Source organism: Streptomyces sp. NBC_00209, assembly GCF_045206345.1.
Lineage (GTDB): Bacteria > Actinomycetota > Actinomycetes > Streptomycetales > Streptomycetaceae > Streptomyces.
Map to the genome: position 1 here is coordinate 3416229 of NZ_CP108121.1, position 115343 is coordinate 3531571.

101 protein-coding genes, 2 tRNA genes, 3 pseudogenes and 1 riboswitch (2 of these 107 cut by a window edge) are annotated in these 115343 nt (G+C 69.4%); of the genes and pseudogenes, 59 read left to right on the forward strand and 47 right to left on the reverse strand.

From position 1 onward, the window contains the following. The 5 genes from OG867_RS15390 to OG867_RS15410 all read right to left on the reverse strand — a co-directional run. On the reverse strand, positions 1-1492 hold the 5' portion of the coding sequence (locus tag OG867_RS15390) for a long-chain fatty acid--CoA ligase (protein ID WP_406285880.1). The gene continues 158 nt to the left of window position 1, outside the view; the window shows 1492 of its 1650 coding nt (coding positions 1-1492); it begins with the start codon at positions 1490-1492; its stop codon lies beyond the left edge, outside the window. A 167-nt stretch (positions 1493-1659) separates the two neighbouring features. Continuing rightward, positions 1660-2283, reverse strand: a complete 624-nt coding sequence (locus tag OG867_RS15395; RefSeq protein ID WP_328901234.1) for a SigE family RNA polymerase sigma factor — start codon at positions 2281-2283, stop codon at positions 1660-1662. A gap of 257 nt (positions 2284-2540) precedes the next feature. Beyond that, positions 2541-2852 (reverse strand): hypothetical protein, encoded by a 312-nt coding sequence (locus tag OG867_RS15400; protein WP_328901233.1) that lies wholly within the window; start codon positions 2850-2852, stop codon positions 2541-2543. A 389-nt stretch (positions 2853-3241) separates the two neighbouring features. Continuing rightward, positions 3242-3326, reverse strand: a tRNA-Ser gene (locus OG867_RS15405). 54 nt (positions 3327-3380) lie between these two features. Further along, the gene (locus tag OG867_RS15410) at positions 3381-4886 is read right to left on the reverse strand and encodes a trypsin-like peptidase domain-containing protein (protein ID WP_406285883.1); all 1506 of its coding nucleotides are present in this window, start codon (positions 4884-4886) and stop codon (positions 3381-3383) included. A 190-nt stretch (positions 4887-5076) separates the two neighbouring features. Between OG867_RS15410 and OG867_RS15415 the strand changes: the two genes are divergently transcribed. The 3 genes from OG867_RS15415 (at position 5077) to OG867_RS15425 (ending at position 7782) form a co-directional block, all read left to right on the forward strand. After that, positions 5077-5925 (forward strand): glycerophosphodiester phosphodiesterase, encoded by an 849-nt coding sequence (locus OG867_RS15415; protein ID WP_406285885.1) that lies wholly within the window; start codon positions 5077-5079, stop codon positions 5923-5925. A 308-nt stretch (positions 5926-6233) separates the two neighbouring features. Further along, a complete protein-coding gene (locus tag OG867_RS15420) occupies positions 6234-6698 on the forward strand; it encodes an ATP-binding protein (protein ID WP_406290972.1) in 465 nt (154 codons plus the stop codon). Positions 6699-6816: 118 nt separating this feature from the next. After that, positions 6817-7782, forward strand: coding sequence for a DUF5926 family protein (locus tag OG867_RS15425; protein ID WP_328901230.1), 966 nt, complete (start codon positions 6817-6819; stop codon positions 7780-7782). A 606-nt stretch (positions 7783-8388) separates the two neighbouring features. Here the strand turns inward: OG867_RS15425 and OG867_RS15430 are convergent. Further along, the gene (locus OG867_RS15430) at positions 8389-9087 is read right to left on the reverse strand and encodes a bifunctional DNA primase/polymerase (RefSeq protein WP_406285887.1); all 699 of its coding nucleotides are present in this window, start codon (positions 9085-9087) and stop codon (positions 8389-8391) included. Between the two features lie 478 nt (positions 9088-9565). Between OG867_RS15430 and OG867_RS15435 the strand changes: the two genes are divergently transcribed. Together OG867_RS15435 and OG867_RS15440 are read left to right on the forward strand one after the other, a co-directional pair. Next, positions 9566-11053 (forward strand): PP2C family protein-serine/threonine phosphatase, encoded by a 1488-nt coding sequence (locus tag OG867_RS15435; RefSeq protein ID WP_406285889.1) that lies wholly within the window; start codon positions 9566-9568, stop codon positions 11051-11053. 98 nt (positions 11054-11151) lie between these two features. Beyond that, positions 11152-12612, forward strand: coding sequence for an aminopeptidase P family protein (locus OG867_RS15440; protein ID WP_406285891.1), 1461 nt, complete (start codon positions 11152-11154; stop codon positions 12610-12612). Between the two features lie 36 nt (positions 12613-12648). Here OG867_RS15440 and OG867_RS15445 read toward each other — a convergent pair whose 3' ends face one another. Beyond that, positions 12649-13206: an ATP-binding protein gene (locus OG867_RS15445; protein WP_406285893.1), complete on the reverse strand. Its 558-nt coding sequence runs from the start codon at positions 13204-13206 to the stop codon at positions 12649-12651. Between the two features lie 269 nt (positions 13207-13475). On the opposite strand from OG867_RS15445, the gene OG867_RS15450 reads away from it, so the two are divergent. The 9 genes from OG867_RS15450 to OG867_RS15490 all read left to right on the forward strand — a co-directional run bounded on the left by OG867_RS15450 (position 13476) and on the right by OG867_RS15490 (position 23175). Further along, on the forward strand, positions 13476-14291 hold the full coding sequence (locus tag OG867_RS15450) for a hypothetical protein (protein ID WP_406285896.1): 816 nt from the start codon (positions 13476-13478) through the stop codon (positions 14289-14291). A 140-nt stretch (positions 14292-14431) separates the two neighbouring features. Further along, positions 14432-15160 (forward strand): YcnI family protein, encoded by a 729-nt coding sequence (locus OG867_RS15455; protein ID WP_406285898.1) that lies wholly within the window; start codon positions 14432-14434, stop codon positions 15158-15160. A gap of 69 nt (positions 15161-15229) precedes the next feature. Beyond that, positions 15230-15883: an SCO family protein gene (locus OG867_RS15460; RefSeq protein WP_406285900.1), complete on the forward strand. Its 654-nt coding sequence runs from the start codon at positions 15230-15232 to the stop codon at positions 15881-15883. Then, a complete protein-coding gene (locus OG867_RS15465; RefSeq protein WP_328901222.1) occupies positions 15880-16329 on the forward strand; it encodes a copper chaperone PCu(A)C in 450 nt (149 codons plus the stop codon). The genes OG867_RS15460 and OG867_RS15465 overlap by 4 nt, the downstream gene beginning before the upstream one ends. A gap of 14 nt (positions 16330-16343) precedes the next feature. Then, a complete protein-coding gene (locus OG867_RS15470) occupies positions 16344-18278 on the forward strand; it encodes a copper resistance protein CopC (RefSeq protein WP_406285902.1) in 1935 nt (644 codons plus the stop codon). A gap of 8 nt (positions 18279-18286) precedes the next feature. After that, positions 18287-19573 (forward strand): iron uptake transporter deferrochelatase/peroxidase subunit, encoded by a 1287-nt coding sequence (efeB, locus tag OG867_RS15475; RefSeq protein WP_406285904.1) that lies wholly within the window; start codon positions 18287-18289, stop codon positions 19571-19573. Positions 19574-19632: 59 nt separating this feature from the next. Then, a complete protein-coding gene (gene pheA, locus OG867_RS15480; protein WP_328901219.1) occupies positions 19633-20568 on the forward strand; it encodes a prephenate dehydratase in 936 nt (311 codons plus the stop codon). A 517-nt stretch (positions 20569-21085) separates the two neighbouring features. Continuing rightward, positions 21086-22375, forward strand: a complete 1290-nt coding sequence (serS, locus tag OG867_RS15485; protein ID WP_406285906.1) for a serine--tRNA ligase — start codon at positions 21086-21088, stop codon at positions 22373-22375. Beyond that, the gene (locus tag OG867_RS15490) at positions 22372-23175 is read left to right on the forward strand and encodes an HAD family hydrolase (protein ID WP_406285908.1); all 804 of its coding nucleotides are present in this window, start codon (positions 22372-22374) and stop codon (positions 23173-23175) included. The genes serS and OG867_RS15490 overlap by 4 nt, the downstream gene beginning before the upstream one ends. Positions 23176-23259: 84 nt before the next feature. Here the strand turns inward: OG867_RS15490 and OG867_RS15495 are convergent. The 5 genes and pseudogenes from OG867_RS15495 to OG867_RS15515 all read right to left on the reverse strand — a co-directional run bounded on the left by OG867_RS15495 (position 23260) and on the right by OG867_RS15515 (position 27760). Beyond that, a pseudogene (locus OG867_RS15495) lies at positions 23260-23951 on the reverse strand (hypothetical protein). A gap of 291 nt (positions 23952-24242) precedes the next feature. After that, positions 24243-24962, reverse strand: a complete 720-nt coding sequence (locus OG867_RS15500) for an ABC transporter permease (protein ID WP_406285911.1) — start codon at positions 24960-24962, stop codon at positions 24243-24245. 23 nt (positions 24963-24985) lie between these two features. Continuing rightward, a complete protein-coding gene (locus OG867_RS15505) occupies positions 24986-25897 on the reverse strand; it encodes an ABC transporter ATP-binding protein (RefSeq protein WP_403999221.1) in 912 nt (303 codons plus the stop codon). Next, on the reverse strand, positions 25894-26802 hold the full coding sequence (locus OG867_RS15510; RefSeq protein ID WP_406285914.1) for an ABC transporter permease: 909 nt from the start codon (positions 26800-26802) through the stop codon (positions 25894-25896). The genes OG867_RS15505 and OG867_RS15510 overlap by 4 nt, the downstream gene beginning before the upstream one ends. Beyond that, on the reverse strand, positions 26792-27760 hold the full coding sequence (locus OG867_RS15515; protein ID WP_406285916.1) for an ABC transporter ATP-binding protein: 969 nt from the start codon (positions 27758-27760) through the stop codon (positions 26792-26794). Before OG867_RS15515 ends, OG867_RS15510 begins: the two co-directional genes overlap by 11 nt. Positions 27761-28131: 371 nt before the next feature. Here OG867_RS15515 and OG867_RS15520 point away from each other — a divergent pair, with 371 nt between their 5' ends. The 3 genes from OG867_RS15520 (at position 28132) to OG867_RS15530 (ending at position 31586) form a co-directional block, all read left to right on the forward strand. Continuing rightward, positions 28132-29904 carry an SDR family oxidoreductase gene (locus tag OG867_RS15520; protein WP_406290974.1) on the forward strand — a complete coding sequence of 591 codons (1773 nt, stop codon included), beginning with the start codon at positions 28132-28134 and terminating at the stop codon, positions 29902-29904. Then, positions 29901-30875: a MerR family transcriptional regulator gene (locus tag OG867_RS15525; RefSeq protein WP_406285918.1), complete on the forward strand. Its 975-nt coding sequence runs from the start codon at positions 29901-29903 to the stop codon at positions 30873-30875. The genes OG867_RS15520 and OG867_RS15525 overlap by 4 nt, the downstream gene beginning before the upstream one ends. A gap of 168 nt (positions 30876-31043) precedes the next feature. Beyond that, positions 31044-31586 (forward strand): RNA 2'-phosphotransferase, encoded by a 543-nt coding sequence (locus tag OG867_RS15530; RefSeq protein WP_406285920.1) that lies wholly within the window; start codon positions 31044-31046, stop codon positions 31584-31586. Positions 31587-31635: 49 nt separating this feature from the next. Here OG867_RS15530 and OG867_RS15535 read toward each other — a convergent pair. Continuing rightward, positions 31636-31839: pseudogene (locus tag OG867_RS15535) on the reverse strand (LLM class flavin-dependent oxidoreductase); the annotation flags it as partial. Here OG867_RS15535 and OG867_RS15540 point away from each other — a divergent pair. Beyond that, complete coding sequence (locus OG867_RS15540; RefSeq protein WP_406285922.1) at positions 31771-32676, forward strand: hypothetical protein; 906 nt, start codon at positions 31771-31773, stop codon at positions 32674-32676. The pseudogene OG867_RS15535 and the gene OG867_RS15540 overlap by 69 nt on opposite strands. Here the strand turns inward: OG867_RS15540 and OG867_RS15545 are convergent. Continuing rightward, positions 32634-33134 carry an AAA family ATPase gene (locus OG867_RS15545; RefSeq protein ID WP_406285924.1) on the reverse strand — a complete coding sequence of 167 codons (501 nt, stop codon included), beginning with the start codon at positions 33132-33134 and terminating at the stop codon, positions 32634-32636. The genes OG867_RS15540 and OG867_RS15545 overlap by 43 nt on opposite strands. 101 nt (positions 33135-33235) lie before the next feature. Between OG867_RS15545 and OG867_RS15550 the strand changes: the two genes are divergently transcribed. The 3 genes from OG867_RS15550 (at position 33236) to OG867_RS15560 (ending at position 35737) form a co-directional block, all read left to right on the forward strand. Further along, the gene (locus OG867_RS15550) at positions 33236-34153 is read left to right on the forward strand and encodes an FkbM family methyltransferase (RefSeq protein WP_406285926.1); all 918 of its coding nucleotides are present in this window, start codon (positions 33236-33238) and stop codon (positions 34151-34153) included. 89 nt (positions 34154-34242) lie between these two features. Continuing rightward, entirely contained in the window at positions 34243-34722 is a 480-nt protein-coding gene (locus OG867_RS15555; protein ID WP_406285928.1) for an NUDIX domain-containing protein, read from the forward strand. Positions 34723-34834: 112 nt separating this feature from the next. Beyond that, positions 34835-35737 carry an LLM class flavin-dependent oxidoreductase gene (locus OG867_RS15560; RefSeq protein ID WP_406285930.1) on the forward strand — a complete coding sequence of 301 codons (903 nt, stop codon included), beginning with the start codon at positions 34835-34837 and terminating at the stop codon, positions 35735-35737. 402 nt (positions 35738-36139) lie between these two features. Here the strand turns inward: OG867_RS15560 and OG867_RS15565 are convergent, their stop codons facing one another. Next, entirely contained in the window at positions 36140-37063 is a 924-nt protein-coding gene (locus OG867_RS15565; RefSeq protein WP_406285932.1) for a hypothetical protein, read from the reverse strand. A gap of 454 nt (positions 37064-37517) precedes the next feature. Beyond that, positions 37518-37736: pseudogene (locus OG867_RS15570) on the reverse strand (LLM class flavin-dependent oxidoreductase); the annotation flags it as partial. 151 nt (positions 37737-37887) lie between these two features. On the opposite strand from OG867_RS15570, the gene OG867_RS15575 reads away from it, so the two are divergent. Next, positions 37888-38772 carry a Cof-type HAD-IIB family hydrolase gene (locus OG867_RS15575; protein ID WP_406285934.1) on the forward strand — a complete coding sequence of 295 codons (885 nt, stop codon included), beginning with the start codon at positions 37888-37890 and terminating at the stop codon, positions 38770-38772. 47 nt (positions 38773-38819) lie between these two features. Here OG867_RS15575 and OG867_RS15580 read toward each other — a convergent pair whose 3' ends face one another. From OG867_RS15580 to hisC, 5 genes are all read right to left on the reverse strand, one after another. Then, positions 38820-40496 carry a GAF domain-containing protein gene (locus OG867_RS15580; RefSeq protein WP_328901207.1) on the reverse strand — a complete coding sequence of 559 codons (1677 nt, stop codon included), beginning with the start codon at positions 40494-40496 and terminating at the stop codon, positions 38820-38822. A gap of 102 nt (positions 40497-40598) precedes the next feature. After that, positions 40599-44132 (reverse strand): thiol reductant ABC exporter subunit CydD, encoded by a 3534-nt coding sequence (gene cydD / locus OG867_RS15585; RefSeq protein WP_406285937.1) that lies wholly within the window; start codon positions 44130-44132, stop codon positions 40599-40601. 45 nt (positions 44133-44177) lie between these two features. Next, the gene (gene cydB, locus OG867_RS15590) at positions 44178-45179 is read right to left on the reverse strand and encodes a cytochrome d ubiquinol oxidase subunit II (protein ID WP_406285939.1); all 1002 of its coding nucleotides are present in this window, start codon (positions 45177-45179) and stop codon (positions 44178-44180) included. A gap of 16 nt (positions 45180-45195) precedes the next feature. Next, on the reverse strand, positions 45196-46704 hold the full coding sequence (locus tag OG867_RS15595) for a cytochrome ubiquinol oxidase subunit I (protein WP_406285941.1): 1509 nt from the start codon (positions 46702-46704) through the stop codon (positions 45196-45198). A gap of 237 nt (positions 46705-46941) precedes the next feature. Continuing rightward, the gene (hisC, locus tag OG867_RS15600; protein WP_406285943.1) at positions 46942-48021 is read right to left on the reverse strand and encodes a histidinol-phosphate transaminase; all 1080 of its coding nucleotides are present in this window, start codon (positions 48019-48021) and stop codon (positions 46942-46944) included. 371 nt (positions 48022-48392) lie between these two features. Here hisC and OG867_RS15605 point away from each other — a divergent pair, with 371 nt between their 5' ends. From OG867_RS15605 to OG867_RS15615, 3 genes are all read left to right on the forward strand, one after another. Then, on the forward strand, positions 48393-49505 hold the full coding sequence (locus tag OG867_RS15605; protein WP_026171354.1) for a LacI family DNA-binding transcriptional regulator: 1113 nt from the start codon (positions 48393-48395) through the stop codon (positions 49503-49505). 175 nt (positions 49506-49680) lie between these two features. Next, positions 49681-50739 carry a metallophosphoesterase gene (locus tag OG867_RS15610; protein ID WP_406285945.1) on the forward strand — a complete coding sequence of 353 codons (1059 nt, stop codon included), beginning with the start codon at positions 49681-49683 and terminating at the stop codon, positions 50737-50739. A 182-nt stretch (positions 50740-50921) separates the two neighbouring features. Then, on the forward strand, positions 50922-51731 hold the full coding sequence (locus tag OG867_RS15615; RefSeq protein WP_406285947.1) for a hypothetical protein: 810 nt from the start codon (positions 50922-50924) through the stop codon (positions 51729-51731). Between the two features lie 56 nt (positions 51732-51787). Here OG867_RS15615 and thiC read toward each other — a convergent pair whose 3' ends face one another. Next, positions 51788-53581, reverse strand: coding sequence for a phosphomethylpyrimidine synthase ThiC (thiC, locus tag OG867_RS15620; protein WP_406285949.1), 1794 nt, complete (start codon positions 53579-53581; stop codon positions 51788-51790). Then, positions 53574-53707, reverse strand: a riboswitch (TPP riboswitch). It overlaps the preceding gene by 8 nt. A gap of 70 nt (positions 53708-53777) precedes the next feature. Here thiC and OG867_RS15625 point away from each other — a divergent pair. Beyond that, entirely contained in the window at positions 53778-55106 is a 1329-nt protein-coding gene (locus OG867_RS15625; protein WP_406285951.1) for a YibE/F family protein, read from the forward strand. Positions 55107-55185: 79 nt separating this feature from the next. Here the strand turns inward: OG867_RS15625 and OG867_RS15630 are convergent, their stop codons facing one another. The 4 genes from OG867_RS15630 to OG867_RS15645 all read right to left on the reverse strand — a co-directional run bounded on the left by OG867_RS15630 (position 55186) and on the right by OG867_RS15645 (position 57397). Continuing rightward, positions 55186-55623: an SsgA family sporulation/cell division regulator gene (locus OG867_RS15630; protein WP_018101854.1), complete on the reverse strand. Its 438-nt coding sequence runs from the start codon at positions 55621-55623 to the stop codon at positions 55186-55188. 101 nt (positions 55624-55724) lie between these two features. Next, positions 55725-56495 (reverse strand): IclR family transcriptional regulator, encoded by a 771-nt coding sequence (locus OG867_RS15635; protein ID WP_406285953.1) that lies wholly within the window; start codon positions 56493-56495, stop codon positions 55725-55727. A 239-nt stretch (positions 56496-56734) separates the two neighbouring features. Continuing rightward, the gene (locus OG867_RS15640) at positions 56735-56950 is read right to left on the reverse strand and encodes a DUF5326 family protein (protein ID WP_161207624.1); all 216 of its coding nucleotides are present in this window, start codon (positions 56948-56950) and stop codon (positions 56735-56737) included. A 129-nt stretch (positions 56951-57079) separates the two neighbouring features. Beyond that, positions 57080-57397: a cupin domain-containing protein gene (locus OG867_RS15645; RefSeq protein ID WP_328901197.1), complete on the reverse strand. Its 318-nt coding sequence runs from the start codon at positions 57395-57397 to the stop codon at positions 57080-57082. A 68-nt stretch (positions 57398-57465) separates the two neighbouring features. Here OG867_RS15645 and OG867_RS15650 point away from each other — a divergent pair, with 68 nt between their 5' ends. From OG867_RS15650 to OG867_RS15675, 6 genes are all read left to right on the forward strand, one after another. Then, a complete protein-coding gene (locus OG867_RS15650; protein WP_328901196.1) occupies positions 57466-57843 on the forward strand; it encodes a phage holin family protein in 378 nt (125 codons plus the stop codon). Between the two features lie 86 nt (positions 57844-57929). Beyond that, entirely contained in the window at positions 57930-59060 is a 1131-nt protein-coding gene (locus OG867_RS15655; RefSeq protein ID WP_328901195.1) for a cystathionine gamma-lyase, read from the forward strand. Between the two features lie 208 nt (positions 59061-59268). Continuing rightward, positions 59269-59604 (forward strand): LysR family transcriptional regulator, encoded by a 336-nt coding sequence (locus tag OG867_RS15660; protein ID WP_406285956.1) that lies wholly within the window; start codon positions 59269-59271, stop codon positions 59602-59604. 92 nt (positions 59605-59696) lie between these two features. Continuing rightward, the gene (locus tag OG867_RS15665; RefSeq protein ID WP_406285958.1) at positions 59697-60008 is read left to right on the forward strand and encodes a hypothetical protein; all 312 of its coding nucleotides are present in this window, start codon (positions 59697-59699) and stop codon (positions 60006-60008) included. A 63-nt stretch (positions 60009-60071) separates the two neighbouring features. Next, positions 60072-60551 carry an NUDIX hydrolase gene (locus OG867_RS15670; RefSeq protein WP_328901193.1) on the forward strand — a complete coding sequence of 160 codons (480 nt, stop codon included), beginning with the start codon at positions 60072-60074 and terminating at the stop codon, positions 60549-60551. Between the two features lie 139 nt (positions 60552-60690). Further along, positions 60691-61575: a GNAT family N-acetyltransferase gene (locus tag OG867_RS15675; RefSeq protein ID WP_406285961.1), complete on the forward strand. Its 885-nt coding sequence runs from the start codon at positions 60691-60693 to the stop codon at positions 61573-61575. 10 nt (positions 61576-61585) lie between these two features. Here the strand turns inward: OG867_RS15675 and OG867_RS15680 are convergent, their stop codons facing one another. Then, entirely contained in the window at positions 61586-62797 is a 1212-nt protein-coding gene (locus OG867_RS15680) for an MFS transporter (RefSeq protein ID WP_406285963.1), read from the reverse strand. A 137-nt stretch (positions 62798-62934) separates the two neighbouring features. Between OG867_RS15680 and OG867_RS15685 the strand changes: the two genes are divergently transcribed. Genes OG867_RS15685 through OG867_RS15695 form a run of 3 tightly spaced genes read left to right on the forward strand, consistent with a single transcriptional unit; the run spans position 62935 to position 65070 of the window. Next, positions 62935-63396, forward strand: a complete 462-nt coding sequence (locus tag OG867_RS15685) for a MarR family winged helix-turn-helix transcriptional regulator (RefSeq protein WP_406285965.1) — start codon at positions 62935-62937, stop codon at positions 63394-63396. 28 nt (positions 63397-63424) lie between these two features. After that, positions 63425-63877: a GNAT family N-acetyltransferase gene (locus OG867_RS15690; RefSeq protein ID WP_161207619.1), complete on the forward strand. Its 453-nt coding sequence runs from the start codon at positions 63425-63427 to the stop codon at positions 63875-63877. Positions 63878-63906: 29 nt separating this feature from the next. Next, positions 63907-65070: a winged helix DNA-binding domain-containing protein gene (locus tag OG867_RS15695; protein ID WP_406285967.1), complete on the forward strand. Its 1164-nt coding sequence runs from the start codon at positions 63907-63909 to the stop codon at positions 65068-65070. Positions 65071-65133: 63 nt separating this feature from the next. On the opposite strand, the gene OG867_RS15700 is transcribed toward OG867_RS15695, so the two are convergent. Further along, positions 65134-66516, reverse strand: a complete 1383-nt coding sequence (locus tag OG867_RS15700; RefSeq protein WP_406285969.1) for a serine hydrolase domain-containing protein — start codon at positions 66514-66516, stop codon at positions 65134-65136. 59 nt (positions 66517-66575) lie between these two features. Then, positions 66576-68054 (reverse strand): replicative DNA helicase, encoded by a 1479-nt coding sequence (gene dnaB / locus OG867_RS15705; protein WP_018101868.1) that lies wholly within the window; start codon positions 68052-68054, stop codon positions 66576-66578. Between the two features lie 459 nt (positions 68055-68513). Between dnaB and OG867_RS15710 the strand changes: the two genes are divergently transcribed. Then, positions 68514-69851, forward strand: a complete 1338-nt coding sequence (locus OG867_RS15710; RefSeq protein ID WP_406285972.1) for an MATE family efflux transporter — start codon at positions 68514-68516, stop codon at positions 69849-69851. An 86-nt stretch (positions 69852-69937) separates the two neighbouring features. Here OG867_RS15710 and rplI read toward each other — a convergent pair whose 3' ends face one another. The 4 genes from rplI to rpsF form a co-directional block, all read right to left on the reverse strand. Continuing rightward, the gene (gene rplI / locus OG867_RS15715) at positions 69938-70384 is read right to left on the reverse strand and encodes a 50S ribosomal protein L9 (RefSeq protein WP_018101870.1); all 447 of its coding nucleotides are present in this window, start codon (positions 70382-70384) and stop codon (positions 69938-69940) included. Positions 70385-70402: 18 nt separating this feature from the next. Further along, on the reverse strand, positions 70403-70639 hold the full coding sequence (gene rpsR, locus OG867_RS15720; protein WP_003967857.1) for a 30S ribosomal protein S18: 237 nt from the start codon (positions 70637-70639) through the stop codon (positions 70403-70405). Positions 70640-70682: 43 nt separating this feature from the next. After that, positions 70683-71285, reverse strand: coding sequence for a single-stranded DNA-binding protein (locus OG867_RS15725; protein WP_161207614.1), 603 nt, complete (start codon positions 71283-71285; stop codon positions 70683-70685). Between the two features lie 74 nt (positions 71286-71359). Further along, positions 71360-71650, reverse strand: coding sequence for a 30S ribosomal protein S6 (gene rpsF, locus OG867_RS15730; protein WP_018101872.1), 291 nt, complete (start codon positions 71648-71650; stop codon positions 71360-71362). A 278-nt stretch (positions 71651-71928) separates the two neighbouring features. On the opposite strand from rpsF, the gene OG867_RS15735 reads away from it, so the two are divergent. The 3 genes from OG867_RS15735 (at position 71929) to OG867_RS15745 (ending at position 74662) form a co-directional block, all read left to right on the forward strand. Further along, positions 71929-72243: a hypothetical protein gene (locus OG867_RS15735; protein WP_328901185.1), complete on the forward strand. Its 315-nt coding sequence runs from the start codon at positions 71929-71931 to the stop codon at positions 72241-72243. A 162-nt stretch (positions 72244-72405) separates the two neighbouring features. Then, on the forward strand, positions 72406-73524 hold the full coding sequence (locus OG867_RS15740; RefSeq protein ID WP_328901184.1) for a peptidoglycan bridge formation glycyltransferase FemA/FemB family protein: 1119 nt from the start codon (positions 72406-72408) through the stop codon (positions 73522-73524). A gap of 106 nt (positions 73525-73630) precedes the next feature. Further along, on the forward strand, positions 73631-74662 hold the full coding sequence (locus OG867_RS15745) for an alanine racemase (RefSeq protein ID WP_018101875.1): 1032 nt from the start codon (positions 73631-73633) through the stop codon (positions 74660-74662). Positions 74663-74684: 22 nt separating this feature from the next. Here the strand turns inward: OG867_RS15745 and OG867_RS15750 are convergent, their stop codons facing one another. Both OG867_RS15750 and OG867_RS15755 read right to left on the reverse strand, forming a co-directional pair. Further along, on the reverse strand, positions 74685-76190 hold the full coding sequence (locus OG867_RS15750; RefSeq protein WP_328901182.1) for a glycosyltransferase 87 family protein: 1506 nt from the start codon (positions 76188-76190) through the stop codon (positions 74685-74687). Between the two features lie 88 nt (positions 76191-76278). Continuing rightward, entirely contained in the window at positions 76279-79038 is a 2760-nt protein-coding gene (locus OG867_RS15755; RefSeq protein ID WP_406285976.1) for a transglycosylase domain-containing protein, read from the reverse strand. Between the two features lie 387 nt (positions 79039-79425). Between OG867_RS15755 and OG867_RS15760 the strand changes: the two genes are divergently transcribed. The 4 genes from OG867_RS15760 (at position 79426) to OG867_RS15775 (ending at position 83218) form a co-directional block, all read left to right on the forward strand. Beyond that, positions 79426-80130, forward strand: coding sequence for a PadR family transcriptional regulator (locus OG867_RS15760; RefSeq protein WP_328901180.1), 705 nt, complete (start codon positions 79426-79428; stop codon positions 80128-80130). Between the two features lie 62 nt (positions 80131-80192). Beyond that, positions 80193-81275: an inositol-3-phosphate synthase gene (locus tag OG867_RS15765; RefSeq protein WP_328901179.1), complete on the forward strand. Its 1083-nt coding sequence runs from the start codon at positions 80193-80195 to the stop codon at positions 81273-81275. A 114-nt stretch (positions 81276-81389) separates the two neighbouring features. After that, a complete protein-coding gene (locus tag OG867_RS15770) occupies positions 81390-82655 on the forward strand; it encodes an MFS transporter (protein WP_406285978.1) in 1266 nt (421 codons plus the stop codon). A gap of 44 nt (positions 82656-82699) precedes the next feature. Further along, on the forward strand, positions 82700-83218 hold the full coding sequence (locus OG867_RS15775; RefSeq protein WP_406285980.1) for a hypothetical protein: 519 nt from the start codon (positions 82700-82702) through the stop codon (positions 83216-83218). Positions 83219-83346: 128 nt separating this feature from the next. Here OG867_RS15775 and OG867_RS15780 read toward each other — a convergent pair whose 3' ends face one another. Beyond that, positions 83347-84789, reverse strand: a complete 1443-nt coding sequence (locus OG867_RS15780; protein ID WP_328901176.1) for a CCA tRNA nucleotidyltransferase — start codon at positions 84787-84789, stop codon at positions 83347-83349. A 181-nt stretch (positions 84790-84970) separates the two neighbouring features. Here OG867_RS15780 and OG867_RS15785 point away from each other — a divergent pair, with 181 nt between their 5' ends. From OG867_RS15785 to OG867_RS15795, 3 genes are all read left to right on the forward strand, one after another. Continuing rightward, positions 84971-87268 carry a DUF6049 family protein gene (locus OG867_RS15785; RefSeq protein WP_406285983.1) on the forward strand — a complete coding sequence of 766 codons (2298 nt, stop codon included), beginning with the start codon at positions 84971-84973 and terminating at the stop codon, positions 87266-87268. A 49-nt stretch (positions 87269-87317) separates the two neighbouring features. Beyond that, positions 87318-89474, forward strand: a complete 2157-nt coding sequence (gene murJ / locus OG867_RS15790) for a murein biosynthesis integral membrane protein MurJ (protein ID WP_406285985.1) — start codon at positions 87318-87320, stop codon at positions 89472-89474. A gap of 133 nt (positions 89475-89607) precedes the next feature. After that, positions 89608-91308, forward strand: a complete 1701-nt coding sequence (locus tag OG867_RS15795) for a protein kinase family protein (RefSeq protein WP_406285987.1) — start codon at positions 89608-89610, stop codon at positions 91306-91308. Between the two features lie 155 nt (positions 91309-91463). On the opposite strand, the gene OG867_RS15800 is transcribed toward OG867_RS15795, so the two are convergent. Continuing rightward, positions 91464-91742 (reverse strand): DUF2690 domain-containing protein, encoded by a 279-nt coding sequence (locus OG867_RS15800; protein ID WP_406285989.1) that lies wholly within the window; start codon positions 91740-91742, stop codon positions 91464-91466. Between the two features lie 56 nt (positions 91743-91798). Here OG867_RS15800 and sigM point away from each other — a divergent pair, with 56 nt between their 5' ends. The 4 genes from sigM (at position 91799) to trxA (ending at position 95003) form a co-directional block, all read left to right on the forward strand. Continuing rightward, positions 91799-92536: an RNA polymerase sigma factor SigM gene (gene sigM, locus OG867_RS15805; RefSeq protein ID WP_328901172.1), complete on the forward strand. Its 738-nt coding sequence runs from the start codon at positions 91799-91801 to the stop codon at positions 92534-92536. Beyond that, entirely contained in the window at positions 92533-93516 is a 984-nt protein-coding gene (locus OG867_RS15810) for an anti-sigma factor family protein (protein WP_406285991.1), read from the forward strand. Before sigM ends, OG867_RS15810 begins: the two co-directional genes overlap by 4 nt. 132 nt (positions 93517-93648) lie before the next feature. Beyond that, on the forward strand, positions 93649-94614 hold the full coding sequence (trxB, locus tag OG867_RS15815; RefSeq protein WP_328901170.1) for a thioredoxin-disulfide reductase: 966 nt from the start codon (positions 93649-93651) through the stop codon (positions 94612-94614). Positions 94615-94664: 50 nt separating this feature from the next. Next, positions 94665-95003: a thioredoxin gene (gene trxA, locus OG867_RS15820; RefSeq protein ID WP_406285993.1), complete on the forward strand. Its 339-nt coding sequence runs from the start codon at positions 94665-94667 to the stop codon at positions 95001-95003. Between the two features lie 89 nt (positions 95004-95092). Here trxA and OG867_RS15825 read toward each other — a convergent pair whose 3' ends face one another. The 9 genes from OG867_RS15825 to rpmH form a co-directional block, all read right to left on the reverse strand. Next, positions 95093-95710 (reverse strand): GNAT family N-acetyltransferase, encoded by a 618-nt coding sequence (locus tag OG867_RS15825; RefSeq protein WP_328901168.1) that lies wholly within the window; start codon positions 95708-95710, stop codon positions 95093-95095. A gap of 161 nt (positions 95711-95871) precedes the next feature. Further along, positions 95872-96957, reverse strand: a complete 1086-nt coding sequence (locus OG867_RS15830) for a ParB/RepB/Spo0J family partition protein (RefSeq protein ID WP_328901167.1) — start codon at positions 96955-96957, stop codon at positions 95872-95874. Next, complete coding sequence (locus OG867_RS15835; RefSeq protein ID WP_328901166.1) at positions 96954-98030, reverse strand: ParA family protein; 1077 nt, start codon at positions 98028-98030, stop codon at positions 96954-96956. The genes OG867_RS15830 and OG867_RS15835 overlap by 4 nt, the downstream gene beginning before the upstream one ends. Positions 98031-98239: 209 nt before the next feature. Further along, complete coding sequence (rsmG, locus tag OG867_RS15840; protein ID WP_406285995.1) at positions 98240-98956, reverse strand: 16S rRNA (guanine(527)-N(7))-methyltransferase RsmG; 717 nt, start codon at positions 98954-98956, stop codon at positions 98240-98242. A gap of 108 nt (positions 98957-99064) precedes the next feature. Further along, on the reverse strand, positions 99065-99574 hold the full coding sequence (locus OG867_RS15845; protein WP_328901164.1) for a R3H domain-containing nucleic acid-binding protein: 510 nt from the start codon (positions 99572-99574) through the stop codon (positions 99065-99067). A gap of 14 nt (positions 99575-99588) precedes the next feature. Then, positions 99589-100851, reverse strand: coding sequence for a membrane protein insertase YidC (gene yidC / locus OG867_RS15850; protein WP_406285997.1), 1263 nt, complete (start codon positions 100849-100851; stop codon positions 99589-99591). A gap of 3 nt (positions 100852-100854) precedes the next feature. Continuing rightward, positions 100855-101214, reverse strand: a complete 360-nt coding sequence (gene yidD / locus OG867_RS15855) for a membrane protein insertion efficiency factor YidD (protein ID WP_073863860.1) — start codon at positions 101212-101214, stop codon at positions 100855-100857. Continuing rightward, positions 101211-101582, reverse strand: a complete 372-nt coding sequence (gene rnpA / locus OG867_RS15860; protein ID WP_328901162.1) for a ribonuclease P protein component — start codon at positions 101580-101582, stop codon at positions 101211-101213. Before rnpA ends, yidD begins: the two co-directional genes overlap by 4 nt. A gap of 21 nt (positions 101583-101603) precedes the next feature. Then, a complete protein-coding gene (gene rpmH / locus OG867_RS15865; RefSeq protein ID WP_010985740.1) occupies positions 101604-101741 on the reverse strand; it encodes a 50S ribosomal protein L34 in 138 nt (45 codons plus the stop codon). 382 nt (positions 101742-102123) lie between these two features. Between rpmH and dnaA the strand changes: the two genes are divergently transcribed. The 9 genes from dnaA to OG867_RS15910 all read left to right on the forward strand — a co-directional run bounded on the left by dnaA (position 102124) and on the right by OG867_RS15910 (position 114778). Further along, positions 102124-103923, forward strand: coding sequence for a chromosomal replication initiator protein DnaA (gene dnaA, locus OG867_RS15870; protein WP_406286000.1), 1800 nt, complete (start codon positions 102124-102126; stop codon positions 103921-103923). 952 nt (positions 103924-104875) lie between these two features. Further along, positions 104876-106006 (forward strand): DNA polymerase III subunit beta, encoded by a 1131-nt coding sequence (gene dnaN / locus OG867_RS15875; RefSeq protein ID WP_073966647.1) that lies wholly within the window; start codon positions 104876-104878, stop codon positions 106004-106006. A gap of 128 nt (positions 106007-106134) precedes the next feature. Further along, a complete protein-coding gene (gnd, locus tag OG867_RS15880) occupies positions 106135-107013 on the forward strand; it encodes a phosphogluconate dehydrogenase (NAD(+)-dependent, decarboxylating) (protein WP_406286003.1) in 879 nt (292 codons plus the stop codon). 84 nt (positions 107014-107097) lie between these two features. Beyond that, on the forward strand, positions 107098-108228 hold the full coding sequence (gene recF, locus OG867_RS15885) for a DNA replication/repair protein RecF (RefSeq protein ID WP_328901159.1): 1131 nt from the start codon (positions 107098-107100) through the stop codon (positions 108226-108228). Then, positions 108225-108788 (forward strand): DciA family protein, encoded by a 564-nt coding sequence (locus OG867_RS15890; protein ID WP_328901158.1) that lies wholly within the window; start codon positions 108225-108227, stop codon positions 108786-108788. Before recF ends, OG867_RS15890 begins: the two co-directional genes overlap by 4 nt. A 355-nt stretch (positions 108789-109143) precedes the next feature. Continuing rightward, positions 109144-111231 (forward strand): DNA topoisomerase (ATP-hydrolyzing) subunit B, encoded by a 2088-nt coding sequence (gyrB, locus tag OG867_RS15895; protein WP_406286007.1) that lies wholly within the window; start codon positions 109144-109146, stop codon positions 111229-111231. Between the two features lie 46 nt (positions 111232-111277). Beyond that, positions 111278-113932, forward strand: coding sequence for a DNA gyrase subunit A (gene gyrA, locus OG867_RS15900; protein WP_406286009.1), 2655 nt, complete (start codon positions 111278-111280; stop codon positions 113930-113932). Between the two features lie 93 nt (positions 113933-114025). Next, positions 114026-114625: a DUF3566 domain-containing protein gene (locus OG867_RS15905; protein ID WP_328901155.1), complete on the forward strand. Its 600-nt coding sequence runs from the start codon at positions 114026-114028 to the stop codon at positions 114623-114625. 76 nt (positions 114626-114701) lie between these two features. Further along, a tRNA-Ile gene (locus tag OG867_RS15910) sits at positions 114702-114778 on the forward strand. 300 nt (positions 114779-115078) lie between these two features. Here the strand turns inward: OG867_RS15910 and OG867_RS15915 are convergent. Then, a protein-coding gene (locus OG867_RS15915) for a DUF6344 domain-containing protein (RefSeq protein WP_406286012.1) crosses the window boundary here: on the reverse strand, positions 115079-115343 show its 3' portion. 119 nt of this gene lie beyond the right edge of the window; only the last 265 of its 384 coding nucleotides appear in the window; its start codon lies off the right edge, out of view — the gene reads right to left on this strand; its stop codon occupies positions 115079-115081.

Consider the following 115343-nt stretch of genomic DNA (forward strand, 5'->3'; position numbering starts at 1 on the left):
GCGACTCGTAGTCAGCGGTGGCGCCCTCCTTGAGGACGACCGTGGCGAGCGGACGCTCACCCCACTTCTCGTCCGGAACGGCCACGACGGCGGCCTCCGCGACGTCCGGGTGGCCCATCAGCGCGTTCTCCAGCTCCACGCTGGAGATCCACTCGCCACCGGACTTGATGACGTCCTTCGCCCGGTCGGTGAGCGTGAGGAAGCCGTCCTCGCTGATCACACCGACGTCACCGGTCTTCAGCCAGCCGTCCTCACTGAACTTGTCCTCGGGCCTCAGCGCCTCGCCGTCCGCGCCGCCGTAGTACGCACCGGCGATCCAGGCGCCGCGCACCTCCAGCTCACCGGCCGACTCGCCGTCCCACGGCAGGTGCTCGCCGGCCGGGCCGACCAGCCGCGCCTCGACGCCGGCCGGGAAGCGGCCCTGGGTGACGCGGTAGGGCCACTCCTCCTCCGGGGTCAGTCCGGCGGGCGGGTTGGCCATGGTGCCCAGCGGCGAGGTCTCCGTCATGCCCCAGGCGTGACAGAGGCGGACGCCCAGCTTGTCGTACGCCTCCATGAGGGAGGGCGGGCAGGCGGCACCGCCGATCGTGACGTTGGCCATGGACGTAAAATCGCGCGGATGGGCGGTGACCTCGGCGAGCAGGCCCTGCCAGATGGTGGGAACGGCCGCGGCGTGCGTCGGGCGTTCGCGCTCGATCATGTCGGCGAGCGGGGCGGGCTGGAGGAAACGGTCCGGCATCAGCATGTTGACGCCCGACATGAACGTCGCGTGCGGCAGGCCCCAGGCGTTGACGTGGAACTGCGGAACGACGACGAGGGTGGTGTCCTTGTCGGTCAGCCCCATCGACTCGGACATGTTGACCTGCATGGAGTGCAGGTAGATCGAGCGGTGGGAGTAGACGACGCCCTTCGGGTCCCCCGTCGTGCCGGAGGTGTAGCACATCGCGGCGGCCTGGCGCTCGTCCAGCTCCGGCCAGTCGAAGCTGGTGGGGCGGCCGGCGAGCAGCTCCTCGTAGTCGTGCACGCGCACCGCCGCGCCATCCAGGAGGGAACGGTCGCCCGGACCCGAGACGATCAGGTGTTCCACCGACGTCAGCTGGGAAAGCAGCGGCGCGATGAGCGGCAGCAGGGAGCCGTTGACGATGACGACCTTGTCGTCGGCGTGCTTGACGACCCAGACCAGCTGCTCGGCGGGCAGGCGGAGGTTCAGCGTGTGGAGAACGGCGCCCATGGACGGGATGGCGAGGTACGCCTCCACGTGCTCGGCGTTGTTCCACATGAGCGTCGCAACGCGCTGATCGGCGTCGATGCCGAGTTCGTCGCGCAGGGCGTTGGCGAGCCGGCCGGCGCGGCTGCCGATCTCCGCGAAACTGCGCCGGTGCGGCTCCGGCTCTCCGGTCCAGGTCGTGACCTGCGACTTCCCATGAATCGTCATCCCATGCGTCAGGATGCGGGTGACAGTCAGCGGTACGTCCTGCATGGTGCTGAGCACGGCGTCCTCCCGGTGGGCGCTACGCGGCAGTAGGGTTCCGCTGATTCTGCGCACATACCGCTTGGTATGTCACTACTTCCGGGGGTACGAATCGGTGTCGTCCCGCAATGTCACACCACCCGGGACCGGGTCGGATCACCCTGTTCCGCCTCTGCGGAGGCCACCGCTCAGCGGTCCGAGGCCAGCTCCGGGTCCTCGCGGAGCTTGCCGAGCGCCCGGGAGACCGCGCTCTTGACCGTGCCGACGGACACCCCGAGCACCTCGGCGGTCTGCGCCTCGCTCAGGTCCTCGTAATAGCGGAGGACGACCATCGCCCGCTGGCGGGCCGGCAGCTTCAGGACCGCGCGCCACATCGCGTCGTGCAGCGACTGCCGCTCCGCGGGGTCAGGACCGGGAACGGCCTCCGGCTCGGGCAGTTCGTCACAGGCGAACTCGTCCACCTTGCGCTTGCGCCACTGTGAGGTCCTGGTGTTCAGCAGGGCCCGGCGGACATAGCCGTCGAGGGCCCGGTGATCCTCGATCCGGTCCCAGGCGACGTACGTCTTGGTGAGCGCGGTCTGCAACAGGTCCTCGGCGTCGCTCGGGTTGGCGGTGAGCGAGCGCGCCGCCCGCAGCAGCACCGGACCGCGCGCCTGCACGAACGACGTGAACGAGGGGTAAGGGAGATGCGGCGCCGCCGAGGTGCGCGCCGTGTGCGCGGCGCGGCCGGAGGCGCCCGTCGTGCGCGCCGACGCGTAGGTGCGTACCGGTGCGGCTCCCCTGTGGGTGCCCGTGCGGACTGGCGTGGTCATGCCTCCACGCTAGGAGCGGGGCCCGCTGCCCAAATCGCCCCCAGGTCCCGAAACCGCGTCCGCCTCAGGGTGTAGGACCGGGCCCCCCTCCACCTCCTGTAGGTGGAGGGGGACATACCCGGGGCGTCGGGGTCGCCCCTGAGGCGGGGGCGCGAACGGCGGACGGCCCGCCCGCGCGCCGGAGTGGCGTACGGACGGGCCGTCGTGTGCGTCCGTCGCGGTCCGGCCCCCCGACCGGGCCGCGAACGGAGCGGCGGTCACCAGAGGTTCGTGAAGTTCACCGCCAGGTTGTGCGTGGACTGGTCGATATTGGTGAAGGCGGACCCGTTCACCTGCGCGGAGGTGCTCTGGTTCGACGCTCCGGACCCCGTCGCTTGCTGCTGCGAGGTCGAGGAGTTGCCCGCGTTGTCCCGGCCGACCCCGCTGCCACTGATCGTGGCCACGCCCGCGCTCGATCCGCTGCTCGCGAACGAGCCGTTGTCCGCCTGGGCCACTCCGCCGAGGAGAACGGCGGCCAGCGGCAGCGCGGCAACAACGGCGAGGACACGAGCGGTACGGATGCTTGCCATGTCTGTTCCTCCAGGAACCGGAAGTAGGGCTGAGGCTGAACCCGGGCCGGCGGCCGACCCACCCGGTGTGCTGATCACGACGTCGCGGACCAGAACTGCCCACCACCACCCCGGCGAACCACCCACAGCTTCCGGTTCCCCCGCAAGCGTGAGGAACCCGAACCAAACCCCCTACCTGGTGCGAACTATGCGCCCAGCGCCCGCATGAGCGACTTCCCGAGAGGGAAAGGCGGAGGCGGACCCGACCGGATTCGAACCGGCGTCCTCACGGTTTTGGAGACCGCGCGCGACGACCTCTGCGCTACGACCCCGCCCCCACCGGCCATCCTAGGAGCCCCGCACACACGAACGGCCCCCGACCGATTCGCCCGGTCAGGGGCCGTTCACCGCGGTGGGTGTGGGATTTGAACCCACGGTGACTCGCGCCACGACGGTTTTCAAGACCGTTCCCTTAGGCCGCTCGGGCAACCCACCCCGCGCCGGTGTGGTCGGTGAGGACCGGTCCGGCGCGGGGAACAGCCTAGCCGGTCAGCTGTCGCCCTTGCGCTCCCCCAGGGTGACTTCGGCCGTCGCCGTCTTGCCGTCGCGCTCGTAGGTCAGGGTGACCCGGTCGCCCGGCTTGTGGGTCCAGATCTCGCCGATCAGGGTGGGGCCGCTGTCGACGGGGGTGTCGTTGAACTTCGTGATGACGTCGCCCGCGCGCAGGCCCGCCTCGGCCGCCGGCCCGTCCTTCGTGACCGCCTCCGTGCCGCCCGTGCCCTTGTCCGCGATGACGGCGCCGTCGCCCTTCTCGTCCATCGTCACCGTGGCACCGATGACCGGGTAGACGGGCTGGCCGGTCTTGATCAGCTGCCGGGCGACGGTCGACGCCTGGTTGATCGGGATCGCGAAGCCGAGGCCGATGGAGCCCGCCTGGCTCTGGCCGGAGCTGCCGGTCGACTGGATCGCCGAGTTGATGCCGATGACCGCGCCGCCCGAGCTGAGCAGCGGGCCGCCGGAGTTGCCCGGGTTGATCGAGGCGTCGGTCTGCAGGGCGCTCATGTACGAGTTGCTGCCGCCGTTGCCGTCACCGGAGGCGACCGGGCGGTTCTTCGCGCTGATGATGCCCGTGGTGACCGTGTTGGACAGGCCGAACGGGGCGCCGATCGCGATCGTGGAGTCGCCGACCGCCACCTGGTCCGAGTTGCCCAGCGGCAGCGGGGTCAGGGACTGCGGCGGGTTCTTCAGCTTGATGACGGCCACGTCGTAGCCCTGGGCCCGGCCGACCACCTCGGCGTCGTACTTCTTGCCGTCGGAGAACGTCGCCGTGAGCTGACCGCTGTCCGCCGCGGAGGCCACCACGTGGTTGTTCGTGAGGATGTGGCCTTCCTTGTCGTACACGAAGCCGGTGCCCGTACCGCCCTCGCCGTCACCGCCCTGCGCCTCGATCGTCACGACGCTCGGCAGCGCCTTGGCGGCCACACCGGCCACCGTGCGCGAGTCGCGCTTGAGGTCCTGCGGGTTCGCCGAGGCGGAGACCGTGGTCGAGCCCGAGCCGTCGTTGCGGTCCGCGGCCCAGTAGCCGAGGGCCCCGCCGATGCCGCCCGCCACGAGCGCCGCCACCACCACGGCGGCCACCAGACCGCCCGCACCGCGCTTGCGCGGCGCCTCGGGCGTGTGCGTTCCGCCGGGCGGGCCCCAGACCGGGCCGCCGCCACCGCCGTGCGCCCCCTGGGCGTACGCCGGGACGGCGGGCGGCGGCGGGGGCCAGCCCGCGTCGGCCGCGGACTGCGGCGGGGGCGGGGGCGCGTACTGCGGGTCCGTCGGGAAAGCGGCCGTCTGCGCGGTCGCGGGATCCGGCGAGGAAGGGACGGGGGCGGGCTGCCGGTCCGGCGCCTGCGCGACCGGCTGCTGCCGTGTGGCCGCCTCGTCCGGGTGGGAGGCGGCGGGGGGCGCGTCCTCGGGGTGCGCCTGGGGAGCGTCGGCCGGCACGGGAGGTACGGACGGGGCGGCCTCGGCCGCGTTGCCCTCGTTGCCCTCGTTCTCGGTGCTCACAGCTCTTTACTCCTCGGTTCCACATCAGTCATTCGGCAAGAGATCCGCTGTGTACGTGTCCGCAGTCAGCTTTTCCCACGACACGTCAGGCCACTGTAAGCAGGAGCTGTGCATCTGCGCACGACCCTTACATCGGACAAAACGGCCCTGCGTCGCAAGGTGTGCACGGCCGTGTTCCCGCGGTGACACCATGGCCCGGGTGAACCGAGCACGGCAGCGGCACCCCATGCAGCATCCCATCCAGGTCATCGCCCACCGGGGCGCGTCCGACGACGCCCCCGAGCACACCCTCGCCGCGTACCGGAAGGCGATCGAGGACGGTGCCGATGCCCTGGAGTGCGACGTACGGCTCACCGCCGACGGCCATCTCGTCTGCGTACACGACCGCAGGGTGAACCGTACGTCCAATGGGCGCGGCGCGGTCTCCGCCCTGGAGCTGAACGCCCTCGCCACCCTCGACTTCGGCTCCTGGAAGGACCGCGACGACACGGAGTCGCCGGACTGGGACCCGGTGCCCGGCGAGCTCACCTCCGTACTCACCCTGGAACGGCTGCTCGAACTCCTCGTGGAGACGCGGGCGTCCGGGCGGCCGCTCCAGCTGGCGATCGAGACCAAGCACCCCACCCGCTGGGCGGGGCAGGTCGAGGAGCGCCTTCTGCATCTACTGAAACGCTTCGAGCTCGACGCGCCGCCGCCGGCCGGTACCCCTTCGCCGGTCCGCGTCATGAGCTTCTCGGCCCGCTCGCTGCACCGCGTCCGGGCGGCCGTGCCCCATCTGCCCACCGTGTACCTGATGCAGTTCGTGTCGCCCCGACTGCGCGACGGACGGCTGCCCGCCGGGGCGCGGGTCGCCGGGCCCAGCGTCCGGATCGTGCGCAGCCATCCCGGCTACATCGAACGGCTCCACCGGGCCGGACACCGGGCGCACGTCTGGACGGTCAACGAGCCGGAGGACGTCGAGCTCTGCGTACAGCTCGGAGTCGAGGCCATCATCACCAACCGCCCCAAGCAGGTCCTGTCCCAGCTCGGCCGGTCGTGACCGCGGCGCACCTTTGCGTATGAACGCATCAGCCCATCTGCTCATCAGGAGATCAACTACAGGGAGTACACCGGCGCACTCGGACTGTGCCTGTTTGTGACGAGTGCGTCACTGACAGCCCCTTGGCCGGTTTCCGGCACAGCTCGGGAGGGCATCCACTCCGTGGCGTGGGGGCAAAGGAGGTCTCGGGGGTGGCGTTGATGGTGGCACAGGAGGTGCCCACGTCGTCGAGCATGGCCGTTCCCCATGGTCCTGCGGGCGTGGGCCAGGCGCGGCACCGGATGCGCGAGCAGTTGCGCAGCCACGGGGTGTCGGATTCGGTCGTCGACGATGCGGTGCTGATTCTTTCCGAACTGCTCAGCAATGCCTGCCGGCACGGCAGGCCGCTGGGCTGGCAGACCGAGACGGGAGACGGCGACGTGCGCGCCGCCTGGCGTGTCGACAGGACGGGCGGACTGACCGTCGAGGTGACGGACGGGGGCGGCCCGACCCGGCCGATTCCGGCCACCCCCTCGGTGACCGCTCGCGGCGGCCGGGGGCTCAACATCATCAGCGCCCTGGCCCAGGAGTGGGGCGTACGGGACGACGCTCCGGGCGAGGTCACCGTCTGGGTGCTGGTCGACGGGGGCCGCGGCTCCCACGGCGCGCGGGGCAGCGGGCGGCCGGCCGGGATGACCGGACTGCCGGGCGCACCGAAGGCGACCATCGTGCCGGGGCTCGAAGGGCTGGATTTCAGCGGCGCGTTCGACGATGCGTTCGATGACGCGGGCTGAACACCCGGGCGGGGCATACGTGGACCGAGACGGCCGTACGCAGTGGTGCACCGGGGAGCGGCGGGGCGACTAGGCTCGCGGGCCAGACCGCACTGTCGCAATCGGGAGTAAGCCCACCATGGCGAAGAAGCGCCCTCAGACCAAGGCCGGGAAGCAGCAGCTCAAGGACGCCGAGATCCCGGTGGTCGGGGCTCGTGAGCCCTGCCCGTGCGGTTCGGGCCGCCGCTACAAGGCGTGTCACGGCCGCGCAGCGGCACAGGCGGTGACCGAGCTGGTCCAGCGTCCGTTCGAGGGCCTGGCCGGCGAGTGCGACTGGGTCGCGCTGCGCGAGCTGGTCCCGGCGGCCACGGCCGGGCTGACGCTCAAGGGCGGTCTGCCCGAGGGCGTGCCGTCGGTGACGCTCGCTACGGTCCTGCCGATGGCGTGGCCCGCGCTGCGCCGCGACGACGGCTCCGTCCTGCTCGCCCTGCAGAACGACACCTCCTCCGGCGACCTCAGCCGGGACCTCGCGGACACGCTGAGCCGCGCGCTGGAGGCGGAGCCCGGTTCGCCCGTGGCCGCCCGCCGCGTGCCGGCCGACGGGCCCCGGCTGCAGGACCTCCTGGACAACGAGGCGGCCTTCGAGCCGGTCGTCCACTCCGGCTTCGAGTTCTGGGTGCCGGACTCGGAGAACGCCACGGCCGAGGTGTCCGCCTCGCTCGAACGCGCGAACGAGGCGGCGATCCCGACCACCCTGCTGTCGGGCGTGGACGCCGCCTACTGGTGCGAGACGCCGGAGAAGAACCACCTGCGCTGGGTCATGCCGCACGTCGAGGAGCAGCTCCTCGACGCGCTCGCCCGGCTGCACGCCGCGGGCGAGTCCTCGCTCGGTGAGGACACCCGGCTGGTCGGCTCGTTCCGGGCGCACGGACTGATGGTCCCGGTCTGGGACCTGCCGAGCGCGATGGGCGCCGAGGACTGCGAGAAGCCCGCCGCCGCGTTCGCGGAGCGGCTCGCCACGGCGCTCGCGTCGGACGCGCCGCTCACCGCCGAGGAGCGGCGGGCGCGCGGCGGGCTCACCAACCGCCAGGTGACGCTCAGCTGACCGTGACCGCCGCTCGGCGCGGACGGTGACTCCCGTCACAACTCGCCGTACTGGCAGGTAAATCGCTGTCCGAATACGCGAGATCGAATTTGCGAACGGCAGATCTCTTGTTACGGTTCAAGAAGCCCGGTCGCTGGTGCATCCCCCGTCGCCAGCGACCGGGCATCCTCATTTCCGGGTACGGCGCGCTCCGCGCACCCGGGGGCGCGCAGGCCCGCGTACGGGCCCCTCCCGGTCCACCCGCCGCTCACCCGCCCCAGCTCCTCCGCGCGATGGCCCGGCGTCAGCCCCGCGGCCCAGGAAGCCGGTTGGACCTGCGCCAGGACGGGAAAAGCGCCCGAGATGCCATCAGAAAGCTGCGCCCCGCCGGGTTTTGCGACGCCCTGAATTCCGCGGCATCACCGACACCTCCGGACAAACGGCTGCGCCACAAGCCACCCTGCCGTTTACCCGGAAATCGTGAAGCAAGGCGGAAGGGAGTGGGGAGCGAGGAAGAACGGAAGGGATTCACCGGAGATCGGACAGAGAAGCGACAGAACTCCGTAATGAATGCCATCTGAAAGAACACGCGCGCATCAGAATCTGGCCAACCCTGCCCCCAACCGCTCAGTACTTCAGTCTGCTACCGCCGTCCGGGGCACTCGTGCTCGCCTCGACCAGGGCGTCCAGCACGGCCTCGACGTCCGGCAGCCAGGGCGCCACGGCCGGCGCGGCGCCCTTGGGGCGCGAACCCGGAGTGCGCTCCGGCGCGCGCTCCCAGCGAACCTGCCCGGTGCCGATCTCCGACGGCGGCAGGACGACGTAGCCGCCCTCCCCGTGGAACCGCAGCGAGCTGGGCACCCGGTCCTGCGCGTACAGCAGCTCGCCGAGCCGTTCCAGGGTGTACGGGGCGACCAGCAGCGCCCACCGGGTGGGCGACGCCACCACGGGGCCCAGGCGCAGGCCCGCCCGGTCGAGCGCGGTCAGGGCGCGGGCACCGGCCACCGCCGGCAGGCTCAGGGCGCACGGCGCACGCCCGCCCGTGGCGAGCAGCACCGGCGCCGTCGGCCGGTTCGTCCACCACCAGCGCACCATCCGGGCGTCGGTGGTCGCGGCGAGCAGTCCGGGGTCGAAGGGGTGCGCGCCGGGCACCGCGCACTCGGGATCGGGGCACGCGCAGCGACGGCCGCGGTCACCGTCCCCGCGCAGCCCCGCTCCGGGGAGCACGGGCCATTGCCACTCCGTGGCGCAGGTCAGAGCCGCGTCGAGCCGGGCGGAGCCGCCCCTGCGGCCGAGCCTGCGTCGCCTTCCGAGGATCTCGCGCATGAGCGCTCGTTCCTTTCCGTTGAACGCCGAGGGTCCGCCTCACATCGTGCGTGGTCACACCATGCCTGCGGATCTTCTGGGTGTACGTGCTCGTCGAGCCTGCGGTACGGGTCGTTCGTCGGTACCGAGCGTGAGCCGTGCTGAGCCGGATCGAGCTGCTTGCGGTCGGCATCGTGGCGAGGTGCGGGGCGCACGGCGCTTCTGCGGTCCGTGCGTGCGGCCTCGCCACTCGGGGGTGGGGCGCGGCCGTCACAAGAAAGGACGTCCGGGCCCGCTGCCAGGTTCCGGGGGCGGGCGGGGCCACCCCTGGCCATCCAAAGAATTACGTACCCAGCATGCCTGGAATGACGCGCCCCAGGGGCTTCACCCGGAGGTGCACCCCCGTCGGGCAGACCCAGTCGACCGCTAATGCACACGGCAAGGTGCGTTTTTTGGCCAAGTTGGTTAAGGCGTGGACACCGGGTTTCCCGGGGGGACAATGCTGGACATCGCCTCACTTGTGCGTGTACATGTGGATGCACTGGTAGCGGCGCAGAATGACATGGGGGTTTGCGATGCTATTCGACGGAACACACCGCTCGGAAAGCCGGCGACCATGAGCGCTCCGCACCTGCCAAAACTGGCCGGAATCGATCCCACAGTTCCGGTTTCGGATGAGACTGCCGGGCCGATCGAGGCGGTGCCCGCCGCGCCCGGCGCCTTCATCCAGGACCGGCTCGCCGGCTGGGTCTCCGACCTCACCACGCTCCACGAGCTCACCGAGCGCCTGGCCGGAACCAGCACCCTGGACGACGCACTGCACGAGTTCCTCGACGCCGGAGCCGCCCTGGTCGGCGCCCGCCGGGGCCTGGTCGCCTTCGAACCGTCCGACCGGCGCGGCCCCGTCAGCACCATCGGGCTCGGACTGGCCCACGCCGAACTGGGCCAGATCGAGACCGTGCCGCGCAGCGCCACCTCGTACGGACGCATCCTGGAGGGCCTGCCCCACCCGGACGGCCCGCTGACCACCCCCGACCTGCTCGGCGACACCGGCCTGGACCCGCGCAGGCGCGAGGTCGCCGCCCGCCTCGGCTACGCCGCCAGCTACGCACTGCCCCTCGCCACCGCGACGACCGGACGGCTCGGCGCCGCCGTCTGGCTCTACGACGAACCCGCGGAACCCCTGGAACGCCGGCGCCACCTCGTCGGCCTGTACGCGGGATACGCCTCCGAGCACCTGGCCCGCCTGCTGGAACTGGAGCGGGCCAGGGCCGACTTCGCCACCGTGGCCGAGGAACTGCTGCCCACCCGGCTGCCCCGGATCCCCGGCGTCCAGCTCGCCGTACGCCACGAGGTGGCCCCGCAGGGCGGCGGCGACTGGTACGACGCGCTGGCCCTGCCGGAGGGCGCCCTCGGTCTCGCCGTCGGCTCGGTGGGCGGCTCGGGCCCCAGCGCGCTCGCCGCCACGGGACGGCTGCGCGCCGGACTGCGCGCGTACGCGGTGATGGAGGGCGAGGACCCGGTCGCCGTGCTCTCCGACCTCGAACTGCTGCTCCGGCTGACCGAACCGGCCCGTTCGGCGACCGCACTCTTCGCGTACTGCGAACCGGCCCGCCGCAGGATCCTGCTCGCCGGCGCCGGCCACACGCCGCCCCTGATCATCGGCGAGCGCCGCACCTCGTACGTGGAGACCACGCTCTCCGCCCCGCTGGGCATGCTGTCCTGCTGGGAGGCGCCCAGCGTGGACATCACGCCCGCACCCGGCGAGACGGTTCTGCTGTACACCGACGGGCTGCTGCGCCGGGCCGGCGACTCGATGGACCGGGCGTACGCGCGCCTCCATTCGGCGGCGGCGAGCGTCCCGAGGGCGCTGCGCGGGGACGCCGCCTCGGTGGCCGACCACGTGGTGCGCACCGTGCTGCCGGACGGGGCCGGGCGGGCGGACTGCGCCGAGGACGTGGTCGTACTCGCGGCCCGGTTCGACTGAGCCGGGACCTTCGCGTGTAAGAGGTCTTCCGGCCCTGGGCCCCCTTCCGTACGCCCGTACGATGGGGGAGGTCCAGTGTCGTATCAAGGAGAACAGTCGTGTCTGAGGAGTTCCCGGAGACCCCGGAGACCGAAGAGACAGAGCCGGTCAAGCAGCGGAAGAACGGCCTGTACCCGGGCGTGTCCGACGAACTCGCCGCGAGCATGCAGTCCGGCTGGGCCGATACCGAGCTGAACGGTCTGGAGCCGATCGTCCAGGCCGGTCACACCGCCGACCGCCGTGCCGCGCTGTCCGCGCGCTTCCCCGGCGAGCGGCTGGTCATTCCCGCGGGCCGGCTGAAGACCCGTTCCAATGACACCGAGTACGCCTTCCGCGCCTCCACCGAGTACGCGTACCTCACCGGCGACCAGACGCAGGACGGCGTCCTCGTCCTGGAGCCGACGGACGACGGCCACGAGGCGACCGTCTACCTGCTGCCCCGCTCGAACCGGGAGAACGGCGAGTTCTGGCTCGACGGCCAGGGCGAGCTGTGGGTCGGCCGTCGCCACTCCCTCACCGAGGCCGAGCAGCTGCTGGGCATCCCTGCCAAGGACGTCCGCGAGCTGCCCGCCGCGCTGGCCGAGGCCACCGGCCCCGTCCGCAACGTCCGCGGCCACGACGCCGGCATCGAGGCCGCCCTGACCGACAAGATCACCGCCGAGCGCGACGAGGAGCTGCGGGTCTGCCTCTCCGAGGCGCGCCTGGTGAAGGACGCCTTCGAGATCGCCGAGCTGACGAAGGCGTGCGACATCACCGCGCGCGGCTTCGAGGACGTCGTGAAGGTCCTCGACAAGGCCGAGGCCACCAGCGAGCGCTACATCGAGGGAACGTTCTTCCTGCGCGCCCGCATCGAGGGCAACGACATCGGGTACGGCTCGATCTGCGCCGCGGGGCCGCACGCGACCACCCTGCACTGGGTGCGCAACGACGGCGCCGTCCGCTCGGGCGAGCTGCTGCTGCTGGACGCCGGGGTGGAGACCAACGACCTCTACACGGCCGACGTGACCCGCACCCTTCCCATCAGCGGCACGTTCACACCGCTCCAGCGCAAGATCTACGACGCGGTGTACGAGGCGCAGGAGGCGGGTATCGCCGCGGTCAAGCCCGGCGCCGACTTCCGCGACTTCCACGACGCCGCACAGCGGGTCCTCACCGAGAAGCTCGTCGAGTGGGGCCTGCTCGGCGACCTGTCGGTGGAGAAGGTCCTGGAGCTGGGCCTCCAGCGCCGCTGGACCTTGCACGGCACCGGCCACATGCTCGGCATGGACGTCCACGACTGCGCCGCCGCGCGCACCGAGGCGTACGTGAACGGCACCCTGGAGCCCGGCGTCTGCCTCACCGTCGAGCCCGGGCTCTACTTCCAGGCCGACGACCTCACCGTGCCCGAGGAGTACCGCGGCATCGGCGTCCGGATCGAGGACGACATCCTCGTCACCGAGGACGGCAACCGGAACCTGTCGGACAAGCTGCCCCGGCAGGCAGACGAGGTCGAGGCGTGGATGGCCCGGCTCAAGGGCTGATCCGCCGCCTGCGCCACGCAAGGAGGGGCGCCCCGCTCAGGACACCATGAGCAGGGCGTCCTTCCGCCATTTCAGGACCTTGTCGAAGCTCACGACCGCGCCGGCGCACCCCGGGCGGTTGCCGAAGTGGACGTGGTCGGCGAGCTGTTCGATCAGGCACAGGCCCCGTCCCTCCTCGGCGGTGACGGGCGGATACGACGCGTACTGCGGGTCCGGCAGTCCGCTCCCGGGCTGCCGCTCCGACGTGTAAGGCCCGCCCCGCGTGGGAAAACCGGGCCCCGAATCGGCGACTTCGATGCGGCACTTCTCGCCGTCCAGATACGCGGTGACCCGGTACTGGCCACTGGCCGTGGCCGACGGATCCTCCCAGGCGTCCCGGTCCTTCCCGGTGCCGTCGGAGGTGGAGCCGTACTCCCCGCCGTACTCCCCGCCGTGCTCGACCGCGTTCGCACAGGCTTCGCTGAGCGCGAGAGACAGGTCGAAGGAGATGTCCGGGTCCACGCCCGCGGATTCCATCGTGCCGAGCAGGAACCGGCGGGCGAGCGGGACGCTCGCAGCGTCGCGCCGCAAATGGAGTGACCACCAGATGCTCATGCTCCGGCCTCCCGGTTGCGGCTAGACATACCGCTACGTATTGCCGCACTCGGGCGGTCGTAAGCACGTGCATGCTCTGATGCCGCCCATTCGGCGGATAGCCGGATGCACCACACCGGTGTATTCCGGGTCCCACACGCCCGTTACGCCCGGCCCGGGAGCTGCCGGAATCAGCGCGAACGGCCCTGCTCACACCCAATCCGCCCGGAAGACGACCTTCCGGACCTGCCGTACGGAGGCGGGGGGCCGGGTGCGATGATGGGCCCGCCATGTCTGTGTCAGTGGGACGCGCCGGAGCCGGTCTACGGCTACTGAGGGCCGCGGTGTTCGCCGCGGTCTGCGTCGCGTTGTCCGCGGCCGGGCACGCGCTGGCCGCCTGCGCGACCGTCCCCTGGTGGACGCTGCTCGCCGGTTTCCTCGGCGTCCTCGCGGTGGCCGTCCCCCTCGCCGGACGCGAACGCTCACTGCCCTCCATCGCCGCGGCCCTGGCCGGCGGACAACTCGCCCTGCACACCCTGTTCGGGCTGGGCACGCACACCATGACCCCCGGGGCGACGGGCGGCGACGACGCGCTGATCCGGTTCGCGGCGAGCCTCGTCTGCGGCGCCGGACCCCAGCAGCTGAACGCCGCCGACGCGCGGCACATCGTCGGCACCGCGGGCATCGACCCGGCGGGGGTGACCGCTCAGGCGCACCAGCATCTGGCCGCCGTCCCTTCCGGCCCCGCATGGGCCACCCCGGCCGGCCTCCTCCACACGCTTCCCAGCCTGCCCATGCTCCTCGGGCACCTGCTGGCCGCCCTGGCCACCGGCTGGCTGCTGCGGCGGGGCGAGGTCGCCCTGTTCCGGCTCGCCCGGCTGTCGGCGCACGGCGCCCAGCAGGTCGCGGCCGGGGCCCGGCTCCGGGCGCTGCGGGACGCGTTCCTGCTCGTCGCCGCCCTGCGCACCGGCCTGGCCGGCGGGCCCGCGACCGGGCCGCGCACCCCTCGTACCGCCGTGGACGCACCGTGCCCGGCCACCGGGGATCCGTTGCAGCACCTGGTGATCAGGCGCGGACCGCCCTCCGTGCTCGCTCTCGCAGCCTGACGCGACGCCCTCCACGCGATGCGCCCCGGCCCCTTCTGGCCTGGGCGCGCATTTCACCGTACGGAAGTGGCGTCGCGATACCGGTGCGCACCCGTGCGCCGGAGCACCCTTCCTTCGTGCCCTGTGGAGTGATCCCTGTCATGAACGTTTCCCGCATCGCCCTCGCCGGCGGCGTCGCCGCGTCCACCGTGCTGCTGCTCGCCGGTACGGCCTCCGCCCACGTGAGCGTCCAGCCGCAGGGCGAGGCCGCCAAGGGCGGCTACGCCGTCATCAACTTCAAGGTCCCCAACGAGCGTGACAACGCCTCGACGACCAAGCTCGAAGTGAACTTCCCGACCGACCACCCGCTGGCGTCCGTCATGCCGCAGCCGGTGCCCGGCTGGGACATCAAGGTGACGACGAGCAAGCTGGCCAAGCCGCTGCAGATGCACGGCAAGACGATCAACGAGGCCGTCTCCAAGGTCACCTGGACCGGCGGCAAGATCGAGCCCGGCCGCTTCCAGCAGTTCCCGCTCTCCGTCGGCCAGCTTCCGGAGGACGCCGACCAGCTGGTGTTCAAGGCGATCCAGACGTACTCCAACAAGGAGGTCGTGCGCTGGATCGAGGAGCCCAAGGAAGGCGCCGACGAGCCCGAGTCCCCCGCGCCCGTCCTCAAGCTGACGGCTGCGGCCGACGACGCGCACGGGGCGGCCGGCGCGGACTCGAAGTCCTCGGACTCCGCTGAGAAGAGCGGCGAGACCACCACCGCCTCGGCCTCCTCCTCCGACTCCGAGGACAACACGGCCCGGGTGCTCGGCATCGTCGGCATCGTCATCGGCGTCGCCGGCGTGGCCTTCGGTGTCCTGGCCGGACGCCGGCGTACTACCTGACAGGCCCCACGGGGGCCAGGCTCTCCCTGGCCCCCACCCGCTCCACCGACTCCTCAGGAACAGCGCTCCATGGTTAAGAAGATCATTCCGGCCGCGGCGCTCGTCGTCGCGGCCGCGCTCGCCCTGTCCGCCTGCGGCGGCAGTGACAACGACAGCAAGAAGCCCGTGGCCGACGTGTCGATGCAGACGAAGACGCAGGCCGCGACGGTGCTCGACCAGCCGTTCACCAAGCCCGACCTCGTCCTGACCGACACGCACGGCAAGAAGTACGACCTGCGCAAGGAGACCGAGGGCAAGCCGACGCTCATCTACTTCGGCTACACCAACTGCCCCGATGTCTGCCCGCTCATCATGAGCAACATCGCCATCGCCAAGAAGGCCCTGCCCAAGGCCGACCAGGACAACCTCCGGGTCGTCTTCGTCACCACCGACCCGGAACGGGACACCCCGGCCTCCCTCGGCAGCTGGCTCAAGGCGCAGGACCCCTCCTTCATCGGTCTCACCGGCGACTTCCCCGCCATCCAGGCGGGCGCCCGGCAGATCGGCATCGGCATCTCCCCGCCGAAGAAGGAGAAGGACGGCACGGTCGTCTCGATGCACGGCTCGCAGGTCATCGCCTTCTCCCCGAAGACCGACAAGGGCTACGTGCTGTACAGCGAGGACACCACGCCCGACGACTACACCAAGGACCTCCCCAAGATCGTCAAGGGGGAGAACCCGTGAACCACCGCACCACCCTCGCCGCCGTCCTGGCCGTGACCGCGGGCCTGACGCTGGCGGGGTGCTCGACCTCCTCGGACAAGCCGCAGCTGAAGGTCGTCGGCGGATTCATGCCGCAGCCCGTCAACGACATGGCGGCCGGCTTCCTCGTCGTGCAGAACAACGGCACCGGCGACGACCGCCTCACCTCGGTCACCAGCCCGCTCTCGGACGACGTCACGATCCACGAGACGAAGGACCAGGTCATGCGGAAGGTGACGTCCTTCGACGTGCCCGCGGGCGGTGAGCTGGACCTCGAACGTGGTGGCAGCCACATCATGTTCATGAAGCTCAAGAAGCAGCCCAAGCAGGGCCAGAAGGTGTCCGTGGAACTGCACTTCGCGAAGGCCGGCGCGATCGAGGTCGACCTTCCCGTGAAGGAGACCACCCACAACCCGAAGAAGCAGTGAGGGACTGACACGCCATGACAGCCACCGCCCCGCCCTTCGGGCCGCCCCCGTCCGCCCTGCGCAGGCCGCTCGCCGCGGCCGGACTGCTCACCGCGCTACTCGGCGCGGTGCTCGGTCTGCTGCTGGCCGTCGCGGCCCCCGCGTCGGCCCATGCCGCGCTCACCGGGAGCGATCCGCAGGACGGGGCGGTGGTCGCCACGGCACCCACGCAGGTCACCCTCACCTTCTCCGAACAGGTCGCCCTCGGCGCGGACTCCATCCGCGTCCTGGACCCCTCGGGCAAGCGCGCCGACACCGAGGCCGCCCCCCGCGACCTGCACAGCGGGTCCACCGTGAAGTACGGCGTCGCCCTGCGCGGCGGCCTCGGCGACGGCACGTACACCGTGGCCTGGCAGGCGGTCTCCGCCGACAGCCACCCGGTCTCCGGCGCCTTCACCTTCTCCATCGGGGCACCCTCCGAGACCGCCGTCGCCCTCCCCGACAGCAAGGCCGGGGGCGGGCTCGTCGGCACGCTCTACGACATCGCGCGCTACGCCGCGTACGCCGGGTTCATCGTGCTCGCGGGCGGTTCCGCCTTCGTTCTGGCCTGCTGGCAGCGCGGGGCGGGTGCGCGTCCGCTGCAACGTCTGGTCGTACGCGGCTGGATGACGCTCACCGCGGCGACGATCGCGATGCTGCTCCTGCGCAGCTCGTACACCGGCTCCGGGAAGCTGGGGGACGTCCTCGACCTCGACGGCCTCAAGGCGGTCCTCGACACCAAGCCCGGTGCCGCCCTGGTCTCACGGCTCCTGCTGCTCGGCGCCAGCGCCCTGTTCGTCGCGGTGCTCTTCGGCACGTACGCCAAGCGCGAGGACCCGCGCGAGAAGAGGGACCTCACCTTCGGCCTCGCCATCGGCGGCGCGGTCATCGCCGCCGGTATCGCCGGCACCTGGGCGCTCGCCGAGCACGCGTCGACCGGCATCCAGCCCGGCATCGCGATGCCCGTGGACGTGCTCCACCTGCTGGCCGTCGCCGCCTGGCTGGGCGGGCTCGTGGCGCTGCTGACCGCGCTGTACCGCACGCCCGACCTGACCTCGGCGGCCGTACGCCGCTTCTCCACGATCGCCTTCGTCAGCGTGGTCGTCCTCGTCGCGACGGGGGTCTACCAGTCGTGGCGGCAGGTCGGCACGTGGTCGGCGCTGACCGGTACGGGTTACGGGCAGCTGCTGCTGGTCAAGGTGGGGCTCGTCGGTGTCCTGGTGGGGATCGCGTCGATGTCGCGCCGGTGGACGGGGAAGCTCGCGGAGGGCAGCGATGCCCCGGCCGCGGTGGCGCCCGAAGCCGACGAGGAGCCCGAGGCCGAAGCGGAAGCCGAACCGGATACCGCCGATGACCCCGCCCGGGCCGCTCAGCTCGCCCGGCAGCGGGCCGCCGTGGCCACCGCCGAGAAGAAGCGGATACGCGACGCCGACCCCGGCCGGTCGGGGCTGCGCCGCTCCGTACTGGCCGAGGTCGGCGTCGCCGTGGCCCTCCTTGCGGTGACCACCGTCCTTACGTCGACCGAGCCGGGCCGTACCCAGGAAGAGGCGGCCCGCTCCACGTCGGCGGCCGCCGGTCCTGTGGACAGCGGTCCCGTCAATCTCGCGCTGCCCTTCGACACCGGCGGTGCGAACGGCAAGGGCACGGTACGGATGGACATCGACCCGGGCCGCACCGGCGCCAACGTGATCCACCTGTGGATCGAGGACCCCGCCAAGAAGCCCATGGACGTCCCCGAGGTGAAGATCGCCTTCACCCTGGAGTCCAAGGACATCGGCCCCCTGCCGGCCGTCCCGGTCCGGCTGACCGAGGGCCACTGGACCGCCACCGGCCTCCAGCTCCCGATCGCGGGCGACTGGAAGGTCGCGGTGACGGTGCGGACCTCCGACATCGACCAGACGACGGTCGACAAGAACGTGAAGATCGGCTGAGCAGGACCGTGAGCGGAAAAAGCACGAGCACCGACACCAGTAACACCCAGGCCCTCTCCCGGCGGCGGCTGCTCGGCGCCGCGGGCGCCGCCGGGGCGACCGGGCTGGTCCTCGGCGCGGCCGGCGGCGCCACCGGCTACGCCGCTGCCCGTGACGAGGCGCCGGCCGCGCTGACCACGGTCGGCTCCACCGAGGTGATGTTTCACGGGAAACATCAACCGGGGATCACCACTCCGCTTCAGGCGTCCGGCCATCTGATCGCCTTCGACCTCGCCCCCGGGGCCGGACGCAAGCAGGCCGTCGCCCTGATGCGCCGGTGGTCCTCGGTGGCACAGCGGCTGATGGCCGGCGAACCCACCACGGGCGCGGCGGACGGCCCCGGACACGACACCGGTGTCGCGCTGGACGCGGGCCCGTCCTCACTCACCGTCACCTTCGGCTTCGGCGCCACCTTCTTCGAACGCACGGGCCTCACCGCGCACCGCCCGCCGGGACTCGACCCGCTGCCGCCGTTCTCCTCCGACCACCTCGACGCCGGCCGGTCCAACGGGGACCTGTGGGTCCAGATCGGCGCCGACGACGCGCTCGTCGCCTTCCACGCGCTGCGGGCCGTACAGAGGGAGACCGCCTCGACGGCCACCGTGCGCTGGCAGATGAACGGCTTCAACCGCGCGCCCGGCGCGACCGCGAAGCCGATGACGGCCCGTAACCTGATGGGCCAGATCGACGGCACCGGCAACCCGAAGCCCACGGACGACGACTTCGCCGAGCGCGTGTTCGTCGCCGGCGGCCAGGACCCGGCGTACGACTGGCTCACGGGCGGCTCCTACGCGGTGGTCAGGCGCATCCGGATGCTCCTGGACGACTGGGAGAAGTTGCCCGTGGAGCGCCAGGAGCGGGTCATCGGCCGGCGCAAGGCGGACGGCGCCCCTCTCAGCGGTGGCACCGAGACCACCGCGATGGACCTCGACAAGGCGGGCCCGGACGGCAAGCTGCTGATCCCGGACAACGCGCACGCCCGGATCTCGTCCCCCGAGCGCAACAGCGGTGCGGCGATGCTGCGCCGGCCGTTCTCGTACCACGACGGGATCTCCCAGGACGGCACCCCGGACGCCGGGCTGCTGTTCATCTGCTGGCAGGCCGACCCGCTGCGCGGCTTCGTCCCGGTGCAGCGCAAGCTGGACCGGGGGGACGCGCTCTCCCCCTTCATCCGCCACGAGGCGAGCGGGCTGTTCGCGGTGCCGGGCGGGGCGGCGGCCGGTGAGTACGTGGGGCAGCGGCTTCTGGAGTCCTGAGCCGCGGAGGCCCACCCGTCCGGGGCTCCCGCGCCGTCACCGCGCATTAGGGTGACGGTATGTCCGCCACGCGCTACGCCTATCTCGGCCCCGAAGGCACCTTCACCGAGGTCGCCCTCCGTACGCTCCCGGAAGCCGCCACCCGCGAACTCGTCCCGATGGTCTCCGTACCGGCGGCTCTGGACGCGGTGCGCAACGGAACGGCCGCCGCGGCACTCGTACCGATCGAGAACTCCGTCGAGGGCGGCATCACCACCACCCTCGACCAGCTCACCAGCGGAGAGCCGCTGATGATCTACCGCGAGGTACTGCTCTCCATCACCTTCGCGCTGCTCGTACGGCCCGGCACCAAGCTGTCCGACATCAAGACGGTCACCGCTCACCCGGCCGCGCAGCCGCAGGTGCGCAACTGGATGGCCGCCCACCTCCCGCAGGCGGTGTGGGAGTCGGCGGCATCCAACGCGGACGGCGCGCGGCTCGTGCAGGAGGGCCGCTACGACGCCGCCTTCGCGGGGGAGTTCGCGGCGGAGAGGTACGGACTCGAACCGCTGGTGACCGAGATCCACGACGCGGAGAACGCGCAGACCCGCTTCGTGCTCGTGGGCCGTCCGGCCCGGCCCTCCGCGCCGACCGGTGCGGACAAGACCTCCGTGGTGATCTGGCTGGGCGACGACCACCCCGGCGCCCTGCTCGAACTGCTCCAGGAGTTCGCGGTGCGCGGGGTGAACCTGATGCTGATCCAGTCGCGGCCGACCGGGGCCGGCATCGGCAACTACTGCTTCGCGGTGGACGCGGAGGGCCATATCTCCGACCGCCGGGTCGGCGAGGCCCTGATGGGGCTCAAGCGCATCTGCCCGAAGGTGCGCTTCCTCGGCTCCTATCCGCGGGCCGGTGTGGCTCCGGAGGATGTACGCCCGCTGCGCGCGGGCACGTCCGACGCGGAGTTCACCGAGGCGTCCGACTGGCTGGCACGCAACCAGGACGGGCGGGCCTGACCGAGCCCTGGGTCTCCCGGCCCAGGGCTGCTTTGTGTCCACAGGACCGGTGGGATCAGAGGATTGTCCACCCCGGGAGAAGTTATCCACAGGCAAGGGATTGCGCCTGGGGACAAGTCGATACCGCAATCCGACATGGTCGACAAAACGACACAGCCCACTCACACCCGTCCACAGGCTGTCCGTTCGTCCCGTGTCAGCCCAATTCCGTTGATCAACTCTTTAGGGCTAGCAATTCCCACCCGAACGAGCGTGCAAAACGGGTTTGAACCTTGAATCCAGGTGTTTTCACCAGGCCCCCGGAATGATCTCCTCCACGTCCACAGACTTCCCCCACAGCCTGTGGATAACTTTGACGGGTCGGGCACTCCTGTGGAAAAGCGCCGCCCAACTACCCCACCACGCAAGCCTCGTGGACCACCCGCTCCACAATGTCGAATACCGGCAATTCGGGCAAAGCGCCACGCTTGGTCCTATCGGTTCAAGTGGGCGAAGCAGGCACCGGTAGCCTGGAGGAGTGATTGACCTTCGCCTGATTCGTGAGGACCCCGACCGTGTTCGCGCCTCCCAGCGCAACCGCGGAGAGGACGTCGCACTCGTCGACGCCCTGCTCTCCGCCGACGAACGGCGCAGGTCGTCCGGGGCCGCTTTCGACGAACTCCGTTCCGAGCAGAAATCGCTCGGCAAACTCATCCCCAAGGCTTCTCCCGAGGAGCGCACCGAACTCCTCAAGCGCGCCGAGCAGCTCAAGGCCGGCGTCAAGGCGGCCGACGCCGCCAAGGACGAGGCCGACACGGAGACCAGGAACCTGCTGCTGCGGCTCGGCAACATCGTCCACCCGGACGTGCCGGTCGGCGGCGAGGAGGACTTCGTCGTCCTGGAGACGCACGGGACGATCCGCGACTTCGGCGCCGAGGGATTCGAGCCCAAGGACCACCTGGAGCTCGGTGAGGCCCTGGGCGCGATCGACATGGAGCGCGGCGCCAAGGTCTCCGGCTCACGCTTCTACTACCTGACGGGCGTCGGCGCGCTGCTCGAACTCGCCCTCGTCAACGCGGCGATCGCCCAGGCCACCGAGGCCGGCTTCACCCCGATGCTGACCCCGACCCTGGTCCGCCCCCGCGCCATGGAGGGCACCGGCTTCCTCGGCCAGGCCGCGGAGGACGTCTACCACCTGGACAAGGACGACCAGTACCTGGTCGGCACCTCCGAGGTACCGCTCGCCGCGTACCACATGGACGAGATCATCGACGCGGAGAAGCTGCCGCTGCGCTACGCCGGCTACTCCTCCTGCTACCGCCGCGAGGCGGGGACGTACGGCAAGGACACCCGCGGCATCTTCCGGGTGCACCAGTTCACCAAGGTCGAGATGTTCTCGTACGTCGACCCGGCGGACGCGGAGGCCGAGCACCTGCGCCTCCTGGACTGGGAGAAGCAGTGGCTCACCGGCCTCGAACTGCCCTTCCAGGTCATCGACGTCGCCAGCGGCGACCTGGGGGCCTCGGCCACCAGGAAGTACGACTGCGAGGCGTGGATCCCGACCCAGGGCAAGTACCGCGAGCTCACCTCGGCGTCCGACTGCGGCGAGTTCCAGGCGCGCAGGCTCTCGGTCCGGATGCGGGACACCCGCGACGGCAAGAAGACCATGCGGCCCCTGGCCACGCTGAACGGCACGCTCTGCGCCGTCCCGCGCACGATCGTGGCGATCCTGGAGAACCACCAGCTGGCCGACGGTTCGGTGCGGGTACCCGAGGTACTCCGCCCCTACCTGGGCGGGCGCGAGATTCTGGAGCCGGTCGCCAAGTGACCTTCCCCTACAAGCTCGTCGCGACCGACCTCGACGGCACCCTGCTGCGCGACGACGAAACCGTCTCCGAGCGGACGCGCGAGGCGCTGAAGGCCGCCGCCGGTGCCGGCGCGGCGCACATCGTCGTCACCGGCCGCGCCGTCCCGTGGACCCGGCACATCCTGGACGACCTCGGCTACGAGGGGCTGGCCGTCTGTGCGCAGGGCGCTCAGGTCTACCACGCGGGTGAGCACAGGCTGCTCACGTCGCTCACCCTGGACCGGCAGCTCGCCGGGCTCGCCCTCTCCAAGGTCGAGGCCGAGGTCGGTCCGCTCGCGCTGGCCGCGAGCCGCGACGGGCTCGACGGCGAGGTGCTGGTCGGGCCGGGCTACCGCGTCCAGGAAGGGCCGCGTCCGGCCCTCTTCGTCCAGGATCCGGCCGAGATGTGGGCCGCTCCGCTGAACAAGGTGTACATACAGCACCCGGAGCTGGACGACGACGCACTGACGAAGGCGGCGCGGGCGGCGGTCGGCAATCTGGTGGACGTGGTCATGGCGGGCCCGGGGGTCGTGGAGATCCTGCCGCTGGGACTGAGCAAGGCCACCGGCCTCTCGCTGGCCGCGCGCCGGCTGGGCGTGAAGGCCGCGGACACGATCGCCTTCGGTGACATGCCCAACGACATCCCCATGTTCGCCTGGGCCCGGCACGGCGTGGCCATGGCCAACGCCCACGCTGATCTGAAGGCCGTCGCTCAGGAGACGACCACGTCGAACGACGACGACGGGATCGCGGTGGTGTTGGAGCGGCTGCTGCGGGAGTAGTAGACCGACCGCTCTCTTCGCGCGGCTCAGGGACCGGGGCACCGCCTCGGTCCCTGAGCCTTGTCTACGCCTGTCCGGGTCGAATCAGCGCTTGTTGCGGCGGTTCAGCTCCTTCAGATCGCGCGCCAGGACGTCCATGCGGTCGTCGAGCCGGACCACGTCCTCGGAGACCCCGCTGAGCCTCACGCTCATGGCGCCGACGACCTGGTGGGTCGCCTCCAGCCTGCGGTCGAGGCTGTCCAGCCGGTGCGACATCCGGTTGAGGACCGGGCCCAGCTCCTGGAGCGCGGTGCCCACGCCCGCCAGATGGCTTTCGACCCGGGTGACCCGGTGTTCGAGCGATGCGTACCCCGCGCGCAGGTCCTGCTCGGCGTCGAGCAGATACGTACGCACGCACCGGGCGACGTCACTGTCGCGAAGAAGCATGGCAACGTTGAGCACGGTCCGACGGGTGAAGAGACGGAGCTGCGTGGCTGCCTGTGGATAACTTCCGACACCTTCACCAGTCCATAGGGACAACATGTCCCCATGGAAGGATGCCAGTTCAGAGCCTCGAAGTGTCCTGAGCCCGTTCTCCTCCAGCTCGGCTCGATGGCGGTGGGTCACCTTTTTGACCACCTCTGTGGATACTTCGAAGTAACGAGCCACGTCCTCTGTGCGGACGTGAATCCCATCCGGAGCATGACAAGGCACTTCACCTTGTCCAGGGCGTCGACGCGCCCCATCTGTTCAACGCGTAGTGCGCGTGATTCGAGTAGAGCGACTTCCGTCGGCATGAGCTGCCTTCCGTTCGTGAGAGCTTCGCGGAAATGGACAGCCCTCTCCCCGGGCTTCAGGGGCGGAGGACGCTCACGGTTGCCACTCACTCAAGGAACCGACCGGCGGGTGCTCCCTCGCCGCATCGGCCATCTGCACATTTCACGAACGCTACGACGCCACGGATTCCAGTTGCCTCCACGCACCGTGAACAACGCACCGATAACCGTACAGTTACGCGTAAGACTGTCCGACATGTGACAACCCCCGGCCGATGGCCGGGGGTTGTCACATGTCGGACGGCGGTCCGCTCACTCCTCGCCGGCCAGCTTCAGCGTGCGCAGCTTCTGGCCCGCGTACCAGGTCGCCGCGATGGTGACCACCGCCAGCAGAACCGTGGCGAGCGGCAGACCGACGTCCGAGGTGATGGCGCCGTTGCCGCCGGTCTTCTCCGCCAGCGCGAGCGACCACTGCTGCACGCTGAGCGTGCGCGCACCCGGCACCAGGCTGCCGAACAGGGCCTCCCACACCAGCGCGTAGACGAGGCCCAGCACGACCGCGTGCCGGCTGACCGTGCCCAGCAGCAGGAACAGCGCGCTGTAGGCGATCGAGGCGACCAGTGCGGCGATGGTGTACGCCACCGCGATCTGCTGGCCGTTGCCGTTGAGGATCAGGCCCGCGATCAACGTCGGCACCGCCGAGAAGACCATGGTCACCGCGACGGCGACGATCAGCTTGGTGAAGATGATCGTCGGCCGGCTCACCGGCTTGGACAGCAGGTAGACGATCGAGCCGTCATCGATCTCCGGTCCGATGGCACCCGTGCCGGCGATCACGCCGATCAGCGGCACCATGGTGGCGATGGCGAATCCGCCCAGGACGTCCGAGGCCACCTGGTCGTCGGCCCCCGCGAACATCCGTACCGCCACCGCGATGACGATCAGCAGTGCGGGCAGTACGAAGAGGATGGCGGCCCGGCGCCGGCCGAGCAGCGCCCGGTAGGTGAGCCGGGCGACTGTGGGGTCGTACATGACGTCACAGCTCCTTGTCGGCCTCAGGCCGCTACGAGATAGGAAAAGACCGATTCGAGGGACTCGTCGGACGGTGAAACGGTCAGCAGTCGAATGCCCTGCTCGCGTGCGACCTTGGGCAACAGCGTGGTGAACCGGGCAAAATCGATCGCCTGGATACGCAAAGCGTTCTCGCTCAGGTCCACTTCGATCCCCGCCGTCGACGGATCGGCGATGAGCGCGGCGGCCAGGGCCCGGTCGTCGCTGGACCGTACGAGATAGCGGTGCGGGCGGTCCGTCATCAGCCGGCGGATGCGGCGGAAGTCACCGGAGGCCGCGTGCCGGCCCGCGACGATCACTTCGATGTGCGAGGCGAGCTGCTCGACCTCTTCGAGGATGTGCGAGGAGAAGAGGACCGTCCGGCCCTCCGCACCCATCCGGCGCAGCAGGTCCATCAGCTGCATCCGCTGGCGCGGGTCCATCCCGTTGAACGGCTCGTCGAGCAGCAGCACGGACGGGTTGTGGACGAGCGCGGACGCCATCTTCACCCGCTGGCGCATGCCCTTGCTGTACGTCGAGATCTTGCGGTCCTGCGCGTACTCCATCTCGACCGTGGCCAGCGCGGCGGCCGCCTCGGCGTCGCCGAGTCCGTGCAGTTCGGCGTTGGCCACCACGAATTCGCGGCCGGTCAGGAAGTCGTACATCCCCTCCCGCTCGGGCACGATGCCGATCTCCCGGTACACCGCCTCGTTGCGCCAGATCGGCTTCCCGTCGAGCGTGACCGTGCCCGTCGAAGGGGCGAGGAATCCGGCCATCATGTTGATCAGCGTGGACTTGCCGGCGCCGTTCGGGCCGAGCAGACCGGTGACCCCGGGGCCCACGGTCATGCTCACGTCGTTGACGGCGACCACGTTGCCGAACCAGCGGGAGGTGTGGTCGATCTCGATGGTGGTCACAGCCCGACCCTCCGGTAGCGGCGCATCAGCACGGCGTACGAGCCGGCGATCAGCGCGAGAACAACGAGCAGATAGACGACGCCGATACCGGCGTCCGGGCCGTTGCCACCCGGGAAGGCGGAGGTCGCTCCGAGGAACGCGGTCTGCACCCCGTCGATCAGCGTGATGGGCGAGAACAACCCGAGCCACGGCACCGCGCCCTCCGAACCCGTGGACCACGCGATGCCCTGGACGGTCGAGACCGCGCCGTACGTGATCATCAGCAGTGCGATGACGGCCGCCACACCGAAGCCGCGGCGCGGGGTCAGCGCGGCCATCACGAGGCCGAGTCCGGCGAACAGCACGGAGAGCAGCAGCACGGACACCATCCCCTGGGCGAACCACTTGGTCTGGTCGCCGAAGTCGAACTTCCCCAGCAGCGCGCCGATGTAGAGGATCACGACCGGAACCCCGGTGAGCACGAACACCGCGGAGGCCATGGCGGCGAACTTGGCGAGAACGTAGTCCCCGTGCTCGATCGGCCGCGAGAAGTACAGCGGCACGGTCTTGAACCGCAGGTCCCTGGAGACGGCCTGCGGCGCCTGCGCGGCGATGAACAGACCGATGACAGCCTGCAGGTAGATCGCGAACGACGTGTACTTGATGGGGAGTTTCGTCGTCCCCGGGGCGGCGATGGCGACGGCCACGATGATCGCCGCCACCAGGCACATCACGCCGAACAGCAGCATGGGCAGCACCTTGGACTTGGCCGACCGGCCGAGGCCGAAGGAGCCGCGCAGGGTCTGCGAGTACAGCGAGCGGCGGGCGTACGCGCGCCCGAGCCGAGCGCCGTCGTAGGCGCGGTAGCCGATGTTGTGGATCCGGGAGGTCTCGTTCCCGGTGGCGGCGCCGGTCTCAGTGCTCATCGCGTCCGCTCCCCTTCTGCAGTACGGCTCCGGCCGGCACGGCCGCGGGCGGCGCCTCGTCGCTGCGGAACACCTCGGCGATGTGGTGACGGCGCTGTTCCATGCGTACGAGGCCGAGTCCGAGCCCCGCCACGCTGTCGCGTACGAGGTCGTACGTCTCCTCGCCCGTCGCCTCGACCAGCAGGATGTGGCCGGCACCGGGCAGCCCCTGGGTGTCCAGTCCGTCGAGACCGACGAGTGTGACGCCCGCCTCGGTGAGGGAACGGCGCAGGGCACCCGTTCCGTCCGGGTGGGTGTCGCTGTCGGTGACCTCGATCGCGAGGGTCGTCGTGGTCTGGGTGAAGTCGCTGGTGGAGCTGGAGCGCAGCAGCTTTCCGCCGTCGATGACGACGACGTGGTCGCAGGTGCGTTCCAGCTCACCGAGCAGGTGCGAGGTGACCAGGACCGAGATGCCGAAGTCGCTGTAGATCCGGCGGATCAGGCCGAGCATCTCGTCGCGCCCGACCGGATCGAGCCCGTTGGTCGGCTCGTCGAGCAGGACCAACTGGGGGTCGTGCACCAGCGCCTGGGCCAGCTTCACCCGTTGCCTCATGCCCGTCGAGTAGCCGCCGATGGGGCGGTAGCGCTCCTCGTACAGGCCGACATGGCGCAGGGTGTCCGCCGTGCGCTCACGGGCGGCGGTCGGCGGCAGACCGGACATGCGCGCCATATGGACGACGAACTCGGTGGCCGAGACGTCGGGCGGCAGGCAGTCGTGCTCCGGCATGTAGCCGACGCGCTCGCGGATGGCGGGGCCGCTGGTCGAGACGTCGAGCCCGAGCACGGCGGCCCTGCCCTCGGTCGCGGGGGACAGCCCCAGCAGGATCTTGATCAGCGTGGACTTGCCGGCCCCGTTGGCGCCCACCAGCCCGGTCACACCCGGGCCGATGTCCAGGGTGAGCCGATCAAGCGCGGTCACCCGGGGGAACCGTTTACTCAGACCTTCGGCAGCGATGACATTCACGGATACGACGGTAGTGGCGCGGACCACAGCGGTCGTCAGACCTGACGGTTGGATCGGCGTCAGCCTCGAGTTGTAGGGGACCCGTAAGGGAACCTCACTGAGGACCACGGCAGCCCCCGTGCCGAAAGCCGTTCCGGCCTGCGTGGAGAGTTATCCACAGGCGATACGCACCCCTTGACGTAGCCGCCAGTCATTGTCACATTCATCAGTGTCACGTTACGAGCACGTACCGCACACAGCAGCGAACGGACGGTGGCATGACGTCACGAGGGAAGAGCGAACGGCCCGTGGGCACGGGGCAGTCCGGAGGCAGCGGCGGCCCGCGTCTGCGTGATCTGCCGGGCGCCCGCGAGCGCCGGGTGGCCACAGGCGGCATCGAGCTGTGCGTGGTCGAGCTGGGAGACCCGGAGCGGCCGACGATCGTCCTGGTGCACGGCTATCCGGACAGCAAGGAGGTCTGGACGCAGGTCGCCGCCCGACTGGCCGACGCGTGGCACGTCGTGCTGTACGACGTGCGCGGGCACGGCGGCTCGACCGCGCCGAAGCCCTTGCGCGGCGGTTTCACGCTGGAGAAGCTGACCGACGACTTCCTGGCCGTGGCCGACACGGTGAGCCCGGACCGTCCTGTGCATGTGGTGGGGCACGACTGGGGTTCGGTCCAGTCCTGGGAGTTCGCCACGGTCAGCCGTACCGAGGGCCGGATCGCGTCCTTCACCTCGATGTCCGGCCCTTCCCTGGACCATTTCGGGCACTGGATCAAGCGCCGGGTGAACCGGCCCACCCCGCGCCGGGTCGGCCAGCTCCTCGGACAGGGCGCCAAGTCCTGGTACGTGTACATGCTGCACACCCCGGTCCTGCCGGAGCTGGCCTGGCGCGGGCCGCTCGGCAAGCGGTGGCCGGGCATCCTGGAGCGGCTGGAGAAGGTGCCCCCGGGCGACTACCCGACGTCCTCGCTGCCCAATGACGCGGCGCACGGGGCCTGGCTCTACCGGGACAACGTCCGCGCCCGGCTGCGCAGGCCGCGTACCGATGCGTACGCGCACGTGCCGGTGCAGCTGATCACGCCGACCGGGGACGTGTTCCTCTCGGAGCAGCTCTACGACGACCTCGACTCCTGGGTACCGCAGTTGACCCGTCGCTCGCTCCCGGCCAAGCACTGGGTGCCGCGCACCCGGCCGGACCAGCTGGCTTCGTGGGTCGGGGAGTTCGTGACGGCCACCGAGTCGGCCCGGACGACCGGCGCTCCGGTGGAGGCCCGTGCGAGTGGGCCCTACTCGGAGTGGTTCGGCGGCCGGCTCGTGCTGGTGACGGGTGCGGCGGGCGGGATAGGGCGCGCCACGGCGCTGGCCTTCGCGGAGGCGGGTGCCCGGGTGGTGGCCGTCGACCGGGATGCCGAAGGGGCCGAGCGGACCGCGGAGTCGGCCCGGCTGGCCGGGGCTCCGGAAGCCTGGTCCGAGGCGGTGGACGTGAGCGACGAACAGGCCATGGAGAAGCTCGCCGCCCGGGTGGCCGACGAGTACGGCGTGGTCGATGTGCTGGTCAACAACGCGGGCATCGGGCTGTCGGGCCCGTTCCTGGAGACGACGTCCGAGGACTGGCGGAACGTCCTCGATGTGAACCTGTGGGGCGTCATCCACGGCTGCCGGCTCTTCGGGCGGCAAATGGCGGAGCGCGGTCAGGGTGGCCACATCGTCAACACCGCTTCCGCGGCGGCCTTCCAGCCGTCCCGCGCCCTTCCCGCGTACAGCACGTCGAAGGCCGCCGTGCTGATGCTCAGCGAGTGCCTGCGCGCCGAGCTCGCCGAGAAGTCGATCGGGGTCAGCGCGATCTGCCCCGGGATCGTCAACACCGGCATCACCGCCACGGCGCGGTTCGTCGGCACCGACGCGGCGGAGGAGCAGCGCCTGCGGAAGCGAGCCGCCAAGCTCTACGGCGCGCGCAACTACCCGCCGGAGAAGGTCGCGCAGGCGGTGCTCCGTGCGGTCGTGCGCAATCAGGCGGTCGTCCCGGTGACGCCGGAGTCCCACGCCGTACGCTTCCTGTCCCGCGTCGGCCCCGGTGTGCTGCGAGGCGTCGCCCGGCTGAAGCCGCCGCTGTGAGCAGGGCGAAGGCCGGCGGCTCCGAGGGCGAACCGGGAGCGGTGACGGGGCTGTTGGCGTCCGAGTACCGGATCGAGGATCTCGCGCACGCGAGTGGTGCCACGGTCCGTACGATTCGCGGCTATCAGGACCGCGGACTGCTGCCCGCCCCGGAGCGAAGGGGCCGGGCCAATGTGTACGGACCCGCCCACCTCGGCCGCCTCCGGCAGATCGCCGGTCTGCTGCACCGGGGCTACACCCTGGCCAGCATCAAGGAGTTGCTGGACGCCTGGGATACGGGGCGCGGACTGGGCGGTGTGCTGGGACTCGTCGCCGAGGTGCACGGACCGTGGACCGACGAGCGGGCGGGTCGCATCACCCGCGACCAACTGGCCGCGAAATTCGGGGGAGCGGCTGATGACCGGGCCATCGACGAGGCGATCGAGCTCGGCGTCCTCGAACGGCTTCCGGGAGGCGCCGAAGAGTTCGGCGTGCCGAGCCCCCAGGAGCTCGCGGTCGCGGCAGAGTTGTACGCATCGGGCGTTCCGCTGACCGCGATTGCCGCGCAGTTGCGGGAACTTCGCGGTCAGGTAGAGCAGATAGCTTGCCGCTTCCTGGAGTTCACGACCGAGCACGTCTTCGCGCGGTATCTGGGCCATCGGCCCCCGACCGACGCGGACGCGGATGACGCGGCGTCGATGGTGCGACGGCTGAGGCCACTCGCTCAGCAGACCGTGGACGTCGAACTGGCCCGTGCGATGAGGAGGTTCGCGACGAGCCACCTGGAGGCCCATCTCGCCGCCGATACGCCAGGCGGAACGTTGACAGCCGCCAGGAACGAGGTCTCCGTGAGCCTGCCGGCCTCGACAATCGACGCGGTCGAGCGCCTGGTTGGGCCAGGCGGCGTCGGCGCCTTCATTGCCGCTGCCTCCGAACGGGAGGTGAACAAGAGGACGTTGGACTCGCTCGTCCCACCAGCCCACGGAGACTGACAATTTAACCAAAACGCCTATTTGGGATGTCAGTTGTCCACAGCAAAGCCAATTTGCCTGTGGATAAGTCGAACTGACTGTGGATCAAACCTCGAAGCGAAAACCGTTCCGGTGAAGCTCGGACGAAATGGAGATGCACCGAGGACATGTCAGGGGCACGCTGGGAGGATGGATGAAAGACGCACCGTCAAGGTGTCCAAGTACCTCTCCAAGCACCTGCGGCACCAGCCCGAGCGGATCGGGCTCACGCTCGACGCCCACGGCTGGGTGCCGATCGCGGAGCTGCTGAGCGCGGCGGCCCGCCATCACTTCCCGATCAGCAGGGCGGAGCTCGACCAAGTGGTCGCCGCCAACGACAAGCAGCGCTTCGCCGTGGACGCCGAGCGCATCCGGGCGAGCCAGGGCCACACCGTGGCCGTCGACTTGGGGCTGCCGCCGGCCGAACCGCCCGCGTACCTCTACCACGGTACGGTCGGCCGGACCCTGGACGCGATCCGTGCCGAGGGGCTGCGCCCGATGAACCGTACCCACGTGCATCTCTCGCCCGACCGCGAGACCGCCACCCGCGTGGGAGCCCGGCGCGGGCGCCCCGTCGTGCTGTCCGTGGACGCGGGCGCCATGCACCGCGCGGGCCACACATTCTGGGTCAGCGCCAACGGGGTGTGGCTCACGGATGCCGTGCCCGCCGAGTTCCTGCGCCTGCCGGGCTGATCCGGGACCCGAGAGCGCACGGGCCCTCGCCCCCATCCCCCGCACACCGTCAGCCGGCCAGCTGCGCCGCGCCCCGCGTCGCGATCTCCTCGAACAGCTTCTCGTCCGGCACCGCCGCGTCGAACCCCGGCCCGTCCGCGGGCACCGGCGCGTGGATGACGATCTCCGTGAACCCCAGCTCCGCGTGCCTGCCCGCGAAGTCCACGAACGCGTCGACGGAATCGAAGGGCCGGCCCCCACCCGCGGCGAGGCCCGGGCCGCCTGGACCGTCCACTACCGCCGGCTCGGCGTCGAGCGGTTCCACCTCGCCTTCCACTTCCCCGACCACATCCACGACGCCTGGCGGCACCAGCTCATCGCGGCTTGCCACGACCTCGGCATCGTCCCTGCCCGGATCAGCATCGGCCCCTGGCACGAGCACACCAACGCCCGGCTCCGCGACTTCCTGCGCGAGCAGGCGGGCCCCGGCTGGCACCTGATCGCCGACTCCGACGAGTTCCAGACCTACCCCGCCCCGCTCAACGAGATGATCGCCCGGGCCGAGACCGCCAAGTACAAGGTGATCGGTGGGCTGATGCTCGACCGCGCCACGAACGACGGCCGCCTGGCGCTGTGGCGGCCGGAAATCGGACTGGACCGGTCCTTCCCGCTCGGCGGGCACCTCACCCACCGGCTGCTGAAGGGCGATCCCCGCAAGATCGTCCTTGCCCACTCCTTCGTAACCGTGGCATCCGGCAACCATCGGGCACCGGGCCACAAGCCCGACCCGGACACGCTCGCATGCGTCCACCACTTCAAGTGGCGCTCGGGCGTCCTGGACGACCTCCGCCTACGGGTCGACCGGTTCACGTCCGGTGAGTGGGCCGAGCACACCCCGGCCGTCCGCAGCGAGGCGTCCCGCCTGTTGCAGCACATCGACCGCCACAACGGCCGCATCGATGTGGCTGACCCGCGTCTGGCCTTCCGTCACGTCGCACTTGATCGACTGCCGACTGGCTGGGCCGCCGAAGCCGCCAAGATCACAGCCATCTGGCGCCCGCACACGGCTCAGAGCCAGCCCGGCTCCACGATCTCCTCGCCCTCGTCCTGAGGCTTCTCGAAGCGGGCAAAGAAGTCATCCAGCGCCTCCGGGGTCACGACCAGCGCGTTGGCGTCTTCCCGCTCATTGCGCTCCGCCAGCCTGCGCAGAAGCTCCTCGCGCTCCACCGGGAAGTACAGAAGCCGCCACCGGCCGCCGGCCGCCTCCACCAGCTCCTTCATCGCGTCGCGGTCCTTACGCGGCCACAGCCCGTGGTCCCACACCACGTCCCGGCCCTCGGCGACCAGCTCGGCGAGCCGCTCGTGCAGCTCGGAGACGACCGGGGCCTCCTTCTCGAAGTAGGTGTTCTCCGGGTAGTCGACGCCGTACCGACCGTGCCGCTCATGGACGACCTCGTCCACCGACAGCCGCACAGCGCCCTCCGGTTCCAACCTCCGCTGGGCATAGGTGGTCTTCCCCGAGCCGGTGAGCCCCACCAGAAGGAACACCACCGGAGTGCGCTCGGCCACCGCCAACTCCCTTCAACACCGCCAACGTCCCCTGGCCAGTCTGTCACCGTCGGCCGGCCCAGAGCCCCGTTCCGCCTGACCACCACTCGAAGGAACCGCCCGTGTCCGCCTCCGCACTCGCCCGCGTGCTGCGGGCCTACGTCCGCTACGCCCCCGGAACGTTGGGCAAGGCCCGGCTCGTCGGCCACTTCCTCGACGAGCACCTGCGAATCCACCCCGCCCACACCGCCGTCAGGCTGCGGTCCGGCGACAAGATCGGCGTCACCACCAACGACGTCATCCAGCGCTACCAGTACCTCTTCGGCGAGTGGGAGCCGAACCTGAGCGCCTTCCTCCGCGACCGGCTCCGCCCCGGAGACACCTTCATCGACGTCGGCGCCCACCGAGGCGCCTTCAGCCTCCTTGCCTCCCACGCAGTCGGCCCCCACGGGCACGTCATCGCCGTGGAACCCTCCCCGCAGTTCCACGACGACCTGACCGCCGCGATCACTGCCAATCGACGCACCAACATCCAGTCGATCCGATCGGCAGTCTCCGACACTCACGGCCGACAGACCCTGTACCTGGAGGACCCCACCAACCTCGGCCACACCACCGCCGTGCGGCCCCGCCATGCCCACATGACCTTCGACGTACAGACCGCGCCGCTGGCCGACCTCATCAGCAGCACCCAGTTCGCTACCACTCGGATCATCAAGATCGACGTCGAAGGCGCCGAAGCAGCAGCTGTCCGCGGACTCCTACCGGCGCTCACCCACTTGCCGGACGACGCGGAACTTGTCGTGGAGGTCACCCCTCGGCTTTTGGCCAAGCAGGGCGAGAGCGCCACCGGAATCATCGACGTCCTGAGCGAGAACGGCTTCCATGCGTACACACTCACCAATGACTACGACCCGACCACCTATCCCAGGACCATGCGGCACCCGCAGCCGCCCGTTCGATGCACCACGGTCCCCGAGGAGATGACCGACCTGGTGTTCTCGCGCACCGATGCGGGCCACCTCGCGTCTGGGCGTTGAAGGCGTCCGCGCTCCAAGAGGGAGCCCGCATCCCCGGACGTCCGCACGACCCCGAAGAACCCGAAGCACGTCGACAAGGAGCGGACCCGGTGAGCAGCAAGAGTGTGATGAACAGTCGCAATGCGGTCTGCGTGATCGTCCACGACAAGAACACCAACGCGGTCGCATCCCTGCTCTATGGAGCCCGTAGCTGGTCCCCGCAACCGGTCTGGACCCTTCCCGGCGGCAAGGCCGAACCCGGCGAACCCCTCGACGAAGCCGCCGCCCGCGAACTCAAGGAGGAGACGGGCCTTCTCGTCGACCCGGCCAACCTTTCACTCGTCCACGTCGTTCACGTCGAGCAGGGCGGGGACCGGTCTGGGCAGTTCGTGCTCTTCGCCTTCGCCACCGACACATGGACTGGTGAACTGACCAACGCCGAACCGGACAAACACCTCGCAGTCCAGTGGCTCGCGGCCGAGCGCCTCCCCGAGCCAGCGTTTCCGACAACCGCACAAGCCCTGGCTGCGTACAGGGATGGTGGCCCTTCCTTCTCCCGCTACGGATGGTCGGCCACCATCACGAACTGAATCGTCTCGCTGTTCTGGGCGCACCGGCGGCCGCGCGGCACCGCGCCTGATCAGTGGGGACTCGCCTACGTCGAGCCGCGACCAGGAACGCGCTCGACGTAGGCTCACCGGCATGAGCCTGCGCCTGAGCACCGTGATCCTTCCTGTCGACCGCTGGCACGAGGGAGGCCACGCCAAGTGGCAGCGCGCCGAGGAACTCGGCTTCCACGCCGCGTACACCTACGACCACCTCTCCTGGCGCAGCTTCCGCGACGGCCCGTGGTTCGGCGCCCTTCCCACCCTCACCGCTGCCGCCACTGCTACGGACCGCTTGCGCCTGGGCACCTTGGTTACGTCGCCAAACTTCAGGCACCCAGTAACGCTCGCCAAGGAACTGATCTCGCTCGACGACATCTCCGGCGGGCGGGTCACCCTCGGCATCGGCGCCGGCGGCAATGGCTTCGACGCCACCGCGCTCGGCCAGGAGGCGTGGACACCGAAGGAGAGAGCAGACCGGTTCGGCGAGTTCGTGCCACTGCTCGACCGCCTGCTCACCGAGGGCGCGGTCTCACAGAAGGGCGACTTCTACACGGCCGAGGAGGCCCGCAACCTCCCTGGCTGCGTACAGCGGCCCCGACTGCCGTTCGCGGTGGCTGCGACCGGCCCACGCGGCCTGAAGCTCGCAGCGAAGTACGGGCAGGCGTGGGTGACGACCGGTGACCCGAAGCTGTACGAGGAGGGGACCCCGGAGCAGTCGGTGGAGGCGCTGCGGGGACAAATCGAAAGGCTCGGCAAGGCGTGCGCCGAGGCCGACCGGGACGTGGCCGACCTCGACAAAATCCTGCTCCACGGCTTCACCCCCGACCGGAACAGGCCGCTGGAATCCGTAGACGCCTTCATCGACTTCGCCGGCCGCCACCAGGAGCTCGGCTTCACCGAGATCGTGATCCACTGGCCGATTTCCGACTCCGACTTCGCCGCCGATCAGGCCGTCTTCGAGCGAATTACAACGGATGGGCTGGCTCAACTCGGTTGACCGCAAGCCACGACTCAAGGCTGTCCCGCAACTCTGGAGACCGTTTACCAATGTCCGGTTCGACACGCCTGGCCTGAATCCCGTTGAGGTCGCGAGTCGCGATAGAACCGGACAAGTCGATCTGGCTGTGGCGGCCTACCGGCCTTTGCCTCAAGTTACGGGACAACGCTTAGCTACAGCAGAGCCACCGGGCGGATGGCGCAATATACGGTCATGCTCGACGGGGTGATTGATGAGGTGAGAGACATCTCGACCAAGCCGCCAGCGACGTCCTTTTCAGCCTCACACTTCGTGAGCGGGCTTGTCCACGTAGAGCCACTCCAACAAGACCCACCTGGCCACCAGAATTACGAGAAACCAGCTCATGCGTGCATAGCGAACCCAGAGGCGCCAGCGAAGATTTCAGCTTCGCCGCGCGAACGGAACAGATGTCACGATCGGCATGACACCCTCGCCCGGGTTCCACGCGAAGGATCGCGGTTTCCTGTTTTCGATCCAGGCATTGAAAGCCAGAATATAGGTGGCGATCTGCCCTTTAGCGATATCGCGAGTGGCATGGATCTTTACTCGACCAGCATCACTGGCAGCCTTAGCGGCAATGCTTTCGATCGCCCTCTTTTTCATTGCTTCGCGCAAGTTCAATCGAGGATCGTTTCCGGGTAGCATCGCACCCGTAATGAGACCCTCCTCCCAGCTTCCCCATTGCGCATCAGAGAGATCCGTGCGTTCACGCCTAGTGATGTGAGCGCTAGCGGCGGCAGCAGAGGGTGTGATTTGAATCGCCTTCCAGAGGCGAAGGCCGAAGTTCGTGGCCTCCTCAATGCCGGGCATCTCCTTGACCAACGCTAGGTGCTCCTCGTTGGTCATGCTACTACTGGAGGAAGAAAAACTGTTCGCATCGTAGGCGGCAACCAGCTTGATCGTAGCGGCAAGCGTGGCGGTGTTTTTATGGCCGGCGATACTTAGAGAATTTGCGGCACTTCGATGGTAGTTGACATCCAAGACCGCGAAACATTCTGCTGGAACGTCGTAGAAAACCGGAAGCCAGATCGGAATATCACCGGCCGCAATAGCCATGAGGCGGTGCTGCCCATCGATCAAATTATCGTCAGGGTCAAACGCAATTCCCTGATGCGTGAGCTTCCAGCGTCCCTCATCAATCGCTTTTCGCCACTGCTTCACTTTCGCAGTGGAGATAGGGCGATTGTGCTTAACGTTGCGCTTCAACCATTCCCTTGCCAATTGGGGCGTAACAAGGGTGAGTGTCATCTTGATCTCGGCTGGCGGCGTCAAGCCACTGCCCAGCGAGAGCTGTCGACTGGTCATACGAGGGATAGTACACGGCCAGGCGGGTGATAGATGTCGAGCTGGCACCTAAATACATAGAACACGTTGTCGATTGTTTTAATTTTTCGATCAACCGATCGATTTAATGAGTCGCCGCTGGCGCTGGTCTCATTCACTTGCCCGCCGCAGCACCAATCGAGGCGAGGTCAACGCGATGGCAGCTTTTGTTCCGGTTGGCGGTCATGGGTAGCAGTCGATACACCGCCTTAAAAATAAGCAAGGAACCTGGTCCGCCAGGGGAGAGCGCGGCGCAGAATCGATGTCAGCGCTCGGGCTTAACGAGCCATGTTGTGACGCCCCGGGAGATTGGGGATGCGTAACGAGAGGTGCTACAGCCTGTCGGCGCGGCAGGCATGACAATCCGAATGACCGGCGCTTACCTCCGAACCGATCGAGTCCATCATCATCCCGCGATGCGCGAACGAGGCTTGACTGAGGTGACGAGCGTGCCGAGCCGGAGCCGGTCGGTGGACGCCGCGGCCGCCGTGAGCGTCGGCAGCGCCCCGAACCACGGGCTGTCGCGGAAGGCACGCCAGGACAGGTGGTCGTAGGTGTATGCGGCGTGGAAGCCCAGCTCCTCGGCACGCCGCCAGCGCTCGCGTCCGCCCTGGTGCCAGCGGTGGATCGGCAGAATCACAGTGCTCAGTCGCATCGGGCGACCCTACGAGAGGACAGAGAGGCGCCGCATCGCGTGTGCCGGGCGGACGGCCCACAGGACGACGCGGACATATGCCGGAGGAATGTTCGGAGGTCAGGGGCACGTGCTCTCAAATGTGCGACCCTCCGCACGCACGTGCGCTTCCATGCGCGAGAATGTACGGGTGACCACCGTTATCGAGCAGTCCGCTCCCGTCGCTCCCCGGCTGATCGCCACGGATCTGGACGGCACTCTTCTGCGCGACGACAAGACCGTCTCGGACCGCACGGTCCGGGCGCTCGCGGCCGCCGAGGAAGCGGGGGTCGAGGTCTTCTTCGTCACCGGCCGCCCCGCCCGCTGGATGGATGTCGTCAGCGACCACGTCCACGGACACGGTCTGGCGATCTGCGCCAACGGCGCGGCGGTCGCCGATCTGCATGCCGGCGGACGGCTGCTGAAGGTCCGGGGCCTGGAGCGCGAGACGGCACTCGACGTCGTCCACACGCTGCGCGCCGCCGCGCCCGGCACGTCCTTCGCGGTCGAGCTGGCCACCGGCATCCACTACGAGCCCGCCTACCCGCCCTTCTACCTCGACCCGGGCGCCACCGTGGCCGTCGCGGAGAAGCTGTTGCACGAGGAGGCCCCGGGCGACGGCGTGCCCGTGCTGAAGCTGCTCGCCCGCCACGGCGAGCTGGATCCGGACGAGTTCCTGGCGCTGGCCCGGGCGGCCGCCGGGGAGCGCGCCACCTTCACCCGGTCCAGCCCCACCGCGCTCATCGAGATCAGCGGGCCGGGCGTCTCCAAGGCCAGCACCCTGGAACTGTGCTGCGCCGAGCGCGGCATCGCGGCCGCCGAGGTCGTCGCCTTCGGGGACATGCCCAACGACGTGGAGATGCTGAGCTGGGCCGGCAGCTCGTACGCCATGGGCAACGCACATCCGGCCGCCCTGGCCGCCGCGTCCGGGCGTACGGCCACCAACAACGAGGACGGCGTGGCCGTGGTCATCGAGCGCATCCTCGCCGCACGCGCGGGAAGCCTCGCGGGGCGCTGAGCCGGGCGGGGACCTGAGGCCGGGGCCCACAGGTCCCGGTCCGACCCTCACAGCGGTGCCTGCCACACCACCGTCGTACCGCCGCCGTCCTCCCCGATCCCCCGCTCGAACCAGCTGGCCCCGCCCAGCGACTCCGCCCGACGGGCCAGATTCCGCAGTCCACTGCGGCGCCCGCCCTCCGGCATGCCCACCCCGTCGTCGGCGACCGACAGCCGCACCGCGTCCCGCCCGTCGTCCAGCGTGACGGTCGCGTCCACGACCACCTCGATACGGGCCGCGCCGGCGTGCCGGAAGGCGTTGGACAGCGCCTCCCGCAGCGCCGCGATCAGGTTCTTCGCCGTCAGCTCGCCGACCAGTGAGTCGACCGCACCGAGGAAGTGGTGGGACGGCTTGAAGCCCAGGGGCACGGACGCCATGTTGATCTCACGCAGGACCCGGGTGCGCAGCCCGGACGGTGCCTCCGCCGGCTCCTGCTGGAGCGCGAAGATCGCGGTCCGGATCTCCTGGATGGTCACGTCCAGCTCGTCCACCGCGCGGCCGACCCCGGTCTGCACCTCCGGTACGTCCGACCGCCGCTGCGCGCTCTCCAGCATCATCCCGGTCGCGAACAGCCGCTGGATGACCAGATCGTGCAAGTCACGGGCGATCCGGTCGCGGTCCTCGTAGACCGCGAGGCGTTCCCGGTCGCGCTGGGCGTCGGCCATCATCAGGGCCAGCGCGGCCTGCGAGGCGAACTGGGTGGCCAGCGTCCGTTCGGTCTCCGTGAAGGGCCGGTCACCCCTGGCCCGGGGCATGGCCAGCGCGCCCAGCACCCGGCCCCCACTGTGCAGGGGCAGCAGCATGCTCGGACCGAACGGATCCGCCAGCCTGGTGATCAAGCGGGTGTCGGTGGCCGAGTCGTCCACGAAGACCGCCTCGCCGCTCAGCAGCATGCCCACCACCGGGCTCTGAGCGGGAACGATCACCCCGAGCGAGTCGGTCGGATCGTCCGCCGAGACAGCGACGATCTCCAGGCCGCCGCCCTCGGCCGGCAGCAGCACGATGCCGGCTGCGGCCCCCGCGAGACGGCGGGCCTGCTCCGCGACGACCGCGAGGGCGTCGTCGGCGTCGCTACCGGAGAGCAGGGCGGTCGTCACGGCGACCGAGCCGTCGATCCACCGCTCGCGCTGCCGGGCCGCCTCGTACAGCCGGGCGTTGCCGATGGCGATCCCGGCCTCCGTCGCCAGTACGCGCACCAGGTGCAGGTCGTAGCCGCTGAACTCGCCTCCGCCGTCCTTCTCGGCGAGATACAAATTGCCAAAGATCTCGCCCTGGACCCTGATCGGAACGCCGAGAAACGTGCGCATCAGCGGATGACCGGGCGGAAAACCGGCGAACCTCGGATCGCTGGTCAGATCCGCGAGGCGCAGCGGGCGGGGGTCGTGGATGAGGGCGCCGAGCAGGCCCTGGTGCCCGTCGGGCAGTCGGCCGATCTCGTGCGCCACCGGGTCGGGCACCCCATAGGTGACGAAGTCGGAGAGCCCCTCGCCCTCCTCGTTCACGACCCCGATCGCGGCGTAGCGGGCGTGGGCCAGCTCCGCCGCCGTCTCGCAGATCCGGTCGAGCGTGGAATGCAGTTCGAGGCCGGTGCCCACGGAGCGCATGGCTTCCAGCAGCCGCGGCACCTGGGCGGTGAGCTCGGTGGACAGGCCCTGCAGGCTCCTGGCCGGATCCTCCTCAGACATACTGCGAGCCTAATTAGTCGCATTCGCCCTGGAAAGTCGGAAGCGGGTTCGCGCCGCTTCCGGAAGCGTGCCCGCGCTCTCCCGGTAGCGGCCGGGCAGGACCTACGAGCGGGCCCCCGCAGTCGCTCCCGGCTGCCCGGTGCTCTCCCGTTCCCGCGCCAGCATCCGGCGCAGCGGGCCGTCCACCGAGGCAAGTACGTCGTACGGGCCCCGCTGCACGATCGAGCCCGCCTCCAGAACCACCACCTCGTCCACGGCGTCGAGACCGGCGAGCCGGTGCGTGATCAGGACCGTCGCACGTCCCAGGGTCGCCGCCAACAGGTCCGCCGTCAGGGCGTCCGCCGTGGGCAGGTCCAGGTGCTCGGCGGGCTCGTCCAGCACGAGGACGGGGAAGTCGGCGAGCAGGGCCCGGGCCAGGGCGAGCCGCTGACGCTGTCCTCCGGAGAGGCGGGCGCCGTGCTCCCCGACGAGGGTGTCCAGCCCGTCCGGCAGCGCGTCCGCCCAGTCGAGCAGGCGGGCCCGCGCCAGGGCGTCGCGCAGTTCGGGCTCGGCCGCGGCGGGACGGGCGAGCCGCAGGTTCTCCCGGAGCGAGCTGTCGAAGATGTGGGCGTCCTGGGCGCACAGCCCGACGAACCTCCGCACGGTGTCCCCGTCCAGCGCCGAGGCGTCCACGCCGCCGATCCGGTAGCTGCCCGCCCGCGCGTCCAGGAAGCGCAGCAGCACCTGGGCCAGCGTGGTCTTCCCGGAACCGGAGGGCCCCACGACGGCGATCCGGCGCCCCGCCTCCAGTGTGAGGTCGACGGAGGCGAGCGCGTCGTGGGCCGTGTCCGCGTACCGGGCCGACAGCCCGCGCAGCTCCAGCGGGAACGGGCTCACCGGCGTCGCGGCCGGTGCTTCGGGCTCCCGTACGGGCACGGGGGCGTCCAGCACCTCGTACACGCGCTCCGCGCTCCGCCTGACCCGCTGCCGGTACTGGGCGGCGAGCGGCAGACCGGTGACGGCCTCGAAGGCGGCCAGCGGAGTGAGGACGACGACGGCGAGTTCCACACCGGCGAGCCGGCCGTCCGCCACCGCCGGAAGGGCGACCGAGGCGGCGGCCACCCCGGTAAGGCCGGCGATCAGAGCGGTGAGGCCGCCCCCGAGCGCGGTCGCGGTCGCCGCACGCGAGGTGATCCGGGTGAGGACGGCGTCGGCCGCGCGCGTGCGGGCCACCCGCCCCGGCAGGGCACCCGCCACGGTCAGCTCGGCCGTCCCGCCCAGCAGATCGGTGATCCGGGTGGCCAGACCGGCCCGGGCGGGGGCCAGGCGGCGCTCCGCACGGCGCGCGCAGGCACCGCTGACGAACGGAACCCCGACGCCCGCCAGCAGCAGCCCCACGGCCAGGACCAGGCCCGCCTGGGGGAGCAGCCAGCCGGTGAAGCCGACGGTCGCGGCGCCCACGAGGACGGCGGTGCCGACGGGCAGCAGCCACCGCAGCCAGTAGTCCTGGAGCGCGTCCACGTCCGCGACCAGCCGCGAGAGCAGATCCCCGCGCCGGGCGCCGCGCAGGCCGCCCGGCGCGATGCGCTCCAGGCTGCGGTACACGGCGACGCGCAGTTCGGCGAGCATGCGCAGGACCGCGTCGTGGGAGACGAGGCGCTCGGCGTAGCGGAAGACCGCCCGCCCGATGCCGAAGGCACGGGTAGCCGTCACCGCGACCATCAGATAGAGGACGGGCGGCTGCTCGGACGCCCGGGAGATCAGCCAGCCGGAGACCGCCATGAGCCCCACGGCGGACCCCAGAGCGAGGCTTCCCAGCAGCAGGGCGAGCCCGAACCGGGCACGTTGGGCGCCTGCGGCGTCCCGGACCCGGGTCAGCACGTGCCTGCGCGCTGTCGTGGTCTCCTCGGGCACTTCGGCCGCGGGCGCCGGCTCGGCCGGCAGGATGTCGCTGGGCGCGCTCACGGAGCTGGGCGCGCCCACGGGGCCGGGCAGCGCAACAGGCGTTTCCTGGGCAAGGGCAGCCGGGGCCGTCAGCGTCACCACCCGGTCCGCGACCGACAGCAGCGCCGGCCGGTGCACGACCAACAGCACAGTCCGGCCCGCCGCCAGCCTCCGTACGGCCTCGACGATCCCCGCCTCCGTCTCGCCGTCCAGGCTCGCGGTCGGCTCGTCCAGCAGGAGTACCGGCCGGTCGGCGAGGAAGGCCCGGGCCAGCGCGATCCGCTGCCGCTGGCCCGCGGAGAGCCCGGCGCCGTCCTCACCGAGCGCCGTGCGGTCGCCGTCCGGAAGCCCTCGTACGAACTCGTACGCCCCCGCGTCGCGCAGCGCCGCCGTCACCGCGCTGTCGTCGGCGGCGGGCCGGGCGAGCCTCACGTTCTCCGCGATCGTGCCCGCGAAGAGATGGGGGCGCTGCGGCACCCAGGCGATGCGCTCCCGCCAGCGTTCGAGGGAGACGTCCGCCAGATCGGTGCCACCGACCCGTACCCGGCCCTCGTCGGGTGCCGTGAAGCCCAGCACCACGTTCAGCAGGGTGGACTTGCCGACACCGCTCGGGCCGACCAGGGCGACCGTCTCCCCCTCCTCGACGGTCAGCCAGGCAGCGGCGAGCGAAGGCTCGGACCGCCCCTCGTGGCGTACCGTCACTCCCTCCAACTCCAGCCGCAGCGACTCGGGCACCTCCCTCGTACCACTCGCGCGGGGCTCCGTCTCCAGCACCGCGAAGACCTCCTCCGCAGCCGAAAGGCCCTCGGCGGCCGCATGGAACTGCGCCCCCACCTGCCGGATGGGCAGATATGCCTCAGGCGCGAGGATCAGGACCAGCAGGCCGGTGTAGAGGTCGAGTTCACCGTGTACGAGTCGCATGCCGATGGTGACCGCGACGAGGGCCACCGAGAGGGTGGCGAGGAGTTCGAGGGCAAAGGACGACAGGAAGGCGATCCGCAGGGTGCGCAGGGTGGCCTGCCGGTACTGCGCAGTGATCCTGCGGATGGATTCGGCCTGGGCCTTCGCCCGGCCGAACACCTTCAGCGTCGGCAGTCCGGCCACCACGTCGAGGAAGTGACCGGAGAGCCGGGAGAGCAGCCGCCACTGACGGTCCATGCGCGACTGGGTCGCCCAGCCGATCAGGATCATGAAGAGCGGGATGAGCGGCAGCGTGACCACGATGATCGCCGCCGACACCCAGTCCTCGGTGACGACCCTGGCCAGCACGGCCGCCGGCACGACCACCGCGAGCCCCAACTGGGGCAGATAGCGGGCGAAGTAGTCGTCCAGGGCGTCGATCCCCCGGGTGGCCAGCGTCACCAGCGAGCCGGTGCGTTGCCCGCTCAGCCAGTCCGGCCCCAGCTCCGCAGCGCGGTCGAGCAGCCGTCGGCGCAGCTCGGACTTGACCGCCGCCCCGGCCCGGTGGGCGGCCAGCTCGGTGAGCCAGGCGACCAGGGCACGCCCGAGCGCGACCGCCGCGAGCAGCAAAAGCGGGGTACGAAGCCCGCCCCCCGTAAGCCCGACCTCGAAGCCGCCCACCACGATCTCGGCGATGAGCATGGCCTGGGCGATGACCAGCGCCGCCCCGGCCAGGCCGAGAACCACCACAGCCACCATGAACAGGCGTGTGGCGCGGGCGTGGCGGAGCAGGCGCGGGTCGATCGGTTTCACGTGAAACATCCCTTGCGGCTCGGCTCGGTCAGGGAACTCACTGCGTCAGTGCGCTTCTGCGATGTGCTGGGTGCCGATCCGCTTGCGGAACACCCAGTACGTCCACCCCTGGTAGAGCAGTACGACCGGGGTGGCGATCCCGGCACACCAGGTCATGATCTTCAGCGTGTACGGGCTGGACGAGGCGTTGGTGACCGTGAGGCTCCAGGCATCGTTCAGCGAGGACGGCATGACGTTCGGGAAGAGCGTCAGGAAGAACATCGCGACCGTCGCCGCGATGGCCACGCCGGAGAGCGCGAAGGACCACCCCTCACGGCCGGCCGCGGTCATCGCGATGGCACCGACCAGCGCCGCCGCGGCAACGGCCATCGCGATCAGGCTCCGCCCGTCCCCGTTGTCGAGCTGGGTCCAGATGAGGAAGGCGAGCGCGAGCACCACCGTGACGGCGCCCAGCTTCAGGGCCAGCCCACGCGCCCGGGCCCGGATGTCACCGGCCGTCTTCAGCCCGGCGAACACCGCGCCGTGGAAGGTGAAGAGGGTGAGGGTGACCAGGCCGCCGAGGAGCGCGTAGGGGTTGAGCAGGTCCAGAACGCTGCCCGTGTACTCCATGTGCGCGTCGATCTTCACGCCGCGCACGATGTTGCCGAAGACCACACCCCACAGCACGGCGGGGATCAGCGAGGTCCAGAAGATCGCGTGCTCCCAGTTGGTCTGCCACTTCTCCTCGGGCCGCTTCGCCCGGTACTCGAAGGCGACACCCCGCACGATCAGGCAGAGCAGGATGACCAGCAGCGGCAGGTAGAAGCCGGAGAACAGCGTGGCGTACCACTCGGGGAACGCGGCGAAGGTCGCTCCGCCGGCGCTGAGCAGCCAGACCTCGTTGCCGTCCCAGACCGGGCCGATGGTGTTGATCAGCACCCGCCGTTCCTTGCGGTCCCGGGCCAGCAGCTTGGTGAGGACGCCGATCCCGAAGTCGAAGCCCTCCAGGAAGAAGTAGCCGGTCCACAGGACGGCGATGAGCACGAACCAGACGTCGTGGAGTTCCATATCTCGGCTCCCGCTCTCAGTAGGAGAAGGCCATGGGCCGGTCGGCGTCTTCGTGGTCGCCGCCGATCCGGGTGGGCGGGTTGAGGTCGTCGTCCGTGAGCTCCGGCGGTCCGGCCTTGATGTACTTCAGGAGGAGCCGGACCTCGATGACGGCGAGCACCGCGTAAAGCACGGTGAAGACGATCAGCGAGGTCAGCACCTCGCCCTGGGAGACACCGGGGGAGACCGCGTCACGGGTCCGGAGCACGCCGTAGACCACCCAGGGCTGCCGGCCCGTCTCGGTGAAGATCCAGCCCCAGGAGTTGGCGATCAGCGGGAAGAGCAGGGTCCACAGGGCGACGATCCAGTAGTACCGGGTGAGGCGCGGGCTCAGGGCCTTCGTCTTGAAGAGGACGAGATGCGGCACCTCGTCCTCACCGGTGCGCATCGCCTCGGGCAGCATGAACTTCTTCCGGGTGAGCCACAGGCCGAGGATGCCGAGGCCAAACGAGGCCATGCCGAAGCCGATCATCCACCGGAAGCTCCAGAAGGCGACGGGGATGTTGGGCCGGTAGTCACCGGGACCGAAGCGTTCCTGCTCCGCCTTGTTGATGTCGTTGATGCCCGGCACGTACGAGTGGAAGTCGTCGTCGGCGAGGAAGGACAGCACCCCGGGGACCGAGATCTCGACGGAGTTGTGGCCCTTGCTGACATCCCCGTAGGCGAAGATCGAGAAGGGCGCGCCGTTCTGTCCGTCCCACAGCGCCTCGGCCGCCGCCATCTTCATCGGCTGCTGCTTGAACATCACCTTGCCGAGCTGGTCACCGCTGACGGCGGTCAGGAGGCCGGAGATCACCACGGTGATCAGGCCCAGCCGCAGTGAGGTCCGCATCACCGGAATGTGCTTCTTGCGGGCCAGGTGGAAGGCCGCGATGCCGACCATGAACGCGCCACCGACCAGGAAGGCGGCCGTGATGGTGTGGAAGAACTGGGTCAGCGCGGTGTTCTGCGTGAGCACGTGCCAGAAGTCGGTGAGCTCGGCGCGTCCGCGTTCCTTGTTGATGCGGTAGCCGACCGGGTGCTGCATCCAGGAGTTGGCCGCCAGGATGAAGTAGGCGGAGAGGATGGTGCCCAGGGACACCATCCAGATGCAGGCGAGGTGGATCTTCTTCGGCAGCTTGTCCCAGCCGAAGATCCACAGGCCGATGAAAGTGGACTCGAAGAAGAACGCGATCAGGGCCTCGAACGCGAGCGGAGCCCCGAAGATGTCACCGACGAACCGCGAGTAGTCGGACCAGTTCATCCCGAACTGGAACTCCTGGACGATGCCGGTGACGACACCCATGGCGATGTTGATCAGGAAGAGCTTTCCCCAGAACTTGGTGGCCCTGAGGTACTTCTCCTTGTTGGTCCGCACCCAGGCGGTCTGCAGGCCGGCGGTGAGCGCCGCGAGAGAGATCGTCAGAGGAACGAAGAGGAAGTGGTAGACGGTCGTCGTACCGAACTGCCATCGCGCCAGGGTCTCCGGCGCCAGAGCTAGCTCCACGTCGTCTTCTCCTTACGTCACCGCCGCCACAGCGGCGATTTGTCCGTGAAATCCAACGGATCACGGGAGGAAGCAGGACACGCTTGTGAACGCGTTCACATTCACAAGCAATTATGGCGCACATGCTTTCGGGATCTTCGCCCGGGGTCCCCTGTCATCCGCCGGCCCCGCTCCGGGCATGCGAAAGGGCCCCGTACCTCTCACGAGATACGGGGCCCTGCTGCCGGACGACGCCGGTTACAGCTCCTGGCGGAACGACTCCGTCACCTTCAGGAACAGGTCGTTCGCCTCGTTCTCGCCGATCGTCACGCGCACGCCCTCGCCCGCGAACGGCCGGACCACCACACCGGCCTTCTCGCAGGCCGCCGCGAAGTCCAGGGTCCGGTCGCCCAGCCGCAGCCAGACGAAGTTCGCCTGGGACTCGGGCACCGTCCAGCCCTGCCGCGCCAGCGTCTCGGAGACCCGGTCCCGCTCGCACACCAGCGAGCCGACCCGGCCGAGCAGCTCGTCCTCGGCGCGCAGCGAGGCCACCGCCGCGTCCTGGGCGAGCTGGCTCACGCCGAACGGCACCGCCGTCTTGCGCAGCGCGGCCGCCACCGGCTCATGGGCCACCGCGAAGCCGATCCGCAGCCCCGCGAGCCCGTACGCCTTGGAGAACGTGCGCAGCACCGCCACGTTGGGGCGGTCCCGGTAGATCTCGAGGCCGTCGGGGACCTCGACGTCGCGGATGAACTCCTTGTACGCCTCGTCCAGCACCACGAGCACATCGCTCGGCACCCGGTCGAGGAATCGTTCCAGCTCGGCCCGGCGCACGACGGTGCCGGTCGGGTTGTTCGGGTTGCAGACGAAGATCAGCCGCGTCCGGTCGGTGATCGCGTCCGCCATCGCGTCCAGGTCGTGCACATCACCGTCGGTCAGCGGCACCTTGACCGAGGTCGCGCCGCTGACCTGCGTGATGATCGGGTACGCCTCGAAGGAGCGCCAGGCGTAGATCACCTCGTCGCCCGGGCCCGAGGTGGCCTGGAGCAGCTGCTGGGCCACGCCGACCGAACCGGTACCCGTGGCCAGGTGCGACACGGGCACACCGAAACGGTCGGCCAGCTCGTTCATCAGGCCGGTGCAGGCCATGTCCGGATAACGGTTGAAGTGCTCAGCGGCTGCGAGCGCGCTCTCCATCACGCCGGGCAGCGGCGGATACGGGTTCTCGTTGGAGGACAGCTTGAAAGCGGCGGGTCCGTCCGCCGATGCCGGTTTGCCCGGAACATAGGCGGGAACGCCGTCCAGTTCGGCGCGCAGCTTGGGGCTCGTCTCGCTCACCGCAGGTCCTCCTCGACCATCCGTACACATCAATACTGCTCACCTTATGAGGATTGGGCGCCACTGCGAACGGGTGGGCAGCGGATTCGTCCGGTGAACCCCGGAATGAGGGGGAGCGCGACCGGAGGTGGCGCGCGCCGGTGGCTCACTCCGTGGCGCGCGTCCCTCGAAAAGGTGAGTTGAGACCTCCCCGAGACCTTGCCCCCTCGGCAGGTCCATCCGGCCGGATGCGTGACACATGACGGTAGACCCGACCAACAGCCTTGCTTCATAAGCCGATTGCCGCCTTATGACCTTGCAGAAACGTGCCTGTCAACGCGTGAATATGCGACCGGACCAATGCCCCGCCCGACCCCTACTATCGGCTCGCCATGACAGCAGCAGGGAAGCACCAGGTGAGCCGGACGGAGACCCCCCGGCGCGGCGGCAGGCAGGGACGTGCCGGAATCCGGGATGTGGCCGCCGCGGCCGGCGTCTCCATCACGACCGTCTCCGACGCGCTCAACGGCAAGGGCAGGCTCCCGGACGCCACCCGCCGCCATGTCCGCGAGGTCGCAGAGCGCCTGGGCTATCGCCCTTCCGCAGCGGCCCGCACGCTCCGTACCGGCAAGTCCGGCCTCATCGGCCTGACCGTGACGACGTACGGGGATGAACCTTTCACCTTCACCGAGTTCGCGTACTTCGCGGAAATGGCGAGAGCGGCCACCTCAGCGGCCCTCGCCCGCGGCTACGCCCTGGTCATCCTGCCGGCGACCTCGCGCCACGACGTCTGGTCCAACGTGGCGCTCGACGGCACCGTCGTCATCGATCCGTCCGACCAGGACCCGGTCGTCTCCGAGCTGGTCCGCCAGGGGCTGCCCGTCGTCTCCGACGGCCGCCCCGCCGGATCGCTGCCCGTGACCGCCTGGGTGGACAACGACCACCGGGCCGCCGTGCTCGACCTCCTCGACCATCTCGCCGCCGCCGGGGCCCGCCGTATCGGACTGCTCACCGGCACCACCACCGACACGTACACCCGGCTCTCCACCACCGCCTACCTGCACTGGTGCGAGCGCGTGGGACAGGATCCGGTCTACGAGTCCTATCCCGCCCATGACCCGTGCGCGGGGGCGGTGGCCGCCGACCGGCTGCTGGCCCGTCCGGACCGGCCCGACGCCGTCTACGGGCTCTTCGACCCCAACGGCACGGACCTGCTGGCGGCCGCACGCCGCTACGGCCTGCGCGTCCCCGAGGACCTGCTGCTCGTCTGCTGCAGCGAATCCACGGTGTACGCGACGACCGAGCCGCCCATCACGACGCTCTCGCTGAAGCCGCGGAGGATCGGCACGGCAGTCGTCCAACTGCTCATCGACGCCATCGAGGGAGTGGACCAGGACGGTCCGGTGGAACGGGTGGTGCCGACGGAGCTCATCGTCCGGACGTCCTCGCAACGCCGCCCGCCCCGCACCACGGTCAGTGCGCCGCGCTCCCCGGCAGGGGACTGATCATCCCAATTAGGACCAATCGACCGACGAACCTGGCATGCGGAAGGATTCACCACCCCTGGTGCGTCCCAGAGCACGATCTGCATTCCTATGATGGGCGCACGACACCGCGGACCAACCCGACCAGCAGGGCCCGTCAGGTGTACGGCGGCGCGACGGTGGTGTGGAGGGGTCGATGACACAGGGGGCCGGTCAGGAACCCGCGGTGCGGACGGCGACGTTGCGCGACTTCCGCGTACCGCCCTATGCGCAGTCCCCCGCGCCACCCGCGTCGCCGCCCTCGGGGAACGCCTTCCCCGAGGGCGAAACGCCGGAGGGGTACACCCCGACGGCGCGCGACCTTCCCGTCATCAGCGTCGACCAACCCGCCCAGGTGCAGCCCGTGCCCGAACCGCGCCCCTCCGCCGACCCGGGCCTCGGCCCCCTGTACGTGGTCGGTGACGTCCACGGCTACCTGGACGAGCTGCTCGCCGCCCTCGCGGAACAGGGCCTGATCGACTCCGAAGGCCGCTGGGCGGCGGGCAACGCGCGCCTCTGGTTCCTCGGCGACTTCACGGACCGGGGCCCCGACGGCATCGGCGTCATCGACCTCGTCATGCGGCTCTCCGCCGAGGCCGCGGCCGCCGGCGGCTACTGCAAGGCCCTGATGGGCAACCACGAACTGCTGCTCATCGGCGCCAAGCGGTTCGGCGACACCCCGGTGAACTCCGGCGCGGGAACGGCCACCTTCCAGGCCGCCTGGCTGCTCAACGGTGGGCAGAAGACGGACATGGAGCGCCTTCAGGACGTCCACCTCCAGTGGATGTCCCGGCTCGACGCCGTCGTCGAGGAGGACGGGCACCTCCTGATGCACTCGGACACGACGGCGTACCTCGACTACGGCTCCACCATCGAGGACGTCAACGACACGGTCCACGCCATCCTCACGCGTAACGACGCCGACGAGTGCTGGGACCTGTTCCGCAAGCTCACCAAGCGGTTCGCCTTCCGCGACGACTCGGGCGCTCAGGCCGTCCAGGAGCTGATGGCGGCCTACGGCGGCCGGCGCGTCGTCCATGGTCACAGCCCCATCCCGTACCTGACCGGCGAGGTCGGCTCCGAGGACGGCGAGGACGGCGCCGGGCCGCAGGTCGACGGGCCGCATGTGTACGCGGACGGGCTCGCCATCGCCATGGACGGCGGGGTGACCATGGCCGGAAAGCTACTGGTCGTCCAACTCCCCCTGCATGACTGACGCCCCGCGGGGAAGACGCATCCCGAGCTGACCACGCCGAGTACTGGGGCTATTTCCGGAAACCCTCTGTCACCCCGTGCTGTGCGCGCTCTACCATCGGCCTATCAGTAGCAGGCTCTCCTCCGTTTCCGCCCAAACTGCCCGGACCCAGCGGGCACACAGGCCCGACGGAGCATCGGGGGATGCAGATGAACAGCGCTCCGCACCTGCTGACCGAGGACCGGCCCGAGTACGAACGGCTCCTCGACGACGCACTGCGTCACGCACACGAACGACCGGAACTGGCCGCCGTCGGTGAACGCCTCAGCGCCGCCCAGCTGCGCACCATGGCGCTGGCGGCCGTCGCCCTGATCACCGTCACGGCCGCCGCCGAGTACGAGCAGTACGTGAAGGCCCGTGACGAAGCACGCACCACCGACCGGGACACGGCTTCCGGCACGGCTTCGGACGGCCTCGGTCAGTCGGGCGCCGGCCTAGGAGCGGTCGTCACCGTTTTGGCGCCGATGCTGGCGGGTACGGCGGCGGCCATATTCCTGCTGGTCGGCTACCTCCTGAAGATGCTGGAGCCACCACCGGCCTTCGCCGGTCCCATGGTGGACGCGGGCTGGTTCTTCGCCGCCGTCACAGCCGCCGCCATCTTCGTCGCCGCCATCGGCCTGCTCATCGCAGCCCTGCGCAACGGCTCGACGTCCCTGCCGGCCCGGGAAGCCCGCGAGCAACTGCCCGACGACGTGGCCCTCGCCAAGGACGTCTGGCGGCAGGCGCTGCTGGAGCGGGGCATCGTGCCCTTCCTGCGCGACGCGCTCACCGAGCCCGCCGGTCCTGCGGTCCCGGCCCCGCACCGCCCCACGGGCCGCCTTCCCAAGATCGGCTACAGCAGGCCCGACTTCGCCGGGCCGGACGAGGGCCCGGCGGCGGCGCCCCGCCCCACGTACAGCAGCCCGGACTTCACCAGCCCCGACTTCGGCGGTCCCGAGCACGAACTGGACTGACCGCCACGGCCCCGGCGGAAGGCGCCGGAGCCGTGCGCGGCCGGTCCCGTGCCAGGTCAGTCGGACAACGGCAGATAGACCCGGTTCCCGCCCGCAGCGAACTCACGCGACTTGCCGAGCATCCCCTCGGCGATCTCCTCGGCCGTCGCCTCCGCGCCGTTCGCGCCGCCGAACTGCTCGGTGATGCTGTGGCTGATCTTCATCGAACAGAACTTCGGACCGCACATCGAGCAGAAGTGCGCCGTCTTCGCGGGCTCGGCCGGCAGCGTCTCGTCGTGGAACTCCCGCGCCGTGTCCGGGTCGAGCGCCAGGTTGAACTGGTCCTCCCAGCGGAATTCGAACCGGGCGTCCGACAGCGCGTCGTCCCATTCCTGCGCCCCCGGATGCCCCTTGGCCAGGTCGGCGGCATGGGCCGCGATCTTGTACGTGATGACCCCGGTCTTCACATCGTCCCGGTTCGGCAGCCCCAGGTGCTCCTTGGGCGTCACGTAACAGAGCATCGCCGTCCCCCACCAGGCGATCATCGCGGCGCCGATGCCCGAGGTGATGTGGTCGTACGCCGGCGCGATGTCGGTGGTCAGCGGGCCGAGCGTGTAGAACGGCGCCTCCTCGCAGATCTCCTGCTGAAGGTCGATGTTCTCCTTGATCTTGTGCATCGGGACGTGCCCCGGGCCCTCGATCATGGTCTGCACGCCGAAGCGCTTGGCGACCGCGTTCAGTTCGCCGAGCGTGCGCAGTTCAGCGAACTGGGCCTCGTCGTTGGCGTCCGCGATCGACCCGGGGCGCAGCCCGTCGCCCAGTGAGTACGTCACGTCGTACGCGGCGAGGATCTCGCAGAGCTCCTCGAAGTGCTCGTACAGGAACGACTCCTTGTGGTGCGCCAGGCACCACGCCGCCATGATCGAGCCGCCCCGGGAGACGATGCCCGTCTTGCGCCGGGCGGTCAGCGGCACGTACGGCAGGCGTACGCCGGCGTGCACCGTCATGTAGTCCACGCCCTGCTCGGCCTGCTCGACGACGGTGTCCTTGTAGATCTCCCAGGTCAGTTCCTCCGCCCGTCCGTCGACCTTCTCAAGGGCCTGGTAAAGGGGGACGGTTCCGATCGGCACGGGTGAATTGCGAAGAACCCACTCACGGGTGGTGTGGATGTTGCGGCCGGTGGAAAGGTCCATGACCGTGTCCGCGCCCCACCGGGTCGCCCACGTCATCTTGTCCACCTCCTCCTCGATGGAGGACGTCACCGCGGAGTTGCCGATGTTGGCATTGACCTTCACCAGGAACCGCTTTCCGATGATCATCGGCTCGGTCTCCGGGTGGTTGACGTTGACGGGCAGCACCGCGCGGCCGGCCGCGATCTCCTCGCGCACCACCTCCGCCGGCACGTTCTCGCGGACCGCGACGTACTCCATCTCCGGGGTGATCTCGCCCCTGCGGGCGTACGCGAGCTGGGTGACGGGGCGGCCGTCCCGGCTCCGCCGCGGGCGGCGCGGCCGACCGGGGAACACCGCGTCCAGATTGCGCAGCCCACCCCGCGGCGAGGTGTGCTTGAGCCCGTCGTCCTCCGGGCGGGCGGGGCGGCCCGCGTACTCCTCGGTGTCGCTGCGGGCGATGATCCAGTTCTCCCGGAGCGGTGCGAGGCCGCGCCGGACGTCGGTCTCGGCCGCGGGGTCGGTGTACGGCCCGGACGTGTCGTACAGCGTCATGTCCTTGCCGTTGGTCAGGCGCACCTGGCGGACCGGCACCCGGATGTCGGGGCGCGGCCCCTGGACGTATCCCTTGTGCCAGCCGATGGACTTCCCGGCCTCGTCGCCCTGATTGGAGGCAGGCGTGCGTGTGTCCGATGTGGTCATGAGACCTACTCCCTACGCCGGCATTACCCGGTAACAGGTTCGGCGGTCGGCGCAGCGTCTCCCGTACGGTCGTACGGCGGTCAGCGCCCTCTCAGCCCGGTGCTCCGAGCTCCCGCGTGTGCAAAGGTGCCACCACGCTAGCCCTCGGACGGGCGAGCTGAACAGAGGGCCCCGTCCTTCTTGCGATGATCGGCCGGTGACGCCCCCTCATCGCGACTCAGAACCGCAGGGCCATCAGCACGCGCACACGCACAGCCATGGCCCGGCCGCACCCGTCTCCACCCATCTGCGCAAGGTGATCGCCGCCGTGCTGATCCCCTTCGCGACCGCCGTACTCGTCGGTCTCGTGGTGCTCTGGCCGAATGGTGCGCCGGCGCACGAACGGACCGGCGTCGGTTTCGACCGGCAGACCCAGCAGGGAAAGGTGGTGAGCGTCGTCGAGGTCGACTGCAAGGACGTGAACGCCGCCCAGCTTCCCGTCAGCGGCGAGACCCAACCCCCCGAGGGCCGGTCGGCTTCCGGCGGACTCTGCGAGAAGGCCACCGTCGAGGTCACCACCGGCCCCGACTCGGGGCGCCGGTTCGTCGAAGTCGTGCAGCCGGACGCGCCGAGGCAACTGCGGGAGGGCCAGGGGGTGGTGGTGGCGTACGCCCCCGACGCGCCCCATGACCTCCAGTACTCCGTGACGGACGTGAACCGGAAGTTCCCGCTGATACTGCTGGCCGGGATCTTCGCCCTCGCGGTGGTGCTCGTGGGCAGGATGCGCGGGGTCATGGCCCTGGTGGCGCTCGCCCTGTCGTTCGCCGTACTGACCCTGTTCATCCTTCCGGCGATACTTCAGGGCTCGAATCCGCTGCTGGTGGCGGTCGTCGGGGCCGGAGCGATCATGCTGATCGCGCTCTACATCTGCCACGGGTTGACCGCCCGCACCTCCGTCGCCGTCATCGGCACCCTGATCTCACTGGTCCTGATCGGGCTGCTGGGCTCGCTCTTCATCGGCTGGGCGAGCCTGAGCGGGAACACCGACGACAACACCGGCCTCATCCACGGCCTGTATCCGCACATCGACATGAGCGGACTGCTGCTGGCCGGCGTCATCATCGGCTCCCTGGGAGTGCTTGACGACGTCACGGTCACCCAGACCTCGGCGGTCTGGGAGCTGCGCCAGGCGAACCCCACCATGAGTGCGAATCAGCTCTACCGGGCAGGGATCAGAATCGGCCGCGATCACATCGCCTCCGTGGTCAACACCCTGGTGCTCGCCTATGCGGGCGCCGCGCTGCCCCTCCTGCTGCTGTTCACGGTCGCGCAGAGCAGTGTGGGGACGGTCGCCAACAGCGAGCTGGTGGCGGAGGAGATCGTGCGCACCCTCGTGGGCTCGATCGGACTGGTCGCCTCCGTGCCGGTGACGACAGCGCTCGCGGCGCTGGTCGTCTCCGCGGACCGCACGGGGGTCGGCGCGGAAGCCGGGGCTTCGGCACCCGTGCGGAGCGGCAGGGGCCGGCGACGGCGGGCGAGGTCGTGACCTGAACACACAGCGTGATTCACCCGATCGGCAGGTGTCGTGTTCGAGTGCCAAGACGGCTCCCGGGCCGTGGACCGCTTCAGCCCGCGTTCTGCTCTTCGGCCAGAATGCGCCCCAGCGCCTCCTCCAAGTTGCCGTCGAAGTCACCCAGCGTGCACTCCTGCCCGAGCGGCACCAGCTTGTCCGTACGGTCGAGGAAGGCGACAAGAGGTGCCGTGCCCGCCCGGAAGAGCGCACGGTCGGCGCCCACCTGCAACCGGATGTGTACATCACACAGCCCCTCAGGCTCGGTCGGCGCGATGTGCACATCGCCGTCGCCACTGGGGCTGTTGAGGCCGTCGAGCAGCAGCTCACGGCCGAAGGCCCAGGTGACGGGGGCGTCGCCGGGCAGATGGAAGGTCATCCGGATCGCGTACGGATCGCACACTTCGTACCGGAGCTCCACCGGGATACGGAATGAGAGCTCCTCGGAGACGAGGAAGCTCATCATGACCTCAGCTTGAACCGACTCGCGCATCGTTCAACCCCGCAGTAGATGAATCTGGCCAGGAATGATCCCCCATGGCCCTATTGACGCCATCGTGGTGCACGCGATAGCAGATCACAAGGAGTGATTTTTCAGATACTGATAGAGAACACGAACGAACGCAAGAGGCTAGACACTTCACCGCGTAGTCGTTCGACTGCGGGCAGCAACCGATCCTCCTCGTGGAGGGGTACCGAAATGGCCATCGCTGCGGCGGTGAATCCGGCCGTGATCGGGATGGCGGCGCAGACGGTCCCGAGCGCGTACTCCTGCCGCTCGATGACCGGTTCCGTACGCTCCAGCGACCGCAGCCGGGTGAGGAACGCCGCACGGTCGCGCACCGAGTACCGGGTCAGCGGGCGCACCGGGTGCCGGTCCAGGTGGTCCTCACGGGCCTTCTCGTCCAGCCGGCTCAGCAGACACTGACCGATCGCGTGCGCGTGCCCGGTCTCGCGGAACGCCGCCCATTCGTCGACCGCCGGCCGCTCGGGGGTGTCCGCCACAGCGAGGAGCTCGATCTCGCCCTCGCGGTAGATGGCGCAGTACACCGGGGCTCCGACGACGTCCCGCCAGCGGCCCAGCGAACGGGCCATGATGCTGCGGCGGCTCTGAGCGGCGCGGTCGCCCATCAGCCGTTCGGCGGCGGCGCCGAAGCGGAAGACGCCGTTCTCCCGGCGCAGATACCCCTCGTGGGTCAGGGTCCGCAGCAGGTGGTAGGCGGTGGGAAGAGGAAGCCCCGCTTCCCTCGCGAGCTGTTTGGCCGGGGCCCCGTCGCGATGGGTACCCACAGCCTCCAGCAGCCTCAGCGCCCGCTGCACCGACCCGATGAGCGTCGGAACAGCCGTACTCGATGCCGTGGTCAACGGTCACCCCCAGGCGTGGTGACGGGCGGTCAGCCCGCCCGTGGGGGCCGCCCCCACAGGTCTGCCGCGGACCTGGGGTCCGGAGGCCGGATCCCGCACAAACCACTGGTCGGGGTGGTGACTTACGGTGTTTTCCCAGGTGGTGGCAGAGGAGAGTCACTGTATCGGCCGCCCTGTGACCGGGTGCCGATTCGCCTTTCCCTTAGCTCAGCTGGGCTAATCCCCCGTCGGACGTGCGGTCACCAGCCGTTTCCGGAGGACGACGACATGAACTTCCGTACGACGAAAACGAGCCCGCCGACCAGGATCACGAAGATCAGGATCTTGAAGAGCAGGCCGACCACGAACGTGACCAGGCTGGCGATCAGGCCACCGAACACGACGATCGCGAGCACGGGCACCGCGATCCACTTCACCCACCAGGGCATCCCAGCGAATATCTCCCGCACGGCCATCGTCCTTACCTCGTCTCTGTGAGTTCCTGCTTCGATGCTAGAGGCGAAAGACGGCCGCCGGGCCCCGGGAACCCCTTGTCCTCCCCTGATCGATCCCTTAGGGAACCCTGGGGTGCACCGGCCGCGAACTCATCCCTCGGGCGGCGAGAAGACCACCATCACGCGCAGGTCCTCGGTGATGTGGTGGAACTTGTGGGCCGTGCCGGCGGGTACGTACACGACACTTCCTCTCCCCACCTGTGTCGTTTCCATGCCGACGGTGATCGACGCGCGACCACTGACCACGAGGTAGACCTCGTCCTGGCTGTGCGGCTTCTGCGGGTCGAGCTCGCCGGCGTCCAGGGCGTACAGACCGACCGACATGTTCCGCTCGCGAAGAAACTGCAGGTACGCACCGTCGTTGGCGGCCCGTTCCGCCTCCAGTTCGTCCAGCCTGAATGCCTTCATGGACCGTCCGCCCCTTGCCTCTGCCCAGCCGGTGTCCGCCACCGATCATGTCTGCCACGATCAGACACATGAAGAATTTCGTAGTCAAGACGATCGCCAACGCGGGTGCGCTGGCCGTGGCCATCTGGCTGGTCCAGGACATCACGCTGACCGGCGGCAGCACCGGCCGCAAGGCCCTGACCCTGATCCTCGTCGCGCTGGTCTTCGGCCTGGTCAACGTCGTGGTCAAGCCGATCGTGAAGCTGCTCACCCTGCCGCTCTTCATCCTCACGCTGGGCCTGATCACCCTCGTGGTGAACGCCCTGATGCTGCTGCTCACCTCGTGGCTGGCCGACGTACTCGACCTGAGCTTCCACGTCGAGGGCTTCTGGACCGCCGTTCTCGGCGGCCTGATCATCTCGATCGTGTCCTGGGCACTGAACGTCGTCCTCCCGGACGAGGACTGATCCGCCCGGCGGGAGGCGAACCGCGTCCACCTGAAACAGTGCGACCAGGACCGGCGACCGGCCGGGGAGAGAAGCGAGGAAGAACCATGAGTACCCAGGGCGACGGAACACGTGCGGTACGCGCGGGACTGCCGGAACCCCAGCAGTACGAGCCCACCCTCCCCGGACCGGTCTTCGCCGCGCACTTCCACCTGTCCGGCGAGCCGACCGGCCCCTACACCTACGGCCGGGACGGCAACCCGACCTGGACCCGCCTGGAACAGGCCATCGGAGAGCTCGAAGCACCGGGCGAGGACGTGGAGACCACCGTCTTCGCCTCCGGAATGGCGGCGATCTCGGCCGTCCTCCTCTCCCAGGCGCGCAACGGCGACGCCGTCGTCCTCCCCGATGACGGCTATCAGGCGCTTCCCCTGCTGCGCGAGCAGCTGGAGGCGTACGGAGTCGAGGTGCGGACCGCGCCGACCGGCGGCGACGCACAGCTCGCCGTCCTGAAGGGTGCCAAGCTCCTGTGGCTGGAGACGCCCTCCAACCCGGGCCTCGACGTCTGCGACGTGCGGCGCCTCGTCACGGCCGCGCACGCGGTCGGCACGCTGGTCGCCGTCGACAACACCCTGGCCACCCCGCTCGGCCAGCGTCCGCTGGAACTGGGTGCCGACTTCTCCGTGGCCAGTGACACCAAGGGCATGACAGGCCACGGCGACCTATTGCTCGGCCATGTGACCTGCCGCGATCCCGAGCTCACGGCCGGAGTGCGGCGCTGGCGCAAGATCGTCGGTGCCATCCCCGGCCCGATGGAGGCATGGCTCGCGCACCGGTCGCTGGCCACGCTGGAACTGCGGGTCGAGCGGCAGTGCGCCGGCGCCCTCGCGCTCGCCGAGGTGCTCGCCAAGCACCAGGCCGTGTCCGGGCTGCGCTACCCCGGCCTGCCCACCGACCCCTCGTACGCGAACGCCGTACGCCAGATGCGGCGCTTCGGCTCCGTGGTGTCGTTCGTACTCGCCGACCGGGGGACCGCGGAGCGCTTCCTCGCGGCCCTGCGGCTGGTCGAGGACGCCACCAGCTTCGGAGGCGTACGCTCCACCGCCGAGCGGCGGGGCCGCTGGGGCGGCGACGCCGTACCGGAAGGCTTCATCCGCTTCTCCGTCGGCGCCGAGAACACCGCCGACCTGGTGGCCGACGTCGAACAGGCACTGGCCGCGGCCACCGCCGGGAGCTGATTCCGTCGCGCGGTATGGCGGTCCGAGCCTCCCCCCTCGTGGCTCGGACCGCCCGGCCCCTCCCGTTTCCCCCGAAGAGCCGCTTCGACAAGGCTAGTTGTCTCTGCGTCAGCGTCCAATCACAGTAGCGGCAGCGACCTATCGACATATTTGTGGTTCTCCGGGGCCCCTCGGATGCGTCACTGCGTGAGGGCGGGAGGGACGAGACGTGGATCTGGCCCTGCTGCGCACCTTCGTCACCGTCCACCGAGCCGGCTCGTTCACCCGCGCCGCCGCGCTGCTGGGCCTCTCGCACCCCGCCGTGACCTCACAGATACGCACCCTGGAACGGCAGCTGGGCCGTCCGCCGTTCCTGCGTAGGGCCCGAGGAGCCACCCCGACGACGATCGGCGACGAACTCGCGCACCGGGCCGCCCCGCACCTGGACGCACTGGTCGAGATCGCCGAGACCGACCTCGATGAGGAGTCGGGCGTACGGACCCTGCATCTGGCGGGTCCGCCGGAATTCCTCTCCCTGCGCGTCCTGCCCGCGCTCACACGCTGATCGCCCAGGGCATCGCGCTGCGCGGTTCGTTCTCCGCCGACACGGACGAGACCCTGGAGGGCCTGGCCGCCGGTCACCACGACCTGGCCGTCGTGACGGTCCGGCCGCGCGGGGAGCTGCTCACCGCCGCCCCTCTCTGCGACGAGGAGCACGTCCTGGTCGCCGCCCCGCGCTGGGCCGGCCGGCTGGGGCCGGGCACGCTGCGACGCAACGGTCCCATGGTCCTGGAGCAGCTGCCCGTGGTGGAGGTGCACGAGAGCCTGCCGCTCATCTCCCGATGCTGGACCGATCCTCCGGTCCCGCCTCTGCGCACGTACTTCCTGGCCACGCGGACCGACACGCTCGCGCTTCCCCATCTCGCCCGAGCACACGAATGGCTGCTGCGGGCCGCGGCCGACTGGTGACCGCAGGAGCACCCGACAGCGCCCCGGTGTTTCAGAACGGGTCCCGTGGGCCACGCTTCTGCCATGACCGAACGTCCTGTGGTCAAGCGCACCGCACGCGCCATCCTGCTCGACGGTGACGACCTCATCCTCATCAAGCGCACCAAGCCCGGGGTGGACCCGTACTGGGTCACGCCGGGTGGCGGCGTCGAACCCGAGGACGCCACCGTTGTCGACGCCCTGCACCGCGAAGTGGACGAGGAACTGGGCGCCAAGATCACCGACGTGGTGCCCTGCTTCGTAGACACCGTGGAACACATCGAGGAAGGCGGGGTGAAGGGCGTCAAGGTCCAACACTTCTTCGTCTGCCGCCTCGACTCCATGGACCTGTCCCTGCGCCACGGCCCCGAGATCGACGCCCCCTGCGGCGCGTACGACGTCGTACGCGTGCCCTTCAGCCGGGTCGGCATCGCCGCGGTGCACCTCGTGCCGCTGTCGTTGCGCCACTATCTGGACGGCAATATCGAGGGAGTCCGGGCCTTGCACGCCGCCGACCTGGGCTGACGCGTCGTCTCTCGCGCCTGTTCGTGTTTCACGTGAAACCGTTCGCGGTCGGAGGCCCGGGCTCGAATTTCGCTGCGGGAGTCGGCCAGTTCCGGTAAAGCGGTGGACGGGCGATCATCGGTCGGAGAGCCTGGCCGGTATGCCCAGCTCATTGCCCCGCCCGCTGTCCGATCTCCCCGTCCGGCGCCTCACTCGGGACGACCTGGTCGCCTGCGCCGATCTCAGCGAGGACCGGGGCTGGCCGCGCGATGAGGAGCGCTGGACGCTGCTGCTCGCCGCCGGTACGGGCTACGGCATCGATGACCCCGACAGCAAGGGTCTGATGGCGACCTGTGTGGTGGTCCCGTACGGCCCCGAGATGGCCGCCGTCGGCATGCTGCTGGTCGCCGGGCGCCATGCCCGGCGCGGAGTCGGCCGATATCTGATGCAACGGGTGATCGAGGCCGCGGGAGACACCCCGCTCAGCCTCCATGCGACGGCGGCGGGCCGCCCCCTCTACGAAGAGCTCGGATTCACGCCGGTCGGACGCGCCGTCCGCCTGAGCGGGGCCTTCGTACTGGCTGCGGCAGCCGACCGGAAGCCTCTCAGCGGCTCGGGGACCATCATCCGGTCCGCTTCCGCCCACGATCTGCGGGCGGTGGTGCAGCTGGACTCGGTCGTCTTCGGGCTCGACCGTACGCACCTGCTGACCCGGCTCCCGACGTTCGCCGATCACCTGCGGGTCGCCGAGGAGGACGGGGAGCTGACCGGATTCGCCGCGCTCTCGCCGAGCGCGGCGAACCACGCGGTCGGGCCGTTGATCGCCAAGGACACCTCGACGGCGAAGCTGCTCGTGGCCTCGCTCGCCGAGGCGACGGACCGGCCGCTGCGCGTGGACGTCGACGCCCGCCACGAGGACCTGCTGGACTGGCTCGGGCGCTGTGGACTGCGGTCGAGCTCGGAGACCACGGTGATGGCGCTCGGCGGACGGCAGTACGCGGACTGGCCCCGGTACTTCGCGCCCTTCAGCCTGGCCACGGGCTGACCCCCAGGAATCAGCTCCGGGGCTCGGCGACCACCGCCGGCTCCGGGGTGTGGGTGGCGACGAGGCGGCTCGGTGCGGTCGTACGGCGCTCCAGCGCGCTGGAGGCGAGGGCGACGACCAGAGCCGATGCCGCGAGTGCCGCTCCGACCCAGTTGGGGGCGGTGTAGCCGAGACCGGCACCGATGACGATCCCGCCGAGCCAGGCCGCGAGCGCGTTGCCGAGGTTGAAGGCACCGATGTTCATCGCGGAGGCCAGCGTCGGGGCGTCCACCGCTTGGTCGAGCACCCGCTTCTGGAGCGGAGGCACGGTCGCGAAGCCGAAGGCACCGATCAGGACGAGGGTGACTGCCGCCGCGACCTTGTTGTGGGCGGTCAGGGTGAACAGGGCCAGGACCAGGGCGAGGCCGCTCAGTGACACGGAGAGCATCAGCGTGGGGCGGCGGTCGGCGTACCTGCCGCCGATCAGGTTGCCGCCGACCATGCCGAGGCCGAAGAGGACCAGCAGCCAGGTGACGGCGGAGGCCGAGTAGCCGGCGGTCTCCGTCATCATCGGCGTGATGTAGGTGATCGCCGCGAAGACGCCGCCGAACCCGAGGACCGTCATCGCCATGGCGAGCAGGACCTGCACATTACGGAAGGCGGCGACCTCCTGCCGCAGCCTGACACCCTCGGCGCGGGGCTGTTCGGGAACGAGCCGGGCAACGCCGTACAGGCCGAGGACACCCAGCGCTGCGACCAGGAAGAACGTGACCCGCCACCCGGCGTGCTGCCCGACGTAGGTGCCCACCGGCACCCCGACGACGTTGGCGACGGTGAGCCCGGTGAACATCAGGGCGATGGCGCCCGCCTTCTTCTGCGGGGCGACCAGATCGGCCGCCACAACCGCTCCGATGCCGAAGAAGGCACCGTGGGCGAGCGAGGCGATCACGCGGCCGACGACCATCATTTCGAAGACGGGGGCGGCCGCGGTGACCACATTGCCGACGATGAACAGGCCCATGAGGATCATCAGCATCCGCTTGCGGCTGACCCTCGTGCCGAGCGCGGTCATCAGCGGCGCGCCGAGCACGACGCCGAGCGCGTAGCCCGTGGCCAGGAAGCCTGCGGCCGGGATGGACACCTGGAACCCGGCGGCCACCTCCGGAAGCAGCCCCATGACCACGAACTCGGTGGTCCCGATACCGAATGCCCCGATGGCCAGGGCGAGAAGTGCGAGCGGCATGGGTTCCCTTCCCAGACGATTGCTACTGCGCCTTACATGCGTAGACAATAGTTGCAGACGCTCTTTAATTGCAAACGCTGGCTATTGCGGTCGTCGGCTACTCTGGACGTAAGCAGCTCCGGCACGGAGGAGAGACCATGACAGCCACGGACCCGGCCCTCACCGCCCTCTCCCAGGGCTGGATCGCGCTGTCCCTGCTCCACGGCAAGATCGAGACCCGCATCGAGCGGGCCCTGCAGAGCGGCCACGACCTGAGCGTGCGCGAGTACTCCCTGCTGGACGTGCTCAGCCGCCAGCACAGCGGTCCGGGCGGACACCTGCAGATGAAGCAGGTGGCGGACGCCGTCGGGCTGAGCCAGAGCGCCACCACGCGCCTGGTCACCCGCCTCGAAGACCGCGGACTGCTGACCCGGTATCTCTGCGACACCGACCGCAGGGGCATCTACACCGATGTCACCCCCGACGGGCTCACCCTGCTCTCCGAGGCCCGCCCCACCAACGACCGCTCGCTGCGCATCGCGCTCGACGAGGCCGCCGAGAATCCCGAACTGGCCCCGCTCGTCCGGGCCGTCGAGGAACTGAAGGCCGTTCCCGCTTAGGGCCTGGCGACTGCGTAGGCTGCGGATCATGAGCGATCTGGAGATACGCCGCGCGACCGCTGACGATCTGGCCGAGATCGTGGCCCTGCTCGCCGACGACCCGTTGGGCGCGCAGCGCGAGTCGCCGGACGACCTCGCGCCCTACCGAGCGGCGCTCCGGCGGCTGGCCGACGATCCGAATCAGCACATGATGGTCGCCGTGCGCGAGGAGCGGGTCGTCGGGACCCTCCAGCTGACCGTGATCCCGGGGCTGTCCCGGCGCGGTTCGACCCGGTCCGTGATCGAAGGTGTCCGCATTCACGCGGACGAACGGGGAAGCGGTCTCGGCACCCGGCTGATCCAGTGGGCGGTGGACGAATCACGTCGGCAGGGCTGCCAACTGGTCCAGCTCACCTCCGACACGTCCCGCACCGACGCGCATCGCTTCTACGAGCGGCTGGGGTTCGTCGCCAGCCATGTGGGCTTCAAACTCGCCCTCTGACCTGCCTGCCGCGTTCCCGAGGAGCCGCCGTGCAACGCATCAGTGACGAACAGCGCCGTATCCGGATCCTCCGCCGCCATCTGCTGACCCCCGGGGAACGGGCGTCGTCGGTCGTCGCGGTGGCCGACGCCCTCGTCGCACTCCATGCGACCGACGCGGCGACCGTCTTCCTCTCGGCCTGCGCCAGGCTCGCCGAGCCGGACATCGCCGCGGTGGAGCGGTGTCTCTACGAAGACGTGTCGCTGGTGCGGATGCTCTCCATGCGCAACACCCTCTTCGTCGTGTCGAACGAGATGGCCCCGCACGTCGAGGCGGCGAACGCGCGCGCCGTGGCCGCCAAGGAGCGACGCAACCTGCTCAAGCATCTCCGCGAGGACGGAAACGGTCTGGACGAACGCTGGCTCGACCAGACCGAGAGGAGCGCCCTCGCCTTCCTGCAGGGCAGCGGTCCGGTCTCGGGCAGCGAACTCGCCGCCGGGGTGACCGCACTTCGCACAAAGATCACCGTCTCCCCCGGGAAGAAGCAGGAAACGGTCCAGGGCGTCGCGACCCGGGTGATCCGGGTGCTGGCCGCCGAGGGCAGGATCCGCAGGGACCGGCCACGAGGCTCCTGGACCTCCAGCCAGTTCCGCTGGGCCCTGGCCCGCCCCCGGCCGGTGGAGGAGACCGCTCCGGCCCAGACGGAACTGGCCCTGCGCTGGCTCCGGGCGTACGGTCCGGGCACCGAGGCCGACCTGAAGTGGTGGACCGGCTGGGGCAGCCGCGAGGTCCGTACCGCTCTCGCGGCCGTCGGAGCCGTGGAGGTGCGGCTCGACCATGGGGCTCCGGCCTGGGTCGCCCCCGGAGACACGGAGCCCGAGCCCGCCCAGGCACCCTGGGCGGCCCTGCTTCCCGGGCTCGATCCGAGCGGCATGGGCTGGGCGGACCGCGGCTTCCACCTGCCGGCCGAGCACCGGGCAGCCCTCTTCGACCGCTCGGGCAACATCGGCCCCACGGTGTGGTGGGACGGCCGGATCGTGGGCGGCTGGGCCCAGCGAGGTGACGGTGAGTTCACCTGGCGGCTGCTGACAGATCCCGGCCGGGAGGCAACGGCAGCGATCGAGACCGAGGCGGCCCGGCTGGCGGGCTGGGTGGGGCAAGCCCGGATCACCCCGCGCTTCCGGACCCCGCTGGAACGGGAGTTGACCGCCTGAGCGGCCGTGCTGCCCGTTTCACGTGAAACGGGCAGCACCGGTTCCGGGCGCGTCCGGCTGTACTCAGTCCCCCAGACCGCGCCACCCCTCCTCGTCCACACCACCGGGCACCGCTGCGGCGGGGCCGTACGGCTCACGTGTGAAGACGAAGGACCCCAGATCGAGGTGGCTCACGCTGCCGTCCGCGTTCCGCACGATCCGCAGCGTCTCCCCCGCGTAGTAGCCGTCCAGACCGACCCAGGTGCCGTCGGGGCGCGCGGTGAAGCGGGCGGCCCGGCCCTGACCGTTCACCGGCCGCAGCTCCAACCCGCGATCGGCGGTGAGGCTCAGGATGTTGGGACGCGTGGCCCAGTACCACGGCCCGGTCAGGGCAAGGAGTTCCGCGTCCACCTCGGGCAGCGGGCGCCACGGCTCGGGGATACGGGGCTCGGCCTCGGCGACGATGTCCACGAGATCGGCGGCCACCTCGCCGATCGCGACCCCGGACGTCGCGTTGACGAGCACCACGGCCGTCACGTCGTCCTCGGTGCTGACCCAGAGGGCGGCCAGAAATCCGGGAAGCGAGCCCGTGTGCCCGATGAAGGTGCGGTCCTTGCGCCGGACCAGTTGCAGTCCCAGGCCGTAGTGATCGACCCACTCACCGGACGCGGGAGCGGCCGACGGCTGCTTCATCTCCTCCACGGAAGCCGCGGCGAGCACCCGGTCGTCGCCCTTGGCGAGGAAGGCCGCGAAACGGAGCAGATCCGCGGTCGTGGACCACAGCTGCCCGGCGGGCGCCATGAGCCCCAGGTCCTCGGCCGGTTCGGGTAGCAGGGCGTCCGCCCAGGGGTGCACCGCCCAGCCACCGGCGTGCGGAGCCTGTGAAAGCGAACTGGTCCGGTGCATACCGAGGGGTTCCAGCACCTCGCGGCGCAGCACCTCCTCCCAGGACGCCCCGCGCACGGCCTCGACCAGCGAACCGAGCAACGTGTAGCCCGGGTTGGAATAGTGGTGCCGGTTGCCGGGCGGGTGCATCGCGACCTGCTCATCGAGCACGTCCGCGAGCGTGGGCCGCAGGCTGCCGGGTGTCCGCTCCCACCAGGGCGCGGTCGTCTCGGCTCCGAGCCCCGCGCTGTGGCCGAGCAGCTGATGAATGGTCACCTCCCCCGCACCGGTTCCGGGCAGGTGCTTCTCCAGCGGGTCCGCCAGGCCGAGCAGCCCTTCGTCACGCAGCCGCATCACCAGGACGGCGGTGAAGGTCTTGGTGAGGGACCCGATCCTGAACTGCGTATCGGAGTCCGGGGCATGCCCGTCGACGCAGCTGCGCGCCCCCTCCCAGACCACCTGCCCCTGCCGTTGCACGGCGGCGACGAGAGAAGGGGTACGCCCTTCGGCCTGAGCCGTGGCGACGCGGTGCAGCAAGGCCCGCCGGGTACTGGGAAGCAACTGTTCAGCTGAAGAAGTCATCATCAACAACTACCGCCCGCGCCGGCGGATGGCGACTCCATTTCCGGGGCCGGTAGCGGTCAGGTCTGCGCCATGTCCACGAAGCGGGAGTAGTGGCCCTGGAAGGCAACGGTGATCGTCGCCGTGGGGCCGTTTCGGTGCTTGGCCACGATCAGGTCCGCCTCGCCGGCGCGCGGCGACTCCTTCTCGTACGCGTCCTCGCGGTGCAGAAGGATCACCATGTCGGCGTCCTGCTCGATGGAGCCGGATTCACGGAGGTCGGAGACCATCGGTTTCTTGTCCGTGCGCTGCTCGGGGCCACGGTTCAGCTGGGAGAGCGCGATGACCGGCAGCTGGAGCTCCTTGGCCAGGAGCTTGAGGTTTCGCGACATGTCGGAGACCTCCTGCTGGCGGCTCTCGGCACGCTTCGAGCCGCCGGACTGCATCAGCTGGAGATAGTCGATGACCACCAGCTTGAGGTCGTTGCGCTGCTTGAGGCGACGGCACTTCGCCCGGATCTCCATCATGGAGAGGTTGGGGGAGTCGTCAATGTAGAGCGGGGCCGCGGAGACGTCCGGCATCCGCCGGGCCAGCCGCGTCCAGTCCTCGTCGGTCATCGTGCCGGAACGCATGTGGTGCAGGGCCACCCGTGCTTCGGCGGACAGCAGACGCATCGCGATCTCGTTCCGCCCCATTTCCAGGGAGAAGATCACGCTGGGCATGTTGCTCTTGATCGAGCAGGCACGGGCGAAGTCCAGGGCGAGGGTCGACTTACCCATGGCGGGACGGGCCGCGATGACGACCATCTGGCCCGGGTGCAGACCGTTGGTCAGGGCGTCGAGGTCGGTGAACCCGGTGGGCACGCCCGTCATTTCGCCGCTGCGGGAGCCGATCGCCTCGATCTCGTCCAGGGCGCCTTCCATGATGTCGCCGAGCGGCAGGTAGTCCTCGCTGGTCCGCTGCTCGGTGACGGCGTAGATCTCCGCCTGGGCCGAGTTCACGATGTCATCGACATCGCCGTCGGCCGCGTATCCCATCTGCGTGATCTTCGTACCGGCTTCCACGAGCCGCCGCAGGACCGCGCGTTCGTGGACGATCTCCGCGTAGTACGAGGCGTTGGCTGCCGTCGGCACCGACTGGACCAGGGTGTGCAGATAAGGCGCCCCGCCCACCTTGGTGATCTCTCCGCGCTTGACCAGCTCGGCGGCCACGGTGATCGGGTCGGCGGGCTCGCCCTTGGCGTAGAGGTCGAGGATCGCCTGATAGACGGTCTCGTGCGCGGGGCGGTAGAAGTCGTGGCCTTTGATGATCTCCACGACGTCGGCGATCGCGTCCTTGGACAGGAGCATGCCGCCGAGCACGGACTGCTCCGCGTCCAGGTCCTGGGGCGGCACCCGCTCGAAGCCGGCGGAACCGCCTTCCCAGTCGGTGGACTCACGGCCGCGGTCGTGGCGGTCGCCCCGGTCCCGGTCCTCACCCCGGCGCTGGCGGGATACGGGCAGCCGGTCACTGGGGCCGGTGTCCGCCCATGGGTCGTCCAAGGGTTCGGGAATGCTCATCCGGCCGCCTCCTCCCGTCCGCTCCGCGGACCTAGCCGTGCTCCTCTTTCTTACGGCACGGCACCGACAAACAAGACCCCCGACTCCGGTTCCGGTGTGTCGAGTTCTGCGGTGTGGCAGAGCCGAAACAGGGTGGGGGCGCCGGACTACGGTAGGCGGCTCCGCACCGTCAGCCAATCTGGTTATCCACAGGCCCTGTGGACGAGCGGGCAGATGCTGTGGAGAACCCCCCGGAACCTGTGCACGGACCGGGGGACAGCACTGTGGACAAACTCATAGACCACCTGCAAATACCGCTGTGACCTGCTCTTTTTCGGTCCACCGGCTGTGGGGGAGAAAAAGTTGGACCGTCGCGGCGAGATCACCGCGTGTCCGGTGCAAGAGTTGCCCACAGGCAAGAAAATGTAAGGACCCACAACGGATTGCATCTCTTACCTGTGGAAGATTAGATTGACTGCCATGATCCAGCCACCGGGTACCCCGTCTTCCCGCCGCCGACGGCATGACCGCGAGATCATCGCGCTCGCCGTCCCGGCCTTCGGCGCACTCGTGGCCGAGCCACTTTTCGTGATGGTCGACAGTGCCATCGTCGGCCATCTCGGCACCCCCCAGCTGGCCGGACTGGCGGTCGCCGCCGCCCTTCTGACGACCGCGGTGAGCATCTTCGTGTTCCTCGCCTACGCCACCACGGCAGCGGTCGCCCGCCGGGTGGGCGCCGGCGATCTGGCCTCCGCGATCCGCCAGGGCATGGACGGCATCTGGCTGGCGCTCCTGCTCGGTGTCGCCGTCATCGCCCTGACGCTCCCCCTCGCCCCCTGGCTCACCGATGTGTTCGGTGCCTCCTCCACAGCGGCGCCCCACGCCATCACCTATCTCCGGATCTCCAGCCTCGGCATCCCCGCGATGCTGGTCGTGATGGCCGCGACCGGAGTACTACGGGGCCTCCAGGACACCCGCACCCCGCTCTACGTCGCCATCGGAGGCTTCGCCGCCAACGCGGCCCTCAACGCCGGTCTCGTCTACGGCGCCGGCCTGGGCATCGCCGGCTCGGCCTGGGGCACCGTCATCGCCCAGCTGGCGATGGCGGCCGCGTATCTGGTCGTCGTCGTACGAGGTGCCCGGCGCCACGGCGCGTCCCTGCGCCCCGACGCCGCGGGCATCAGGGCCTGCGCCCAGGCGGGTGCGCCCCTCCTGGTCCGGACGCTGTCACTGCGGGCCGTCCTGCTCATCGCCACGGCGGTCGCCGCCCGGCTCGGCGACACCGATATCGCCGCCCACCAGATCATCCTCTCCCTGTGGAGCCTGATGGCCTTCGCCCTCGACGCCATCGCCATCGCCGGGCAGGCCATCATCGGGCGCTACCTGGGCGCGGACGATACGCAGGGCGCACGTGAGGCGTGCCGCCGGATGGTGGAGTGGGGCATCGCGTCCGGTGTGGTCCTGGGCGTACTGATCGTCCTGGCCCGGCCGCTGTTCGTCCCCCTGTTCACCAGCGACACGGCGGTCCAGGACGCCTTGCTGCCCGCCCTTCTGGTGGTGGCGGCCACCCAGCCGATCGCCGGCGTCGTCTTCATCCTGGACGGCGTGCTGATGGGCGCCGGCGACGGGCCGTACCTGGCCTGGGCCATGCTTGTGACGCTGGCCGTCTTCGCCCCCGCGGCCCTCCTGGTCCCCGCTCTGGGCGGCGGGCTCGGCGCCCTGTGGTGCGCGATGGCACTGATGATGATCGTGCGGATGGCGACGCTCTGGCTCCGTACCCGCTCCGGAAAGTGGCTGGTCACCGGCGCGATCCGCTGACTGATTCGGCATGTTTCACGTGAAACGGCGAAGGGCCGCACCCCGGAGGGTGCGGCCCTTCACTGTTCTGCTGAGGTGCGGCCCGATCAGGCAGCAACGACCTCGACGCCGAGCTTCGCAGCGACCTCGGGGTGCAGACGGACGGACACCTGGTGCCCGCCGAGCGTCTTGATCGGCGAACCGAGCTCGACGCGACGCTTGTCGACGTCCGGACCACCGGCGGCCTTGATCGCCGAGGCGATGTCGGCCGGGGTGACGGAGCCGAAGAGCCGGCCGGCGTCGCCGGAGCGAACGGCCAGACGGACCTTGACGGCCTCGAGCTTGGCCTTGACCTCGTTGGCCTGCTCGATCGTCGCGATCTCGTGGATCTTGCGGGCGCGGCGGATCTGCGCCACGTCCTTCTCGCCGCCCTTGGTCCAGCGGATGGCGAAGCCACGCGGAACCAGGTAGTTGCGGGCGTACCCGTCCTTGACGTCGACGACGTCGCCAGCGGCACCGAGGCCGGTGACTTCCTGGGTGAGGATGATCTTCATGATTCGGTCACCCTTCCCTTATCGCGCGGTGGACGTGTAGGGCAGCAGCGCCATCTCACGGCTGTTCTTGACTGCCGTGGCGACGTCACGCTGGTGCTGCGTGCAGTTGCCGGTGACGCGGCGGGCACGGATCTTGCCGCGGTCGGAAATGAACTTCCGCAGCATGTTCGTGTCCTTGTAGTCCACGTACTGGGTCTTGTCCTTGCAGAACGCGCAGACCTTCTTCTTAGGCTTGCGCACAGGCGGCTTCGCCATGGTGTTTCTCCTGTGTGATCAAGAAGTGGGGGTACGAGCTTCCCTAGAAGGGGGGCTCGTCCGAGTAGCCGCCGCCGGAACCGCCGGAGCTTCCGCCCCAGCCGCCCCCGCCGCCGCCTTGCTGGCCCCCGCCCTGGCCGCCGGCAGGCGCGCTCGTGGCCCACGGGTCGTCGGCGGGAGCACCGCCACCACCCTGCTGGCCACCACTGGGACCGCCGCCCCAGTTACCGCCACCCTGCTGGCCGCCGCCGTATCCACCCTGGCCGCCCTGGCCACCGCGACCGGTGGTCTTGGTGACCTTGGCCGTGGCGTTCTTGAGGCTGGGGCCGACTTCCTCGACATCCAGCTCATAGACCGTGCGCTTGACGCCCTCGCGGTCTTCGTACGACCGCTGCTTCAGCCGGCCCTGCACGACAACGCGCATGCCTCGCGTGAGCGACTCGGCGACGTTCTCCGCCGCCTGCCGCCAGACCGAGCAGGTGAGGAACAGGCCCTCACCGTCCTTCCACTCATTGGTCTGCCGGTCGAAGATGCGGGGAGTGGACGCGACACGGAACTTCGCGACCGCCGCACCGGACGGGGTGAAGCGCAGCTCGGGGTCGTCGACGAGATTGCCGACGACCGTGATGACGGTCTCGCCTGCCATGGATGAACCTCTCGGCGGGGATTGCTTCTGGCTGCTTGCTGCTACTCGAACCCGATGACCACTGAGCTAGAAGCTCAGTGGATCTCGGGACGGAGGACCTTGGTCCGGAGGACCGACTCGTTCAGGTTCATCTGGCGGTCGAGCTCCTTGACGACCGCAGGCTCGGCCTGCAGGTCGATGACCGAGTAGATGCCCTCGGGCTTCTTCTTGATCTCGTAAGCGAGACGACGACGGCCCCAGGTGTCGACCTTCTCAACCTTTCCTTCGCCCTCACGGACGACGGAGAGGAAGTTCTCGATCAGCGGGGAGACTGCTCGCTCCTCGAGATCGGGGTCGAGGATGACCATCACCTCGTAGTGACGCATGTGGAACCCACCTCCTTTGGACTCAGCGGCCACGGTCGTTCCGTGGCAGGAGGGTCGTGATGCGTTGAGCAACGGTGCCCGAGTAAAACAGCCCCCACTGACAACGCCCTCGATGAGGAGGGGCAGTCCATGCGGGCCTGGGCAGACACCGGTGCAGACCGTCCAGAGTACCCGCAGACCGGCTTCCGGTTGAAATCCGGTGGTCAGGGGACGCAATCTGTACACATCGGGTGTGAGCGGCGCCACAACCGCGCCGCATCTCGGCCAGGAGGTACTCCATGGCACACGTAACGCGGACCCGCCCCTCCGTCTCGCTCTTCGCCACGGACGGCAGGCCCCATCCGCTGCAGGGCGCGCTCGTGGTGATCACGCTCGTCCTCGGCGCCCTCGCCTTCATCTCCGCGATGTTCCACAACCTGCACCTGCTCAGCTCGTGGGCGGGCCTCATCGGGATCCTCACGGGGGCGTACGGCCAGTACATCTCCGTCACCACGCGCGAGAGGTTCCCCCTGATCATCGGCATGGGCGCGTCCGCCCTCGGGTTCTTCCTCGGCATGGCCCACGGCGGACTCTTCGGCGGCGTGATCGGCTGACCTCCCGGGTCCGGCCCGGGCGGCTCCGTCCCCGGACGGGGCCGCCCCCGCACGCGTACAGGCACACGGGGCCAGACGGCTCGCTTCACGGCCACAGTAGGCTTCGGCGCGAGAGCCGGAGCCCCTGACCGATGGGGACACACCTGCCGAGGAGCGCCCCGCATGAGCCTGACCCTGAGGACCATCAGCCGAGAGCAGCATCTGGCCTACATCCAGAGTCTGCCCGCGGCCAGCCACATGCAGGTCCCGGCATGGGCGGATGTGAAGGCCGAGTGGCGCTCCGAGAGCCTGGGCTGGTTCGACAAGACCGGTCAGCTCGTCGGCGCCGGCCTGGTGCTCTACCGGCAGCTCCCCAAGATCAAGCGCTACCTGGCATACCTGCCCGAGGGCCCGGTCATCAACTGGTACGCCCCGAACCTGAGCGACTGGCTGCAGCCGATGCTGGCGCACCTCAAGCAGCAGGGCGCCTTCTCGGTCAAGATGGGTCCGCCGGTGGTCATCCGCCGCTGGGACGCCGCGGCCATCAAGGGCGGCATCCAGGATCCGGACGTGAAGCGTCTGCGTGACGTCGAGGCCACGCACATCGAGCCGCGCGCCTTCGAGGTCGCCGACCGGCTGCGGAAGATGGGCTGGCAGCAGGGCGAGGACGGCGGCGCCGGCTTCGGTGACGTACAGCCCCGCTACGTCTTCCAGGTGCCGTTGGCGAACCGCTCGCTGGAGGACGTCCACAAGGGCTTCAACCAGCTCTGGCGGCGCAACATCAAGAAGGCCGAGAAGGCCGGCGTCGAGGTCGTCCAGGGCAGCTACGCGGAGCTCTCCGAGTGGCAGCGGCTGTACGAGATCACGGCGGAGCGCGACCGCTTCCGCCCGCGCCCGCTCGGCTACTTCCAGCGCATGTGGACGGCCCTCAACAGCGAGGACCCCAACCGGATGCGGCTCTACTTCGCCCGTCACGAGGGCGAGAACGTCGCGGCGGCGACCATGCTGATCGTCGGCGGACACGTCTGGTACTCGTACGGCGCCTCGGCCAACCACAAGCGCGAGGTCCGCCCCTCGAACGCGATGCAGTGGCGGATGCTGCGCGACGCGTACGCCATGGGCGCCACGGTCTACGACCTGCGCGGCATCTCCGACTCGCTGGACGAGACCGACCACCTCTTCGGTCTGATCCAGTTCAAGGTCGGCACCGGCGGCCAGGCCGCGGAGTACCTCGGCGAGTGGGACTTCCCGCTCAACAAACTGCTGCACAAGGCGCTCGACATCTACATGTCACGCCGCTGATCCGAGCCCCACAGCTGACGAAACCGGCTTCATTGGTTTCAATGGGGCCTGAACACGCTTCTCCTCCCTGATCCACCGCAGCCACCAGAAGGGTTCCGGACCGGCCATGGCGCTCTCCCTGTACGTCGACACCGCGCGCTGGCGGGCGCACCAGAAATCCGTTATCGACCAGTTCCCCGGCATCGTGCCGGTCTGCAAGGGCAACGGGTACGGCTTCGGCCACGAGCGCCTGGCCGACGAGGCGATCCGCTTCGGGTCCGACATCCTCGCGGTCGGCACCACCTACGAGGCAGCCCGCATCAAGGACTGGTTCAGCGGTGATCTGCTGGTCCTCACTCCGTTCCGGCGCGGTGAGGAACCGGTGCCGCTGCCCGACCGCGTCGTACGGTCCGTGTCCTCCGTGGACGGGGTGCACGCCCTGGTGGGCGCCCGGGTCGTCATCGAGTGCATGAGCTCCATGAAGCGCCACGGCGTCAAGGAGGAGGAGCTCGGGCAGCTGCACGCGGCCATCGAGGACGTACGCCTGGAAGGCTTCGCCCTCCACCTGCCGCTGGACCGTACGGACGGGTCGGACGCGGTCGAGGAGGTCATCGCGTGGATGGACCGCCTGCGGGCGGCCCGGCTTCCGCTGCACACGATGTTCGTCAGCCACCTGCGCGCCGACGAGCTCGCGCGGCTGCAGCAGCAGTTCCCGCAGACCCGGTTCCGCGCCCGCATCGGCACCCGGCTCTGGCTCGGGGACCACGAGGCGACGGAGTACCGGGGCGCCGTGCTCGACGTCACCCGCGTCGTCAAGGGCGACCGGTTCGGCTACCGGCAGCAGAAGGCCGCGTCCGACGGCTGGCTGGTCGTCGTCGCCGGCGGCACCTCGCACGGCGTGGGCCTGGAGGCCCCGAAGGCGCTGCACGGCGTGATGCCGCGCGCCAAGGGTGTGGCCCGGGCCGGCCTGGCCACCGTGAACCGCAACCTCTCCCCGTTCGTCTGGGCGGGCAAGCAGCGCTGGTTCGCCGAACCGCCGCACATGCAGGTGTCGATCCTGTTCGTGCCCTCGGACGCCGAGGAGCCCCGGGTGGGCGACGAGCTGGTGGCCCATCTGCGCCACACGACCACGCAGTACGACCGCATCGTCGAACGCTGAGTCCGCGCGCCGCCCGCCCCGCTCAGTCGGCGGCGGGCGTGCCGGCCGTACCCCACTCCACCCGCGGCCCGGGCGCCGCGGACAGCGCCTCGCGGCGTGCGGCACCCGTCTCGACCAGGTGGCTCAGTACGAACACGTCCTCGGCCCCGTCGAGCACCCCGCCCGACGGATCGTCCGAACCGTCGCGCCGCACCCCGTCGCGTTCCGGCATCACGATGTCCCGTACGACGACGGCGCACAGGTACAGCGTGCCCAGCAGATGCAGCACGATCGCCAGCTGGTAGCCCTCCGTGGGCAGCCCCTGGTGCTTGTCGCCGCTCGTCGTGTAGGCGAGGTACAACCAGATCCCGAGGAAGTACAGGACCTCGCACGTCTGCCAGATCAGGAAGTCCCGCCAGCGGGGCCTGGCCAGGGCGGCGAGGGGGATCAGCCACAGCACGTACTGCGGCGAGTAGACCTTGTTGACGAGGATGAACACCGCGACGACGAGGAACGCGAGCTGCGCGAAGCGCGGCCGGCGCGGTGCCGTCAGGGTCAGGACGCCGATCGCGGCGCACAGCGCGATGGTGGCCACCGTCGAGACGGTGTTGACCGTACCCACGTCGATGGACTCACCGGTGCGCTGCGTAATGACCAGCCAGAACGACCCGAAGTCGATGCCGCGTTCCTCGCTGAAGGTGTAGAACTTCTTCCACCCCTCGGGCGCGAAGACCATGACCGGCACATTGACCACCAGCCAGGAGCCGGCCGCTCCCAGCGCCGCCGCCCCGAACTCCCGCCACTTCCCCGCCCGCCAGCACAGGACGAACGCGGGCCCCAGCAACAGGACGGGGTAGAGCTTCGCGGCCGTCGCCAGGCCGATCAGGATGCCGAACGCCAGCGGGCGGCTCCGGGACCACATGAGCATCGCCCCGGCCGTGAGAGCCACGGCCAGCAGGTCCCAGTTGATCGTGGCGGTGAGTGCGAAGGCGGGCGCGAGCGCCATCAGCAGGCCGTCCCAGGGGCGCAGCCGGTGTGTGCGGGCGACACAGACGGCGATCACGGCGGTGCAGATCATCAGCATCCCCGCGTTGACCACCCAGTACGTCTGCTCCTGCGCCTGGATGGAACCGCCGCCCGGGGTCAGCCACGCCGCGACCTGCATGAACACCCCGGTGAGGACGGGGTATTCCAGGAACTGCATGTCCCCGGGCAGCCGGTCGAAGTACGGCACCAGTCCGTCGGCGAAGCCGCGCCCCGAGTACAGGTGCGGGATGTCCGAGTAGCACGCGTGCGTGTACTGGGAGCCGGCTCCCCTGAACCAGGCCCAGTTGTAGCAGGGCAGCTTCTGCACCATGCCGAGCGCGAACATCCCGATGGCCACCAGGGCGATCGCCCCCACCGGGGTGAGTGCGGCGCTGCCGAGCCGCGACCAGCGGCCCGACCTCCCGCCGATCAGCTCGCTTCCGGCCGCCGCGACCTCGTCCCGGTGCGTGGGCCGTACGACGGGCCGTTCCTGGTGCACGCTCGTGTCCTCTGCGCTTGGCATGCCGCACATCCTGCCGTACGGCGCTGTGGAAAGGACGAGGGCCGCCGCACCGGGGTGCCGCGGCCCTCATCGCCTGCCGTACCGGGCTCTACCCGGTCGTACCACCCCACCAGTTGGTGGTCCCGGTGCTGTTGTTCCCGGTGCCGTTGGTGTTGCCGCCGGTGGCGCCGTTGTTGGCTCCGGTGGTGGTTCCCCCGTCCGAACCGTCGTCTCCGCCCGTCGTGCCGGTGGAGGTACCGGTATCCGTTCCGCCGTCGTTGCCCTGGCTCGTGCCCGCGTCCGTGCCGCCGTCGTTGCCCTGCACGGTGCCCGCGTTGGCGCCGCCGTCGTTCTGGCAGTTCCAGCCCCACGTACCGCAGGTATCGCTCGGGTCGGGGGTCGGGACGTCCTGCGTGGGCGTGGGCGTCGGGGTCGGCTTCGTCGTCTCGGTCTCGGTCGGCGTGGGCGTGGGCGTCGGCGAGGGCTTCTTGGACGCGCCGCCGCCGTAGACCTTGTCCCCGATCGGCTCCGCCTTGGGGAAGGTCGCCGCCTTCTCCTTCTTCATCGCCTCGACCATGTAGTCGTGCCAGACCTGTGCGGGGAACGAGGCACCGTGGATCTTGTCCTTGCCACCGGTGCCGTACATCTTCTCGAACCCGCGGTCCTTGTGCTTCTCGTTGTCGTCCAGCCGGTACATGCTGATCGCCGTCGACAGCTGCGGTGTGTAGCCGACGAACCACGCCGACAGGTTGTCGTCGGTCGTACCCGTCTTGCCCGCGACCTCACGGCCCGGGAGCTGGGCGGACGTACCGGTGCCCTTGTCCACGACGTTCTTGAGGACGTCCGTGACGTTGTCGGCGATGACCCTGTCGAAGGCGCTCTTGGTGACCGCCTTGTGCTGGTACTCCGGCTTGCCGCGCTTCTTCACCTCGGTGACGGAGAACGGATCACGCTGCTGGCCCCGGGCCGCGAAGGTGGCGTAGGCGCCGGCCATGCTCGTCGCGCTCGGCGAGGACGTGCCGATCGAGAACGACGGCACGGTGGCGTCCGCCATGTACTTGTCGTCCTTCAGACCCGCCGCGATCGCCGCCTTCTTCACCTTGTCCGTGCCGACGTCCATGCCGAGCTGCACGTAGGGGGAGTTGGCGGACCGCTGCATGGCCTCACGCAGGGTCATGTTGCCGTACGACTCGTGGTCGTCGTTGGTCTGCAGCCACTCCCCACCCTCCTTGTCGGTCCAGACGTCTCCGTTGTACTTCCTGATCCTCAGCTTGTTGGCGCCGTTGTAGATGCTGAGCGGTGAGACCTTCGTACGCTGCGACTCGTCCTGCTCCGCGGGGCCGGACGGGTCCCGCTTGCCGTACTCCATGGCGGCTGCCAGCACGAAGGGCTTGAAGGTCGAGCCGACGGCGGCGCCGGTGGGGTCGGCGTTGCTCTGGTAGTGCTTGGTCGCGTCCACGCCACCGTAGATCGCCTGGATCGCGCCGGTCTTGGGGTCGACCGACGAACCGCCGAACTGCACGTGGGTGTCTTCCGTACGCTTCTTCGGGTCGATGTTCTCGTCGTAGACCCGCTTGACGGCCTTGCTCAGCTGATTGACCTTCGTCCGGTCGAAGGTCGTGTGGATCTCGTAGCCGCCCTGGTCGAGCATGTCCTTGGTGATCTTGGTGTGCTCGTAGATCTCGGCATTGGCGGTGTTGACGAGGTAGCCGATCTGGCCGCCCAGCTGCGCGGCCCGCTTCGGCTTGTCAGGCGTCGGGAACTCCGTGTACGTGTTCCGCTCCTTCTCCGTCAACCGGCCGTCCTTCACCTCCTCGTCAAGGATCCACTTCCAGCGCTTCTTCGCCCGCGCGAGGTTCTTCGCCGGGGTCGCCTGCACCGAGTCGACCTCCGGCGCACCCGCGGGGTCGTAATAGCTGGCGCCCTTGAGGAGGCTGGCCAGGAAAGCGCACTGGCTCGCGTCCAGGTCCTTGGCGTCCATCCCGTAGTACGTACGGGCCGCGGCCTGGATACCGGAGGCACCGCGCCCGTAGTACGAGACGTTCAGGTACCCGGCCATGACGTCCTTCTTCTTCATCTCGCTGCCGACCTTGAGCGTGATGAAGAGTTCCTCGAACTTGCGGCTGAGGGTCTGCTCCTGCGACAGCCGCGAGTTCTTGACGTACTGCTGGGTGATCGTCGAACCGCCCTGGGTCTCGCCGCCCTTGGCCATGTTGAAGACGGCGCGGGCGATGCCCATGGGGTCGATGCCGTGGTCGCTGTCGAAGGACTTGTTCTCGGCCGAGATGACGGCGTTGCGCATCGCCTCGGGGATCTGCGCGTAGTCGATGACCTGACGGTTGACCTCACCGCCGGTGGCCACCATCTGCCTGCCGTCCGCCCAGAAGTAGACGTTGTTCTCCGCCTTCGCGGCGGCCTGGACCTCCGGCTTGGCGACCATCGCGTACGCGAGACCGGCGAGGCCCATCAGCAGGCCGAGGAAGCCGATGCACAGGCTGGACACCAGCTTCCAGGACGGAACCCAGCGGCGCAGGCCCTGGCGGCCGGCACGCGGGTAGTCGATGAAGCGCTTCTTGCCCGGGCGCCGGCCACCGCGCCCGCCACCCTCGTGCCCGCCGTCCCCGCCACCGCGACGCCGTCCACCGCCGCCGTCGGAACCGCCTCCGCCTCCGCCGCCGCGCTGGGCCGCCCGTCTGGCGGCAGCACGACCGGCGTACGGGGCCTCCTCGCCGTGCGAGTCGGAAGGTGAGGCTGAAGTTACTCCGCGTGACGGTGCTGCGCGGCGTCCTGAGGACTGCTGGGCGGCTCGTCGGGCCGCGGCACGTCCGCCGCCTTGCGGCTGCGACGTCTTGCGACGGTGCTCGCTCATCGAACGACTACTCCTCGGGCAGGCAAGAACGCCTGGAAGCGGCAGGTGAGATCCGGTCCCCCGAATGACGGGCCGGCCCGGAGACGGGCTCGCCCGCTATGCGTCCGGATGGCCCGCGAGCACACACGCATGCGCGCGTCTCGCGGTTCCCGGTGGTCTGCATGCCGCACAGACTACGCACGGTCAAAACCCTCCTGGGACCGAACTTCACCCCAAATAACGCAAGTCGGCTCCTACGAATGCGCGATGTGACGCCGCTCACTGAGGCTCCCCTTGTCGGCGCCGCCGGTCCGATCTATCGTGCTGATGTATCGAGTCGATACATCAGCTCGGTACATCGACCCGGTACAAGGGACCGTGGGAGCACTCGGAGAAGGAGGGGCGAGGTTGAGCAGACGTTCCGGCATCCTCGAGTTCGCCGTCCTCGGACTGCTCCGCGAATCCCCGATGCACGGCTATGAACTGCGCAAACGCCTCAACACCTCGTTGGGCATCTTCCGTGCCTTCAGTTACGGGACGCTCTACCCCTGCCTCAAGACGCTGGTCGCCAACGGCTGGTTGATCGAGGAACCGGGAACCGCTCCGGCGGAGGCGGCACCCGGCTCCGGTCGGCCCGTCGCTCCCGCCTCGTCCCTGACGGGGCGCCGCGCCAAGATCGTCTACCGATTGACGGTTGAAGGTAAGGAGCACTTCGAGGAGCTGCTCTCGCAGACCGGCCCCGATTCCTGGGAGGACGAGCACTTCGCGGCTCGCTTCGCCTTCTTCGGGCAGACGGAGCACGACGTGCGCATGCGGGTGCTGGAAGGCCGTCGCAGCCGGCTGGAGGAGCGCTTGGAGAAGATGAGCGCCTCTCTGGCCCGCACCCGTGAGCGCCTCGACGACTACACACTTGAGCTGCAGCGACACGGCATGGAGTCCGTGGAGCGCGAAGTGCGCTGGCTGAACGAGCTCATCGAGAGCGAGCGGTCGGGACGGGATCAGCGACGATCCTCGCCCGAGGGCTCAGCTCAGCAGAAGACCTCAGGAGAGCCTGACGGCCTGCCCCGGCGGGGAGACAACCCGCCGGATCCGTCCGGCGACACCGCCAAGTGAGTTCACCGCAGATCCGCGGCGGGCTCATCAGAAACATCCATTACACACAGGGAGCAACCGGAATGGGTTCGGTTCGCGTAGCCATCGTCGGCGTGGGCAACTGCGCCGCCTCGCTGGTCCAGGGCGTCGAGTACTACAAGGACGCCGATCCGGCCGGCAAGGTGCCCGGTCTGATGCACGTCCAGTTCGGCGAATACCACGTGCGGGACGTCGAGTTCGTCGCCGCCTTCGACGTCGACGCGAAGAAGGTCGGCCTCGACCTCTCGGACGCCATCGGTGCGAGCGAGAACAACACCATCAAGCTCTGCGACGTGCCGAACGCCGGCATCACCGTCCAGCGCGGCCACACCCACGACGGCCTGGGCAAGTACTACCGCCAGACCATCGAGGAGTCGGCCGAGGCCCCGGTCGACATCGTCCAGATCCTCAAGGACCGCAAGGTCGACGTCCTCGTCTGCTACCTGCCGGTCGGTTCCGAGGTCGCTGCGAAGTTCTACGCGCAGTGCGCCATCGACGCCAAGGTCGCGTTCGTCAACGCTCTCCCGGTCTTCATCGCCGGCACCAAGGAGTGGGCGGACAAGTTCACCGAGGCGGGTGTCCCGATCGTCGGCGACGACATCAAGTCGCAGGTCGGCGCCACCATCACGCACCGCGTGATGGCGAAGCTGTTCGAGGACCGGGGCGTCGTCCTGGACCGCACGATGCAGCTGAACGTCGGCGGCAACATGGACTTCAAGAACATGCTCGAGCGTGAGCGCCTGGAGTCCAAGAAGATCTCCAAGACGCAGGCCGTCACCTCGCAGATCCGTGACCGCGAACTCGGCGCGGACAACGTCCACATCGGCCCGTCGGACTACGTGGCCTGGCTGGACGACCGCAAGTGGGCGTACGTGCGTCTCGAGGGCCGCGCCTTCGGTGACGTCCCGCTGAACCTGGAGTACAAGCTCGAGGTCTGGGACTCCCCGAACTCCGCCGGTGTCATCATCGACGCCGTCCGTGCGGCGAAGATCGCCAAGGACCGCGGCATCGGTGGCCCGATCCTCTCGGCCTCCTCGTACTTCATGAAGTCCCCGCCGGTCCAGTACTTCGACGACGAGGCCCGCGAGAACGTCGAGAAGTTCATCCGCGGCGAGGTCTCCAACTGACTCCCGTGAGTCAGCCGCGCAGGTGAGGAGCGGCAACGCTTCTCGGCTGCCGCGCCGTTGAGGGCTCCCGGGCAATCCGCCCGGGGGCCCTCGTCGTGTGTGACCCTTGCTCCCATGCCCGTCGCGCGCGACCTGCGCATACTTCTCCGCCTCCCGGACTTCCGCCGCCTGCTGGCCGTGCGGGTCCTGTCCCAGTCGGCCGACGGCGTCTATCAGGTGGCGCTGGCCACGTATGTGGTCTTCGCGCCGGAGAAGCAGGCGTCCGCCGGGGCCATCGCCTCCGCCATGGCCGTGCTGCTGCTCCCCTATTCACTCGTCGGGCCCTTCGCGGGCGTGCTGCTGGACCGCTGGCCCCGTCGTCAGGTCTTCGTCTACGGCAACCTGCTGCGCTCCGGGCTCGCCTGCTGCACCGCCCTCCTGATCATCTTCGCGGCTCCGGCATGGCTCTTCTACGCCTCCGCGCTGTGCGTCACCGCGGTCAACCGCTTCGTCCTCGCCGGTCTCTCCGCCGTTCTGCCGCGTGTGGTCGAGCGGAAGCATCTGGTGCTCGCCAACTCGCTGTCGCCGACCGCGGGCACCCTTGCCGCCACCGCCGGTGGCGGACTCGCCTTCGTGGTGCGGCTGCTGGCGGCTTCGGACTCCGCCGTGGTGCTGGTCGGGGCGGCGCTCTACCTCGCCTCGGCGCTGGCGGCGCTGAGCCTGGCGGCGGGGCTCCTCGGGCCGGACCGCGATGCTGGCCGCATGTCACTACGGGCAGCGCTGGCGACGGCGGCCGGAGGACTCCTCGACGGACTGCGCCATCTGCTGGCGCACCGGGGCGCGTCCCGGGCGCTGGCCGCGATGACGGTGATCCGGTTCTGTTACGGGGCTCTGACCGTCATGGTCCTGATGCTCTGCCGGTACGCCTGGACGGACAGCGAGGACGACGGACTGGCCCTCCTCGGCCTGGCGGTGGTCGTCTCCGGTGCCGGGTTCTTCGCGGCGGCCGTACTGACCCCCTGGGCCGCGGGGCGGCTCGGGCGGCTCCGTTGGATGGTGGTGTGCGCGGGCACCGCCGCGATCCTCGAACCGGCCCTGGGGCTGTGGTTCGCTCCGGCGCCGATGCTCGTTGCCGCGTTCGTCCTCGGACTCGTCACGCAGGGGGCGAAGATCGCCACGGACACCGTGGTGCAGACCGCCGTGGACGACGCCTACCGGGGCAGGGCCTTCTCGTTCTACGACGTGCTGTTCAACGTGGCCTTCGTCGCCGCGGCGGCGGTCGCCGCGCTGATGCTTCCGCCTGACGGGCGGTCCGTGGTGCTGGTGATCGGTGTGGCGGTGCTCTACGCAAGTTCTGCCATCTGCCTCGCGCATTGGAGTCGGGGCAGTGATGTCCTATAGCGTGCCCGCGTCAAACAAGGCGCACGAATCACGGGGGCATCCAGATGACTTACCCGCCGCAGCAGGGCGGGTACGGCTACCCGCCCCAACAGCCCCAACAGGGGTGGGGCGGCCCGCAGCAGCCGCAGCAGCCGCAGGGCTGGGGAGCTCCTCAGCAGCCGCAGCAGCCCCAGGGGTGGGGCACCCCTCCGCAGGGCCCTTCGCAGCCCTCCGGCGGCAAGAAGGCATTCCTCGCCACCCGCAACATCATCATCATCGTTGTGGGCCTCGTCGTGCTTGGCGCGCTGAAGTTCGGCCTGGGCGACATGTTCGAGTCCGACGCCAAGGCCGCTTCGGTGGGGGACTGCTTCGAGAACAAGGGCACCAACGACAACCCCGACATGAACTCCATCGACTGCAGCTCGTCCGCCGCCGAGTACAAGGTCGCCGAGGTGCACAACAACACGACCGACACCGACCTCTGCGACGTGGAGAAGTACTCCGCCTACACCGAGAGCTCGGGTCGCCGTAAGAGCCGGAACAGCGTGGTGCTCTGCCTGACACCGCTCAAGCCGGCCGGCTGAACCTCCGCCGCTACCCAGAACACCGACCGAGGGCGTTGTTTCACGTGAAACAACGCCCTCTGCGTATGCGTCGGCGCTCATGTTTCACGTGAAACATGAGCGCCGACGCATGGACCGAAGCGAGAGTGTCAGCTCTGCGCCTCCCACCACTTCTTCAGTTCCGAGACCGCCGTGTCGTGCTCCAGCGGGCCGTTCTCCAGGCGCAGTTCCAGCAGGAACGCGTACGCCTTACCGATGACCGGGCCAGGGCCCACGTCCAGGATCTGCATGATCTCGTTGCCGTCCAGGTCCGGCCGGATAGCGTCCAGCTCCTCCTGGCTCTTCAGCTGGGCGATGCGCTCCTCAAGCCCGTCGTACGTGCGCGAGAGAGCGGCGGCCTTGCGCTTGTTACGCGTGGTGCAGTCCGACCGGGTCAGCTTGTGCAGCCGCTCCAGGAGCGGGCCGGCATCCCGTACGTAGCGGCGCACCGCGGAGTCGGTCCACTCGCCGTCGCCGTAGCCGTGGAAGCGCAGGTGCAGCTCCACCAGCTTCGAGACGTCCTTGACCATCTCGTTGGAGTACTTGAGCGCCGCCATACGCTTCTTGGTCATCTTGGCGCCCACCACCTCGTGGTGATGGAAGGAGACCCGCCCGTCCTTCTCGAAGCGCCGCGTCCTCGGCTTGCCGATGTCGTGGAGGAGAGCGGCGATACGCAGAACGAGGTCCGGCCCGTCCTCCTCCAGGGCGATCGCCTGCTCCAGGACGGTCAGGGAATGCTCGTACACGTCCTTGTGCCGGTGGTGCTCGTCGCTCTCCAGCCGGAGCGCAGGCAGCTCGGGCAGGACCTGCTGAGCCAGCCCCGTATCCACGAGGAGGGACAGGCCCTTCCGGGGATGAGAGGAGAGCAGGAGCTTGTTCAGCTCCTCGCGCACCCGCTCGGCGGAGACGATCTCGATCCGGCCCGCCATCTCCGTCATGGCGGTGACGACCTCGGGGGCCACCTCGAAGTCGAGCTGTGCGGCAAACCGTGCTGCCCGCAGCATGCGCAGCGGATCGTCGGAGAACGACGCCTCAGGCGTCCCGGGCGTACGCAGGACCCGCTCGGCCAGGTCCTTCCGGCCGTCATGGGGGTCGATGAAGACCTTCTCCGGCAGCGCGACGGCCATGGCGTTGACCGTGAAATCGCGCCGCACGAGGTCGTCCTCGATGGAGTCGCCGTAGGACACCTCCGGCTTGCGCGAGGTCCTGTCGTACGCCTCCGACCGGTACGTCGTGACCTCGATCTGGTAGCCGTGCTTCTGCGCCCCCACCGTGCCGAAGGCGATCCCGACCTCCCACACGGAGTCGGCCCACGGCCTGACGATCTTCAGCACGTCCTCGGGGCGGGCGTCGGTCGTGAAGTCCAGGTCGTTCCCGAGCCTGCCGAGAAGGGCGTCACGGACCGAGCCGCCGACCAGTGCGAGACTGAATCCGGCATCCTGGAATCGGCGGGCGAGATCGTCGGCGACCGGGGCGACCCGCAGCAGTTCGCTGACTGCGCGGTGCTGCACCTGGGTCAGGGCGCTGGGGTTGTCTTCGTTGGCATTCGGCACAACAGAAAAGGGTACGTGCACGGGCCGGTCCGGACGTCACCCGTTTTCCGGGCCCTGCGAGACTCTCCCGATCATGCGGCACACTCCCCGGCACTTAGCCCCGACGCACCTCGTTACCATGCGGGGACGCAGCAACGGACGACGATCCACAGCAGTTGACGATGACGAGGGACGGGTACGCGTGGCCGAGGCGGCAGACATCCAGGGGATGAGTCCCTCTCCTGCCCGCCGGTGGCTGCGGCGCACAGCCGCCGTGCTCGCCGGGGCTCCGCTCGTCGCCGCCCTGCTGGCAGGCGCCGCCGCCCCGCAGGCCCGGACCGACGCTCCGGCCAAGGCTCCGACGGGGTCCAGCACGGTGTCGGTGTCCCTGGACGAGATCACCCCCAGCGCCCCGGAGAAGGGGGACACGCTGCGGATCTCCGGAACGCTGACCAACAAGGGCAAGGAGACGGTCACCGACGCCCAGGTCGACCTCCGGGTCGGCCCCCGTCTCTTCAGCCGCACCACCATCGACGCGGCCGCGCGACGCACGGGATACCTGCCCGGCACCGACCCCTATCCGATCGGTGGCAAGTACACGGTCGAGATCGACAAGCTGCGCTCGGGAATCAGCCAGGACTTCACGTTGTCCGTTCCGGTCAGCAAGCTGGATCTCGGGGACGACGGCGTCTACCAGCTGGGCGTCTCGCTGTCGGGGCGCACCTCGCACACCGTGTACGACCAGGTGCTCGGCATCAAGCGGACCTTCCTGCCCTGGCAGGAAGGCGACCGCGACTCCAAGATCGGCCTCAGCTACCTCTGGCCGCTGATCGCGTCCGCGCACCTCACGGCGGAGACCGGCTCGGACGAGCAGCAGACCCCGGTGTTCGCCGATGACGACCTCGCCGCGGAGATCGCACCGGGCGGTCGACTCGAACAGATGGTCTCCCTGGGCAGTCGGCTACCCGTGACCTGGGTCATCGACCCGGACCTGCTGGCCAGCGTCGACGCGATGACCAAGCCCTACCGGGTCAAGTCCGGCGACACCACGGTCGCCGGGACGAACCAGGACGTGGCCAAGAAGTGGCTGACCTCGCTGGAAGCGGCCGTGTCCGAGGGCAAGGTCGTGGCCCTGCCGTTCGGCGACCCGGACCTGGCCTCGATCGCCCACCGCGGCAAGAACGTCTCCGGCACCCTCAGCCATCTGCAGACCGCCAGTGAGGTCGCCGGGATGACGGTGGAGACGATCCTCCACCTGAAGCCGTCCACCGACTTCGCGTGGCCGGTCGACGGTGCGGTGGACCCGTCGATCGTGGACGTCGCCACCTCGGCCGGCGCCCACCATGTGATCGCCCGCAGCGACAGCCTCGACGAGACCGGGAACCTGGTCTACACGCCTTCCGCCGCCCGCCCGATCGGCGGTGGCACCACGGCGGTCGTCTCCGACGCGAGGCTCTCCACGGCCTTCCAGGGCGACATGGGCAACGCCGGGAGCTCCACGCTCGCCGTGCAGAAGTTCCTCGCCCTCACCCTCGCCCTGGCCGAGCAGGACACGGACAAGGACCGTTCCGTCGTCGTGGCACCCCAGCGCACGCCGACGGTCGCCCAGGCGCAGTCGATGGCACGTGCCCTCCACGCACTGGACGACGACCGCTGGACGAAGTCCGAGGGGCTGGCTCAGGCGGCGGCGACCAAGCCGGACTCCGAGGCGACCACCGATGTGCCTCCGGCATCCCGGTACCCCAAGAAACTGCGCCGCCAGGAGCTGCCCACGCAGGCGTTCCAGGACATCAAGTCCATCCAGTCCTCCCTCAACAACTTCCAGGTCATCCTGACCCACCCCGAGCGTGTGGTGACCCCCTTCGGCAACGCGGTCAACCGTTCCATGTCGACGTCATGGCGGGGGAGGCCGCTGAAGGCCCAGCAGTACCGGGACTCGGTCCGCACCTATCTGCAGGGGCTCGTCGGCGAGGTCCAGCTCGTCCCGAAGTCGGACATCACCCTGTCCGGCCGGAGCGCCACGATCCCCGTGACCGTACAGAACAGGCTGCTGCAGGACGTCGATCACCTGGTGCTGCGGCTGAAGTCGGACAACGCGACCCGGCTCAAGCTGAACGACGGCGGCAGCATCGCGGAGCAGCCCATCCAGATCGGCGCCGGGCACAGCCAGTCCGTGAAGTTCGACGCGGCGGCCAACATCAACGGCCAGGTCCAGATGACGGCGCAGCTCTACACGGAGGACGGGACTCCGTACGGCGAGGAAATGGCCTTCACCGTGAAGGTCTCCGAGATCACCCCGACCGTGCTTCTGGTCATCGCCGGCGGGCTTCTGCTGCTGGTGCTGGCCGGCATCAGGATGTATGCACATCGCAAGCGCGCCAACGCGGGCGGCGCGGCGGGCGACGACGGCAGTGAACCCGAGCAGCCGAGTGACCCGACGCCGGACACCGGGCCCGAAAGCGCGGAGCCGTCGGGCACGGGTGAGAAAGTGGACCGTTGAGCGATGTCTGTCGTGGCCGGTCGGCCGGGGACGATGAGGTGGGGTTTCGATGAACGCGCCGTACGACGGTGACCGCGGTCAGGGTGCGGGTGGGGCCGGGTACTCCGGCGGCCCTCCGGTGCCCTCTGACCCGCAGCAGCAACCGGTGCCGGACCCGTATCTGCAGTCCACGTACGACCACGACCCGTACCGGGCGCAGGACCTCTCCGCCCAGGACCCGGTGGACGAGGCGCTGTACGACCGCGCCGCGCATCCGCCGCCGCCTCCCGGCACCTACCAGCAGCCGCAGCCGCTCTACCAGCAGCCGCCGGCTACGCAGTACGCCCCCGACCCCCGTATCTGGGCCCAGACGCCGCCGCCCGAGCCCGCCGGACCCTCGCGCCACCTCCCGTACGGAGACAACGCCGCGACGACGCAGTTCGTGGGCGTGGACGACCTCGTCACGCAGGCTTCAGCGGACCGCGACGAGCCCGACGCGTTCGCCCACCTCTTCCGCGACCAGGAGGGCCCCGCGAACCCGGGCGCCTCTCCGGCGCCGGCCCAGCCCGAACCCGCCCCGGCGCCGGCCAAGTCCGGCGGCCGTGCCTCCAGCCTGCTGAAGTCCAGCGCGGTCATGGCGGCCGGCACACTCGTCTCGCGCCTCACCGGCTTCGTCCGCAGCCTCGTGATCACCGCGGCGCTCGGCGCGGCCCTGCTCGGCGACAGCTTCACCATCGCGTACACGCTGCCCACGATGATCTACATCCTCACCGTGGGCGGCGGCCTCAACTCGGTCTTCGTCCCCCAGCTCGTCCGCTCGATGAAGGACGACGAGGACGGCGGCGAGGCGTACGCCAACCGGCTGCTGACCCTGGTGATGGTCGCCCTCGGCCTCATCGTCGCCGTGGTGGTCTTCGCGGCCCCCTGGCTGATCCGGCTGATGTCCTCGACGATCGCGGACGACCCGGCGGCCAACAACGTCGCCGTCACCTTCGCCCGCTACTGCCTGCCCACCATCTTCTTCATGGGTGTGCACGTCGTGATGGGGCAGATCCTCAACGCCCGTGGGAAGTTCGGCGCGATGATGTGGACCCCGGTCCTCAACAACATCGTCATGATCTTCACCTTCGGGATGTTCATCTGGGTCTACGGCACGTCCCACGAGTCCCACATGGGCGTGGACACGATCCCGCCGGAGGGCGTGCGGCTCCTCGGCATCGGCACCCTGCTCGGCCTGGTCGTGCAGGCGCTGGCCATGATCCCGTACCTGCGCGAGGCCGGTTTCCGCTTCCGTCCGCGGTTCGACTGGAAGGGCCACGGGCTGGGCAAGACGATAAAGCTCGCGAAGTGGACGGTGCTGTTCGTCTTCGCCAACCAGGCCGGTGTGCTGGTCGTCACCCAGCTCGCGACCTCGGCCGGCAAGGCATCCGGAACGGATGGCGCGGGCTTCCTCGCCTACTCCAACGCCCAGCTGATCTGGGGCATGCCGCAGGCGATCATCACCGTCTCGGTCATGGCCGCCCTGCTGCCCCGGATCTCCCGGGCCGCCCACGACAACGACCCCGGCGCCGTCCGCGACGACATCTCGCAGGGGCTCCGTAACTCCGCCGTGGCCATCGTCCCGGTCGCGTTCGCGTTCCTCGCCCTGGGTGTGCCGATGTGCACCCTGCTCTACTCGTCCAGCGGCCCCGAGGCCGCCCGCTCCATGGGCTTCATCCTGATGGCCTTCGGCCTCGGCCTGATCCCCTACTCCGTGCAGTACGTGGTGCTGCGCGGGTTCTACGCGTACGAGGACACCCGGACGCCCTTCTACAACACCGTCATCGTCGCCCTGGTCAACGCGGCGGCCTCCGCCCTCTGCTACGTCGTGCTGCCCGCCCAGTGGGCCGTGGTCGGCATGGCCGCCTCGTACGGCCTGGCCTACGCCGTCGGCGTCGGGATCGCCTGGCGCCGGCTGCGCAACCGCCTGGGCGGCGACCTGGACGGCGCGCAGGTGGTACGCACCTACGCCAGGCTGTGCCTCGCCGCACTGCCTGCCACCGTGGTCGGCGGAGCCGCGGGCTTCGGCCTCATGCAGGTGCTCGGGGGCGGCGCCTTCGGCGCGCTCGTCGCGCTGGTCTGCGGCGGTGTCCTGCTGCTGGGAGTGTTCTTCGTCGCGGCGAGGAAAATGCGGATCGAGGAGATCAACGGCATGGTCGGCATGGTCAGGGGGCGGCTCGGCCGCTGAGGCAGGCCGGCCCGCACAACCATCGCCGGTCTCCGCGTGTCGTGCATAGCGCCGGAGTGTGGGCACAATTGGCGTGACTGTGCAGAGCAGAGCTGGCTGGCATCGCGCAACGGATGGGGAGGCAGGAACGACGGTGGCGGAACGTAGCACGGCTGCCGTCGACGTGGCCGACAACAGCGGGGACAAGCCGCTGACCGCCAAGGCGGACGAGGCCACGACCGACGGTACGGCAGAAGCGCAGGACGCGGCGGACACGGACTCCCAGGAGGAGAACGAGGAGAAGGCCGCATCGAAGACCTTCCCGGCCGCCCCGGATCTGCACAGCGGTCACAAGCTGGCCGGCCGGTACCGGCTGGAGGAGTGCGTCACCCGTCTGGACGGATTCAGCAGTTGGCGTGCCGTCGACGAGAAGCTGCGCCGCGCGGTGGGGGTTCACCTCCTGCCCGCGGACCACCCGCGGGCCCGCTCGGTTCTGGCCGCCGCCCGGTCCTCCGCGTTGCTGGGCGACCCGCGCTTCGTGCAGGTCCTCGACGCCGTCGAGGAGGACGATCTCGTCTACGTCGTCCACGAGTGGCTTCCCGACGCCACCGAGCTCTCGGCCCTGCTGAGCGCGGGCCCCATGGACGCCCATGACGCGTACCAGCTCGTCAGCCAGGTCTCCCAGGCCATGGCGGCCGCGCACCGGGAGGGCCTGGCCCACCTGAGGCTCACGCCGGGGGCCGTGCTGCGCAGCTCGTCCGGCCAGTACCGCATCCGCGGCCTCGCGGTGAACGCCGCCCTGCGGGGCATCACGTCCGACGGCCCCCAGCGCGCCGACACGGAGGCGATCGGGGCCCTGCTGTACGCCGCGCTGACCCAGCGCTGGCCGTACGAGAGCGATGCGTACGGGCTCACTGGTCTGCCCAAGGGGATGGGGCTGCTCCCGCCCGACCAGGTGCGGGCCGGAGTCCACCGGGGCCTCTCCGAGATCGCCATGCGGGCTCTCGCCAACGACGGTGCCACGGCGTCCCGCCAGGAGCAGCCGTGCACCACGCCCGACGAGCTCGCCAAGGCCGTGGCGGCCATGCCCCGCATCCCCCCGCCCGAGCCGGTCTTCACCGCCCCGCCCGAGTACCAGCGGACCACCTACCAGCAGGGCACCTACGGAAGGCCGGCGGCGGCCGGTTCCGTTGTCACCCAGCCCGTCGTGCCCGTGCCCCCCGCGCCCTTGCAGAGCCGCACCGGCAGGGCGCTGAAGTGGGTCGTGTCCGCGCTGCTGATCGCCGCCCTGGGCCTGGGCAGCTGGCAGCTCGCCGAGACGCTCATCGACCGGGACGACAACTCGGGCGGTGACCCCGGCAGCACTCAGTCCAACCCGGAGAACAACGACCCCCCGCCGGTCGAGAAGAGCAAGCCCGTTCCCATCGTCACCGCGCAGGACTATGACCCGCTCGGCGCCGACGGCAGTGAGAAGCCGCAGAGCATAGGCAACGTCTACGACGACGACCCGAGCTCGTACTGGCACACAGACTGGTACGCGTCAGCCGGATTCGGCAATCTCAAAACAGGCGTCGGCGTCGTCCTCGACCTCGGCAAGACACAGCGCGTCGGCAAGGTGGACGTGTCCTTCCTCGGCGGCGACACCTCGGTCGAGCTGCGGACCGCCGGTGGCTCCACGGTGCCGACCGGTCCCACCGGCTTCGACAAGGTCGCCCAGGGGTCGGGGACCCAGGTATCGCTGAAGCCCTCCAAGCCCGTGCAGGCGCGATACCTGCTCGTCTGGCTCACCAAGCTCCCGCCGAGCGGCGAGGGGAACTTCCGGGGGAAGGTCTCGGACATCAAGGTCACCAGCTGACGGGTTCGAACGCGAGAATGGGGCTGGGCCGGATCCGAGGATCCGGCCCAGCCCCATTTCCTTGCCTTGTCGTAGACCATTCCGTGTAGCAGGTATAAGTGCCTAGCGAAGAGCTGCAGGAAAGCTTCGTGCAGTTATAAGATTTGACGTCCGAGTTACGGACGGTCTGCGCCTTCCCCCACACAGTCTCGGAGAGGCTGATCCGTGCCCACGCGGGTGTGGCACTTGACGCTGTACCGCAGGTCAATGGCGCCGAGCGTCCAGCTGGAGGTGCCGATCCGCGCGCGCTTCACGGTGATGGCGTCGCCGGAGCACCCGGCGGAAATGGGATTCTTCCCGTCCATCGAATAAGTGGCCGCCTGCGCGCTACCCGAAATATGGGGCGGGCAGGGCACCTCCGAAGCGCGATCGAATCGCGCCTTTTTATCATTCATACCATCCAACCGACCTCGCCATTTACTTCCCGGCGTGGATCGGTTTGAATGCACGGATGGCGACAGCTGAGGGGGGAGACCGCGAGCGCTACGGCGCCGGTGCCGCCGATCCACCGAGCGATGCGGACCTCCTCGCCCAGCATGTCGCCGGCGACCCCGACGCCTTCGGCGAGCTGGCTCGACGCCACCGCGACCGGCTGTGGGCCGTGGCCCTGCGGACGCTGGGCGACCGTGAGGAAGCGGCCGACGCCGTACAGGACGCCCTGATCTCCGCCTTCCGCGCCGCCCACACCTTCCGGGGCCAGTCCGCCGTGACCACCTGGCTGCACCGCATCACGGTGAACGCCTGCCTCGACCGGGTCCGCAAGGCCGCATCCCGGAAGACCTCGCCGGTCGACGACCCGGAACGGCTCGACCAGTTGATGGAGCCCCATGAGTCCGCGGAGGCCCCCGCGGAACGCCATGATCTCCACCGCGAACTCCTCGCCGCACTGGCCACCCTCCCTGCGGAGCAGCGCGCGGCGCTCGTCCTCGTGGACATGCAGGGGTACCCGGTGGCGGAGACCGCTCGCATCCTCGATGTACCCGTGGGCACCGTGAAGAGCCGCTGCGCACGCGGCCGGGCCCGCCTGGCACCGCTACTGACGCATCTCCGCAGCGACGGTCGCGCCGGCGAGACACCCGGAACGGAAGGGAACCGGACGTCAAGAGCATCCGTCCCACCGGCAGCCGGGCCACGAGACACGGGCACGAGCGACCCCACTGCAATGAAGGGCGGAGGTGGACACCGATGACGTCAACACCCGGCATGACCCAGCACCCGGAAGTCTCGGAAATCTCCGACCTGACCGAGGACCTGCTCCCCGAGGCTCGCGCAGCCGAGATCCACAGCCACCTGGACGTCTGTGCGCTCTGCGCCGATGTCCTCGCCTCCTTGGAGGAGATTCGGGGACTGCTCGGCGACCTGCCCGCCCCCGAACCCATGCCCACAGACATCGCCGAGCGCATCGATGCCGCTCTCTCCGCCAAGGCGCGAACGCACCGCACTGCACCGGATACGGCGACCGATGTTTCACGTGAAACGGAGCCCGCGCACATAGCCGGGTTTCCGCCGTCCCGGTCGCACGCCCCAGATCGTCCGGCCGGACATGCGCGTGCGAACACCGGTCCCGGCCGGCACCCAGGACGGACGCGTCGCCGCGCCACCCTGCTCGCCTCCGCGCTCGGGGCCGCTGCCCTGGTCGGCATGAGTGTCTTTCTGCTGCAGAACGTCCCGGGGGCGGAGCGAAGCGACACCTCCGCAGCCGGGGTCAGCCAGGACACGAGGGCCACAGCCCCGAAAAGCCGCTCGCAGGAGTTCTCCGCGGCCACCCTCGAGGACCGGATCCACGCACTGCTGGGCCCGAGCTCCGGCACGGAGAGCCCACAGGCTCCCAAGGGGAACGACGAGGCTCCCTCTATCGGATCCCAGTCCTCGCCCCAGACCCGGCCCCCGCTCCAAGCGGATCCCTCGGACTCCATGTCCCCCGACTCCCCGCTCCGGGCACCCGCGGTAACCGTCCCCGCGTGCGTGGAAGAAGGCATCGGCCGCAACAGCCCGGCGCTCGCCATCGAGAGGGGCAGCTACGAGGGCACCGACGCGTTCCTCGTCGTCCTGCCTCATCCCACGGACCCGGACAGCGTTCAGGCGTATGTGGTGGCCGCGGCCTGCGTGGGAGCCGAGCCTCCCTCCAAGGGAATGCTGCTGCTGACACACGCCTACGCGCGCCCCTGAGAACGCGCCGCCAGCCGCCCCGGCACGTCGGGAATGCATCCCCCGTAGGATCCGTTGGGTGGGGTGAGAGTCGTTGAACCGGCCCCAGTAGGCGTGGACAGTAGGCAGTCTGCAGAGACGAGGAAGAAACCCGTGAGCGACGTGCGTAATGTGATCATCATCGGCTCCGGCCCGGCCGGCTACACAGCCGCCCTGTACACCGCGCGCGCCTCGCTGAAGCCGCTGGTCTTCGAGGGGGCCGTCACCGCCGGTGGCGCGCTCATGAACACCACCGACGTGGAGAACTTCCCGGGCTTCCAGGACGGCATCATGGGCCCCGATCTCATGGACAACATGCGCGCCCAGGCCGAGCGCTTCGGCGCCGAGCTGGTCCCGGACGACGTGGTCTCCGTCGACCTCACCGGTGACATCAAGACCGTCACCGACACGGCAGGAACCGTCCACCGCGCCAAGGCGGTCATCGTCACCACGGGCTCCCAGCACCGCAAGCTCGGACTCCCCAACGAGGACGCCCTCTCCGGACGCGGCGTCTCCTGGTGCGCGACCTGCGACGGCTTCTTCTTCAAGGACCAGGACATCGCCGTGGTCGGCGGTGGCGACACCGCGATGGAGGAAGCGACCTTCCTCTCGCGCTTCGCCAAGTCCGTCACCATCATCCACCGCCGCGACAGCCTGCGCGCCTCCAAGACGATGCAGGATCGCGCCTTCGCCGACCCGAAGATCAAGTTCGCCTGGGACAGCGAGGTAGCCGGAGTCAACGGCGAGCAGAAGCTCTCCGGCGTGACGCTGCGCAACACCAAGACCGGCGAGATGTCCGAGCTGCCCGTGACCGGCCTGTTCATCGCCGTCGGCCATGACCCGCGCACCGAGCTCTTCAAGGGCCAGCTCGAACTTGACGACGAGGGCTACCTCAAGGTCGCCGCACCCTCGACGCGCACCAACCTGTCCGGGGTCTTCGGCGCCGGCGACGTTGTCGACCACACCTACCGCCAGGCGATCACCGCGGCCGGCACCGGCTGCTCCGCCGCCCTCGACGCAGAGCGCTTCCTCGCCGCGCTCGCCGACGACGAGAAGGCCGCCCCTGCGGCCGCCGTCTGACCCACGCCTCACTCACATCCCCACACACCCCGCGAAGTTAGGAGGCCGCCGTGGCCGGCGCCCTGAAGAACGTGACCGACGACTCCTTCGAAGAGGACGTCCTCAAGAGCGACAAGCCCGTGCTGGTCGACTTCTGGGCTGCCTGGTGCGGCCCGTGCCGCCAGATCGCTCCGTCGCTGGAGGCCATCGCGGCCGAGTACGGCGAGATCGAGATCGTGAAGCTCAACATTGACGAGAACCCGGCCACCGCCGCCAAGTACGGCGTCATGTCCATCCCGACGCTGAATGTCTACCAGGGCGGCGAGGTCGCCAAGACCATCGTCGGCGCCAAGCCGAAGGCCGCGATCCTCCGCGACCTCGCGGGCTTCATCACGGACAAGGACCAGTAAGGCAGAAGCTGCGTCCCCTTGTTTCACGTGAAACGGGCCCGTCCTCCTCAGGACGGGCCCGTTTTGCATGCAGCAGCGGAGCGCGTACCTCACAACGGCCGCAGCGCTGGCTCCTTCTGTACCGCTCCGAGGAGCCGGTCCAGGGCCAGCTCGACGTCTTCCTTCCAGGAGAGTGTCGAGCGCAGTTCCAGCCGCAGCCGAGGGTGCACCGGGTGCGGGCGTACCGTCTTGAACCCCACCGCCAGAAGGTGGTCGGCAGGCAGCACGCAGGCCGACTCCTTCCACCGGGCATCTCCGAAGGCTTCGATCGCCTTGAAGCCCCGGCGGATCAGATCCTTGGCAACGGTCTGCACCAAGACCCGTCCCAGCCCCTGCCCCCGGTAGCCCGGCATGATCAGCGCGGTCATCAGCTGAACGGCATCGGGGGAGACGGGGCTCGTCGGGAAGGCGGTGGCACGAGGAACGTATGCGGGTGGTGCGTAGAGCACAAAGCCGGCCGGCACGTCATCGACGTAGACCACCCGCCCGCAGGAGCCCCACTCCAGAAGAACCCCGGAGATCCACGCCTCCTTCTCCCGGTCGGATGTCCCGCTCTTGACGGCAGCCTCTCCGCTGACCGGGTCGAGCTCCCAGAAGACACAGGAGCGGCAGCGCCGGGGAAGGTCGGGAAGGTTGTCCAGCGTGAGCGGTACGAGCCGACGCCCCATGAAGGCTGTTCCTCACTTCTCTCGCCCACTGCGTCATGGACGGAAATGCTCTGCCAGAACGCATCGTAACCACCGCCGGATCAAGCCGACACCGCGAGAGAGCAAAGGGCGGGCTGTAATCCGTGTACCGGAAACAGCCCGCCCTCAGGGTTCGGCGTACGTCAGCCCTCGTCGTCCTCGGCCGACTCATCGGAGGGAGTCTGGTCCAGCACCCGGCCCTCGCCCGGGGCGAGACTGCCGAGGATCCGGTCCAGGTCCTCCATCGACGCGAACTCTACGACGATCTTGCCCTTCTTCTGCCCGAGGTCGACCTTCACCCGGGTCTCGAAGCGGTCGGAGAGCCGCGACGCCAAATCGGAGAGCGCCGGGGAGAGCCGCGCCCCGGCCCGGGGCCCCTTGGCCTTCTTGGCGCTCGTGGGCCTGGAGCCCATGAGCGTCACGATCTCCTCGACCGCACGCACCGAGAGACCTTCGGCCACGATGCGATGGGCCAGCTTGTCCTGCTCCTCGGAGTCGTCCACCGACAGCAAGGCGCGCGCGTGGCCCGCCGACAGCACCCCGGCGGCAACCCTGCGCTGCACCGGCGGGGACAGCCGCAGCAGACGCAGGGTGTTGGACACCTGGGGCCGGGAACGGCCGATCCGGTCCGCCAGCTGGTCATGCGTGCACTTGAAGTCCTTGAGCAGCTGGTCGTAGGCGGCCGCCTCCTCCAGCGGGTTCAGCTGAGCCCGGTGCAGATTCTCCAGGAGGGCATCCAGGAGCAGCTTCTCGTCGTCCGTGGCCCGGACAATGGCCGGGATCCGCTCCAGACCCGCCTCGCGGCAGGCCCTCCAGCGCCGCTCGCCCATGATCAGCTCGAAGCGGTCGGCCTCGATCTTGCGCACCACGACCGGCTGGAGAAGACCGACCTCCTTGATGGAGGTGACCAGCTCCGCGAGCGCGTCCTCGTCAAAGACCTCTCGCGGCTGACGCGGGTTCGGCGTAATGGAGTCGAGCGGCACTTCGGCGAAGTACGCGCCGGCCACATCGCCCGAGACCGTCGGCTCGGACCCCGACATCGGCGAGCTCGGCTCGGGCACGACGGGAATGGCCCCGAGCGTAGCCACCTTGGCGGCGGCCACACCCCGCTCCGTGGTCAGTACGGGCGAGGAAGCCCCGGAGCCGGCGGACGACAGCTGCTTCTCCTGCGGAGCGGCTGGGATCAGGGCACCGAGCCCTCGCCCCAACCCTCGACGACGCTCACTCACTGGATCCCCTCCGAATTGCTCTGCTGACTGATCGAACCGCCCGTGTGGGCGTGCTGTCCCTCGTAGTGCACCCCAACCCCTCGCAGCGCGATCTCGCGGGCTGCTTCGAGGTACGAGAGCGACCCGCTGGACCCGGGGTCGTAGGTGAGCACGGTCTGCCCGTAGCTCGGCGCCTCGGAGATGCGGACCGACCGGGGGATGCTGGTCCTCAGCACCTCCTTGCCGAAGTGGCTGCGGACCTCCTCCGCGACCTGCGACGCCAGCCGGGTCCGGCCGTCGTACATGGTGAGCAGGATGGTCGAGACATGGAGCTCGGGGTTCAAGTGGCCCCTTACCAGCTCGACGTTCCGCAGGAGCTGACCCAGCCCCTCCAGCGCGTAGTACTCGCACTGAATGGGGATCAGCACCTCCGCACCAGCCACCAGTGCGTTGACCGTCAGCAGGCCCAACGAGGGCGGGCAGTCGATCAGGATGTAATCCAGCGGCTGCTCATACGCCTGGATGGCGCGCTGGAGTCGACTCTCCCGCGCCACCAGCGACACCAGCTCGATCTCCGCACCGGCGAGATCGATGGTGGCCGGGGCGCAGAAGAGACCTTCGACGTCCGGGACGGGCTGAACCACGTCCGAGAGCGGCTTGCTCTCCACCAGAACGTCGTAGATCGAGGGAACTTCGGCGTGGTGATCGATGCCCAGAGCCGTCGAGGCGTTGCCCTGCGGGTCGAGGTCCACCACCAGGACCCGTGCCCCGTGCAGTGCCAGCGACGCGGCGAGGTTGACCGTCGAGGTGGTCTTGCCCACCCCGCCCTTCTGGTTGGCCACGACCATGACCCGGGTCTGCTCGGGACGTGGCAGCCCCTCGCCGGCTCGGCCAAGGGCCTCCACCGCCAGCTGGGCCGCACGACCGATGGGGGTGTCGTCCATCGGCGGCGGTGTTTCACGTGAAACACCGCTCCCCGCCGATTCGGTTCGGGGGCCGGGGACCGGATCGGTCATCGGCCCCGCGATGTTGGCGTCGGACCGCAAGGATTCACTCTCCTCGACTTCAGGCTCGCAATGAGCAGAGCCTGTCATGGTTTCGGGGTCGTGAACCAGCGAGGCCCGCTCTTCTGTGGATGAAACCACTTCTGTGGACAACTCCGTAGCCCTAACGGGCCTGCGATGGGGAGGGGCGGCCGCCTCATGACCGCGGCCGATGATTCCATGCAGCAGAGAACGACGTTTCACGTGAAACACGATGCCTCCGCAGCCTAGCTACGGAGGCACGACACTCCGCGAAGGGCTCAGCGGCGACGACGTGTCCGGCTGGTCCGCGCTGCCTTGGCTCGCTTTGCGGCGAACCTCACACCCCCCGGACTCTCGCCGACCACCACCCGGACCACGGTGGACGTCGGGTCGACCACGCCCTCGCCGACATGCAGCACCTCGGTGTCCACCACGCCCAGCTTGCTGAGCGCGGCCCGAGCACCGTTGATCTCCTCCTCGGCGGTGTCGCCCTTGAGCGCGAGCATCTCGCCGTACGGGCGCAGCAGGGGCACGCCCCAGCCGGCCAGCCGGTCCAGCGGGGCCACCGCCCGGGCTGTCACCACATGCACCGGCTGAAGGGAGCCGAGAACCTCCTCGGCCCGACCGCGGACAACCGTCACATGATCGAGCCCCAGCAGTTCCACGACCTCCTGGAGGAAGTTCGTCCGACGCAGCAGCGGTTCCAGAAGAGTGATCTTCAGGTCCGGGCGCACCAGCGCCAGGGGAATGCCCGGCAGCCCGGCACCCGACCCCACGTCGCAGACCGTGACCCCCTCGGGAACGACCTCGGAGAGCACCGCGCAGTTCAGCAGATGCCGCTCCCACAGGCGCGGAACCTCGCGCGGCCCGATCAGCCCGCGCGTGACACCCGCGTCCGCCAGCAGCTCCGCGTACCGGACAGCCTCGGGAAAGCACTCACCGAATACCTCCCGGGCCTCTTCGGGCGCCTGGGGAAGCTCTACTTCCTCCGTCACGGGGGACCGTCCTTCCATACCGCACTACCGCACCATGATGGCTGTCTATCAGGCTGACAAAGATCGGCCCCGTCTGCGAACAGACGGGGCCGACAGGTAAGGAGCCGGTCAGGCCGGCAGGACGACGACGAAGCGCTGCGGCTCCTCGCCCTCCGATTCGCTGCGCAGGCCCGCCGCGGCGACCGCGTCGTGCACGACCTTGCGCTCGAACGGCGTCATCGGGTCCAGCTTCACCGGCTCACCGGTGCTCTTGACCTCGTCCGCCGCCTTGGCACCCAGCTCGGCGAGCTCCGTGCGCTTCTTGGCCCGGAAGCCGGCGATGTCCAGCATCAGACGGCTCCGGTCACCGGTCTCCCGGTGCACGGCGAGCCGCGTCAGCTCCTGAAGCGCCTCCAGGACCTCACCGTCGCGCCCCACGAGCTTCTGCAGCTCGCGCGCCGAGTCACTGATGATCGAGACCGCGGCCCGGTCCGCCTCGACGTCCATGTCGATGTCGCCGTCGAGGTCGGCGATGTCGAGCAGGCCCTCAAGGTAGTCCGCTGCGATCTCCCCTTCCTGCTCAAGGCGGGTCAGGGTGTCGCTGCCCTCAGCGGCCGTGGAGATGGTGCCTTCCGTCACGGATGGACTCCTTCTTACTTCTTGGACGGGTGCTTGGGCCGCTGCGGGCCCTTGCGCTGTCCGGACTTGGCTTGGCGTGAGGAGCCGGACGCGGCCTTGCCCGCCGGCTTCGACTTGTCGTCCTGCGCGGTGCTCTTCTTCAGGGAGGTCTTGGCCACCGGCTCGTCGGAGTCGTCGTCCTGGGCTCCACCCTGGTGGGTCGCACCGGTCTGGCGCTGCGCCTTCGTCTGCCGCTTGGGCTGCTGGCGGCGCTGCTGGGCACCGCCCTCGGCCTCGGCGACGGCGGTGTCGCTCTTGGCGACCGTGCCGTCCTCCTGGGGAGCGAGCCCGAGCTTGGCCAGTCCGACGACGAACTTCCGCTCGATGTCATTGCGGTCCGGGCCCTTGGCCACGATCCGCTTGACGGTGTTGCGCCGGGTCCGGCCGCGGACCTCGCCGTGCACGGTGACGCTCTTCAGCACACGTCCGAGGTACTGCTCCTGCGCCTTGCTGCCAGGCGTCGGGTTCTGGTTGATCACGTACATCTGCTGACCCATGGTCCAGACGTTCGTGGTGAGCCAGTAGACGAGGACACCGACGGGGAAGTTGATGCCCATGACCGCGAAGATCAGCGGGAAGATGTACATCAGCATCTTCTGCTGCTGCATGTACGGCGTCTTGACCGTCAGGTCGACGTTCTTCGTCATCAGCTGGCGCTGCGTGAAGAACTGCGAGGCCGACATCATCACGATCATGATCGCGGTGACGACCCGGACGTCGGTCAGCGAAGCGCCGAGGGCGTCGACCTTCTCCGCGCTGTCCATGAACTTGGCGGCCAGCGGAGCACCGAAGATGTGGGCCTGACGAGCGCTGTCCAGCAGCGACTGGTCGATGACACCGATCTTCTTGTTCGAGGCAATCGCGGAGAGTACGTGGTAGAGCGCGAAGAAGAACGGCGACTGCGCGATGATCGGCAGGCACGAGGAGAGGGGGTTGGTACCCGTCTCCTTGTACAGCTTCATCATCTCTTCGGACTGACGCTGCTTGTCGCTCTTGTAGCGCTCCTGGATCGCCTTCATCTTCGGCTGGAGCAGCTGCATGTTCCGCGTCGACTTGATCTGCTTGACGAACAGCGGGATCAGACAGATACGGATGAGCACCACGAGGGACACGATGGACAGACCCCAGGCCCATCCGGTGTCAGGGCCGAAGATCGCCCCGTACAACTTGTGGAACTGGACGATGACCCAGGAGACGGGCCAGGTGATGAAGCTGAACAGACTGGCAATCGTGTCCACTAATCAGGCTCCTTGAGCATTGGGCGAAGTCTCTGCGGCCGAACTCGGGAGCTCGGTGGCCGAACCCCCGGGAGGCACGTCAGCGGCGGAGTCCCCGCCCTTGCTGCCGCGTATGGCGCTGCGCAGCAGTTCGTGCCAACGCGGACGTTTGCGTGGTGGTACGTAGTCCACGCCGCCGGGTGACCACGGATTGCATCGCAGGATGCGCCAGGCTGTCAGCGCCGTTCCCTTGATCGCTCCGTGCCGGTCGATCGCCGTATATCCATAGTGGGAACACGACGGGTAGTAACGGCAGACAGGCCCGAGAAGTGGGCTGATCGTCCACTGGTACAGCTTGATGAGAGCCAGCAGCGGGTACTTCATCGCACGCCCCCTCCCAGCAGCCGCTGCAAGGCGGCGTCCAGGTCTCGGGCCAGCTGTTCATGGCCGGCGTCGCCCGATCCGGGCAACGCTCGTACGACAACCAGGCTACCGGGGGGCAGCAGGGCGAGCCGTTCTCGGACCAGGTGGCGAAGCCTGCGCTTCACCGCTGTGCGGACGACCGCACCACCCACGGCTTTGCTGACAACGAAACCCGCACGCGACGGGGGAACGTTCTCCCCAGGCACGTGCGGGCCGGTTGCACCGCTTCGTAGATGGACGACGAGGAGCGGGCGACCGGCCCGGCGTCCTCGTCGTACCGCGGTCGCGAAGTCCTCGCGCCGCCTCAGCCGATTCTCGGAAGGCAGCACGTCATGACGACCTGTACGCGATCAGGCGGACAGGCTGGCGCGACCCTTGCCACGGCGGGACGCGAGAATCGCGCGGCCGGCACGGGTACGCATACGCAGCCGGAAGCCGTGGGTCTTCGCGCGACGACGGTTGTTCGGCTGGAAGGTGCGCTTGCTCACTCGGGGGCTCCAGAAATGACTCGTGTGTTGGCGGGACATCGCCTGGCTGTCACCGTGCGCCCACGAGAGACTCGCGTAAACGCCCTAGTGCACCGCATTCACAATCACAGATTGTGGTCTTTGCCCATCGGAGGCAGGCGGCAGCAGCCATCGACAACTCGACCTGGTCACGGTACGCGCGGCTACGCCATCCGGTCAAACCGACCCTGTCGGACCCCCCATTGTGCACAGGCTGTGGACAACGACTTGAACCGCGCGGGTCGGGCTGACTACCGTGGTTGAACTCCGGTTCTTTTTCTTCCCGCCTGCCGGTCCTCACCCACCCCGACCCATACCGTCCCGAGAACCACACATTCGTGGGACCAGCGAGAGAGCGTGCCCTGTGGCTGACGTACCTGCCGATCTTGCCGCAGTGTGGCCGCGAGTGCTGGAGCAGCTCCTCGGGGAGGGGCAGCAGGGCATCGAGCCGAAGGACAAGCAGTGGATCGAGCGCTGCCAGCCGCTCGCCCTGGTCGCCGACACCGCGCTCCTCGCCGTCCCCAATGAATGGGGCAAGCGGGTCCTCGAAGGCCGCCTCGCCCCCCTCATCAGCGAGACGCTGAGCCGCGAGTGCGGACGCCCCATCCGGATCGCGATCACGGTGGACGACTCCGCGGGCGAGCCGTCGGGTCCGCCGGCGCCCCCGATGCACCAGTCCCCCCAGTCGTCCCACCGCTACCAGGGCCCCCAGCACGACGAGGGTCGGCACGGCGACGCGTACGACGGCTACGGGAGCCGGCCCTCGGACGACGGCATGCCCACCGCGCGGCCCGCCTACCCGGACTACCAGCAGCAGCGCCCGGAGCCCGGCGCCTGGCCGCGCACCCAGGAGGACCTGTCCTGGCAGCAGCCCCGGCTCGGCGGGTTCCAGGACCGCGAGCCGGCGCCCGACCAGTGGCGCGAGCCGTACGGCGGCGGCCGACCCCCGCAGCACGACTACCGTCAGCAGCCGCCCGAGCGCCAGGGGTACGAGCCCCAGCACACCGAACGCCACCGTTCCGAGCGCCCCGAGCTGCCGGAGCCGCAGCACCGCGCCGGCACCGGCCGGCCCGGCGGAGCCCCGGGCCCGATGGGCGCACAGCCCGCACCGGCCCCCGGCCCCGGCGAGCCGCACGCCCGGCTGAATCCGAAGTACCTCTTCGACACCTTCGTCATCGGGGCCTCGAACCGCTTCGCGCACGCCGCGGCCGTGGCGGTGGCCGAGGCGCCCGCGAAGGCGTACAACCCCCTGTTCGTCTACGGGGAGTCGGGGCTCGGCAAGACCCATCTGCTCCACGCCATCGGGCACTACGCGCGGAGCCTCTACCCGGGCACCCGGGTGCGGTACGTGAGCTCCGAGGAGTTCACCAACGAGTTCATCAACTCGATCCGCGACGGCAAGGGCGACACCTTCCGCAAGCGGTACCGCGATGTCGACATCCTGCTCGTGGACGACATCCAGTTCCTGGCGAGCAAGGAGTCGACGCAGGAGGAGTTCTTCCACACCTTCAATACGCTGCACAACGCCAACAAGCAGATCGTGCTGTCCTCCGACCGGCCGCCGAAGCAACTGGTCACTCTGGAGGACCGGTTGCGGAATCGTTTCGAGTGGGGGCTGACCACCGACGTACAGCCTCCCGAGCTGGAGACCCGGATCGCGATCCTGCGCAAGAAGGCGGTGCAGGAGCAGCTCAACGCCCCTCCGGAGGTTCTGGAGTTCATCGCCTCGCGGATCTCGCGCAACATCCGTGAGCTGGAGGGCGCCCTCATCCGGGTGACGGCCTTCGCGAGCCTCAACCGGCAGCCCGTGGACCTGGGGCTCACGGAGATCGTGCTGAAGGATCTGATCCCGGGGGGCGAGGACAGCGCCCCCGAGATCACGGCGTCCGCCATCATGGCGGCGACCGCGGACTACTTCGGCCTGACGGTGGAAGACCTCTGCGGATCGTCCCGCAGCCGGGTGCTGGTGACGGCCAGGCAGATCGCCATGTACCTGTGCCGTGAGCTGACCGATCTGTCGCTTCCGAAGATCGGTGCGCAGTTCGGCGGCCGGGACCACACGACGGTGATGCACGCGGACCGCAAGATCCGGGCGCTGATGGCGGAGCGGCGCTCCATCTACAACCAGGTCACCGAGCTCACCAACCGCATCAAGAACGGCTGACGGCGCCCAGCGCCGACTCCCGCACGTACCCGAAGGGCGCTGTGCGGACTCGTCAGGAGTCCGCACAGCGCCCTTCCGTGTTCCCCGAAAAGCGGCTCGCAACCCCCTTCACGCGCCTCCGGACACCGGCCGGCCGTCTACCGGGTCGGCTCCCGGAGGCCCCAGCCTGTTCGATTAATCGGGAGGTCACGGGTGTTCTCCACAGATCCGGGCACTTTTTTCCCTCCACAGCCTGGGGATCCAAAAGTTGTCCATACTGCATCCACAGGCCGAACCTTCGGGAGGACATCGGGCCAGCTCAGCGGGTTGGGGATTTGTGGTCAACGACGATCCACAGCCTGTGGACAAGATTTTCATCCACAGGCCGTGATCGAGGTTGTCCACCGACTGCCCACAGGTCCGAGGCTGTTTTCCCCAGCAGGAGGCCGCTTCTCCACATCGCTGTCCACTGTTCGGCAACACGACAGGCCCCGTCACCGCCCCGAGTGAAAGGCGTCACACCGAGAGGCGGGGTTGGCCTGTGGGGAACGGGGGTAAAGCTGGGGACAGACCTGGGGAGAAACTGCCCTCCCCTGTGTACGGGTTGTGCACAACTTCCGGGTGTCCACAGAAAGCCCGGGTTGTCCACCGGTTCCACCCACAGGGTCGGTGGATAAAAAACAGGCTCTGAGCTGCGAAAACGGGGTTATCCACGGTTTCCACAGGGCCTACTACTACCACCACCCATAGTTAGCCCGGAATCCGTTTCGAAGTGGGGCCTGTGCACAACTCGCCCTCGGAGCGCTCCGGACCGCTCGCCGCGATTTGACCCCGAGCAGCAACGAGTGTCGGTGCGGTGCGTCAGACTGGTCCCCGGCGTCCTCCCCCTGGCATCGGCGGAGCGACCCGACCAGACGACGAAGGCCGACGACGACGAAGGCCGACAGGGCGAAAACAGCAGGAGGCGGTTCCGGTGAAGATCCGGGTGGAGCGCGATGTACTCGCGGAGGCGGTGGCCTGGGTGGCCCGCAGCCTTCCGGCCCGTCCGCCGGCGCCCGTTCTCGCGGGCCTTCTGCTGAAGGCCGAGGACGGAGCGCTCAGCTTCTCCAGCTTCGACTACGAGGTCTCGGCGCGGGTCTCGGTGGAGGCCGAGGTCGAGGAGGACGGCACCGTCCTCGTCTCCGGCCGGCTGCTCGCCGACATCTGCCGCGCCCTGCCCAACCGGCCGGTGGAGATCTCCACAGACGGTGTACGGGCGACCGTCTCCTGCGGCTCCTCGCGATTCACACTCCACACCCTTCCTGTGGAGGAGTACCCGGCGCTTCCGCAGATGCCGACCGCGACCGGCACCGTGCCCGGTGAGGTCTTCGCCTCCGCCGCCGCCCAGGTCGCCATCGCCGCGGGCCGCGACGACACGCTGCCCGTCCTGACCGGCGTCCGCATCGAGATCGAGGGCGACACCGTCACCCTCGCCTCGACCGACCGCTACCGCTTCGCGGTCCGCGAGTTCCTCTGGAAGCCGGAGGACCCGGAGGCTTCCGCCGTCGCCCTGGTCCCCGCCAAGACGCTGCTCGACACCGCCAAGGCCCTCACCAGCGGTGACACGGTCACCCTGGCGCTGTCCGGCTCCGGCGCGGGCGAAGGGCTCATCGGGTTCGAGGGCGCCGGACGGCGTACGACCACCCGACTGCTCGAAGGCGACCTGCCGAAGTACCGGACGCTCTTCCCCACCGAGTTCAACTCGGTCGCCGTGATCGAGACCGCCCCCTTCGTGGAGGCCGTCAAGCGCGTCGCCCTGGTGGCCGAGCGCAACACCCCGGTCCGGCTGACCTTCGAGCAGGGCGTCCTGATCCTGGAGGCCGGGTCCAGCGACGACGCACAGGCTGTGGAAAGGGTCGACGCCGTGCTGGAGGGCGACGACATCTCGATCGCCTTCAACCCGACCTTCCTGCTCGACGGCCTCAGCGCCATCGACTCCCCGGTCGCCCAGCTCTCGTTCACGACCTCCACCAAGCCGGCGCTGCTCAGCGGCCGCCCGGCCGTGGACGCCGAGGCGGACGACGCGTACAAGTACCTGATCATGCCGGTCCGCCTCTCCGGCTGACCTCCCCCGGCCCCGCCCAGGCGGGGCCCGACGGGCGTGTTCAGCGCCGAGCACGCCCGGCGTCCTGTCCCCTTCCGGGCGTAGGCTCGGATGCGGGTACGAATCGGCACAACGCTAAGGAATCTCTGATGGAGCTCGGTCTCGTCGGCCTCGGCAAGATGGGCGGCAACATGCGCGAGCGCATCCGCCGCGCAGGCCACACCGTCATCGGTTACGACCGCAACCCGGATGTCGCCGATGTCCACAGCCTGGAAGAGCTTGTGGGCAGCCTCAAGGGTCCCCGGGTCGTGTGGGTGATGGTCCCGGCCGGAGCCGCGACCCAGTCCACCGTGGACGAACTGGCCGAGCTCCTCTCGCCCGGCGACATCGTCGTGGACGGCGGGAACAGCCGCTGGACCGACGACGAGAAGCACGCGGAGGAGCTGCGTGCCAAGGGCATCGGCTTCGTGGACTGCGGCGTCTCCGGCGGCGTCTGGGGCCTGGAGAACGGCTACGCGCTCATGTACGGCGGCGCCGCCGAGGACGTGGCGAAGGTCCAGCCGGTCTTCGACGCCCTGAAGCCCGAGGGCGACTTCGGCGCGGTCCACGCGGGCAAGGTCGGCGCCGGCCACTTCGCCAAGATGGTCCACAACGGCATCGAGTACGCCATGATGCAGGCGTACGCCGAGGGCTGGGAGCTCCTGGAGAAGGTCGACTCCGTCACCGACGTGCGCGAGGTCTTCCGCTCCTGGCAGGAGGGCACGGTCATCCGTTCCTGGCTGCTCGACCTGGCGGTCAACGCCCTGGACGACGACGAGCACCTCGACAAGCTCCGCGGCTACGCGGCCGACTCGGGCGAGGGCCGCTGGACGGTCGAGGCCGCGATCGACAACGCGGTGCCGCTGCCCGCGATCACGGCGTCGCTCTTCGCGCGCTTCGCCTCGCGCCAGGACGACTCCCCGCAGATGAAGATGATCGCCGCGCTGCGCAACCAGTTCGGCGGCCACGCGGTCGAGAACAAGAAGTAGCCCCGCAACGAAGAGCGGGAGGCGCCGACCGCCCCTCCCGCCGACGGAGCACGGAGCAGGAAGCCGGGAAGGTCGGCGCACAACATGCACGTCACGCATCTGTCGCTGGCCGACTTCCGTTCGTACGCCCGGGCCGAGGTGTCCCTCGACCCGGGCGTCACCGCGTTCGTGGGGGCCAACGGCCAGGGCAAGACGAATCTGGTCGAGGCAGTCGGCTATCTCGCCACGCTCGGCAGCCACCGCGTCTCCTCCGACGCCCCGCTCGTCCGCGTGGGCGCCGAGCGCGCGGTGATCAGGGCGGCCGTCACCCAGGGCGAGCGCTCGCAGCTGGTCGAGCTCGAGCTCAACCCAGGCAAGGCGAACCGCGCCCGGATCAACAGATCGTCGCAGGTCAGACCCCGTGACGTGCTCGGCATCGTGCGGACCGTGCTGTTCGCCCCCGAGGACCTGGCCCTGATCAAGGGCGACCCAGGCGAGCGCCGGCGGTTCCTGGACGAGCTGATCACCGCGCGGTCGCCGCGGATGGCCGGGGTGCGCTCCGACTACGAGCGCGTGCTCAAGCAGCGGAACACGCTGCTCAAGTCCGCCGCCATGGCCCGCAGACACGGCGGGCGCTCCCTGGACCTGTCGACGCTCGATGTGTGGGACCAGCATCTGGCCGAGGTCGGCGCGGAGCTGCTGGCCCAGCGCCTGGACCTGATCGCCACGCTCCAGCCGCTGGCGGACAAGGCGTACGGGGACGTGGCTCCGGGCGGCGGCCCGGTGGCGCTGGATTACCGCAGCTCCGTCGGTGGCGAGGCCGGCCCCGCGCGCACGCGTGAGGAGCTGTACGGGCAGCTCATCGAGGCCCTGGCCGGGGCCCGCAAGCAGGAGATCGAGCGCGGAGTGACGCTGGTCGGCCCGCACCGCGACGACCTGGTGCTCGGCCTGCGCGGGATGCCCGCCAAGGGATACGCGAGCCACGGGGAGTCCTGGTCGTACGCGCTGGCGCTGCGCCTCGCCTCGTACGAGCTGCTGCGCGGCGAGGGCAACGAACCGGTGCTGGTGCTGGACGACGTGTTCGCCGAGCTGGACGCCCGCCGCAGGGAGCGGCTGGCGGAGCTGGTGGCGCCGGCCGAACAGGTGCTGGTGACCGCGGCGGTGGACGACGACGTGCCGGGGGCGCTCGCGGGGACGCGGTACGCGGTGTCCGCCGGCGGGGTGGAGCGGGTGTGAGCGGCGACGGCGAGGGGAAGGCCCCCGGCGGCGAGGACGGGGCGAAGCCGGCGGAGCCGTCCGGTGTGGACCTGGCCCGCGTCGCTCTGCGCGCGGCGAAGGAGCAGGCGCGGGCGCGCGGTGAGGCGGCGCAGCAGAAGAAGCAGGCCAGGCGCGGCGGCGGGCTGCGCTCCGGGGCGCGGCGGGACGGCCGCGATCCGCTGCCGCTGGGTGCCGCGATCAACCGGCTGATCACCGAGCGCGGCTGGGAGACCCCGGCGGCGGTCGGCGGGGTGATGGGCCGCTGGCCGCAGATCGTCGGCGACGACCTCGCGCTGCACTGTGTGCCCGTGCGGTACGACGAGGAGCCGGACCAGCGCGTACTGACCGTGCAGTGCGATTCGACGGCCTGGGCGACGCAGCTGCGGCTGCTGGCTCCCCAGCTGGTGGCCCGGCTCAACGCGGACCTGGGCAACGGCACGGTGCGGATGATCAAGGTGCTGGGTCCCGGCGGGCCGCAGCACCGGTTCGGCCCGCTGCGCGCCCCGGGAAGCACTGGCCCGGGCGACACCTACGGCTGACCCGCCGCGACCTGGTCTTTTCTCATCCACGCCCGGCCCTGGGCCGCGTTCCGGCTGCCCGGGGGCCCGATGACGTGGCACGTGAAACCAGCTGGTGGTGAGCGGGCGTCCCTCACCGTAGCGGAGGGCTGACAGGCCGAAGCGCTCAACGCCTGCGTGAGCCCCTTGAGGCCCCGTCCCGGATATGGGGAGTCGTCAGCCGCTCATTCAGGGCGGCACATGCGTACTCAGGTACCCGCAAACCCCCATTCGGGTCGGCGCTACCGGTAGACTGATGAACAATCCCGCCGTCTTGCGGGATTCGTCGATACAAGCCGAACGACGCAGCCGCTCCCGCCTGCCCGGAGAACGGCCTGTGCTGTGCCAGAAAGGGCGCTTCGTGGCCGATTCCGGCAACCCCAACGAGAACATTCCGTCCACACAGGGCAAGGGCGACGCCGCTCCCGCCCCGGCCGAGGCACAGCCCTCGTACGACGCCAGCGCGATCACCGTGCTGGAGGGTCTGGACGCGGTCCGCAAGCGACCTGGCATGTACATCGGCTCGACCGGTGAGCGCGGTCTCCACCACCTCGTGCAGGAGGTCGTGGACAACTCGGTCGACGAGGCCATGGCCGGGCACGCGGACACCATCGACGTCACGATTCTCGCCGACGGCGGGGTGCGCGTGATCGACAACGGCCGTGGCATCCCGGTCGGCATCGTGCCGTCCGAGGGCAAGCCGGCCGTCGAGGTCGTGCTCACCGTCCTGCACGCGGGCGGCAAGTTCGGCGGCGGCGGCTATGCCGTCTCCGGTGGACTGCACGGCGTCGGCGTCTCCGTCGTCAACGCCCTGTCCACCCGGGTGGCAGTCGAGGTCAAGACGGACGGCTACCGCTGGACCCAGGACTACAAGTTCGGCGTCCCGACCGCCCCGCTGGCGCAGAACGAGGCCACCGACGAGACGGGCACCTCGGTCACCTTCTGGGCCGACGGGGACATCTTCGAGACGACCGAGTACTCCTTCGAGACCCTCTCGCGGCGCTTCCAGGAGATGGCCTTCCTCAACAAGGGCCTCACCCTCAAGCTGACCGACGAGCGCGAGTCGGCGAAGGCCACGGCCGGTGCCGACAGCGCCGAGGCGACCGAGGTCCCCGAGGACGAGACGACCCGCACGGTCACGTACCACTACGAGAACGGCATCGTCGACTTCGTCAAGTACCTCAACTCCCGCAAGGGCGATGTCATCCACCAGTCGGTGATCGACATCGAGGCAGAGGACAAGGACCGTCTCCTCTCGGCCGAGATCGCCATGCAGTGGAACACGCAGTACAGCGAGGGTGTCTACTCCTTCGCCAACGCGATCCACACGCACGAGGGCGGTACGCACGAGGAGGGCTTCCGTGCGGCACTGACCTCGCTGGTCAACCGGTACGCGCGCGACAAGAAGCTGTTGCGCGAGAAGGACGACAACCTCACCGGTGAGGACGTCCGCGAGGGTCTGACGGCGATCATCTCGGTGAAGCTGGGCGAGCCGCAGTTCGAGGGCCAGACGAAGACCAAGCTGGGCAACACGGAGGCCAAGACCTTCGTGCAGAAGGTCGTCCACGAGCAGCTGACGGACTGGTTCGACCGGAACCCGAACGAGGCCGCCGACATCATCCGCAAGGGCATCGCCGCCTCGACCGCCCGCGTGGCGGCCCGCAAGGCGCGTGACCTGACCCGTCGCAAGGGGCTCCTGGAGAGCGCCTCGCTGCCGGGCAAGCTGAGCGACTGCCAGTCCAACGACCCGACGAAGTGCGAGATCTTCATCGTCGAGGGTGACTCCGCCGGTGGTTCGGCGAAGTCCGGCCGTAACCCGATGTACCAGGCCATCCTGCCGATCCGCGGCAAGATCCTGAACGTCGAGAAGGCCCGGATCGACAAGATCCTGCAGAACACCGAGGTCCAGGCACTGATCTCGGCCTTCGGCACCGGGGTCCACGAGGACTTCGACATCGAGAAGCTCCGCTATCACAAGATCATCCTGATGGCGGACGCCGACGTCGACGGTCAGCACATCAACACCCTGCTGCTGACGTTCCTCTTCCGCTTCATGCGTCCGCTGGTCGAGGCCGGGCACGTCTACCTCTCGCGCCCGCCGCTCTACAAGATCAAGTGGGGCCGGGACGACTTCGAGTACGCGTACTCGGACCGCGAGCGCGACGCCCTGGTGGCGCTCGGCAAGCAGAACGGCAAGCGGATCAAGGAAGACTCGATCCAGCGCTTCAAGGGTCTCGGCGAGATGAACGCCGAGGAGCTGCGTGTCACGACGATGGACGTCGACCACCGGGTGCTCGGCCAGGTCACGCTCGACGACGCGGCGCAGGCCGACGACCTGTTCTCGGTGCTGATGGGTGAGGACGTCGAGGCGCGGCGCTCGTTCATCCAGCGCAACGCCAAGGACGTCCGCTTCCTCGACATCTGAGTCGGCCGTACAAGCAAGCCGCCGCGCGAAAGGACTTTGACCAGCAATGGCCGACGAGAACACCCCTGCCCCCGTGACACCCGAAGAGGTCCCGCCCGTCGAGGGCGTGGGCATGCGTGTCGAGCCCGTCGGGCTCGAGACGGAGATGCAGCGCTCCTACCTCGACTACGCGATGTCCGTCATCGTGTCGCGTGCTCTGCCCGACGTGCGGGACGGCCTCAAGCCCGTCCACCGCCGGGTGCTGTACGCGATGTACGACGGCGGCTACCGGCCCGAGAAGGGCTTCTACAAGTGCGCCCGCGTCGTCGGTGACGTCATGGGTACGTACCACCCGCACGGCGACTCCTCCATCTACGACGCCCTGGTGCGCCTGGCGCAGCACTGGTCGATGCGCATGCCGCTGGTGGACTCCAACGGCAACTTCGGTTCCCCGGGCAACGACCCGGCCGCCGCCATGCGGTACACCGAGTGCAAGATGATGCCGCTGTCCATGGAGATGGTCCGGGACATCGACGAGGAGACCGTCGACTTCCAGGACAACTACGACGGCCGCAACCAGGAGCCGACGGTCCTGCCGGCGCGCTTCCCGAACCTGCTGGTCAACGGCTCCGCGGGCATCGCGGTCGGCATGGCGACCAACATCCCGCCGCACAACCTCCGCGAGGTCGCCTCCGGCGCCCAGTGGTATCTGGAGCACCCGGATGCCTCGCAGGAGGACCTCCTGGACGCCCTGATGGAGCGCATCAAGGGACCGGACTTCCCGACCGGCGCGCTCGTCGTGGGCCGCAAGGGCATCGAGGAGGCGTACCGCACCGGCCGCGGCTCGATCACGATGCGCGCGGTCGTGGCGGTCGAGGAGATCCAGAACCGCCAGTGCCTGGTGGTCACGGAGCTTCCGTACCAGACCAACCCCGACAACCTCGCGCAGAAGATCGCCGACCTGGTGAAGGACGGCAAGGTCGGCGGCATCGCGGACGTCCGTGACGAGACCTCGTCGCGTACCGGCCAGCGCCTGGTCGTCGTCCTGAAGCGGGACGCGGTCGCCAAGGTCGTCCTGAACAACCTGTACAAGCACACCGATCTGCAGAGCAACTTCGGCGCCAACATGCTGGCGCTGGTGGACGGGGTGCCGCGCACCCTGTCGATCGACGCATTCATCCGCCACTGGGTGACGCACCAGATCGAGGTCATCGTCCGGCGTACGAAGTTCCGGCTGCGCAAGGCCGAGGAGCGCGCGCACATCCTGCGCGGTCTGCTCAAGGCCCTGGACGCCATCGACGAGGTCATCGCCCTCATCCGGCGCAGCAACACCGTGGAGATCGCGCGCGAGGGCCTGATGGGCCTGCTGGAGATCGACGAGATCCAGGCGAACGCGATCCTGGAGATGCAGCTGCGCCGGCTGGCCGCTCTGGAGCACCAGAAGATCACCGCCGAGCACGACGAGCTCCAGGCGAAGATCAACGAGTACAACGCGATCCTGGTGTCGCCCGAGCGGCAGCGGCAGATCGTCAGCGAGGAGCTGGCGGCGATCGTCGAGAAGTTCGGCGACGACCGGCGCTCCAAGCTGGTGCCCTTCGACGGTGACATGTCCATCGAGGACCTGATCGCCGAGGAGGACATCGTCGTCACGATCTCCCGCGGCGGCTATGTGAAGCGGACGAAGACGGACGACTACCGCTCGCAGAAGCGCGGCGGCAAGGGCGTGCGCGGCACGAAGCTCAAGGAAGACGACATCGTCGACCACTTCTTCGTGTCGACGACGCACCACTGGCTGCTGTTCTTCACCAACAAGGGCCGCGTTTACCGGGCCAAGGCGTACGAGCTGCCGGACGCCGGCCGGGACGCGCGCGGCCAGCACGTCGCGAACCTGCTGGCCTTCCAGCCGGACGAGCAGATCGCGCAGATCCTGGCGATCCGCGACTACGACGCCGCGCCCTACCTGATCCTGGCCACCCAGGGCGGCCTGGTGAAGAAGACCGCGCTGAAGGACTACGACTCACCGCGCTCCGGAGGCGTCATCGCGATCAACCTGCGCGAGACGGCCGACGGCAGCGACGACGAGCTGATCGGCGCGGAGCTGGTGTCGTCCGAGGACGACCTGCTGCTCATCAGCAGGAAGGCCCAGTCGATCAGGTTCACCGCGACGGACGACGCGCTGCGGCCGATGGGCCGTGCCACTTCGGGTGTCAAGGGCATGAGTTTCCGCGAGGGAGACGAACTGCTCTCGATGAATGTCGTCAGGCCCGGTACTTTCGTGTTCACTGCCACTGACGGCGGGTACGCGAAGCGGACCCCCGTCGACGAGTACCGCGTCCAGGGTCGCGGCGGCCTCGGCATCAAGGCCGCCAAGATCGTGGAGGACCGGGGTTCGCTGGTCGGTGCGCTGGTGGTCGAGGAGACGGACGAGATCCTCGCCATCACGCTCGGCGGTGGCGTGATTCGTACGCGAGTCAACGAAGTCAGGGAGACGGGCCGTGACACCATGGGCGTCCAACTGATCAATCTGGGCAAGCGGGACGCCGTTGTCGGCATCGCCCGCAACGCCGAGGCGGGCCGCGAGGCCGACGAGGTCGACGGACCCGTCGACAGCGACGCCGAAGGCGGGACGACCGAGGCGAGCACGGCCGACGAGGCCGCAGGCAGCACGGTCGACAGCAATGTCGAGGACACGTCGTCCTCGACCGGGGAGCACGAGGAGTAGAGCGTGAGTGGAGCCACGGGCGCCGGTTCGGCCGCTTCCGGAGCCGGAGGTAACGGTGCCCGTGGCCCCGCCACGGACTCCCAAGGGGGCACTGTGACGGATACGCGGGGCCCTCAGCCCCAGTACGAGGGTTACGCGACCGGGCCGCTGCCCGGCGAGCGGGAACCCGCACCGGGCCAGGCGGGCCCGTACCACCCGCCGCAGGCTTACCCCTCGCCTCCGGGCGGGACACAGGGCGGTGGGCGGCCCTACGGTGCTCAGCAGGGCGTGGGGCCGTCCCAGGCGGCCCGCAAGCCGCGGACGGGGGCGCGGACCACTCCGCGTACCCGCAAGGCGCGCCTGCGGGTGTCCAAGGCCGATCCGTGGTCGGTGATGAAAGTCAGCTTCCTGCTGTCCATCGCGCTCGGCATCTGCACGGTGATGGCGTCGGCGGTCCTGTGGATGGTGATGGACGCGATGGGCGTCTTCTCCACCGTGGGCGGCACCATCAGCGAGGCGACCGGTTCCAACGAGGGCAACGGCTTCGACCTTCAGGCGTTCCTGTCGTTGCCCAGGGTCCTGATCTTCACCTCGGTCATCGCGGTGATCGACGTGGTCCTGGCCACCGCGCTGGCGACGCTGGGCGCCTTCATCTACAACCTGTCGGCGGGCTTCGTGGGCGGTGTCGAGCTCACGCTGGCGGAGGACGAGTAGCCCCGCGGGTATCGATTTTGGGACTGGCCCCGACGTGCGCTAATCTTCAGAAGTCAGCGCGACGGAAAAGCGCGGCGGGGCTATAGCTCAGTTGGTTAGAGCGCATCCCTGATAAGGATGAGGCCACAGGTTCAAATCCTGTTAGCCCCACCAGCACGAAGGCCCCCACCGGGAACGGTGGGGGCCTTCGGCGTTGCCGGACCTGATCCCGGGATCAGGAGGTCAGGCGGGCTCGCACGTGCACACATGCCGACCGGGGAGGCGTGTGACCGGTTGCGCCCATCAGGGCACGGCCGCCCCGGCCTTGACGGCGGCACAGCCGGCATCTCTTACCGGCCTCCTCACTTCGTACCGCCTCCTCACCTGGCAGGTGTGAACGCCCCGGCGCACGGGAAAGCCCCCGTCCGGTGTGAACCGGCCCGGGGGCTCAGGGGGTCAGGTGCTGCGGCGCTGTCACGGTGGGAGGAGCGAGGCGTCCTGGGCCGGAGTGCCGTGCGAGGTGCGGGCGGAGCCCGTGGTGCTCACGGCGTTCTTCGTGTCTGCGGACAGATGCCGGGTGGCGGGTGAGGAGCCGTGGGCCTCGGCGCGGATGCGCTGCTTCATCGTGGGCGGCAGCGCCCGGTCACGCGGAAGGGTCCATCGCACCGAAGGCCCGGTTGCTGTTGCGCGGGCGGCGGCCGTGTGCTCGTGGGCCGTGGCCGCCGGCTCCGTGTTCGTG

Excerpts from the sequence above, each read along its gene's own strand:
- OG867_RS15580 (WP_328901207.1), bottom strand. The coding sequence starts at position 40,496 with ATGTCTGAGGAGGATCCGGCCAGGAGCCTGCAGGGCCTGTCCACCGAG.
- OG867_RS15640 (WP_161207624.1), bottom strand. The coding sequence starts at position 56,950 with ATGGCCGTGCGGGAGATATTCGCTGGGATGCCCTGGTGGGTGAAGTGG.
- OG867_RS15655 (WP_328901195.1), top strand. The coding sequence starts at position 57,930 with ATGAGTACCCAGGGCGACGGAACACGTGCGGTACGCGCGGGACTGCCG.
- gnd (WP_406286003.1), top strand. The coding sequence starts at position 106,135 with ATGGAGCTCGGTCTCGTCGGCCTCGGCAAGATGGGCGGCAACATGCGC.
- OG867_RS15650 (WP_328901196.1), top strand. The coding sequence starts at position 57,466 with ATGAAGAATTTCGTAGTCAAGACGATCGCCAACGCGGGTGCGCTGGCC.
- rpsF (WP_018101872.1), bottom strand. The coding sequence starts at position 71,650 with ATGCGTCACTACGAGGTGATGGTCATCCTCGACCCCGATCTCGAGGAG.
- dnaB (WP_018101868.1), bottom strand. The coding sequence starts at position 68,054 with ATGAGCATTCCCGAACCCTTGGACGACCCATGGGCGGACACCGGCCCC.
- OG867_RS15430 (WP_406285887.1), bottom strand. The coding sequence starts at position 9,087 with ATGCGCGAGATCCTCGGAAGGCGACGCAGGCTCGGCCGCAGGGGCGGC.
- OG867_RS15710 (WP_406285972.1), top strand. The coding sequence starts at position 68,514 with ATGATCCAGCCACCGGGTACCCCGTCTTCCCGCCGCCGACGGCATGAC.
- cydB (WP_406285939.1), bottom strand. The coding sequence starts at position 45,179 with ATGGAACTCCACGACGTCTGGTTCGTGCTCATCGCCGTCCTGTGGACC.
- OG867_RS15500 (WP_406285911.1), bottom strand. The coding sequence starts at position 24,962 with ATGTACGACCCCACAGTCGCCCGGCTCACCTACCGGGCGCTGCTCGGC.
- sigM (WP_328901172.1), top strand. The coding sequence starts at position 91,799 with ATGGCGACAGCTGAGGGGGGAGACCGCGAGCGCTACGGCGCCGGTGCC.
- OG867_RS15800 (WP_406285989.1), bottom strand. The coding sequence starts at position 91,742 with ATGAATGATAAAAAGGCGCGATTCGATCGCGCTTCGGAGGTGCCCTGC.
- OG867_RS15565 (WP_406285932.1), bottom strand. The coding sequence starts at position 37,063 with ATGACCAGTCGACAGCTCTCGCTGGGCAGTGGCTTGACGCCGCCAGCC.
- OG867_RS15735 (WP_328901185.1), top strand. The coding sequence starts at position 71,929 with ATGGCACACGTAACGCGGACCCGCCCCTCCGTCTCGCTCTTCGCCACG.
- OG867_RS15400 (WP_328901233.1), bottom strand. The coding sequence starts at position 2,852 with ATGGCAAGCATCCGTACCGCTCGTGTCCTCGCCGTTGTTGCCGCGCTG.
- OG867_RS15755 (WP_406285976.1), bottom strand. The coding sequence starts at position 79,038 with ATGAGCGAGCACCGTCGCAAGACGTCGCAGCCGCAAGGCGGCGGACGT.
- OG867_RS15610 (WP_406285945.1), top strand. The coding sequence starts at position 49,681 with ATGACACAGGGGGCCGGTCAGGAACCCGCGGTGCGGACGGCGACGTTG.
- OG867_RS15750 (WP_328901182.1), bottom strand. The coding sequence starts at position 76,190 with ATGCCAAGCGCAGAGGACACGAGCGTGCACCAGGAACGGCCCGTCGTA.
- OG867_RS15700 (WP_406285969.1), bottom strand. The coding sequence starts at position 66,516 with ATGACTTCTTCAGCTGAACAGTTGCTTCCCAGTACCCGGCGGGCCTTG.
- thiC (WP_406285949.1), bottom strand. The coding sequence starts at position 53,581 with ATGACCACATCGGACACACGCACGCCTGCCTCCAATCAGGGCGACGAG.
- OG867_RS15615 (WP_406285947.1), top strand. The coding sequence starts at position 50,922 with ATGCAGATGAACAGCGCTCCGCACCTGCTGACCGAGGACCGGCCCGAG.
- OG867_RS15460 (WP_406285900.1), top strand. The coding sequence starts at position 15,230 with ATGGTTAAGAAGATCATTCCGGCCGCGGCGCTCGTCGTCGCGGCCGCG.
- OG867_RS15575 (WP_406285934.1), top strand. The coding sequence starts at position 37,888 with ATGCGCGAGAATGTACGGGTGACCACCGTTATCGAGCAGTCCGCTCCC.
- OG867_RS15740 (WP_328901184.1), top strand. The coding sequence starts at position 72,406 with ATGAGCCTGACCCTGAGGACCATCAGCCGAGAGCAGCATCTGGCCTAC.
- OG867_RS15455 (WP_406285898.1), top strand. The coding sequence starts at position 14,432 with ATGAACGTTTCCCGCATCGCCCTCGCCGGCGGCGTCGCCGCGTCCACC.
- OG867_RS15770 (WP_406285978.1), top strand. The coding sequence starts at position 81,390 with ATGCCCGTCGCGCGCGACCTGCGCATACTTCTCCGCCTCCCGGACTTC.
- OG867_RS15645 (WP_328901197.1), bottom strand. The coding sequence starts at position 57,397 with ATGAAGGCATTCAGGCTGGACGAACTGGAGGCGGAACGGGCCGCCAAC.
- gyrA (WP_406286009.1), top strand. The coding sequence starts at position 111,278 with ATGGCCGACGAGAACACCCCTGCCCCCGTGACACCCGAAGAGGTCCCG.
- OG867_RS15415 (WP_406285885.1), top strand. The coding sequence starts at position 5,077 with ATGGCCCGGGTGAACCGAGCACGGCAGCGGCACCCCATGCAGCATCCC.
- OG867_RS15745 (WP_018101875.1), top strand. The coding sequence starts at position 73,631 with ATGGCGCTCTCCCTGTACGTCGACACCGCGCGCTGGCGGGCGCACCAG.
- OG867_RS15425 (WP_328901230.1), top strand. The coding sequence starts at position 6,817 with ATGGCGAAGAAGCGCCCTCAGACCAAGGCCGGGAAGCAGCAGCTCAAG.
- rplI (WP_018101870.1), bottom strand. The coding sequence starts at position 70,384 with ATGAAGATCATCCTCACCCAGGAAGTCACCGGCCTCGGTGCCGCTGGC.
- OG867_RS15450 (WP_406285896.1), top strand. The coding sequence starts at position 13,476 with ATGTCTGTGTCAGTGGGACGCGCCGGAGCCGGTCTACGGCTACTGAGG.
- OG867_RS15685 (WP_406285965.1), top strand. The coding sequence starts at position 62,935 with ATGACAGCCACGGACCCGGCCCTCACCGCCCTCTCCCAGGGCTGGATC.
- OG867_RS15435 (WP_406285889.1), top strand. The coding sequence starts at position 9,566 with ATGCTGGACATCGCCTCACTTGTGCGTGTACATGTGGATGCACTGGTA.
- OG867_RS15765 (WP_328901179.1), top strand. The coding sequence starts at position 80,193 with ATGGGTTCGGTTCGCGTAGCCATCGTCGGCGTGGGCAACTGCGCCGCC.
- OG867_RS15675 (WP_406285961.1), top strand. The coding sequence starts at position 60,691 with ATGCCCAGCTCATTGCCCCGCCCGCTGTCCGATCTCCCCGTCCGGCGC.
- OG867_RS15670 (WP_328901193.1), top strand. The coding sequence starts at position 60,072 with ATGACCGAACGTCCTGTGGTCAAGCGCACCGCACGCGCCATCCTGCTC.
- OG867_RS15775 (WP_406285980.1), top strand. The coding sequence starts at position 82,700 with ATGACTTACCCGCCGCAGCAGGGCGGGTACGGCTACCCGCCCCAACAG.
- pheA (WP_328901219.1), top strand. The coding sequence starts at position 19,633 with ATGTCCGCCACGCGCTACGCCTATCTCGGCCCCGAAGGCACCTTCACC.
- recF (WP_328901159.1), top strand. The coding sequence starts at position 107,098 with ATGCACGTCACGCATCTGTCGCTGGCCGACTTCCGTTCGTACGCCCGG.
- OG867_RS15835 (WP_328901166.1), bottom strand. The coding sequence starts at position 98,030 with ATGACAGGCTCTGCTCATTGCGAGCCTGAAGTCGAGGAGAGTGAATCC.
- OG867_RS15680 (WP_406285963.1), bottom strand. The coding sequence starts at position 62,797 with ATGCCGCTCGCACTTCTCGCCCTGGCCATCGGGGCATTCGGTATCGGG.
- OG867_RS15825 (WP_328901168.1), bottom strand. The coding sequence starts at position 95,710 with ATGGGGCGTCGGCTCGTACCGCTCACGCTGGACAACCTTCCCGACCTT.
- rpsR (WP_003967857.1), bottom strand. The coding sequence starts at position 70,639 with ATGGCGAAGCCGCCTGTGCGCAAGCCTAAGAAGAAGGTCTGCGCGTTC.
- OG867_RS15530 (WP_406285920.1), top strand. The coding sequence starts at position 31,044 with ATGGATGAAAGACGCACCGTCAAGGTGTCCAAGTACCTCTCCAAGCAC.
- OG867_RS15810 (WP_406285991.1), top strand. The coding sequence starts at position 92,533 with ATGACGTCAACACCCGGCATGACCCAGCACCCGGAAGTCTCGGAAATC.
- OG867_RS15470 (WP_406285902.1), top strand. The coding sequence starts at position 16,344 with ATGACAGCCACCGCCCCGCCCTTCGGGCCGCCCCCGTCCGCCCTGCGC.
- OG867_RS15690 (WP_161207619.1), top strand. The coding sequence starts at position 63,425 with ATGAGCGATCTGGAGATACGCCGCGCGACCGCTGACGATCTGGCCGAG.
- murJ (WP_406285985.1), top strand. The coding sequence starts at position 87,318 with ATGAACGCGCCGTACGACGGTGACCGCGGTCAGGGTGCGGGTGGGGCC.
- OG867_RS15560 (WP_406285930.1), top strand. The coding sequence starts at position 34,835 with ATGAGCCTGCGCCTGAGCACCGTGATCCTTCCTGTCGACCGCTGGCAC.
- OG867_RS15395 (WP_328901234.1), bottom strand. The coding sequence starts at position 2,283 with ATGACCACGCCAGTCCGCACGGGCACCCACAGGGGAGCCGCACCGGTA.
- OG867_RS15630 (WP_018101854.1), bottom strand. The coding sequence starts at position 55,623 with ATGCGCGAGTCGGTTCAAGCTGAGGTCATGATGAGCTTCCTCGTCTCC.
- OG867_RS15605 (WP_026171354.1), top strand. The coding sequence starts at position 48,393 with ATGACAGCAGCAGGGAAGCACCAGGTGAGCCGGACGGAGACCCCCCGG.
- OG867_RS15445 (WP_406285893.1), bottom strand. The coding sequence starts at position 13,206 with ATGAGCATCTGGTGGTCACTCCATTTGCGGCGCGACGCTGCGAGCGTC.
- OG867_RS15725 (WP_161207614.1), bottom strand. The coding sequence starts at position 71,285 with ATGGCAGGCGAGACCGTCATCACGGTCGTCGGCAATCTCGTCGACGAC.
- OG867_RS15510 (WP_406285914.1), bottom strand. The coding sequence starts at position 26,802 with ATGAGCACTGAGACCGGCGCCGCCACCGGGAACGAGACCTCCCGGATC.
- yidD (WP_073863860.1), bottom strand. The coding sequence starts at position 101,214 with ATGAAGTACCCGCTGCTGGCTCTCATCAAGCTGTACCAGTGGACGATC.